We start from the raw sequence: 115343 nt of genomic DNA, 5'->3' as shown, positions 1-115343 counted from the left end.
CGGCGCGGAGGACGCGCATCGTCGGCCGCGGCGGCCGGCACGGCATCGAGAGGTTCCGTCGGGCCGCCCAGCGCGCGCGTCAGCCGGATGGCAGCCTTCAACAGCAGCGACGTCATCACCTTGATGTTGTCGCGCGTGAACCGCGGCTTGGGCCCCGAGAGCGACAAGGCGCCGACGCATTTGCCACCGGGACCGAACACCGGGCAGGCAAGCCCGGCGCAATCGGGATCGCGCTCGCCAAACGACATGGCAATGCAGTCCTTGCGAATTTCGTCATAGCCCTCGCCTTTTTCGCCGTCGAAAGCGAGGATGACCCGGCCGGCTGCACCGCGGTCCAGCGGCAGCAGCATGCCGGCCTCGACCCGGTCGAGCGTCGAGTGCTGGGAATCGACGCGAAAGACGCACAGCCGGCGCTTGGCATCGTGCCGCACGTGGAACGAGGGGCTTTCGGTCCCGTCGGCCGCGAGCTGGCGCAGCAGCGGCATCACCCGATCATGCAGATTGTTGCTGCGCTGGTAGACCGCGCCGAGCCGGAACGGCGTCGGACCGAGATGATAGCGGCCGTCGGCGAACTGCACGAGATAGCCGAACTCCTGCAGCGACGTCATCAGCCGCAGCAGTGTGCTTTTGTACATCTTGGTCCGCCGGGCGAGCTCGGCCAGCGTCATCGGCTCCGACGCGTCCTCGAAGGCCGCCAAAATGCTGAGAGCACGATCGACGGCTGCGACGCCGGGCGAAGGCATGTCGTCTCCTATTGGGGAAATCCGGAGGGATCGATGAGCTTTGCGATGACGGGAAAATACGCATCGCCCATGCCCTTGTCGATCGTCTCCTGGAAGATCTCCCGCATCAGCGCCGCGCCGCGCAGGCTCAGCCCGGCCTGCGCGCTCAGCTCCAGCGCGTAGGAGAGATCCTTCATTGCATATTCGGTCGAGAAGGCGCGCAGCGGAAACTCCTTGGCGACGATCGCCTTCATGCCGTGGTTGCGCAAGGCAAAGCTGTCCGCAGAGCCCTTGGACAGCGTCTCCAGCAGCAGCTTCGGCTCGACGCCGCTGTGCTTGGCGAGCGCGACGGCCTCCGCGAGCGCGTTGACGGTCTCGAACAGCACCATGTTGTTGAGGATCTTCGTCCCCTGCCCCGCGCCGGTCCCGCCACAGAGCGTGACATCGGTGGCGAAATGCCGGATCAGCGGCTCGACGGCGGCGAACTCCGCAGGCGTCGCGCCGACCATGACGCTGAGCGTGCCGTCCTGCGCCGCCTGGCGGGTGCGTGCGATCGGTGCATCGATCCAGAGCGCGCCCTTGGCGGCGAGCTGCTTGGCGAACGCCCGTGTCTGGCCGACATCGGAGGTGCCGAGATCGATCACGGCCTGGCCGCTCTTGATCACCGGCAGGATGCCGTCGAAGACGGCCATCACGTGCCTGGCGCTGGGCAGGCAGAGGAAGATCGTCTCTGCGCCGGCAACGACGTCCCCGATCGACCTTGCCGCGGTCGCACCGTCAGCCACGATCCGCGCCAGCGGCTCGGCGGCAAGGTCGAACGCAAGCACCGTTCGTCCGCTCTTGCGTAACAGATTGCGACAGATCGGCTCGCCCATGACGCCGAGACCGATGAACCCAATCGAATCAGACATTCCGTACTCTCCCTGGAAATCCCTTGGCCGGGCGGACCACCGGGCCGCCCGGCCGGCGCGGTTACTTGACCAGCGGGCAGCCGCCTTCGCTCATCGGCCGGAACACCTCTTCGCCCGGCTTGGAGCTGACAATCCGGTAGTAGTCGAACTTGTACTTGGATTCCTCCGGCTTCTTCACCTGCACCAGATACATGGTGTGCAGCACGCGCCCGTCGGGGCGGATCGCGACATCCTTGTTGTACATGTCGTTGACTTTCAGCTCGTGCATCTTGGCGGCGACGGCCGTCGCGTCGGTGGTGCCGGCTGCCTTCACGGCGGCGAGGGAATGATGGACGCCGCTATAGACGCCGGCCTGCACCATGCTCGCGACCTTGCCGTCCATCAGGCCGGCGTAACGCTTCGACCAGGCACGGGTCTGCTCGTTGAGGTCCCAGTAGAACGAGGTCGTCACCTGCAGGCCCTGGGTAACCTTGAGGCCGAGCGAATTCACATCGGTGATGAAGACGAGAAGACCGGCGAGCTTCTGGCCACCCTCGACGATGCCGAACTCACCGGCCTGCTTGATCGCGGTCTGCACATCCGCGCCTGATGTCGCGAGGCCGACGACGTCGGCCTTCGAGCCTTGCGCCTGCAACAGGAACGAGGCGAAATCGGCGGTGCCGAGCGGATGCGCGGCCGAGCCGATCACCTTGCCGCCGGCGGCCTCGATGAACTTGGTGGCATCGCGCTGAAGCGCGTGGCCGAACGCGTAGTCGGCGGTCACGAAGTACCAGGTCTTGCCGCCGGCGCGCGTGATCGCATCGCTGGTCAGTTTCGACAGCGCATAGGTGTCGTAGTTGAAATGAAAGCTGACCGGCGAGCAGGATTTTCCGGTGAAATCGGATGAGCCGGGTCCCGAGATGACGAAGATCTTGTTCTTCTGCTTGGCGACTTCGAGGATGGCAAATCCGGCCGAGGACGCCGCGCCGTCCGCGATCATGTCGACGCCCTCATTGTCGAACCATTTGCGCGCGGTGGCCGAAGCGATATCAGGCTTGTTCTGGTGGTCGGCCGAGATGATCTCGATCTTCTTGCCGAGCAACTCGTTGCCGAAATCTTCCGCGGCGAGCTTCGCCGCTGCGACCGAACCGCGCCCGCCATTGTCCGCGAACACGCCGGACTGGTCGTTGAGCACGCCGATCCTGATGACGTTGTCGGCCGCAGCTGCAGCACTCGCTTGTACGGCCAGAATAGCCGCCATCATCCAACGCAACTTCATAACACACGCCTCCCGTTTACAACTTTTGCTTATCGAGGATGTCTTGCAGCACCGGCGCGATATAGCGGCGGAACTGGTCTGGGTTTTCGCTCATGGGAAAATGGCCGAGCCGCTCCATCACGGTCGCCTTTGCGCCGGGGATGCCGGCAGCGGTGCGCAGCGTATCCTCCGGCGTACAGGAGAAATCGTATTCGCCGGTCAGGAGGTAGAGCGGGCACTGGTTGACGTCGATGTTGCCGGTGCGTCCGCGCAGGTCGCCATCGACGCGATAGAAATAGAGGTCGCCCTTAAAGATGCCGGGGCCACCCTGCCTGTAGCCCCACAGCGTCTCATCGCGCGCGGCCTCCGGTCCACCAGGCGCGATCAAGCCCGACACCAGGGCGGCGCAGACCTCACCGCCGTGAACGTCTGGCCGGTTCAGCCAGGCCGTGTCGTACCAGGGCTGCTGGAAGTCCGCCGCCTCGAGCCCGATCAGGGCGCGGAATTCGCGCGCGTGCTCGATGGCGAGATTGAGCACGATACGGCCACCGATCGAGCAGCCCATCACCACCGGCCGCTCCAGCCCCAGCGCGCTGCAGAACGCGCGAATCGTCGTGGTGTAGCTCGCCGTGGTCAGCCGGTATTCGCTGCCATATCGGCTATCCGGTGGATTGGACTTGCCGTGCCAGGGCATGTCGAAAGCGATGACGCGGAAATGTTTGGTGAACTCGTCATCCACGAGCAGATGACGCCATTGCCGCGCGTCGGAGCCGGCGGTGTGGAGGCAGACCAATGGAATGCCGCTGCCGTTCTCCTCGAAATAGATCCGGTTGATCTCGCCATCGATGTCGGCATGCACGTAGCGTCCGACGATCGGCTCGACATAACCGTTCATGACGCACCTCCAAAGCCGCTCCGCCGGGGCAGAGCCAGCAGATCCTTGAAATACTGAAGATGCGTCATGAAGGGGTGCAGATCGCCTTCGAGGGTCGCCTGCCCGCGCTTGGTCAGCGCCAGGAGATCGTGCCAGCCCGCCGGCGGCATCTTCTGCCAATGGGCGGCGAACGCGGCTGGCGTTGCGCGATAGGCGAAACGCCAGGAACGCATCAACACTGGGGCCGGCGTCATGTCCACGATCCGTCCGGCGCGGATTGCGACGTGAAATGGCTGCGTGCTCGGGCCCAGCAGGCAGTCGACATCGAGCCAGCGGCCGCGGGCGGCGAGAATCTCGTCGCGGGCCAGCAATTCGGGAATCGTCTGGAAAGTCGCGATGACGGCCTCCGGTGTGAATGGCACCGGCGGGCCGTCGGTTTGACCGACGCGTTCGGATTCCATCGTTTTCGCTCTCCCATGGCTTGTTCTGTCTGACAGAACAATATTCTATTTCTTACACACTTCTATACAGGGCTGGCGAGCGAACTCAAGTGCACGGCACTCATGGGGTCACGCCGTGCCGGGAGGTGGCCGGGCACTGGAGCCTTGAGGCTTGGCGCGGCGGCGGCGCGGCTCGGACTTCAGGCTTCGAAGATGCGCGCGAGCAGCCAATGCCCACCCAGCAGGCCGATCACCGCGGACAGCGTGTAGACCAGTCCCGCCGCCCTCACCGGCTCGGATCGATCCTTTGCACTCAGTTGATCGGCCAGATGGAGGATCGGCAGCGCGACCGCGATAATCGCGACCTGTCCGATCTCGACGCCGATGTTGAAAGCGACGAGTGACGGAACCACCGCGTTCGGGGACAGGCCGACCTCGCGAAGCGCACCGGCGAAGCCGAAGCCATGGACCAGTCCGAACAGGAAAGCCACGCGCCAGCGCCTGTCGACGTCACGCGAAAAGAAATTCTCGGCCGCCACGAACACGATCGAGGCCGCGATCGCAGGCTCCACGACGCGGCTCGGGATCACGAGGAGATCCAGCGCAGCTAGCGACAAAGTGAAAGAATGGGCGACCGTGAAGGCCGTCACGATCTTGACGACGGGAATGAGCCGTCTCGCCCACAGCACCACGGCAAGCAGAAATGCGATGTGGTCGTAACCGAGAAAGATGTGCTCGACGCCGGTGACGAGATAGCGCCACATGGTCGAGAACAGCGATGGCGGCGCTGCCGAGAGTATGACGGTCGTCATCTCGGCATCGAGCAAGGCCTGCATCTCGGACTTGCCCTGCGCGATCAGCACCACCTGGCGCGCAGCCTTGTCTCTCTCGGTCAGCACGGTGGAGCGGTAAACGATGCTCCCGGCGGCATCCGCGCAGGTGAAGCTGTTACGATAGACGATGCCGTCCCCATCAGGCAGGATCGCCGCATCGTTCGGCCGGCAGGCCGCACCCCCACCCGTCACGGCCAAATGCCTGTCGAAATAGGCCAGGATTGCAGCCCTGGCCGCTTCGACCGCGGCCGGATCCACCGCGTCCTGCCTGGCGTCATAGACCTTCGTGCCGATCAGGCGATCGACGTCGCTGCCCTTCAATCCGAGCTCAACGCTCACCGTGCGGTCGGGGGTCAGCGCCACGCGCACGGTGACGAGGTTGATTTGATGCGCCTCAGCCGGCAGGCAGATTGCGAGCAGGACCAGGAGCCGCCACCAGTGCGGCCGCCTCATGATCCCGCTCCATTGCCGTCACGCCAGCACATCCGCGACGGCCGCTTTCACGACGTCCCGCACGTCGGTGGGGCTCAGCCGAACCTGCAGGCCGCGCTGGCCGCCATTGAGATAGACCAGATCATGCGCCAGCGCGCTCTGCTCGATCACGGTGCCGACCCGCTTGCGCTGCCCGAACGGGCTGATGCCGCCGACCTTGTAGCCGGTAACGCGCTCGGCTTCGGGCGGCTTCATCATCTGCGCCGACTTGCCGCCGACGGCAGCGGCGAGCTTCTTCATCGAGACTTCCTGGTCGGAGGGAACGACGACGCAGACCGGCTTGCTGTCCACCAGCGCCATCAGCGTCTTGAGGACACGCGCCGGATCCTCACCAAGCGCGGCCGCGGCCTGAAGGCCGATGCTCTCGGCGTCGGGATCGTAGTCGTAGGCATGGACGGTGAAGGCAACACCGGCGGCTGTGAGTGCCCGGGTGGCCGGGGTGACTTTGGACATGGACGGTATTTACCACCGTCATGGCGCGGAGCGAAGCGACGAAGCAATCCAGAATCCCCGGTGAGGCAGTCTGGATTGCTTCGCTCGCAATGGCAGCTTGGCGGCTATGCCCCGCCAAACTCTCGGCGTCATCGCCCGGCTTGACCGGGGGATCCAGTATTCCACAGGCCAGCATTGGAGAGCTCGCTCTCACAGCATCCGCCGCGGCGTACTGGATGCCCCGGTCAAGCCGGGGCATGACAGCCCTTGCTGCGACGAGTCTCGTGCCGGATGGCAACAGCGGAGTGTGGGAGCGCCATGCCGCCGAACTCCGCTGAGAGGAGCCCTACTCCGCCGCGTCCCGCATCTCCGCACGCTCGGCCCGTACGGCGCAGAACTTGAACTCCGGGATCTTGCCGAACGGGTCGAGCGCCGGGTTGGTCAGCAGGTTGGCCGCCGCCTCCGCGTAGCAGAACGGCATGAACACCATGTTCTCGGGCACGTCGCGGTCGGAGCGGACCTTGACCTCGACGGCGCCGCGGCGGGTCTCCAGGCGGATGAAATCGCCCGGCGCGAGCTTCTTCTTGTGCATGTCCTTCGGCGACATGAAGGCGACCGCCTCCGGCTCGATCTGGTCCAGCACCTGCGCGCGGCGCGTCATCGAGCCGGTGTGCCAATGCTCCAGCACGCGGCCGGTCGAGAGCACCATCGGATATTCGTCGTCCGGAATCTCGTCCGGCGGAATGACCTTCGCCGGCACGATCTTGCCGCGGCCGCTCGCGGTCGGGAAGCCCGTGGTGAAGATGATCTCGTTGCCGGGTTTGTTCGGATCGTCGGCTGGATAGGTGACGGCGCCTTCGCGCCCCAGCCGCTCCCAGCTGATGTTCTTCAGCGACGGCATCAGCTCTGCCATCTCCGTATAGACGTCGCCGGGACCGGCATAATTCCACGGCAGGCCCATGCGCTTGCCGATCTCCTGAATGATCCAGAGATCCTGCCGCGCATCGCCCGGCGGCTTGATCACCTGGCGGGCCAGCTGCACGCGGCGATCGGTATTGGTGAACGAGCCCTCCTTCTCCGCGAAGGCCGATGCCGGCAGGATGACGTCGGCGTGGAACGCGGTCTCGGTGACGAAGAGATCCTGCACCACCAGGTGATCCAGCATGGCGAGCGCTTCGCGGGCATGCTGGAGATCGGGATCGGACATCGCGGGGTTCTCACCCTCGATATACATGCCCTTGATCTCGCCGGCATGGATCGCGTTCATGATCTCGACCACGGTCAGGCCGCGAACGGGATCGAGATCCTGCTGCCAGAGCTTTTCGAAGCTGCCGCGCAAATCATCGCGCCCCACCGGCTGATAATCCGGCAGGAACATCGGGATCAGGCCGGCGTCGGACGCGCCTTGCACATTGTTCTGGCCGCGCAGCGGATGCAGACCGGTGCCGGGACGGCCAACCTGACCGGTGATCAGCGCGAGCGCAATCAGGCAGCGGGCATTGTCGGTGCCGTGGACGTGCTGGCTGATGCCCATGCCCCAGAAGATGATCGACGATTTTGCCCGCGCATAGGTGCGCGCCACCTCGCGCAGCGTCTGCGCGGGGATGCCACAAATCGCCTCCATCTTCTCCGGCGTGAACTCCTTGATCTTCTCCTTGAGGTCCTCGAAGCCCTCGGTGTAGCCGGCGATATACTGGTCGTCGGTGAGGCCCTCGGTGATGATCGTGTTGATCATCGCATTCAGCATCGCGACGTCGGAGCCGGGCTTGAACTGCAGATGCTTGGTCGCGTGGCGCGACAGCGTCTGCCGGCGCGGATCCATCACGAACAGCTTGGCGCCGTTCTGCTTGACGGCGTTCTTGATGAAGGTCGCCGCGACCGGGTGGTTCACGGTCGGGTTGGCGCCGATCACGATGATGACCTCGGCGTCCATCGCGGCCGAGAACGGTGCCGACACCGCGCCCGAGCTCAGGCCTTCGAACAGCGCCGCCACCGACGAAGCGTGGCACAGACGGGTGCAGTGATCGACGTTGTTGGAGCCGAAGCCGGTGCGCACCAGCTTCTGGAACAGATAGGCCTCCTCGTTCGAGCCCTTGGCCGAGCCGAAGCCGGCCAGCGCCTTCACGCCTTTCTCGTCGCGGATCTTGACGAGACCGTTGGCGGCGATGTCGAGCGCTTCCTCCCAACTCGCCTCGCGGAAATGGGTGAAGGGATTGGCCGGATCGACCTGGTCGTTGGCGTCCTTCTTCGCATTGGGCAGCCGCACCAGCGGCTTTGTCAGGCGATGCGGATGGTGGATGTAGTCGAAGCCGAAGCGGCCCTTCACGCAAAGACGGTTGTGATTGGCGGGGCCGTCGCGGCCCTCGGCATAGATCACCTTCTCGTCCTTGACCTCATAGGTGACCTGGCAACCGACGCCGCAGAACGGGCAGAGCGAGTCCACCTTCCTGTCGGCATAGGTGACGCGGGTCTGCTTGTCGTCCAGCATCACGGCCGGCATCAGCGCACCGGTCGGGCAGGCCTGCACGCATTCGCCGCAGGCGACGCAGGTGGACTCGCCCATGGGATCGTCGAAGTCGAACACGATCTTCGAACCATGATTGCGATAAGCCATGCCGATGACGTCGTTGACCTGGACCTCGCGGCAGGCACGCACGCACAGGCCGCACTGGATGCAGGCATCGAGATTGACGCGCATCGCCGGATGGCTGGCATCGGTGGCCCAGCGCTCGGCGGCCGGGAAGCGGCTCTCGGTGACGCCCGTGGTCTCGGCCCAGTGCCAGAATTTCGAATCCGGATCGTGCGAGGTCTCGCGCGCCGGCTGATCGGCGACCAGCAGCTCCATCACCATTTTCTGCGCCGCAGTCGCACGGGCGCTTTCGGTCTTGACCTTCATGCCGACCGACGGTGTGCGCTTGCACGAGGCCGCCAGCACGCGCTCGCCCTCGATCTCGACCATGCAGGCGCGGCAATTGCCGTCGGGGCGATAGTCGGGCGCCGGCGAATAGCACAGATGCGGGATGTCGCGGCCTTGCCGTTTTGCGACTTGCCAGATCGTCTCGCCGGGATTGGCCTCGACCTGCTTGCCGTCGAGTTCGAACGTAATCTTCGTCATTCGGCCGCTTCCTTGAACTCGTCAGGGAAATATTTGATCACGGAGGACAGCGGATTCGATGCCGCCTGTCCGAGCCCGCAGATCGAGGCGTCGCGCATCGCCTGGCTCAATTCTTCCAGCAATGCCCGGTTCCAGACCGGCTTCTGCATCAGCAACGCCGCCTTCTGGGTTCCGACCCGACACGGCGTGCACTGGCCGCAGCTCTCGTCCTCGAAGAACTTCATCAGGTTCAATGCGGCCGCGCGCACGCTGTCCTTTTGCGACAGGACCACGACCGCGGCCGAGCCGATGAAGCAGCCGTATTTCTCGAGCGTGCCGAAATCGAGCGGGATGTCATCCATCGAGGCGGGCAGGATGCCGCCGGACGCACCGCCCGGAAGATAGGCGTAGAACTGATGGCCGTCGGCCATGCCGCCGCAATATTCGTCGATCAATTCGCGAATGGTGATACCGGCGGGAGCCAGCTTCATGCCGGGATTCTTGACGCGGCCCGAGACCGAGAAGCTGCGCAGGCCATGACGGTCGTGGCGACCGTTGCCCTTCCACCAGTCGGCGCCCTTCTCGACGATGTCGCGCACCCACCACAGCGTCTCGATGTTGTTGATCAGCGTCGGCAGGCCGAACAGGCCGACCTGGAACGGGTAAGGCGGTTTGTGCCGGGGCAGTCCGCGCTTGCCCTCGATGCTTTCGAGCAGCGAGGATTCCTCGCCGCAGATATAGGCACCGGCGCCGCGGCGCATGTGCAGCGTCGGACCGCCCGGCGGGAGCTTTGCGATCTCGCGCTCGAGGATCTCGCGCGAGGCCGGATATTCGTCACGCAGATAGATGTAGACGTCGGAGGCCTGCACCACATGTGCGCCGATCAGCATGCCCTCGATGAAGCGATGCGGATCGCTTTCGAGATAGACACGGTCCTTGAACGTGCCGGGCTCGCCCTCGTCGCCATTGATGGCCATCAGCCGCGGGCCGGGCTCGCCGAGCACGGCGCGCCATTTGCGCCCCGTGGGGAAGCCGGCGCCGCCAAGGCCGCGCAGCGAGGCGTCGTCGAGCGCCTTCAGCAGATCGTCCGTGGACAATTCGCCCGAACGCAGGCGGCCCAGCAGCTTGTAGCCGCCGCCGGCGACATAGGCGTTGTAGCCGATATGGTCGGGCAGATGGGCGTGAGTGTCACCGGCTTTCGCGGCCGCCATGACGTTGGCGACGGTCGCGCGGTCGATGAAATTGTGCCCGACCTCGGCTGCCGGGGCTGTGTCGCAGCGGCCGACGCAGGGCGCCCGCACGACGCGGATGCCGGGTCCCGACGCGCTCTGCAAATCCTCGAGCAGCTTCTCGCCGCCGAGCATCGCGCAGGTGAGCGAGTCGCAGACCCGGATCGTCAACGGGGCGATATCCGGCTCGCCCTCCTTCACCACGTCGAAATGCGCGTAGAACGTCGCCGTCTCGAACACTTCCGCGAAGGCAAGCTTCATCTCGTCGGCCAGCGCGGCGAGATGCGCGGCCGAGATCTGGTGATATTTGTCCTGGATCAGGTGCAGATATTCGATCAAGAGATCACGCCGCCGCGGCTTGTCGCCGAGCAGCTGCTCGATCTCGTGCGCCGCGGTGGGATCGACCTGCCGCCCCTTGGGCGTGGCCTTGGCGCGCCGGCGCCCTTCGCCGGGATGCTCGAACGGGCGGACCTTGTGCACGTCGTGGCTCATCGATTCGTCTCGATCTCGTCTTTTAGAACGGCTCCAGTTCTAGCCTCTGGCATGCCAGATGCCAAGCAAATTATCGTGCTCGCGGAAACAGTTAAGCGCCGTCCAAGAGCAGCCGAGGGAGCAGCCCTGGATCGCTGCTGCCCCGGGCGCGGGCCTGACGTTGGTTCAACGCGCCAATTGATAGAGCGAAGCCTGAATTGATCCAGAGATCAATAAAGGCTTCCTATGCTGCGATAGCGAAATCGTATCGAGCTTCAGCTCCGAGGCTGCAGATACCCTCCACGCCCCGGCGCTGACAGGTCAGCTCTTGCCCATGCACTCCTCGATATAGAACCAGCGATCGTCGCCCGCGAGGCCCTTGGCCTTCACGTCCTTGCGGCACTCCTTAAGCTTCGGCTTGTTGGCGCTCCACTTGGCCTTCATGTCCTTGAGCTTCTGCGCGGTCAGCTTGATCTTGCCGGGCTTGGCCTCGGTCATCGCGGCGGGCGGCGTTGCGGCCGGTGGCGCCGCGGTCTGTGCGGATGCGGATTGCAGCGCGCCGATGATGAGCAGCATGGCGGCGGCACAAGCGAGTTTACGAACCATCGAATTTCCCCGAGTAATCTTGAGACAATTGAATGAGCAGCGGGAGCGCGCATGGTGCGCTCCCGCTCGCGATGAATGTGCGATCAGAAGATCTTGACCGCGCTCTCCAGCGTCTTCCAGACGCCCCAGGCGAGCGGCACGCCGACGAAGGCCCAGAACAACGCCGCCTTGGCGTCGAGCCCGCCCTTGCCGATGCCGAACGAGCCGTGCTGGATCGACGCCTCGCTCTTGGCGCTGGCCGCCTGCAATCTGGCGACCTCCTCGTGGCTCATGTTCCACTTCGGATCCACCGGCTTGATCATGTAGTTGCAGATCAGACCGGCGATCAGCATGGCGCACAGGATGTACATCGTCGTGTTGTAGAGCTGGTCGCGGGGCACGCCGGCGGCGAGCTGGAACTCGCGGATGTAGTTGACCACCACGGGACCGATGATGCCGGCCGTCGACCAGGCCGTCAGCAGGCGGCCGTGGATGGCGCCGACGAACTGGGTTCCGAACATGTCGGCAAGATAGGCCGGCACCGTGGCGAAACCGCCGCCATACATCGACAGGATGATGCCGAAGCCGAGCACGAACAGCAGCTTCGAGCCCATCGCCGCGAAGGTGGGGGCCAGCGCGTAGAGTGCGATGCCGAGGATGAAGAACGTGTAGTAGGTGTTCTTGCGACCCATCAGGTCCGACATCGAGGCCCAGAAGAACCGGCCGCCGATATTGAACAGCGACAGCAGGCCGGCAAATCCGGCGGCGATCGCCGCGATCGCAGCCTTCTGCTCGACCGAAAGCTGGCTGAAGGTCAGGTCCGGATGGCCGATCAGCTTGCCGGCGAAGATCTCCTGGAGCATGGGCGAGGCCATGCCGATCACACCGATCCCCGCCGAGACGTTCAAGCAGAGCACCCACCAGATCAGCCAGAATTGCGGCGTCTTGTGCGCGTTTTTGAGGTGCACATGGTGCTCGGTGATCATCGACTTCTTCTCGCTCGGCGGCGTCCAGCCGTCGGGCTGCCAGCCGGGGGGCGTCACCCGATACGAAAAGGCGCCGATCGTCATGAAGATGAAGTAGATCACCCCCATCACGACGAAGGTCTGCCACACGCCGACGTCGCTCGTGCTCTTGAAGTAATTGATCAAGAGATTGGCGAGCGGCGCACCGATCATCGCCCCACCGCCAAAGCCCATGATGGCCATGCCCGTCGCCATGCCGCGGCGATCGGGAAACCATTTGATCAGCGTCGACACCGGCGAGATGTAGCCGAGGCCGAGGCCGACGCCGCCGATGACGCCGGCCCCGAGCCACATGATCCAGAGTTGGTGGATATAGACTCCGAAAGCCCCGATCAGGAGGCCGCCGCCCCAGCAAAGCGCGGCAACGAAGCCGGCCTTGCGCGGTCCGGCACGCTCGAGCCAGCCGCCCCAAATCGCGGCAGAGACACCGAGCAGGACGAAGAACAACGTGTACATCCAGCCGAGACTTGCGACCTTCCAGTCGCAAGTCGTGGTGAAGAGCTCCTGCCACAGCGAGATGTCGGGGCAGGCCTTGCTCTGCGAGATGCCGATCGCGCGCGACAGCGGCAGCCAGAACACCGAGAACCCGTAGGCCATGCCGATGCAGAGATGGATGCACAGCGCAGCCGGCGGCACCAGCCAGCGATTGAAACCGGCCTTCGCGATCGTGCGTTCACGATCCAGCAAGCCGGAAGCACCAAGCGGTGCATAAACGGTTTCGGCAGTCGTCATAAGCATTACCTCCCACGCGCGGCCTTGCCGGCACATCAGTTTGAGACCGGTCCTGCGCGTGCTTGGCAGCCGCGCATGACAGGTCGGATTTCATGCCGAAGTGGAATCATCCGGTGCGCATCGCCTCGTATGCGCCGAGCAAGCAACTGACCGCGGGCGATGTCCCTTCGCTCCGCAAACAGCGTTGCCGTGACGGCTATCGCGCCCTCATCCCCCTCAACACCCTGTCTCGAGGTGAGCAACGCGCGTGCCAGAAGTCGCATCGTGACGATTCAACGACTTCCCGCAGTGCAATGTGCTGCGTCGGACAGAATGTCCCAGATCCCGGGACAAAATGTCCAATCAGGTGGCTTCCGGCAGCCACACCGTGAACGTGCTCCCGGAACCGAGTTGGCTTTCGGCCGTGATCTGCCCGCCCTGGCGCTTGATCAGCGTCTGGCTGATGGAGAGGCCGAGTCCGGTCCCTTGCCGCCGCTTCGTGGTGTAGAAGGGATCGAATATCTTCTCGATCACCTCGGTGCTCATGCCAATGCCGGTGTCGGCGACCTCGATGACGACGCCTTGACGGCCCTCGCGCTCGGCATCGAAGGAACGGAGCGTCAGGGTTCCGCCGTCCGGCATGGCGTGGATCGCGTTGACGATGAGATTGACCAGGACCTGCTGCAGCTCGTTGCGGTTCATCAGCACGAGGCGGTTGGCGCGGTCGTCCCTGACCACGGCGATATCGGTCTTGTTCAGGAGATGCTGCACCAGCGGCAGGCAGTCGGAGATCACGCTTGCCGGCGCATGGCGCTCGACATAGCCGGCATATTCCTCCGGCCGCGCAAACTGCAGCAGCTTGGTCACGATCTGGCTGATGCGGTGGATCTGTTCGTCGAGCAGGCGAAACTCGACCTTCGCCTTGTCGGCATCGGCTCCGAACACGCTGCGGATGACGTCGAGATTGCCCTGCATCACCGCGATCGGATTGTTGATCTCGTGCGCGACACCGGCAGTGATCTCGCCAATTGCAGCCAGCTTCTCGGACATGATGAGTTGCTTGGTCGTTGCCTCGAGCTTGAGATTGGCGTGCTCGAGGTCGCGGGTGCGCTCCAGCACGCGGGCGTTCAGCTCCTCGTTCCATTCCCGGAGCTGTCGGTCGCGCTCCTGGATCTGGTCGAGCAAGCTGTCGAGATGAACCGCGACGCGGCCGATCTCGTCACCCAACACCGGCATCTTGGTGCGGGCGGACAGGTTGCCGCGCTCCACCTCGGTGATCGTCGCGGTAACGCGCTCCAGCGGCATGAAGATGGAGGTCGCCCAGCGCAGGAAGATCGGAACGGTCGCGGCGGTGATCGCGATGAACGCTGCGATGATGATCACCAATGTCTGGTATTTGGCCTCGCTGAACGGCTTCTCCAGAAAGCCGACATAGAGCATGCCGACCCGCTTGCCGTAGCTGTCGACCAGCGGCTCGTAGGCGGAGATGTACCAGTCGTTGACCACGAAAGCGCTGTCGAGCCAGGTGTGCCCCTCGCCCAGCACGGCCGAGCGCACCGCCGCCGACACGCGCGTGCCAAGCGCGCGCCTTCCCTCGAACAGACGGACATTGGTCGATATCCGCACGTCGTCCAGGAACAGCGTCGCGGTGCCCTGGCTGCCCTCCGGCAGGCTCGCGGCGCGATAGACGAGATCGTTGATCGTGTCGATGAATTCGAGATTCTGGTTGAGCAGCGTGCCGCCGACCAGCGCAGCGGCGCCGCCGTCAGGCAGCATCGCCCTGCTCGCCGCATGCACGACCATGCCGCGCGTCTCCGTGCTGCGGTCGGTCGGCACCGCGTTCGGGGTCGGCACGAGATCCAGTCGCGCGCGCTCGGCCAGCGCCGGCGAAATGGCGGCGAGCTCATCATTGCCGAAAATATCGACGCCCGTTGCAGAGACCTGGCCTGACAGCGCCGACGCGATGATCGGCCAGTCGCTCCGCGGCTGATGTTGCAGCGGCGGCGACGAGGCCAGGACGTCGCCGCGACTGTTGGTCAAATACAGGAAATCGAGACCGATTTCCTTGCGGGTCTCGTCGAGCAGATCCCGCAGGGAGCCGTGCGCATCAGGCGCCAGCACCTCGTGGAAGCGGGCCGACAGGCTGAGCGCCCGGACCTGGACGCCGGTCTTTTCCAGGATGCGGGCCAGATATTGGTGGGCGATGGTGAGATCGCCGTTCACCTTGGAGATCAGGGTCGCGTCGAATTTCGCGTTCCAGCGATAGATCGCAACGCCGAGCAGGAGCGGCAGGATGACCAGCATCGGCAGCAGAGCGATCGCGAGCAGCCGGAAGCGGACGGAGCGTCCCCGCACCGGCTCCTCGCTGCGGCCGGCAGCATCAGACATCCCACAACGCGCATTTGCGGTCGATGGTCTTGCGCGAGATACCGAGGCGCCGAGCCGCCTCCTCGCGATTGCCATTGACCTCCTTCAGCACGCCGAGAATGTGACGGCGCTCGAGCTCAGCGAGACTGTCGGCAGGCGCCGACTGGCCGTCATTGCGGGGACCGGCGAAGTCGTCGGGAAAGGCGCCGAGGATCAGCGTGCGCTCGATCAGATTACGCAGCTCGCGCACATTGCCCGGCCAGTCGTAGCTCGCGAGCGCCGTGCGCACCGAGGCATCGATCGGCACCGGCGGCATGCCGAGCTGAGCCGACAGCTTGCTCATGAAGATGGCGGCAAGCTCCTGCACGTCGTCGCCGCGATCCTTCAGAAGAGGCAGATGAATCTGCATCACGTTGAGCCGGTAGAACAGATCGGCTCCGAAGCGGCCCTTCTCGACCTCCTTCTGAAGCTCGGCATTGGTCGCGAACACGAAGCGCAGGTCCACCGGAACTTCGCGCTCGGAGCCGACCGGGCGGACGCGGCGATCCTCAAGCACGCGGAGCAGCTTGCTCTGCATCGGCGGCGGCAGCTCCCCGATCTCGTCGAGGAACAGCGTGCCGCCATGCGCATACAGGAACAGGCCTTCGCGCCCGGAATCGGCGCCGGTGAAGGCGCCCTTGATGTGTCCGAACAGCTCGGCCTCGATCATCTCGGGCGGGATCGCCGCGCAATTCACGGGCACGAAGGGCTTGTCGGCACGGTCGGACAGCGAGTGGATCGAGCGCGCCGCCACTTCCTTGCCGGTGCCGGATGCACCGGTGAGGAGAACCGAGGTCGGCAGGCACGCGACGCGCGCGATGGTCTCGCGCACGCGCAGCGTCGCTGCCGACTGCCCGATCAGATTGTCGCGCAGGAAGGTGCGGTCGGACGAGGCACGCAAGGCATAGCGCAGGACGTAATTCTCGCGCTGGAGGCGGACACGATCGAGGCATCGTGCCACCGCGTTGAGGATCTGGTTGGAGCGGAACGGCTTGAGCACGAAATCGGCCGCACCGGCGCGCAGGGCCTGGATCGCGGTGTCGAGGTCGGCATAGGCGGTGATCAGGATGGCGTCGGCGAAAAAGCCGACGGCGCGCTGCTCGGCGAGCCAATCGACGCCGTTCTTGCCGGGCATGATGTTGTCGAGAATGACGACGTCGTAGCGGTTGGAATCGAGCTTGCGCGAGGCCTGGTCGGTATCGGCCGCCTCGTCCACCAGCTTGCAGCGCGGCGCAAGCGTGCGCACCAGGAAATTCCGCATGCCCGGCTCGTCGTCGACGATCAGGATGGAGGCCTGCGCCAGCACGCCGAACTCCGGCCCTGCAGCCGTCTTGCCGAGCTTGACGGCAGGCTCGCGCCCCACAGCGGGACCTGCGCCTGCGCTTGCCCTCGGTGTTGAGAGTGTCATGCCCGACGTCTTAGGTTTGAGATCATCCACCGCAATAGTCGGCGCCTTTCGCATTGCAGCGAAACTCCGGCCGTCCCCCCGTGGGGGCAGCATAGTCAAACGTTACCGCCGTGAACATTCGCCTTTCTACGGGGCGTCGCTCTTTTCGACCAGGAACACGATGCGCGCCTCGTTGCGCTCGGTGATCTCGACCTTGTCGCCGGTCTCGCGAATCAGGTTCGGAATGTCAATCACCGACAAGGGATCGGTGCAGTGAACCTCGAGCTGATCGCCCGGCTGCAGAGGCTTGAGCGCCTTGCGCGTCTTGAGGGCGGGCAGCGGGCATTTCAGTCCGGTGAGATCGAGCGTCGTTCTGGTCATGAACGCAACATGGCGGGAGCAGGCGATGGCGTCAACGCAGAGTCTTTAGAGCAGACCGGCGTAGGACAGGAAGCTTACCTGCTGCCCAGGCTCGACCGCCGTGACACTCTCGACGAGTTCGACCAAGCCGTCGGTCTCGACCAGCGAGGACAACAGCCCCGCTCCCTCGCGCGGAAACTTGATCGCCTCGAGCCCGCCGTCCTGCGCGCGTCGCAGCGAAGCTCGCACATATTCACGCCGGCCCGCCTTCTTCTTGTAAGTAAACGCGGCACGTAACGGGATGGGCGTCAACGGCTCCGGCAGGCCGCCCACCAGCGCCAACACCGTCGGCCGCACCACATGGACGAACGTGACGAAACTTGCAACGGGATTGCCGGGCAATCCGATCAGCGGCGTGCCGTCGATGATACCCATCGCCACGGGCCGGCCGGGCTTGATCGCCACCCGCCATAGCACCAGCGAGCCGATGCTCTCGACCGCCGCCTTGACGTGGTCTTCCTCGCCGGTCGAAACCCCGCCGGTGGTCAGGATCAGGTCGTGCCGGCCTGCAACCTGCTTCAGGCCATTCGCAAGCGACGTCCGCTCGTCGCGCAGAATGCCGAGATCGCTGACCTCGCAACCGAGCCGGCGAAGCATCGCCATCAGCATGAAACGGTTGGAATCGAACAGCTGCGAGGCCGCCCGTGGCTCGCCAGGGGAAGCCAGCTCGTCGCCGGTCGAGAACACGGCAACGCGAATGCGTCTGACCACATCAAGCCGAGTCAGCCCGAAGGCCGCGGCGAGCGCGACGTGCTGCGGCCGCAAGCGCTGACCGGCGCGCAGCGCGACATGTCCTTGGGGAATGTCCTCGCCTGCAGGCCGGACATTGGCGCCAGCCTTCAGCCCGGGCGGCAGCACGATCTTGCCGGTCTCGTCGACGCGGACATCTTCCTGCATGAAGACGGTCTCCGCGCCGGGCGGCATCGGCGCGCCCGTGAAGATGCGCGCGGTGTGACCAGGTTTGATCGGTGCCTGTGCAAGCCCACCGGCTTGAATGCGGCCGTCAAGCGGGAACGCCTGCCCCACGCTAACAGGAAGATCGGCGGTGCGTACGGCGTAGCCGTCGACGGCCGAGTTGGTGAAGGGCGGCAACGGCAGCGGCGCGGCGACGTCGCGCGCCAGCACGCGCCCGTCTGCGTCGATGAGCGCCACCGTTTCCAGATCGACGATCGCATTGACGCGCGTCGTGATGAGACCAACGGCCTCGTCGACCGACATCATCGGGCCGCCGAAGGCAAAGCAATCGTCCGAGAGTTGCGCCATGGTGCCTCGTCAGCGTATCGCGGCGCTCTTCGCCACCGCCTCCTCGACCGGCATCGCCGCGCGCAGCAGCAATTCCGCAGCAGCCGCGATATCGTCGAGATGGACGGTCGGTAGCCCTGTGTCAATGGTGGTGTCGGTCGCGATTCCCGCGATCCCGGGATCGTCGGGAAACAGCAGCGGCTTGCCGTTCGCGGCGCGATGCACCTCGATCTTGCGATGCGGCTCGCGCTTGAAACCCTCGACTATGACGAGATCGACCGCGGACAGCTTGCCCAATAGTTCCGGCAATTTGGGCTCGGCAGCGCCACGCAGTTCGTGCATCAGGGCCCAGCGGTTTGACGACGCAACCAACACTTCGGCCGCACCGGCCTCGCGATGGCGCCAGGAATCCTTGCCGGGCACGTCGACATCGAACTGGTGATGCGCATGCTTGATGACCGAGACGCGCAGGCCCTGCGCGTTGAAATGCGGGATCAGCCGCGTCAACAGCGTGGTCTTGCCCGCACCACTCCAGCCTGCAAGGCCGATGACTTTCATTCCAGCTCTCTTTTCCAGCAACCGGCGCTCGGCGACGGAACCACCGTCCTCCCCGTCATCGCGAGCCACCGGGTCCGCGCGTAGCGCGGCCCGATGACAGGCTCCGCGAAGCAATCCAGACTGCCGCCGCCGAAAGATTCTGGAGTGCTTCGCTGCGCTCGCAATAACGAGTGGAGGCATTTTGCCCATTCCCGATCATGCTTATATCGGCTTTAGCGGAATGTCATGCTAACGTCGCGGCCATGATGAAGATCGACAAGACTCCGGTGCCTTTGATCATCCCCAATCCGGACGACCCGCGCCTGACCCAGAGCGTGGCCGGGACCGACCAGACCGGCGCCAGGGTCGAGATCAAGGTGCCGATGGAGCGGCCGCTGACACTCTACCTGAATGCGCAGGAGATCGTCACCATGATGACGATCGGCGACTATCCGGAATATCTGGCGCTCGGCTACCTGCTGAACCAGAACATGCTGAAATATAACGACGTGGTCACCGAGGTCGAATATGACGACGATCTCCAGGTCGTCGTCGTGCGCACCGAGCACAACACCAATTTCGAGGCCAAGCTGAAGAAGCGCACGCAGACCTCGGGCTGCGCCCAGGGCACTGCCTTCGGCGACCTGCTGGAGGCGGTCGAGAGCGTCGCGTTGCCGAAGGCGGAGCTGCGCACCTCCTGGCTTTATCAGATGACGCAGACCATCAACACCATGCCGTCCCTGTATCTGGAAGCCGGCGCGATTCATGGCTGCGTGCTGTGCAGGGAAGGCGCCCCGCTCTGCTACCCCGAGGACGTCGGCCGCCACAACGCCGTCGACAAGATCGCCGGCTGGATGTACCGCCACGGCGTCGATGCCTCCGACAAGATCCTCTACACCACGGGACGCCTCACCTCGGAAATGGTCATCAAGACGGTGCGCATGGGCATTCCGATTCTGGTGTCGCGCTCGGGCTTCACCGCCTGGGGGGTCGATCTCGCGAGGCAGGTCGGTCTGACGCTGATCGGCCGCACCCGCGGCAAACGCTTCATCGCGCTCGCCGGCGAGGAGCGGATTGTCTACGACCAGAACCTCGCTTACGTCGAGGAGGAATCGGCCAAGCACAAGCGCAAGGGTGAAGCTGGTGACGACTGACATTCCGCTGACGGGCATTCCATCAACCCTTGGCGTGCTGCTCGCCGGAGGCCTGGCGCGGCGCATGGGCGGCGGCGACAAGCCGATGCGCAGCATCGGCGGCCGCACCATTCTGGAGCGCGTGATCGCGCGCCTGAAACCTCAATGCAGCGGGTTGATCCTCAATGCGAACGGCGATCCCGCGCGTTTCGCCACGTTCGGCTTGCAGGTCGTCGCCGACGACGTACCCGGCTTTCCCGGCCCTCTCGCCGGCATCCTTGCCGCGCTGGACTGGACCGCGGCGAACCGGCCGGAGGTCGAATGGGTGCTCAGTGCCGCCGGCGACTGCCCGTTCCTGCCACGCGATCTGGTTGCCTGCCTGCACGACGCTCGCGGGCGTGAGAACGCGCAGCTCGCGGTCGCCGCATCAGGCGACCAATCGCATCCGGTCATCGGCCTGTGGCGCGTCGCCTTGCGTGGCGAGTTGCGCCACGCGCTCGTCGTCGAAGACCTCCGCAAGATCGACCGCTGGACCGCGCGCTATCCGCTCGCGACGGTGACCTGGCCAACCGAGCCGCTCGATCCGTTCTTCAATGCCAACACGATCGAGGACATCGCCGAAGCCGAGCGGCTGGCGGCGCTGGATGATGCGGCCTGAGGCGTTGTCTCGCGTTCTTCCCAACCCGCGTCGTGCGCGCTTTCCGCGTCGCCAACGCCGCGTCCTCGTCCGCCCCTACGCGGGTCGGAAGCCCGCTCGCTTCAACGCTGCACGCACCTCGTCCGAGCCGAGCGCGTCGAGAAACGCCCTCACCGCCGGCCGGTCCTTGCGTGCCGTCACCAGTGCGAAATCATAATGCTCTTCCGCGAGCGGAATGAAACCGAGACCGACTGTAAGGGCGACCGGTGCAATGGTCATGCCCCAATCGGCGCGGTGCTGTGCGACGGCCGCCGCGACTGCGTTGTGCGAGCGCGGCTGGTTCCAATAGCCTTCCGGCCGCGCACCGCCTAGCAAGCGATCGATCAGGATGCGCGTGCCGGCGCCCTGGTTGCGGTTGACCATGATGCAGGCGGGATCAGCGAGCGCGGCGGCGACGGCCTCCTTCGCACCGATGCCCTCGAAACGCCTGTCGCCCTTGCGATAGACGATGCCCTGCATCCGCCGCCAGCCCGACACGAGTTCGAGCCCCTCGGCGAGATAGGGCAAGTTGTAGGTCTCGGTCTTGTCGTCGAACAGATGGATCGGCGCGACATCGCATTCGCCGCGCCTTGCGGCCGCGAGTCCGCCGAGGCTGCCGACGGCGATCGAGCGCACGGTCAGACCGGCATGCGCGAGCCGTGCGGTGACGAGATCGAGGCCGGTGCAATGGCTGCCGACGATGACGAGATCGGGCACACGCACATGCGGCGTGAACAGAGTTACCTCGGCTTCCGTTCCGGCCGGCATCTGGTCGGCGAGCGCGTCGATACGCAGGAAGCCGTCGGCTTGCGCGAAGGACGTGATCGCACCGGAACCCTTGCCGGAAGGATAGGCGATCAGGCCCTTCTTGCCCTCGACCAGCGAGACCATCACGAACTCGGTGCGACCGAGCTCGGATGCGATGCGCACCGGCACGGTCGCGCTCACCTTGGCATCCGAGCGCGGCGGCAGACCGGCCAGCTTGCGCAGCACCGGCACGATCATGTCGTGGAAGGTGAACATGGCCGAGGTCGGAAAGCCCGGCAGTATCACCACGGGCTTGCCGTCGCACACCGCAAGGCACAGCGGCTTGCCGGGCTTCAGCGCAACGCCGTGCGCGATGATGCCGGGCGCGCCGAGCCGGCCGATGATGCGATGGGACAGGTCGCCCGCGCCTTTCGACGTGCCGCCTGACAGCACCAGCATGTCGGCATCCGCAAGCGCGCTGCGCATGGCAGCTTCGAGCTTGGCTTCATCGTCGGCAATGGCACCGAGGAAGACCGCCTCGCCGCCGTTTTCATCGATCGCAGCCGCGACGATGGCTCCGTTGGTATCGTAGATCGCGGCTGGCGGAAGAGCTCCGCCGGGCTGAACCAGTTCGTCACCGGTGGAGATCACGGCCACGCGCGGCTTGCGCGTCACGTTGACCTCGGCAATGCCGCAAGCCGCCAGCATGCCAATCTCGCGCGAGCCGATGACGGTGCCGGCGCGGAGCAGCGCCTCGCCGCGCGCAATGTCGGAGCCGGCGTAGGACACGAACTGACCGGGCGAGACGGCGCGGCGGACCTCGATCGCATCGGGGCCGGCCGGCTGGGTATGCTCGACCATGACCACGGCATCCGCGCCGCGCGGCAGCGGGCCGCCGGTGGCGATCGGCGTTGCGGTTCCCGCCGCCACTTGCAGCCTCGGCGCAATGCCGCAGTGAATGGTTTCACCGTTCAGCGCGAGGCGTATGGCGGCACCTTCCCCGGCCGCCGCAAGGTCGGCCGAACGCACGGCAAAGCCGTCGACATTGGAACGGTCGAACGGGGGAACGTCGATCGGCGCCGTGATGTCTTCGGCGAGCACTGCGCCGAGCGCGGCACCGAGCTTGCGCGTATCGGACGGAAGCGCACGCGGGAACAGTGCCGCCTCGAAGCGCGCCAGAGCCTCCTCGCGCGACAGAATCTTGAGGAACTGCTCCTGCTCGAGCGCGCTGCGGTCTGGTGATTTCGGGATCATCGTCATGCCAGGACCCATATCACGCCCGCATCAGATGGGCATCGACCGGCCTACCTGCCGCAAATCCCTCGTCACTGGCAGGAATGAGCAGCCATGCGTCCGCACGGGCGATTGCCTGAAGCGGCCATTCGCCTACGGCAAGCGGCATCCAGGCGCGATGTTCCTCGGCCAGCAAAGCGATCTCGGTGATGCCGACACTGGATGCGATTTTTCGCGCGAGCGGCAGCGACACTTTTGGGCGCGGCCGACGCGCCGAGCGGCGATCGACGAGCGGCAGCACGAGCGCGAGCCACGCCGCAAGCGCGGCATCAGGCGAGCCAGGCAAGGCGACGACGGGAACCTGCCCGAGCCGGCCGATCGCGGCGGTCCGTCCAGGCCGGAGCGCAAGGCCGTGTGCGGTCACCTCGCCGCACTGGGCCAGGGCCATGACAGCGGCATCGCGGCGACCGACGCCGCTCCCGCCGACCGTCAGCAGGAGATCACAAGAGGACGCATCGAGCGCCTCGGCAATCGAGGTCTGATCGCGCGCACCGGCTTCGCGCATGTCCACGCCCAGTCCCGCGGCACGCGCAAGACCGGCGATCATATCCATCGTTGCCGTTGCACCCGGCACATTGACGATGCGCAGACGGGGCCGCCGTACGCCGAGACTTTGCAAACCCGCAACGCGCGCAAGCAGCAGATCCGCCGCACCGACCGGACAGCCTTCGGCGCCGGCAGGCGTGCGTTCTGCGATGTCGCTGCCGGCGCGCCGAACGCCCTGCCCCGGCACGCCTTCCGCCAAGACCTGCACGAGCGGACCGGACAGTTCCACCGCATCGGCATCGAGCACACAATCGCATCCCGCCGGCATCGCCTCGCCGGCCTCGACCCACGCCGGCTCTTGCGCCAGAGCCAGCGGCGCATAAGAGGACGCGCCGACGAGGTCATGGGCGCTCAGTGCCCAACCGTCTGCGGCCGCAATGTCGCGCGGCGGATGTGCCGCAAGCAATGGAGTGCCCGCGGCGATGCAGCCGATCGCTTCCGCCGGGGGCACCTCCGCCGGCGCAACGGGATCAACGCCTCGCAGCAACGCGGCGAGCGCGGTGTCGAGCGGCGTCAGCGAGGGCGGCAGGCGCTGGGTCATGCGCCATGATGGACCATGCATCGCCCGCTTTGGCAACCGCCGGAGATGCCGGCCTTCAACCGCCCGACCTGTCTGAATTCGGGAAGAACAACTGCTGCCCGTCGACCTTGTAGCCGGCGATCGCCGTCTGCCCTTCCGGCGAGGTGAGCCAGTCGATGAAGGTCTGCGCGAGATCCTTCTTCACGTTCGGAAACTTCTCGGGATTCACCAGCATCACGCCGTACTGATTGAGCAGCCGCCGGTCGCCTTCGACCACGACGTCGAGATCGCCGCGATCCCGAAACGAGATCCAGCTGCCGCGATCCGACAGCACGTAGGCATTGGCGGCGCGCGCGGCGTCGAGGGCCGAGGCCATGCCCTGCCCGGCCTCGCGGTACCAGGCGCCCTTGGCGGCGGCGATGTCGATGCCGGCGACGATCCACAGCGCGAGCTCCGCGGCGTGCGTGCCCGACCGATCGCCGCGCGTCACGAACGGCGCGCCCTTGGCTTCGATCGCCTTCAGCGCCGTCGCGATGTCCTTGCCTTTCACGGCGGCGGGATCGCTCTTCGGTCCGATCAGCACGTAGTCATTGTACATCACGTCGAACCGCTTCACGCCGAACCCGTCGGCGACGAACTTCTCCTCCTGCGGCCGCGCGTGCATCAGCACGACATCCGCCTCGCCCCTTCGCGGCCCGTTGAGCACCTCGTCGGCGCGGCGCGCGATCACCGTCACCTCGATGCCGGTCCTGTCGCGGAAGACCGGCAGCAGGTAGTCGAGCAGGCCGGACTCCTGCGTCGACGTGGTCGTTGCCAGCACGATCGCGCGGTCCTCCGCGGACGACGCCGCAGCGCTCGCGATGAGGCTGCAGACAAGCGCGAATGCAACGGACAGGCGGCCCATGATCGGGGTTCCCTTGGCTATGACGTGATCATGATGCTGACCGATTGCGCCGCGCTCGTGACGCGACTGCTTTTTGCGCACGTCACCCGGGAAATTTCGGCAACGCGCCGAACGATTCAGGATCGTTCACCAAAGCAGAAATCGCGCGCGCGGATGTGTTGCAAAGCAGCGAGATGATCGGGCATGGTTCCCGCGGACACCAATTGAAAATGCAGAATTCCACCTGCGTCGAACGTCAAAAAGAAGCAAGAATTTGCATAGGAATGCAGGATGGAATTCCTGACGACCAGCGAAGCCGCCGACTATCTTCGGCTCGGCGAACGCAAGCTCTACGAACTCGTCACCACCGGCGCGATCCCTTGTACCAAGGTGACCGGGAAGTGGCTCTTCCCGCGGCACGAGCTCGATCTCTGGGTGCTGTCGGGCCTCGCGCGTCCAGCCGGCATGCTGATCGCGGAGCCGCCGCCGGTCGTGGGTGGCAGCCACGACGAGCTCCTGGATTGGGCCTTGCGCGAATCCGGCTCTGGCCTGGGCTCGATGAGCGAGGGCAGCGTGCGCGGGCTCGAGCGGCTGCAGCGCAACGAGGTGATGGCGGCGGCGGTGCACTTCCACGGCCTGGATGCGTCCGACGATCTCGCTGGCGACGCCAGTATCGAAGCGCTGCGTGCCGCTCCCGACCTGCATGATGCGGTGCTGGTCGCGTTCGCGCGCCGCGAACAGGGCCTCGTGCTGCCGCAGGGCAATCCGAAGCACCTGCACGGCCTGAGCGACGTGCTCGCGCTCGGCGCCAAGATGGCGATGCGGCAACAGGGCACGGGCGCGCAGATGCTGCTCGACGTGCTGCTCAAGCGCGCCGGTGCCTCGACGCGGGATCTGCGCCAGGTCGCAACGCCGTGCCTGACCGGTCCGGACCTCGCCGAACTGGTCCGCGCCGGCCAGGCCGATTGCGGGATCGCGACGCGCGCCACCGCGCGCTCGGCGGGTCTCGATTTCGTACCGCTGATCTGGGAGAACTTTGACCTCGCGATGCGGCAGCGCAGCTATTTCCGCCCAGCCATGCAGGCCCTGATCCGGTTTCTCGCCGAAAGGCGGCTGCGCCAGCGCGCCGAGGAGCTGACCGGCTACGATCCCTCGCCCGCAGGCCAGATCCGCTACGCAGCCTGACATTGACGCCCGCCCCCAAATAGTTGCAAAAGAAACCAATTCAGCCGGGGCACACCCCGGGGGCAACACCGGCCAACGAGCCGGATCAGGGGAGGACAGGCGTGAATCCAACGAGATTTGGACTACCGGTCGCAGCCGCCTTGGTGGCGACGCTGATGTCGAGCCCGGCATCGGCGCAGGTTTCCGACGACGTCGTCAAGATTGGCGTGCTCACCGACATGAACGGCCCGGCCTCCGCGCCGACCGGCCAGGGTTCGGTGACGGCGGCGCAGATGGCGATCGACGATTTCGGCGGCACCGTGCTCGGCAAGCCGATCAGCGTCGTGGTCGGCGACCACCAGCTCAAGGCAGACATCGGCGCCTCGCTCGCGCGACGCTGGTTCGACGTCGACCAGGTCGATCTGATCGTCGACGTGCCGGTCTCGGCGGTCGGGCTTGCGGTGCAGAACATCGCCAACGAGAAGAAGCGGCTGTTCATCACCCACTCCACCGGCACCGCGGACTTCCACGGCAAGTTCTGCTCGCCTTACGCGATCCAGTGGGTGTTCGACACCCGCGCGCTCGCGGTCGGCACTGCGGATGCGGTGGTCAAGCGCGGCGGCGACAGCTGGTTCTTCATCACCGACGACTACGCCTTCGGCCATTCGCTGGAGCGCGACGCCTCCGCTGTCGTCACCGCCAATGGCGGCAAGGTGCTGGGCTCGGTGCGGCCCCCGCTGGCAACGCCGGATCTCTCCTCCTTCGTGCTGCAGGCGCAGGCCTCCAAGGCCAAGATCATCGGCATTGCCGCCGGTCCCCCCAACAACATGAACGAGATCAAGACCGGCTCGGAGTTCGGCGTGTTCAAGGGCGGCCAGCAGATGGCGGCGCTGCTGGCGCTGATCACCGACATCCACGGCCTCGGCCTGCAGGCGGCGCAGGGCCTGCTCCTGACGACGTCGTTCTATTGGGACATGGACGACAAGACCCGCGAATGGTCGAAGCGCTACTTCGCCAAGATGAACAAGATGCCCTCGATGTGGCAGGCCGGCGTCTATTCCAGCGTGATGCACTATCTCAACGCCATCAAGGAGACCGGCACCGACGACCCGCTCAAGGTCGCCGCCAAGATGCGCGAGAAGCCGATCGAGGATTTCTTCGCCCGCAACGGCAAACTGCGCGAGGACAATCTGATGGTGCACGACCTCTGGCTGGTGCAGGTGAAGACGCCGGAGGAGAGCAAATATCCGTGGGACTATTACAAGATCCTCACGACGATCTCGGGCGACAAGGCGTTCGGGCCGCCGGACCCGGCGTGTGCCATGGTGAAGAAGTGACGATCGCTTGAGGCGATCGTCATCCCGGGGCGGCGCGAAGCACCGAACTACGGTGCGCAATTGCGCACCTGAGGATCTCGAGATTCCGGGTTCGGTCCTGCGGACCGCCCCGGAATGACGGTCGACTAAGCGGCCGTCATTTCACCACCCCGATCTCGCGAAAATATTTCATCACGCCGGGATGGATCAGCTCCGGCCTCGGCGCCGCGGCGAGCGTGTTCGACGCGGTGGTCTCGCAGGCCTGGGCGAGCTTCCTGCAGAAGGTCGCTTCGAGGCCGTGCAGCGTCTTCGCCAGGCGATAGGCGACGTCGTCGGACAGATCCTCGCGCGTCAGCACAAAGCTCCACGACCCCAGCGACGCGATCGGCGCGTCCTGCTTCGGATAGCTGCCCGCCGGCACCAGCAGCGGCTTCAGGAAGGAATGCTTGGCGCGGATGCGCGTCATCTCTTCGACATCAGGTGCGATGAAGCGGGCGCCCGAGGCGCTCGATGCCACCGCGGCAAAGCCGGGCCAGCCGATGCCGGCGCCCCAGAGCGCGGCCACCCGGCCATCCTCGACCATCGCAGGGCCGTCGCCGGCGCGGTCGAGATAGACGGCCTTGAAATCCTCGTCCTGCTTCAGGCCGAGTCCATCCAGCACATAACGCGCCAGGATCGGCAGGCCCGAGCCCTTGGCGCCGAACGCGACGGGCTGTCCGACCAGATCGCGGATCGTCCTGTAGGGACTGTCCGCGCGCACCACGAACATGCCGGGATTGGAATAGATCGCGGTGAGGATCTTCAGCCGCACCGGCGTTCGCCCGATGCCGGCGAAGGCCTCATAGGCCGGCTCGCCCGCGACCAGCGCGAGATCGAGCTCGCCCTTCTCCAGAAGCGGGATGTTCTCGTTGCTGCCCTTGGTGTTGCGGGGCGCGATGGCGATTTGCGGATCGGCCGCGTTCATCACCTCGGCGAAGGCGTTGCCATAGAGCGGAAAGCCGCCGCCGGGCGTTGCGGTGCCAAGACTGATTGCAAGACCAATGGTATGGCTCGTGGTCGGAATGGCGTTGCCTCCGGTTTGAGCTGCGGCGGGGCCGCCAAGCACGACTGCCGCAAGAACGATGATCGCGAATCTCATGGTCATTTCCGCCGGGCCTGCGTCAACACCGACTTGCGGCGATGTAGGCAGGGCGCCGATTTTGTGAAAGCATGCCCCTCAACCACAATAGAACAATGGGAGGTGTCATGTTGCGAATTTTGCGTCACGGTGTTTTCGGGCTCGCGGTCCTCATAGGTCTTTTCAGCGCCACGCCTCCGGCCTCTGCCGCCTATCCCGACCGCCCCGTGCACTGGCTGATCGGCTTTGCCGCTGGCGGGCCGGTCGACATCGTGGCGCGGATCATGGCGCAGTGGCTGTCGGACCGTCTCGGCCAGCAATTCATCGTCGAGAACCGCACCGGTTCCGGCGGCAACATCGCCGCCGCCGCCGCGATCAACTCACCGCCCGACGGCTACACGCTGCTGTTCGTCGCGCCCAACAACGCGATCTCGACCTCGCTCTACAAGAAGCTGCCGTTCGACTTTTTGCGCGACACCACCCCGGTGGCCAGCATCATGCAGCTCACCAACATGCTCGTCGTCTCCAACGCGTTCCCGGCCAAGACGGTCCAGGAGTTCGTCGACTATTGCAAGGCCAATCCCGGCAAGATCTCCTTTGCCTCCTCCGGCAACGGCACCTCGGTGCACATGTCGGCGGAGCTGTTCAAGGTGATGACGAAGTGCGACATGGTGCACGTGCCCTATCGCGGCTCGGCGATCGCATTCCCCGACATCATCTCCAACAAGGTGCAGCTGATCTTCGACAATCTGCCCTCCGCACTGGAGCAGGTGAAAGGCGGCAATGTCCGCGCGCTGGGCGTGACCTCGCCGCAGCGCTGGCCGAGCGTACCTGACGTGCCCGCAATCGCCGAGACCGTGCCGGGCTTCGAATCGGTCGGCTTTTACGGCATCTCCGCGCCGAAGGGGACGCCGGGCGAGGTGATCGAGGTCCTCAACAAGGCCGTCGGCGAAGCGCTGAAGGATCCCAAGCTGGTGGCGCGTCTCACTGAGGTCGGCGGCCTCCCCAAGCCGATGACGCCGGCCGAGTTCGGCAAGCTCGTCGCCGACGAAACCGAGAAGTGGCGCAAGGTGGTGGAGTTCGCCGGGGTGTCGGTGGATTAGCGGAGCGTGGCGGTCCGCCGCAAGTCTGAGATGGGGCTCGGGAGGGCCCCCCCCAAACCAAAAAGTCGCAAAACAACCCCATGCACAGTAGACGCGGCCAATGATATCAATGGGTTACGGGACCCGAAAACCGGGCCTCTGCAGGTCCACGGCTTCCCAAGGCGGTTTGCTTCGTCGGGCAAAACAGGGGTATACAGGCATCATCGGAAATTTCGGGTATTCGAAAACGACCCGCGCTGCCGCGCCGGCGTTCCCGTCCGCCCGGGCCAGCATTGCACCCCCGCCTCCATCCCTGTAAACGAACCGCGCACCGTTGCCGGCCGCATTCCCGCGAGCTGACTCGCGGCGGGGCCTGTAGCTCAATGGTTAGAGCCGGCCGCTCATAACGGTCTGGTTGCAGGTTCGAGTCCTGCCGGGCCCACCAGTCTCTGCCCGCCTCAGGACCAGCTCGATCGTGTCCCGGGTCTTGCCGATATGCGCAGTCATGGCAGCGACTGCCCGGTCGGTGTCGCGTGCCAGCGCCTCCTCCATCAGTTCCCAATGTTCGCGCGCGGCGGCGCGATTGCCGCGGTCGGTCTTGCGCGCCAGGTCGAGATAGTGCTCATTATGGGCGAACAACAGCTCGCGGATGCGCAGCATCCAGGCGCTGTCGCAGGCCTGGGCGAGCGTGGCGTGGAAATCGCCATGGGCCACGATCCAGGTCGGCGAAAAGCTGCCGTCCGCGGCTGCGATCGGAGTGACCGCCAACCGATGCTGTCCGGCCGAGAGCTCCGTATGTTGCAGATAACGGAGCCGTCGTCAGCGCGGCCATCAGGGAGGAGCCGAATGCGGAGCGCCATTGCAGCTGCAGGGCTGTGCGTCGTGTGGTCCGCTCTCGCAGCACCGGCTGTCGCCGAAGACCAGCCCGGCATCACCTCCACCGAGATTCGCATCGGACAGACCATGCCCTATAGCGGGCCGGTGTCCGCTTTCGGCGTCCTCGGTAAGGGCGAAGTCGCATATTTCAAGATGGTCAACGACCGCGGCGGCATCAACGGCCGCAAAGTCAACCTGCTCTCGCTCGACGACAGCTACGTGCCACCCAAGACCGTGGAGCAGACGCGCCGGCTGGTCGAGAGCGACGACGTCTCGTTCATCTTCTCGACGATGGGGACCGCGCATAACACGGCAATCGCCAAATATCTGCAGGGCAAGAAGGTGCCCCAGCTGTTCGTCGCCTCGGGGGCCTCGAAGTTCGGTGATCCCGCGCAGTTTCCTCTGGCGCTGATGGGCGTGATGGCACCGTTCCGCAACGAGGCGCGCATATATGCGCGCTATGCGCTGCAGAAGAAGTCCGACGCCACCTTCGCCGTGCTGGCGCAGAACGACGATTTCGGCCGCGACTACCTCGCCGGCCTCAAGGACGTGCTTGGCGATCGATTCGACGTCGCCGTCACGGCGGCGACCTACGAGACGACCGAGCCGACGATTGATTCCCAGATCGTGAAGCTCAAATCGACTGGCGCGGATGCGCTCGTGATCGCCGCGACGCCGAAATTCGCTGCGCAGGCAATCCGCAAGACTTTCGAGATCAACTGGCGACCGATGACGTTCCTGACCAATGTATCGGTATGGATGTCCTCGGTGATGGAGCCCGCCGGGCTCGACGCCAGCACCGGCATCATCTCCAGCGCCTATGTCAAGGATCCGCTCGATCCCACATGGGCGGACGATCTCGGCGTCAAGGGATGGCGCGACTACATGGCGAGGTACGCGCCTGACGGCGACATCCGCGATTCCAACTACGTCAACGGCTACAACAACGGCATGGTGCTGGAGCACGTTCTGAAAGCGGCGGGGAACGATCTGAGCCGCGAGAACATCCTGCGGCAGGCACTATCGATCAAAGATCTGGAGTTGCCGATGCTGCTGCCCGGCATCAAAGTTAATACCGGCGAGAGTGATCATCTGCCGGTCGAGCAGCTGCAGTTCATGCGCTTCACGGGCAAGCAGTGGGAGCGCTTCGGCGAGGTGCTCTCGACCAAGTAGCGCCACTTGGAATTGCGTGACCGTGAACTAACCTTTCATTGCATTTCCGACGCCCGCGGCCGAAGTGCGCTGTCACTTTCATGCCGCGTCTTGTCGTCCCCCGGCTAGAAGAAAAGACCTGCTCCCGCATTCTCCACAGCCCTCCGGAACACGTGGACAAGCCTAGCCCTGCCGTTTGCGAATCCCTGCTCCGTGCTAACGCCCGGAACGATTTAGCGGGGGCACGGATTCGTCCCGCAGGAGTGATCTTTCATGCTGATGACCAGGGAAAGACGGCCGGCGATCCGCACCTTGCGAGGATGGGCCATCCACGTGCTGCAGGAGGCCGGCGCGATTTGCGAATGCGAGGAGCATGGCTGGGCCAGGGATCGTGCCGACCCGCACGCTCGGAAACGCGCGATCGAGATTGGGCGCCGGGATCCTCCGGACGGCGTCTCCGCCGATCAGGCCGTCGCGGAGATCAACGATGTCCTCGATTCGATCGGCGAGACGTGTCCGGAGTGCCCTGACGAGGATCTTTGACGCCCGCGGCGAGGAGCTTCGCGTACCAGGCGGCATAAGGCGTGTTCTTTGCCATGTGACGATTGAAGTCCGGCGCGCCGTCTTTCCACCAGACCGGGCCGCGCTCGCCCAGCGCGCGCTTGGCCTGGTCCACCGCGCGATGCGCAGCCACTTCCGCGTCCGGGTCGTTTTCCGCCTTGGCGTCGCGGACCGCGCGCCTTGCCGCCATCAGCCGCTTTACCAGCGCCGCACGCTCATCCTCTGCGAGATCGGGCCTCGCCATCCGCCACAGACGTCCGCGGACGACGAAGTATCGTCCGTCCGGCGTGACCGGATGTTTCACGCTCAAGCCGATTTCCGTCGCGCTCCGGTGGCCGGCTTCTTCGCGGACGTCTCCTTGGCGGCGGCCTTCTTGCCGGCGATCGGCATCAGCATCTCCTTCTGGCCGGCCGCGGCCTTCCTCGGCTTCTTGGCCGGCTTGTCCGCCTTCGCGGGCGTGGCCTCCTGCCTAACTTCCTTTCTGGCCTCCTTGCCGACGCTGCGCCGCAGCGCCTCCATGAGGTCGACGACGTTCTCGCCCTTCGGCCGCTCCTTCGGCCGGATCACCTTGCCGGCGCGCTTTTCGTTGATCAGCTCGATCAGCGCGGTCTCGTAATGATCCTCGAACTTCTCCGGCTCGAAGCGGCCGGCCTTCTGGTTGACGATGTGCCGGGCGAGATCAAGCATGTCCTTGGTGACCTTCACGTCCTGGATGTCGTCAAAGTAGTCCTGCTCGCTGCGCACCTCGTAGGGGTAGCGCAACAGGGTGCCGACGAGGCCCTTGTCCATCGGCTCCAGCGCGATGATGTGCTCGCGGTTGGTCAGCACCACGCGCCCGATCGCGACCTTGTCCATCTCGCGGATGGTTTCTCGGATCACCGCGAAGGCGTCGTGGCCGACCTTGCCGTCGGGCCGGATGTAATAGGGGCGGATCAGATAGCGCGGATCGATGTCCGACCTGGCGACGAACTCGTCGATCTCGATGGTGCGCGTGGACTCCAGCGCGATCTCCTCGAGCTCTTCCTTGGACACCTCGATGTACTGGCCCTTGTCCAGCTCGTAGCCCTTGACGATGTCCTCGTTCGGCACCTCGTCGCCGGTCTCGGCGTCCACCTTCAGGTACTTCACACGGTGGCCGGTCTGCCGGTTGAGCTGATTGAACGAGATCTTCTCGCTCTCAGACGTGGCCGGATAGAGCGCCACGGGGCAGGTGACGAGGGACAGTCTCAGGAAGCCTTTCCAATTGGCGCGCGGGGCCATTTACGCAGAACTCCGGTTCGAGGCGGCTCGGATTCAAGACGAACGGCCGGCCCAGGTTCCGACATGAGCTGTGCAGAAAACGGCGAAACATCCGCGATCCCTATGCATCAGGCCCCGCCAGGCCCGGTTGGGCCGACAACCATTCCGTGCATACCCCGCACGCATGTGCGGCGATGCGAAGGGCGAAAAATCGTCATGGCTCTCCTCCTTGTCTGAGGAGAGTTCGAAGTCCGAGAGCAGACCTGTTGACTGCGTCAGCATCGCTCCCTCACCGCCCTCGTCCCCGCCCGCGCACACAACGCCTGAACCTTCGCCCGGCTTGTGCAGACAAATGACGGCAGGGTTTGTATGGGTGTGTGCGATGTCTGATCGTCCCGAGACCCGACTTGCGCAGGCGTTGGACGCGGTGCAGCGCGAGCAAGCCAGCCAATTGGCAGAAGCGCGGCGTCGGCGGGAAGAGCGTCAGCGCGCCTTTGAATTGTGGGCCACAGGGTCGCCCGTGCGCGATATCTCCGCGACCGAAGCACGGCTGTTGAATACCTTGCAAACCACCGAGCACGATATCGAAAGCTTGCGCGTGGAGATCGAGCAGTCCAAGGATGCTCTCCAGTCTCTTCTCCACGGCTCGGACGCAGCTTCCGATGATTCAAAGGCCGCGGCTCGGAGTGGGAGTTCTCGTCGCGTCACCAGACAGAGGCGCGCGACGACAGCTGGAAACAGGGCCTGACTGCATGAGCCTCACCGGCATTCTTCCTGCTGCTCGCAGCCAAACTCGGAAAAGGCGCACCGCGCGATAGCCAAGGCTGATGTTTTCTGTGACGCCGTTCGATGCAATCGAGATCACGATCGGCTTTGCGGCCGGGTTCGTGGTTGGCTTCCTGACCCGGCACCTGATTTCATGGCGCAGAAGGCGCAGAGAACGCCTGCGAAGGGGTCTACGATAAAGCTCGCCATTGGATCGTCAGGGCGAACGCAAAGGCCATCCAGACACAAATCATCGCGCTCGCGTCGTCGTGCTGGGCGAGTCAAACTTCAAACGGCCATCGAGGCAAGCTTCGCTGCCCTCACCGAGGGCAGCGAAGTGATGCTTTGTCGATTTAAATCAGGCGATGGCTTCTTTGCGGCGCATGCGGCGCCAACCGAGCAGGCCGCTCACCAGCATCACGAGTCCTGGCAGACCTGCCCCAACGACTGGGCCGGGAACAGGGTTTACGACGATGGGTCCGGTGAAGCTCCCCGCGCTGACCCGCTCCTCAAGGGAGAAATAGGCTGAAGCGAGATTGGCCAAGCCGCCCGTGAACAGGACGTCGCCGCTTTGGTAGGGGAATGAGTAGTTGGCGAAACTGGTGCCTGGTCCTTCGTAGCCCGTCGGCCCGGTGGCAGCGGGGAGAAAGTTGGCAATTCCGTCACCATCGAAACCGAAGATGTCGGTATTGGCGGTCAGGTGAATCGAACCGACAGTGCTGCCACTGAGGTTCGTCACGTTGATCAGAGTATCTTCAATTCCATCGTATATTGGACTCCCTCCAGAACTACCTACCGTCACGACATTGCCCGGGAGCAGCGTGATTTCGATACATCCGCTCGCGGTATTAACTGGCGTCCCCGGTGTTGCTGGACACGTTGCATTCGCGGCCCCTGCAAGAGCTGTAAAGCTCCCACCAACAATAAGGCCCAATAAATATTTCAATTTCATTTGGCCATCTCCATTAAAATAAATGGGGATCTGGATTTCGTTACTCATTTCCAATAAAGTCAAGTTTCATTTTCAGGACCACCAGTCCCCGCGGCTTTTCTAATGCGCCGCAGAAGTTATTTGCAGTTGGACTTTGACAGAATGTACTCCGTTGGAGTCACGAGATGTTTTCCAATTCTGCTGCGAAATTTCTCGCAATAGTTGCAGCTCTTGCGATGGGCGCGTTAACAGCGCCCGGCGGCGCAAATGCCGCCGACAATCAACTCCTTCTCAATGCCGACGAGGCCTATCGCAAGGATGATCTCGCCCTTGCAGAAAAACTCTACAGGCAAATCCTTCAGACCAAGCCCGACGACGTCGCGGCCACGCGTCAACTGGCCTACATCAACTATGCTCAGGGTCGCTTCGCGTTGGCTTACATCGGATTGAAGGATGCGCTTGCACGAGAGCCTTCCAATCTGGATGTGAAAACCAAATTCGCACAAATGGTGCTGGCGAGCGGAGACCGGATCGAAGCGCGCAAGCTTGCTTCACAAATCTTGCAAGCCGACCAGAAAAATGACGAGGCGATGATCCTGCTCGCGCGGACCACGCGAGATTTTAACGATGCCCAAGCCGTCGAAGATGAACTTCGTTCGCTCGCTCCGCAGTCAAATCGCTCCTACGGATATTATATCGCCCTCAGCGAACTTGCCGTGCGCAAGAACGATCTCGCCTCGGCCGAAGATCATCTTCTCGTCGCCAGGGATCTCGCCCCAAAATCAGCCGAACCATACGCAGCGTTGGGGAACATCTATCTCAAGCGCCAAGAGCTGCAAAAGGCCCGCGACAATTTTGCGACCGCTTCCCAACTCGCATCCTCCCGCTCTAATCTGCTCTTGAGCTTGGCCGAGTTTGCGATCACGACAAAGCAATACTCGGAAGCCGAAGCCGAACTGAAGAGAATCGCACAAAAGATTCCCGATCACCTTCCGTCTCGCGTCCTGATCATGAAGCTCGCCTGCGCGCGCGGCGAAGGCGACGCGTGTGCCGAGAACATCAAGCTCGTCCTGTCACAGGACGCAACGAGTTACGACGGCCTTGTCGCGGACGGCATCCAGAATATGAGGATTAATCCAGAAAAGGCGGTTCGCGAGTTCGAGGCGTTGAGTTCTGTGTACGTTGGCGATGCCGATGTGCAATACAAGGCGGCCCTTGCACATCTGGCCTTCGCCAAGACCTCCGACCCCGTTAAGAGCGGAGAAGCGCGCGGACAAGCCGAGAAGCGGCTGATTCAGGCGCTCAAGATCAATCCCAATCTGAAGGACGCGACTCTGTTGCTCGCGCAACTGTACCTGGACCGGGGCGCGGCCAAATCGGCCATCACATTGCTGGAAGGTTATACGGCTGACAATCCCGACTCACCCGACGCATTTCGCTTGCTTGCAAACGCCTATTCGAAGAACGACGAAACGTCCAAGGCCATCCAAACGTATCAAAAGCTGGCCACTGACCATCCTTCCGACCCACAGCCATTGTTCCTGCTGGGCCTCGCGGTCGAGAAACAGGACATTGATCGTGCATACGCGTCCTATCAACGATCTCTCGAAATATCGCCGGGCTACGTTCCAGCGCTCGAAAAGCTCACAAACCTCGACCTGGCGAAGCATGACACGTCAAGAGCTCTGGACCGCGTGAAAGGCGCGATCGAGAAAAACCAGGAGACCCCGGAATTACTGGCGTTGCTGGGCAAGGCTTATCTCGCTCAACGGGACTATCCGTCCGCGCAGGCTGCACTGAGGCGAGCCGTCGATGCAGCTCCGAATCTCGGTCCGGCCTATCTCCTGCTGGCACGCGCTTTCAGCGAAAGCGGCGACAGCGCCTCCGCGATCGCGACCCTTCGGATTGCAACGAGCAAAGCCGATGTCAAGCTTCCTGCCCTGATGCAGCTTGCGCGCGTCTACGAGACGACGTCGGATTTTGACGCAGCACGTCTCACATATGAAAGCGCGTTGCGCGAAGCTGCTGAATACCCGGCGGCGCTGGTGCGCCTTGCGAATCTACAGCTCGATGTCTTCCACCAGACGGACGCTGCCTACGCCTATGCCAAACGTGCATTTGAAAGGGCGCCAAAAGATCCTCATGTCTTGAGAAGCTACGGCCGCGCATCGGTCGGGCGGGGAGATTATGGTTCCGGGATAAAGTTGCTCGAAGAAGCTCTCGCTCTCAGTCCCGACGACATCGAGACTCTGTATCACCTGGCTCAGGCCCGCTACGATATCGGCGACCGCAAGAGTGCGGAAGATGCGTACGCCAGGCTTGTCCGTTCCGATACACCCCAGGCCATCTTAGGCGTAGCCCGGGAGAGGCTTGAAGTCCTGTCCTCGAATTCGGCCAGTTTCCTTGCCGCCTATTTGAAAGATCATCCTGATGATGCTTTCGCCCTGATGGAACTCGCCAGCAATCAGGAACGAGCGAATGATCGAACAGCCGCCCGGGGCAATTTTGAGAAACTCATCGCAGCGCACCCGCAGTTTCGCCCGGCCTATCGGGCCTTGGCTCTGAACGTCGGGGACGACCCTGCCGATCTCGATCGGGCCAAGCCGATCGCTGCAAAAGCCTCGGAGTTTTTCCCAGAAGACAACGACCTGATCAAGCTGAACGGAATTTTGTCTTATCGCAAGGGCGCCTATGTCGAGGCTGCCCGGCTTCTTCAACCTTTGGCGGCGAAGTCGTCAGACCCTGAGCTGCTCTATTATTATGGGCAGTCCCTGCTAGCAACAAAACAATGGGCGGCCTGCAAGGCAACGTTCGAAGCGGCAGGTCGAGTCGACTCGAAGTTTTCGGGCCGGATCAAATCGGCAGTTGCGGAATGCTCACGCGCGCTGGATAGGTTGGCGGATGAAAAAACCAGGTCACAGCCAACGGGAGCGAAGTGTTCGGAGCCGACATTTACCTTGAGCGTTGGCAGCGGCGGGGTGTCTGCCCCGGGCTGCTCACAATAGTTTGACGGCCAGTCGATATCATCGATCCCGGATCGCCTCGTTGGGATCGGGAGGTATCCGATTTGGCTGCGCCGGCCTTCGTGCGCAGGACGCAGTCGCTGCCGGCGATGTTGCGAGGAGCAACCAACAGGCACAACGAAAGTCAAACACATTCGCACCCGCCTCCGGCCAAGGACCCGCGCCGCTCTGCATGAGCCAAGTCGCCGGTGCGATCGACATCAGGAAGCTCGGCAAGTTCAACCGGAGCCATCGCATCACGGGGGATCATGCAATCAGCGAATTCCCTGAAAAACCGCCGGCTCCAACTCAGCATTCCGATGGCAGCTGACATAGTGCTGCGGCGCAATTGCGTCCAGCGCCGGCAGGCGCTGCCGGCACACATCGAGAGCCGACGGACACCGTTGCGCAAAGCGGCAGCCTGGAGGCGGATCCACCGGGCTCGGCGGGTCACCCTTCACCAGGTAGCGGCGTTTCAATTCGTCGCGCATGGCACCGGGCGGCGCCGCGGCCGCGATCAGCGACCACGTATAGGGATGACGCGGCGCGGTGAAGATATCTGCCGCCGGGGCCTGCTCGACGATCTTGCCGAGATACATGACCGCGACCTCATCGCAGAATTGCTGGATCACGCCGAGATCGTGCGAGATGAAGATGTAGGTCAAGCCGCGTTCGCGCTGCAGCCGCTTCAGGAGATTGAGAATCTGCGCCTGGATCGCGACGTCGAGCGCGGACACCGCCTCGTCGCAGACGATCAGGTCGGGCTCGGGCGCGAGAGCGCGCGCGATACAGAGCCGCTGGCGCTGGCCGCCAGAGAATTGATGCGGAAACAGATCGGCGGCCTGCGGCGGCAATCCAACCTCGGCCAGTAGTTTCCGCACCCGCTCGTCACGCTCGCTGCGCGTGCCGATCCCGAGCAGATCGAGCGGCTCCCGGATCTGCTCGCCGGCACGCCGGCGCGGATTGAGGGCCGAGAACGGGTCTTGGAACACGATCTGCAGGTGACGCCTGACGTCGCGCAGCGACTTGCCCGTCAGCTCGGCAATATCCCTGTCGCCAAACACGCCCTGCCCCGACGTCACCGGGACCAGCCGCATCACCGCTTGCGCGGTTGTCGATTTGCCGGAACCGCTTTCCCCGACGATGCCGAACGTCGTGCCGCGGCGGACGCGGAAACTGATGCCGTCGACGGCATGCACGAAGGACCGCTTGCCGCCCTTGCGACCGGCCGGGAAGTGCACGACGAGATCGTTGACATCGAGCAGATAGTCCGGCGCCCCCTCGGGGCGAACCGCATGCAGGGGCGTCATGCCGCGATCTCCGCCTTGCGCCAACACGAGACGGCATGACCGGCTTCGATCGTTTCAAGTGCGGGCTGTGCGCGCGCGCGGCAGATCTCGGCGGCCTGCGCACACCGCGCCAGGAACGCGCAATCCGCACCGCGCGCGCCCAGCGGCGGCACCATGCCCGGGATTTCGCCGAGATCGAACCACGGCTCCGGCGCCTGTCCGAGCTTCAGATGCGGCACGCAGTTCAGAAGTCCTCGCGTATAGGGATGAAGCGGCCGCGCCACGATGCCCGCTGACGTCGCGGCCTCGATGCAGCGGCCGGCATAGAGCACGAGAACATCATCGGCGAGCTCCGCCACCGCGCCGAGATCGTGGGTGATGAGCAGGATCGCCGTTCCGGTCTCCTGCTGGAGCTGCGCCAGGAGATCGAAGATCTGCGCCTGCACGGTGACGTCGAGCGCCGTGGTCGGCTCGTCTGCGATCAGGAGCTTCGGACGGCCCGCAAGCGCCATTGCGATCATCACGCGCTGGCGCATCCCTCCCGAGAGCTGATGCGGGTAGGCATCGACGCGCTGTTCCGGCGCTGGAATCTGCACCGCGCGCAACAGTGCGATGACCTGCTCCCGGACCGCGGAAGCGCCGTGGTTTCGATGCCAGCGCAGCACCTCGCCGATCTGGTCGCCGACCGTGAACAGCGGGTTGAGCGCCGTCATCGGCTCCTGGAAGATCATCGACATGCCGTTGCCGCGCAGGCCGCGGATCTCCCTCGCGGACAAGGACAGGATATCCCTGCCCTCCAGCAGGATACGGCCGGAGGTGATGACGAAGTCCTCCGGCAGCAGCCGCATCAGGGCAAGCGCGGTCATGCTTTTGCCGCAGCCGGACTCGCCCACCAGCGCCAGCGTCTTTGCCGGCGCGACCGTGAACGACAAATTCTCGATGACAGGCACCAGGCGGCCGGCCTCATTGCGCATGCTGACATTGAGATTGTCGACCTCGAGTAGCGCACTCATCACGACCTCCGCCGCAGGCGCGGGTTGATGGCGTCGTTGATCCCGTCGCCGACAAGGCTGATCGCGAGCACCGCCAGGAAGATCGCCGCCCCCGGAAACATCACCGCCCACCAGGCATCGAGAATGTAGTTGCGGTTCTGCCCGAGCATGAGACCCCAGCTCATCACGTTGGGATCGCCGAGCCCGAGAAAGCTGAGGCCGCCCTCGAACAGGATGGCGACGCCGATGGCGAGCGTCGCCGAGACGATCACGGCCGGCAGGGCGTTCGGCAGCAGCACACGCAGCATCAGATGCGCATTGCTGGCGCCGGCCGCCCGCGAGGCCTTGACGAAATCGAGATCGCGCAGCCGCATGAACTCGGCCCGCGTCAGCCGCGCCACCGACGTCCAGCTCACCGCGCCGATCGACAGCGTAATGGTCGAAAGCTTCGGCCCGAACAGCGTGACGAGCACCATGGCAAACAAGAGCGGCGGCAGGATCTGGAAGAATTCGGTGATCTTCACCAGCACGGCATCGATGGCGCCGCCGAAATAACCGCCGAATGCGCCGACCACGAGACCGATCGCAATGGTGATCAGGGCGGCGACCGCGCCGACCGCAAGCGTCGCGCGGCCGCCATGGATCAGCCCGGCCAGGACGTCGCGCCCAAGATAATCGGTGCCGAGCAAGGCGTCTGCATCGGGCGACGAGAAAGGCGCACCGACGAGATCGAGCGGGTCGACCGGATGGAGCAGCGGTCCGATCAGCGTCCCCAAGATGATCAAGACCAGCAGGCAGGCCCCGGCCATGCCGGATGGGCTCTTCAGGAACTGCCGCAACGCGGCGCGCCAGGGTGAGGCCGCGCTGATCGTCGGCAGCTCGACCGGCAAGGCGACGGTCGGCGTGGATGCATCCATTGTTGTCATCGCCGCGCCGTCCGAATGCGCGGATCGATCAAGCGGTAGACGATGTCGGTCAGGATGTTTGCGGTCATCACCATCAGCGCGGAAAAGAACAGCACGGCCATCAGGGTCGGATAGTCGCGACGCAGGATCGAATCGAACACCAGCCGTCCCATGCCCGGCCAGCTGAACACGGTCTCGACCAGCACCGCGCCCGCAAACAGGTTGCCGAATTGATGCCCTGCGACGGTAACGATCGGGATCAGGGTGTTACGCAGCGCATGCTTGCCGATCACGATCCATTCCGGAAGCCCCTTGGCGCGCGCAGTCCGCACGTAGTCGGCCGACAGCGCGTCGATCATGTTGACACGCGCGAGCCGGCTATACTGCGCGATGAAGACCAGCGCCAGCGTCAGCGACGGCAGCACCAGATGCTGCGCCACATCGAGCACATAGGCAAAGCCCCGCTTCGGGTGCACGACATCGGCCATCCCGACCACGGGCAGGATCGGCCACACAGAGCCGAACAGGAGCAGCAGCATGAGGCCGGTCCAGAAGATCGGCGCCGCATAGCCTGCGAGCGAGAACACGGTGACGGCGTGGCTGAACATCCCATTCGGCCGCCGCGCGCTGACGACACCGAGCAAGGTGCCGATCGCGAGCGCACTCACCAGCGCGCATAGCGCGAGATAGAGCGTCGCCGGCAGGCGCATGAGGATCAGCCCGAGCACCGGTTCGTTGAAATAGTAGGAGTAGCCGAAGTCGCCGGCTGCGACGTTGCGCAGATAGATGGCAAGCTGCTCGGTCAGACTGTGGTCGAGTCCATATTTGGCACGCAGCGCCGCGATGACGTCAGCCGACGCGCCCCCCATCTCCCCGGCGATCACCTGCACGGGATCGCCGGGCGCAAGATGGATCAGGCAGAAGTTCAGGACCAGCACCGCAAGCAGAAGCGCTGCGGCGTTGACGATCTGCCTCGCCAGATGGGCGGCTAGTGCCATGGTGCTGTGGGACTCCTCGACAATCTGGGCCCGCTGTGGGCCGGCCGCTCAGGTCTTGAAACTCAGGTCTTGGCAACTCAGGTCTTGGCAACTCAGGTCTTGGGCGGCGTCGCCCAGTACATTTCGTCGAGCGGCGCCATCATGCCCCAGATCGAAGTCGGAAGCCCGCCGAGCCCTTTGCTGAAGGCATTGTAGTACGGGGTCACGTTGATGAAATAGATCGGCACGTCCTGCACGACGATCTTCTGGAATTCGGAATAGAGCGCCTTGCGCTTCTCCGGCGAAGTCTCGACCGCGGCGGCCTGCAGCAGTTCGTCGACCTTCGGATTGCTGTATTGCTGGGTGTTCGACCAGATGATGCCCTTGCGGATATTGGATGAGAGATAGGTCCGGTTCACGCCGATGACGGGATCGCCCCAATTGTAGACGGTATCCATGGTCAGATCGAAATCATAGTTCGAGACGCGCTGGGCCCAGGTCGGAAAGTCGGGCGCCGCCCGGACCTCCAGGTTGATGCCGACGCGCTTCAACTGCGAGCGGAGATATTCGGCGACGTTGCGCTGCTGCTCGTCCCCGCCGGGGATGTAGTCGATGGTGAGCGCAAAGCGCGAGCCGTCGGCACCCTTCGGATATCCTGCAGCGTCCAGCAGCGCCGCCGACTTGGCATAGTCGACCTTGAACGGCTCGACACCAGCTTCCGCGAGCGGCGAATCGGGCGCGATCGGCCCGAGCGACGGCGCGGCCTTGCCGCCCATCAGCTTGCTGACGATGAAGTCGCGATTGGCGGCATAGGCGATGGCCTGGCGCACCCGAAGATCGTCGAGCGGTTTCTTTTTGGTGTTGAAGGCGAGCCAATTGAGCGGGCCGACACCGGCAAAGCCCTTGTCGGTGACGGTGACGTTCGGCGCCTTCTGCAGCCGGTCGATGTCGCGCACACCGGCAACGAATGGCAGCGCCTGGACATCGCCGCGTTCCATCGAGACCAGCGCGGCGTTCTGATCCGACACCAGTCGGACGACGATCCTGTCGAGCTTGGGCCGGCCGGCGAGGAAGAACTTGTCGAACTTCTCCAGCGTATAATACTCGCCCTGCTTGTATTCGATCAGCTTGAACGGACCGGAGCCGATCGGCTTCAGATTGGCCGGGTGCGTCTTCAGATCCTGGCCGTCGCCATAGATATGCTTGGGCAGAATCGGCATCAGCGCCGGCGACATCGCCAGCAGCAGCGACGGAGCGGGATGCGTCAAGCGGATAACCGCCGTTGCCGGATCGGGCGCCTCGACCTTGTCGACTGCCGCCAACATGGTCTGGAACGGATGGTTGGCCTTGATCGCCATGATCGAAAACGCGACGTCCTCGGAGGTCACGGGGTGACCGTCGTGGAACACCGCATCCTTGACGAGGTGCAGGGTCACCGAGAGTCCATCCGGCGCGACCTCCCAGGATTGCGCGAGATAGGGTTGCGGCTTCCAGCTCTCGTCATAGCGGAGCGGGCTTGCGAAGATCTGGGCCGTCGGCAGCGCGGTCGCCATGCCCGACTGGACCGCGCCGTTGAAGTGACGCGGCACCTGGGTGGTGGCGATGACGAGCGTGCTATTGCTTCCCGATTGCGCATGCACAGAAGGCGATGCGACGGCGGCCGCAACAAGACCAAGGGCTCCCAGCACAAAAGTCCGTCTGATCAACATGGCTCTCTCTCGCTTTCCTCAATCATGGGCCCGGCGATGCCGGGCCGTTCACCCGCTCGCAAAGATTCTCGGCAGCGCCGTCATGCCGCAAGGGGCGCGACCAGCGCGCCGTCCAGGATGGCATCCAGCTCGCCGTCCGCCGGCAGATCGGCGGTGCCGACGCCAACCAGGGTGATCGCGTCCGTGATCTGCTCATTGCTTACGTCCGGCGGCAGCAACGTCCAGCTCCGCGACACCATTTGAAGGATTTGCGGCTGCACCTCGCCGTCGATCCGGCACGGGCCCTTCAGCCGCAGCAATTGCGGCGGCAACGCCCCCACCGCCGCGGCGAGGCGATTGCGGTCGAAGCTGCCGTTGCGACGATAGGTCCAGCGCCGGAACTCGGCCTCATGATCGATCCCCTCACCGACGGGATCGGCGCGGAAGCGCGCGGCAGGCCGGCACCCGAACATCGCGAGGTCGGGAACGGCGTCCGGCGACACCAACTCGATCCGAACATCCGGCCGAACCAGATGAATCGCCGCACGCGCGGCCTCGAGCTGCGTATCGGTCACCAGATCCCGCTTGCTGAGCAACGCAACGTCGCATCGCGCGAATTGATTGCGGACGGTCTCGCCGACCTGCCGGTCATCGACCAGCGTTGCGATCCGGCTGGCATCCGCCAGAACGACGACGCCATCGAGCCGGAGCGCCGGCTCGACCAGCGCGATCTCGGCAATGCGCCAGGGGTCACCGACGCCAGAGGCCTCGATCACGATGCGGTCGAACCGTCCGGTCTCGTCAAGCAGCCGGCCTAGCGTGTCGAGAAATCCCGACCCGATGCTGCAGCAGACGCAGCCGTTGGCGAGCGACATGGTGGTGCCGTCGTGACTTTTGATCAACGCGGCGTCGATGTTGACCTCGCCGAAATCGTTCACGAGCACCGCGCAACGCGTGCGCCCGCTGGCCAGAAGACGATTGAGCAGTGTCGTCTTGCCGGCGCCGAGAACCCCGCCGATCACCGTCAGGGGGATGGGCGCTGACTGCGTCATGCGCGCGGCGCCTTCCTGACTTGGCCGCCGACGACGGTGCCCCAGACCGGAACGTCCTTCAGCGCCTCCGGCGCGATGGCGAGCGGGTCGTCCTCGAGCACGGCGAAATCGGCGTATTTGCCGCACTCGATGCTGCCGACCAGATCGTCGAGCTTGAGCGTATAGGCGGCACCGATCGTGATCGCGGCGAGCGCCTGCTCGACGCTCAAGGCTTCGGTCTCGTGGCCGAGCCTGCGGCCGGAGGACGAGACGCGGTTGACCGCGCACCAGGCGGTGAACAGCGGCGACAGCGGTGTCACCGGCGCATCGGAATGGATCGAGAACGGCACGCCGACCCGCAACGCAGTGCCGGTCGCGTCGAGCTGCCCGGCTCGCTCCGGTCCCATCGTCAGCGCATAGTGGGCGTCCCCCCAGTAGAACACATGGTTGGCGAACAGGTTGACGCAGACGCCCAGCGCCTTCATGCGCCGAAACTGGGCAGCATCGGCCATCTGGCAGTGCTGCAGCGTATGGCGATGATCCGGCCGCGGCGTCGCGACCAGCGCCTTCTCGACCGCATCGAGCGCGAGTTCGGTGGCCTCGTCGCCATTGGTGTGGATGTGAAGCTGAATGCCGGCCCTGTGATAGAGATCGACCAGCCGGGGCAGTTCCTCCGGCGCGATGTACCAGAGGCCGTTCGCCGCACCATTGTGATAACCGGGCCAGCGCAATCGCGCCGTGAAGCCCTGGATCGAGCCGTCGACGACCAGCTTGACGATGCCATAGTGGAGCTTGTCGTTGCCGCCTTCGCGGAGCGCTGCGATCTTCGCGATCGCCTGCTCCGGCGTGTGCGAAACCGATGCGAGCGCCGGCACCAGCCGCACGCCGAAATCGGGTGAGCGCGTCGCCGTCGCATAGAGCTCGATGGTGGGATCAGTCAAATCGTTGTGCAGATCGGTGATCGTGGTCACGCCCTGCACGCAGGCGGACGCCGCGTAGCGCGTCACGTCGTCAAGCGTAATTCCAGAGGAGAGCGGGTTGCCGAGCACGCGGAACACGCGAAAGCGCGCCGCAATGCCCTGCAATTCGCCGCTCGCCAGTCCGTCGGTGCCAGCGACGACGCCGGAAATATCGGTCGCGCGAAGCAGCTCGGCGCGCTCGAGCACGAGCGTGTTGACGTTGCTGATGTGGAAGCTCGCATGGATCACCATGACCGGGCGCGTGGTCGACACGCGATCGAGATCCTGCCGGGTCAGCATATAGCTGCCGATGTGAAGTGGATCGAAGCCCCAGGCGAACAACGGCGCCTTGGGATCGGCCATTTTCGACTCCGCCTCGCGCAGCCGCGCGACGATCGCATCCACGTCGCGGACGCCCGAAACGACTTTTCCTTCGGGCGAGCGGCGGTCGAAGGCGCCGACATAAGGCAGCGACCACATCATCCCCTCCATGATGTGGCTGTGGCCTTCAACGAAGCCGGGCAGCAGCACCTTGTCACAAAAGCGATCGTCGATCATTCCACCCGGCGCAAATTGCGCAATCTCGGCTTCGCTGCCCACCGCGACGACGCGCCCATCGCAGACGGCCACATGCGTCGCCACGGGACGCGACGGGTTCATGGTCACGATCTTGCGGGCTGAATAGACGACGGTATCCGGACTCACCTCGAACTCCCAAGCGCGTATCCGCAGACCCTGGGGCGTCAGCTGGGTCCAGGCCAGCGCCAGATGCCATGCACAAATGGAGCCAGCCTATGCGCCGCTGTCGCATCGATGCTACTATGGCGCGGATTTTGCTTCACTTTCCAGCATCCGCAAACATCGTGGTCCGGGATTTCAATGGGAAAATTTGCTCCACTGCTCCGATCCGAAGCCGCGGGAGAGGCCGCTCCGCTGAACGACTTCCTGTTCTGGGGCTCGTTGTTCCAGGGGCTGGACCGGCGCGGAAGCTTCCTGCAATTGCAGATCCGCCAGATGATCGTGACCGCGATCGAGGACGGGCGGCTGCCGCTCGGCGTGCGCATGCCGTCCAGCCGCGATCTCGCAGCGCTGTTGAAGGTCTCGCGGAATACGATCGTGATCGCCTATGAGCAGCTCGTCGACCAGACCTTCCTGGTCTCGCGCGAGCGCAGCGGCTATTTCGTCGCCGGCCTGCCCAAGCAGATCGGAGAAGCGAGGCAGCCGGCCACGGAGGTCTACAGCCGCCGCTGGACCGAACGTTTCGCGCTGCAGCCCTCCGCCTTTCGCAACATCGTCAAGCCCCTCGACTGGCAAACCTATCCCTACCCCTTCATCTTCGGCCAGTTCGATCCCAGCCTGTTTCCGACCAACGACTGGCGCGAAAGCGCGCGCGCCGCGCTGAGCGTGCCCGAGATCAACAACTGGGCGCGCGACATGATCGACGGCGATGATCCCGCGCTGATCGAGCAATTGCAGCGGCAGGTGCTGCCACGCCGGGGCATCCGCGCCCGGCCCGACGAGATCATGATCACGATCGGCGCGCAGCATGCCCTTTATCTGATCGCCAAGCTGTTCGTGCGGCCGTCGACGGAAGTCGGCATGGAAGATCCGGGCTATCCGGACGCGCGCAACATCTTCGGCATGATGACCTCGCATGTGACGCCGCTGCGCGTCGATGGCGAAGGCCTCGTCCCCGACGACGCCTTCGCGCGCTGCGCGCTCGCCTATGTCACGGCGAGCCATCAGTGCCCCACCGCGGCGGCGATGTCGCGCGAACGCCGCGAGGAGATCCTGAAGGTGGCGAAGGAGCGCGACATCGTCCTGATCGAGGATGACTACGAGAGCGAGCTGATCCCGGAGGTCAGCGCGCTGCCGCCGCTGATGAGCCTCGATCGCAATCAGAGCGTGCTCTATGTCGGCAGCCTGTCCAAGGCGTTGGCACCCGGCCTGCGGCTCGGCTACGTCGTCGCGCCAGCCCCGGTCATCCGCGAGCTGCGTGCCCTGCGCCGCCTGATGTTGCGCCATCCGCCGCTGAACAATCAGCGCGTCGCGGCACTCTTCATCGGCCTCGGTCACTACCGCTCCCACCTGCAGCAGGTCGGCCGCGTGCTGCTGGAGCGCGCCAGGCTGCTCGACGAGCTGCTGCCGCAGGCACTTCCTATGTGCCGTTGGTCGCGTGGACCGGGCAGCACCAGCTACTGGATCACCTGTCCCGGGGGCACCGACACGACGAAGCTGGCGGAGGCCGCGCGCGCCGAGGGCGTCGTCATCGAACCAGGCGACGTATTCGCGATGAACCCCGATGCGACGCGGCATTGCTTCCGTCTCGGCTTCTCGTCGATCCGGACCGACCGGATTGCCGCAGGCATCGCCAAGCTCGGCGAGGTCCTTGCGCGGAACGGCTAGAGCAGATCGCTCAAGCCCTTGAGCGCGCTGCCGAGCGCGACTGCGGCGAGGCTGACGATCGAGACGCGGCGATGCAGCGCGTCGCTGCCGCGATGAAAGCCGATATCTCCGAGCCAAGTGCCAAGCAGCATGATCGGCACGCCAAGCACGGTCAGCACGAGCGTGCCGAGGTCCAACAGACCGAGCATCGCGGTGCTGACCAGCGCGGCAATCGACGAGACCAGGAAGAACACCATCATCGATGACCGCGCCGCGACCCGGCTGAACGGACCCGACGCGTAATAGACGATGACAGGCGGCCCCGGCATCGCCGCCAGGCCGTTGAAGAGGCCGGCGCCCAGGCCAACCAGCGTCGTGATGCCCCGCGACGGCGCGGTGGCAAGGCGGAAGCCGCCATTGATCACAACCACCACTGCACCGACGGTGATCAGCGCGATGCAAAGACGCGCGACCGGTGCGGAGACGACGCTCAGGACCAGCGCACCGACCGGCGAGCCGAGGACGCCGCCGACGATCAGCCACCGCAATGACAGCCAATCGCAGACGCGCGAGGCGCGCGGAAAGTCACTCAATCCGATCAGGAGCTGAAGACAGACTGCGACCGGCACCGATTGCGTCGGCGGCATGAACAGCCCGAGCAGCGGCACCGCCATCAGCGCAAAGCCGAAGCCGGTGAAACCTCGCACCAGGGCCGCCGCAAAGATCGACACCGCCGCAGTCGACACGATGGCCGGCGTGGGCAGCGCCGACGCGGCGACATCGCGGATCGCGACAACCATCTCCTGCATGGTCATCGTCAAAGCGTCGGGCGCTGGAGGCCGCGGCCAGGATCGGTCATCCCCCGCAATCAGCAAGTCGGGCGCCGGCACGAAAGGGCCAGCCACCCCTCCCTCGCCATGCCAGGTCTGGCCACAGAGCTCGCCCGGTCTGGTTCTAGGGCCTCCGCCCGGACACGTGGCAAATGCCTCGAGCGCCGCAAGAGTGCGGCGGGCGCGGGGGACGCGCCGGAACAGGCGCGAGGATACCACCATGCCCGACATCGATCGCGCGAGGCGCGAGCTTCTGGACACCCTGTTCGCTGCGTTCAACCGGCACGATGGCGCCGGGGTGATGGCCTGCATGACCGAGGACATCGTGTTCGACGCGGCCGCCGGGCCCGACATTTGCGGCCGGCGCATCACCGGCAGCGCGGATGTCCGCGCCGCCTTCGAGGCGACCTGGACCAGCATGCCCGATGTGAGCTGGCAGTGCACGCGGCACGCGGTGTTCGGCGATCGCGCCATCTCCGAATGGATCTTCCGCGCGACCGCGCCGGACGGCCGCCGGATCGAGGCAGAGGGTTGCGATCTGTTCGGCTTCCGGGGCGACAAGATCTGCACCAAGAGCGCCTTCCGCAAGGACCGGCCGCCGCAATCCGCTGCCGATCGGAGTGCCGCACGATGAATGTGCATGCAGCGCTTCCATCCGCGGCCTACGATCCGCACTATGACCCGCTGGTCTCCGAGGGTCCCGGTCGCAACCGCCAATATGCCCCGACCTACTGGATCGCGTCTGCCGGCACGCCGCCGGAGGACGATGGGCCGATCGTGGCCGACACGGCTGCCGATGTTGCAATCATCGGCTCCGGGTATACGGGCCTTGCCTGCGCGATCTTCCTCGCGCGCGAATACGGCATCAAGGCCGTCATCCTCGAAGCCAATCGCGTCGCCTGGGGCTGCAGCACCCGCAATGGCGGCCAGGCGCAGAACGCCTCCGGTCGGTTGACGCGCTCACAATGGATTAAGCGCTGGGGCCTCGACGTCGCGCGCCGCATGCATGCCGAGGTCACCGAAGGGTTCGAGACCTTCGAGGAGCTGGTGCGAACGAGCCCGATCGATTGCGAACCGCAGCGTGGCGGACATCTCTACGTCGCCCATCGCCAGCGCAATCTCGAGACGATCGCGGCCGAGTCGAAGGTGCTCAACGACGTCTTCGGCTATGCCACGCGCGTGGTATCGCGCCAGGAGCTCCGCCACGACTTCGTGGACGAAGCGGAAGCGGTCGGCGCGGTGCATGAGCCGCTCGGCACCGGCGTCCATCCGGCCAAGCTCGCATTCGGCTATTTGCGCATGGCGCGCGAGCTCGGGGTGCGCGTGCACACCGCGAGCCCGGTGCTGGGTATCGAGCAGCGCGATGGCGCGTTTGTTCTGCGCACGCCCGGCGGAACCGTGAAGGCCAACAGCGTGGGAATTGCGACCGGCGCCTATACCTCGCTCGGCCTGACGTCGGCGCTTACCGGACGGTGCATGCCGATCCTGTCCAATTCGCTGGTGACCCGGCCGCTGGCGCGTGCCGAGATCGACGCCACAGGCTTCCGCACCAGGCAGGTGATCACCGATACCCGCACCTTGCGCTTCTACTACCGCCTGCTGCCCGACAACCGGGTGCAGATCGGGAGCCGGAGCGCGATCACCGGCGCGGATGCAGCCGGCGACCACCATCTGCAGCTCCTGATCCACGGTCTCCATCGCAAGTTCCCGCCGCTCAAGGGCATTGAGATCGACTACTCCTGGTGGGGCTGGGTCGATGTCAGCCATGACATGATGCCCCGCATCTTCCGTCCCGATCCCAAGCAGAAACTCGTCTATGCGCTCGGTTATGGCGGCAATGGCGTATCCTACTCGGCGCAGGCCGGGCGTCGCATGGCGCAGATGCTCGCCGGCAAGACGTTCCCAGGACAGGACCTTCCGATCTTCACCTCGCCATTGCCGACGCATCCCTTCGCACCGTTCCGCCGGATCGGCCAGCGCATGCTCTACCGCTGGTACCATCTGCGCGACGAGGCGCGCTGAGCCGCTCTGGTCCGCCACAGCTCATTCGGCGAGGTCACTTCGGTTCGGCGGCGGACCAGGCAGAAGACCGAGCGCCAGCGGTTTCGCGAGGGCGCCGGACGCGCCGGCAGGGCCTTGAAAGATCCGCGCTGTGCGCTCGCGTTGACGAAGATCAAGCCGGTTCCGGCTCGCTCGTACAGACTGACCGGCAGATCGCGCCGGCGTTGTCTATCATGATCCCGCCGGCGGCCCCAATCAGTCGATGCTGGTGACAATGTTGAACCTTCAGCGCACCGGTCCGATGGGCGGCATAAGCCCAATGTATGTGCGCGACCTAAAGTCCATAGGAAGGCGGTATCGGCTGCGAATGAGCTCGTTCTCGCATCAGATGGAGTGACCAAGAGATACCCGCTGCCATGGCCGACGGGCTGGTGGCGCGTGTGGGACGGCGGCACATGGTATTACTACCTCGGCGACAACCGGATCACGATGTCGAGCAAACCGCCGCCGTCCAATACCGAGCCGCCCGCCAAGACAAAGGTACACAACACCGGCACATGGGCTCGCACCTCGCCGCGATCGCTCGTGGTCACTTGGAAGCAGGTCGCCGGCGCGCCAAAGAAGTGCGAGGAAACGTTCTGGAATGCTGTTGACGAGTGCGAGCGAATGGACGCGACGTCGAATTTGTACTCCCCGCTGGTGGCGACGCGGTTCCGGGCTCCATGAAATGGGTTGGCCGCTGCGCCGCGGCTGCATGTCGATCGGTGTGACGCGTGGTGTCAGGCGTGCGGATCGATCATCTTGGCAGGGAGCTTGGTCCTGGCTGGGTTGGCCAACCGGCCGGCACGCGTGGGGATCAGAAAAGGGGTTGTCATGCTATAGGCGGCATATTCGGGAAAAGCCTGCCGCAGGATCCGCTCTTCGTTGATCATCCGTCGGCACTGAATCATCACGATCACGATGGCGACGAGGACGGCAAGCGGTGAAAGGACCTGGAGTGTCATGCCGACGAGGGCTATTCCCTCGCAGAGATAGAGAGGATGCCGGACGATCCGATAAGGCCCCTTCGTCACAAGGCGCCTAGCCTCTGCTTGAATGCTGAAGGATCTCCCTAACCAGCGGAGCACCACGATCGAAAGCGAGGTACCCACCAGGATCAACGTCGTGGACAAAGCCAACCAGATCGGGCCGAGCTCTGCCTTCGGAAGAAATGCGAGGACGATGCTCAAAAAGGTGCCCAGCAAAGCTGAGACCCGCGTCTCGATGCCCTGCGATTTCATGATCGGCGCTAGCCGGGTGATGGTTGTCAGCGCGACGAGGCCGAGGAACAGGATGTTGGCAATTCTGGCGGCAACGACAAGCCAGCCGTGGAGATCGTCCGGCGGAAGCAGATGAGGGACGTTGGCGGCAGCCATAAGAGCAGATCCGCCATACACGATCACAACAACTGCCCTGGCGGTCCAATCCAGCCAGGAATTGACGCCGCGCCCGGCAATCTCCTTTCGGGCCATTATCGCCGGGTCGCGTTTGGCGTCAGTCACGGGGTCATCTCGCCTGTCCGAAACCTGCCTCATCAAAGGGCAGGCTGGCGGGGAGGTCAATTGGCCGGCCAGCCAAGCGGCCGTCATGTCCCTGTTGGTTCCACAGCCTGATCACGGCATCGCCATTGAACCCGCTGCTGTCGTGGCAAGACAAACGATGGAATAAGACCATCAAGAAGTGGTGCCGGCATGCATTTGCACCGATCTGGGACATTGCGCCGTATTCTGTTTTTTGTCGCTGCGCTGATCATCTGTCACCCGGCATGGGCTGCGAATCGTGTCGCGCTCGTCATCGGAAACTCGGCCTACAAGAACGCCGCCCTGCTTGCCAACCCGGCCAATGATGCTGCGATCGTCGAGGAGACGCTAAAGAAAGCAGGCTTCGACGTTGTCCAGACCCGCACGGATCTCCAGGCTATCGAGATGCGGCGTGTGTTGCGCGATTTTGCCGACACGGCGCGCGACTCGGATGTCGCTGTCGTCTACTACGCGGGCCACGGTATCGAGCTGGAAGGTACGAACTACCTGATCCCGACGGACGCGACGCTCGAGCGCGATACAGATGTCTACGACGAAGCCTTTTCGCTCGAGCGAGTACTGCTGGCGATCGAGCCGGCACGGCAGCTGCGGCTGGGGATCCTCGATGCTTGCCGCAACAATCCATTCGCCGACAAGATGAAGCGCACGGTCGGCTCGCGGGCTGTTAGCAGGGGACTCGCCAGAATCGAACCGGCGACCTCGAACACGCTGGTTGCCTTCGCCGCCAAGGCCGGCTCGACGGCGTCCGACGGTGGCAGCAAGAACAGTCCCTATGCCTCGGCGCTGGTGAAATATATCGCCACTCCCGGTATGGACCTGCGCAGGGTGTTCGGCTTCGTCCGTGACGACGTCATGAAGGCGACTGGCAACAAGCAGGAGCCCTATGTCTACGGCACGCTTGGTGGCGACGACGTGCCGCTTGTGCCGGCACCGGCCAAGGAAGCGGGCAAGGAAGCGGCCGCCGCGGCGCCTCAACCGGCTCCGCCACCGCCGCCTGCAACTCCACCGGTCTCGGCGCGTGCCGAGATTCGGCAGGACTACGAGCTAGCGCTGCAGATCGGCAACAAGGATGCGCTGAACTACTTCCTTGCCCAGTATCCTGACGGCTACTACGCAAATCTGGCCAAGCTGCAGCTCGCCAAGATCGATGCGGAGGACAAGCGCGCCGCAGCAGCCGAGAAGGCACGCCAGGCCGAGCAGGAGCAGGCGCGACTCCTTAACCAGGGTGCCCAGCAGACGCAATTGGCCAAAGCTGCCTCGGAGTTGAAAGCGGCGCAGGACGCCCGTGTGGAGGCGGAGAAGGCCAAAGAGGCCGCGCAACAATTGGCCGCGCAGGCCGAGCAGCGGCGCCGGGAGGCTGAAATAGCAGCCGCCGCGAAATTGGGCGCTCAGAACCCGTCGCAAGATGCCAACCCGAACCCGGACACAAAACTGGCGGCGCGGTCGGCGCCACAGACGCCCGCGCCGGCACCGCCGCTCACTCCGCCGTCCAAAGCCGAGCTTGCAAAATCGGTGCAAGCCGAGTTGCGCAGAGTCGGTTGCTTTAGCGGACCGGCCGATGGCGACTGGGACACGGCCTCGCGACGTGCGCTTGAGTCGTACAACAAGAATGCCGGCACCACGCTCGATGCCAAGGCCGCGAGCCCCGAGGCCCTCGAGGCGATCAAGCTCAAATCGGCGCGGGTTTGCCCGCTAGCTTGCAAATCCGGTCAGAGACGCGACGGAGATCAGTGCGTCAAGATCACCTGCGCCGCGGGCTACTTCCTGAATGACGACAATGAGTGCGAGAAGCGCAAGGCCCGTCCGACACCATCTGCAAGGCTCGAGCGTCGGAACAGGGACCGCGAAGAGGCGCCGGAACGGCCTGCGAGGGCGCCAAAGGCCGAGGCGAGCGCCGGCGGAGGCGGCGGTGGTGGCGGTGGTGGTGGCGGCATAGGCTTCATTCCGTTCTTCCTGCCTTGAGGATGCACGGTCGCGGTCGGGGCAACGTTCGGTTTGCACCAGGGCGAGGTCGCCGGCCACAGCAAGAACAAAGTCGTCGGTTCGGCGTTAACCCCGCGCTATGGCACCGTTTCGCGGAGGTCTCATGATGGACAGCCAGGATCGGACGGCTTTGGTCGTATCTGCTGTCGCTTTGGCCATCGCCCTTGTGGTTGCATCCATGGTCACGATGGAACGCGTCAACACGCGCACGGCCAGCAACGACACGCCTCCCGGCACGACCGGGCTTGCCAAGCCGCACCCACCGTTAGACCGCGCGGCCGGCGAACCGATACAGACAGTAGGAACCTCGTCTCATGTGAGGCAGCGCCCCTGACGGGACACCAGCCGGGAGGTCGAACCTCGATCTCGCCAGACAGAAGTGTTCGGCGCTCCGCGAATGGGTGAAAATGACGCGCCCGTTTCTGGCCTGTGATCGGTCGACCGTCGATGCAGCGATACTTGCTGGGTTTGCGAAAAACGGCGGCGGCGACATTCCTCCGACAGGATGAGGCGAGGGCCTGACCTATATGCTATCCTCCCGGCACCCAACATCGGAGACGGCCCATGCCAACCAGCGTCAAGCAAATGCTCGAAGCCGCCAACGCGGCAGTCCCCAAGATCACCTCGGACGAGGCGGCCGACATGATCAGACGCGGTAACACGCTGGTCCTCGACGTACGCGACGCACCGGAGGTCGCCGCCAGCGGCAAGATCGCAGGGGCCGTGCATGTCTCGCGCGGGATGCTGGAGTTTCGCGCGGACCCGGAGTCGCCCTATTACGACAAGGCGTTCGACAAGAGCAAGACCGTCATCCTCTACTGCGCCTCCGGCGGCCGGTCGGCACTGGCCGGCAAGGTGCTGAAGGATATGGGCTACGAGAAGGTCTACAACGTCGGCGGCTTCAAGGACTGGACGGGGGCCGTCGAGAAGTAGGAAGAACAAGCGTCGAGGATCCAGCTTGCTGGAGCTTGCGCATTGCGGATGACGATCGGGAGATCGATCTTGGGTGACGAGCAGGAAGCTCGTACCGCACTCCCGATCGACGCGTCGCATCTGATCAAAGACGGATCGGCCGAGGCGGTATCGGCCGACTTCGTGCCGAGCTTGCCGGTCAGCTCGTCCGCCAAGACGAGAGCCGGACTCATGGCAATGGCTCTGGTTATCGCGCCATCCGGATTTCAGATTGTGCCAAGGTCAACGCCCTGCCTTGAAAAATCCACGCTGTGCGCTCGCGTTGACGAAGATCAAGCCGGTTCCGGCTCGCTCGTAGAGACTGCCCGGCAGATCGCGCCGGCGACGGCAGCAACGGAGGGCATGGAAATGGCACACAAACAGGTCCTGTTTCACTCGGCGGCTCGTGAAAAAGTCTTGCGCGGCGCGTCCCTTCTCGCCGATGCCGTACGCGTCACACTCGGGCCGAAGTCGAAATCGGTCCTGATCCAGAAGTCGTGGGGCGCACCGATCGTCTGCAACGATGGTGTCACCATTGCCAAGGAGTTCGATCTGAAGGACGCCGAGGAGAACCTCGGCGCTCAGGTGCTGCGGCAGGCCGCTGAGAAGACCGGCGATGTCGTCGGCGACGGCACCAGCACGTCGACCATCCTTGCCCACGCCATCCTCTCGGACGGGGTTCGGAACGTGGTCGCCGGAGCAAGCGCGATCGACCTCAAACGCGGTCTGGACCGCGGGACACAGGCCGCCGTCGCCGCCTTGCACGCCATGGCGAAGCCGGTCAAGACCAGGGCGGAGAAGGTTCAGGTCGCCACGATTTCAGCGCACAACGACGTCTCCATCGGCGAGCTGGTGGCGGATGCAATCGAGAAGGTCGGCGGCGATGGCGTCATCTCGGTGGAGGAATCCAAGACGACCGAGACCCTCCTGGACGTCGTCGAAGGCATGAAGTTCGACCGCGGCTTTCTCTCGCCCTATTTCGTCACGGATGCCGACCGGATGGAAGCCGTGCTGCAAGACCCCTATGTGTTGCTGTGCGATCACAAGATCGGCGCTCTGCGCGATCTGGTTCCCCTGCTTGAGCAGGTTGCCAAGAGCGGCCGGTCGCTTCTGATCATCGCCGAGGACATCGAGGGCGAAGCGCTGGCGACGCTCATCGTCAATCAGCTTCGCGGCGTGCTCAAGGCCTGCGCTGTCAAGGCGCCCGGCTTTGGCGAGCGCCGCAAGGCGATGCTGGAGGATATTGCCATCCTCACAGGCGCGCAGGTGATCTCGCAGGAGATCGGCCTGAAACTGGAAAGTGCCACTTTGCAACAGCTCGGTCGCGCGGCGCGCGTGGTTGCCGACAAGGAGAACACCACCCTGATCGGAAGTGGCGGCGATCGAGCCCGTATCGATGCAAGGTTGGCCCAGATCCGCACCGAGATCGAGAAGACGACCAGCGATTACGACCGCGAGAAGCTCGAGGAGCGCCTCGCCAAGCTATCGGGCGGGGTTGCCGTGATCCGGGTGGGAGCACCGACTGAGGCCGAGATGAAGGCGAAGAAGGAAGCGCTCGATGACGCAATCAGCTCGACGAAGGCGGCGGTGGCCGAAGGCATCGTCCCGGGCGGCGGGCTTGCCCTGCTCCGCACGGTCGCGGCCGTGGCCAAGGAGGAGACTGCCTGCGAGGGCGACGAGCGAACGGGCCTCCAGATCCTGAAGCGGGCGCTGGAGGCACCCGCGCGTCAGATCGCCGAAAATTCCGCAACCGATGGCGGTGTCGTGGTCGCGCGGATGCTCGGCAGCGAGGGCAGTTTTGGCTTCGATGCCGCGCGGAAGGTCTATGTCGACCTCGTCGAGGCTGGCATCGTCGACCCCGTGAAGGTCGTACGGACCGCGCTTGAAAATGCGGTTTCCGTCGCGAGCGTGCTTCTTCTGACGGAGGCCACGATGACGGAAATTCCGGAGCCGAAGCGCGAGCGGTTGCCCGAACCCGACATGGCGATGTAGCCGCGGCGCGTCCCCCCCGCAAGCGCGGGCATCTGCCCGCAGGCGAGCAACTTTGCGCCAGCGGATGGGAATGATCCCTGCACCGGATGCAACAATGCCCTACCGCTCGAACAGAGATCTCCCCGCAAGCGTACGCCACCATTTGCCGCCTCATGCCCTCGACATCTATCGGGAAGCATTCAACCACGCCTTTGCGTCCCATGCCGGAGACCTCCGACAGGAGGAGATCGCACACCGCACGGCCTGGGCCGCCGTCAAACGTTCATTTGTGAAGCTCGGCGACCAATGGGAGCCAAGACGGCCAAATTCATGAGCGCGCCTATGCTCGTGCGGGGACGCCGTGCGGCGACCGGCAAACGTCTACGAAACTGCCCCAATCTTGGTCAATGCGGTCATTCGGATTTTGGACGCGGTGCTTCTGGATTTGAGCGAAATCAACCAGCGCGCGACGGCCATGACTATCCTTTGCGGCGACCAGATGGTCACCTCGAAGGAGACAACGATCATGGCAACCGAGACCAAATTACCTGTCACCAAACCCTCCACTGCACCTGCCGTCGCGGGCGAAGCATGGCAGCCGTTCCAGGCACTGAGGAACGAGATCGACCAGATCTTCGACGACTTTGGCAACGGCTTCTGGAAGCGGCCGTTCCGCTCGCTCGCACGGCTGGAGCGCGATCTGTCCAAGAACTTCAACGCGCCGGCCGTCGACGTCGCCGAAGGCGACAAGGCCTACGAGATCACGGCGGAGCTTCCCGGCCTCGACGAGAAGAACATCGAGGTCAAGCTCGTCAACGGTGGCCTCTCCATCCGAGGCGAGAAGAAGGAAGAGACCGAAGAGAAGAAGAAAGACTATTACGTTTCGGAGCGCCGCTACGGCTCCTTCGAGCGCTATTTCGCGCTGCCGGACGGGGTCAATGCCGATAAGATCGAGGCGACGTTCAAGAACGGCGTGCTCAAGGTCGTGCTGCCGAAGACCGAAGAAGCTCAGAAGCCGGTCAAGACCATCGATGTGAAGGCCGCCTGAAAGCCCATCGAGGCGAGGCTGCGGCAGACGCAGCCTTGCCTCGCTCGCGACGCTCGCCAAGACGGCTCACGATGATCTCCGCTTCGTCGTGGAATCGCTGAAGCACATGCATACCGCTAGCTGAACGCCGGCCGCTCGAGCCCCCGTTGCTCGGATGCCCCGTTTGCGTTCCCATTGCCACGGCAGCGCTGATCACCGCGCTGTTCGGGTCGCGCCAACGCGGTATGTGAGGGTGCGCGGCTCGTCCTTCTCCCGTCCGGCTCCGGACATCTCCTTAGGTGATGCCCCCAAATTTCCGTCCGGCAATTTATCCGTTAGTAAAGTTCTGCGAGCACGCGCCGGCAAGGGGCCTGCAATGAACCACTCGATCTACACCGCGGACAAGGCAACACATCTGAAGGTGGTGGTCGCTGGATTGCTTGCCGGCATCGCCATCGTCACGATCTCGCTGGCGGTCCACCTCGCCCAACCCGAAATGGATGCGCGGAAGGCGACGACCCTGGCGGTTCATAAGGCTCATCCAGCTCACGCGCTGACCAGGATGGCGCAGCGTTAGTCGGGAAAGGGCTGTTGGGAGGATATTCAGATGACAAGCGAAGCAATCAAGGCGCTGATGATATTCGCGATGTATGGCATCCTCGAGCTCGCACTTTATTTTTCGGCGAGCGCAAGGCCGGCCAAGCAACCGGTCCGGTCGAGCGCCGGCCGGACCGTCAATCCCGATCTGACCGGCCGCGGGTCGGAAGATTAGGTCGGCCCGCTCGGCCGCCGGCGCGGATGCTGCGTCGTCAAGAGGCCGGCGTCACAATGGTTCGTCATCCAGTGTCGAGGGCTCCGCCTGCAGCGACACGAAGTCCCCGCCGCCGTAATCATCCTCCGGATCAGGACAGGTCGGCTGAAGACAGAGGCGGTCATCGACCCCCCGGACGCCTGACGCGTTCTCGCAAGCCACGATAGCCGCCCGATGTGCGTTGTCGCCCTTGACGACGCCTCGCAGCGTGACCACCCCGTCCCTGACGCTGACGTTAAGACCAATGGGCTGCCAAGGCATCCGCGCCATCGCCGCGAGCACCGAACGACGGATCTGATTGTCGTCATCCGAGTAACCGGGGGCGCCGGTCAGCGGTCTGGCAACCGCGGACAAGAAGTCGGACCGGGTGATGATGCCGACCATGCGGTCATCGCGCATGACCGGGACGTGGTTCAGGCCCCGGCGCTCCATCAGGTCGGCAATCTCCTCCAGCGGCGTATCTTCCCTGATCGTCGCCGGATCAGGCGTCATCACCTGCTCCACCTTGCGCCCATGCTCCTTCACGAACTCACGCGCGATCCGGTCCGCGCCGAGCAGGACCGTCAGCAGCCGGTTGCGGGTATGCTCCGTTTCGAGCTCGGCCCGCCTCAGGAAGTCGCTTTCGCAGATGATGCCGACCAGCTTTCCCGCCGAATCCGTGACCGGCAGTCCGCTGATGTGGTGAGCCAGCATCACCTTGATGGCATCGGCGATCGGGGCCTCGGGCCGAATGGCTATCACCCGGCGGGACATGATCTGGTGCGCGCGCATGTGTTGGACTCCAAAGAGAGTTCACGGGTAATTGCCGCCCCAGATCGGGTCTTGATCGAGATCAACGCCCGGCCGGGATCGAGTGCCATGCTGCAATCAAATTTGGGACACCGGCATGCGCCTGTCAGCGCCGTTCATCGCCGCGATCTTTGCGGCAGTCGCAGCATCGAGCGCGGGAGCGCCTGCGCAGCCCACACCCATCGACGTCTCCCTCTCCGATCTGATGACCCGGGTGCAGCTCCAGCATGCCAAGCTGTGGTTTGCAGGCAAGCTCAGCAATTGGGGGCTGGCGAGTTACGAGATCCAACACATCGACGATGCCCTTGAACGGACGAGCAAGCTAATGCCCGATCCTGCACGGATCGTTGCTGCCAAGGTTCAGCTCCAGGCCGTACGGCAAGCGGTGCAGCAAAAAGACGTGCCTGCGTTCACCAAAGCGTATTCGGCGCTGACGAACGAATGCAACAGTTGCCATCGGGCCAGCGGGTTCGCCTCAATCACAATCCAGGTACCGGTTCGGCCGCCGGTCGCCAACCAATTGTTCGTCGATCAGATCACCGAAGGCCGGGCACAGGCCCATGCGTCATGTGGACCATGCCATGTGGTGGAGGATGCCTCCAGGGAATCGCCGGCGTCCCGTCCGCCGGCGCCGAGCTTCCTGGAGATCATCGATCGCCCCTCGTTCTCCGCCGATGACATCAGGCAGTTCCTGACGTCAAGCCATCGCAGGCTCGGCCCCGGCCAAGCCATGCCCAACCCGCGGCTGGCGGAATACCAGATCGACGCGATCGTGGCGTATCTCGAAACCTTGAAGGCTCGCCCGCCGCGTTAGGATGCGGCCTGCTCCATCACTTCCGCTGCCGCTCAGACGGTTGATCTCGGTCAAGCCGCGATCGGCAAAGCGCAGCATTGTGGACCTATCACAATCCGAACTGCGTCATCGCATCCCAAGGCAGGCACATGACAACCACAGACGGAGCCGCTCGCCCACCTCACACGCACGCGCCGGCAGCGAAGACGTTCCTGTGGGGTGTCTCGACCTCGAGCTTCCAGATCGAGGGCGGCGCCCATTCGGACGGCCGCGGCGACAGCATCTGGGACGATTATTGCCGGCAGCAGGGCCGCATCAAGAACGGCGATACGGGCGATGTCGCCTGCGATCATTATCATCTCTTCCGCGAAGACATCGCGTTGATGCGCGAGATCGGCGTCGACGCGTACCGCTTCTCCATCTCCTGGCCGCGCGTCCTGCCGCAAGGACGCGGCGCCGCGAACGAGGCGGGCCTTGATTTCTACGACAGGCTCGTCGATGCATTGCTGGCTGCCGGCATCGAGCCCTGGATTTGCCTCTATCACTGGGATCTGCCGCAGGCGCTGCAGGATCTTGGAGGCTGGCAGAACCGGGACATTGCCGGCTGGTTTGCCGACTATGCCGCGCTCATGGCCCGACGCCTCGGCAACCGTGTCAAGCGGTTCGCCACGTTCAACGAACCATGCGTATTCACGCTGTTCGGATATGGTCTCGGCTGGAATGCGCCCGGCATTGCCGACAAGGGCGCTCTGCACCGGGCCATCCATCACGTCAACCTCAGCCATGGGCGCGCCATCGACGTGCTACGCCAATCGGTGCCGGAGGCATCGCTCGGCGCCATTCACAACCGGCAGCCTTGTTATCCCGCCACGCCAAGTGAGGAAGATGCGGCGGCGACACGACGCTTCGCGCCCTACTGGAACGACGCATTCCCTTATCCGCAACACTTTGCCTACTACCCGCCGGAACTGGCCGCGGCGATCGAGCCATATGTCAAGCCCGGCGACATGGCGCAGATCGCGCGGCCGGTCGACTGGTTCGGGCTCAACCATTACTCACCGCACTACATCAGGGCTGAGAGCAACGCGATCGGCGCCGGCTTCGGCGCACCGCCAGCCGAGGTACGACGGACCTCGATCGGCTGGCCCATCATTCCCGACGCGTTCCGCGACACGCTGCTGGACATCGACCGCCGTTTCCGCCTGCCGATCTACGTGCTGGAGAACGGCACCGCCGCGGACGACAAGCCGGACGAGACCGGCCGTGTTCAGGACACCGCCCGAATTGCCTATCTCGACGCCTATACACGGGCGATGCAGGAGGCGATCCGGGCCGGGGCCAACGTCAAGGGCTATTTCGTCTGGTCGCTGCTCGACAATTTCGAGTGGGCGTCGGGCTATTCGCAACGCTTTGGTCTCGTTCATGTCGACTTTGCCACGCAGAAGCGAACGCCGAAGGCATCGGCACGCTGGTATTCAGATCTCATTCGAGGCGCGCGCAGGACGGAGATTACGGCAGACCGTGCGGAGTTCGAGAACCTGACGGAACGGCCTGGCGCGATGACCGCGCCCATGGCCGCCGGCTAGGCTGATGACCGCGATCCTCACGATCACGGCCAACCCGGCGGTCGACGTGTCGACATCGGTGGACAGGATCGTTCCCGTCGCCAAGCTGCGCGGCATCGGCCAGCGTCGCGACCCCGGCGGCGGCGGCATCAATGTTGCGCGCGTCGTCAAGCGCCTCGGCGGCAATGCCACCGCGCTGTTTCCGGTGGGCGGCCTGACCGGCGACCTGCTGCGGCAATTGCTCGATCGCGAGGGCGTCGAAAGCCTGACCTTTCCGATCGCGGGCGAGCCCCGCCAGGACTTCTTCGTCAGCGAGATCAGCACGGGCCAGCCCTATCGCTTCATCCTGCCGGGGCCACCTCTCGCCGACAGCGAATGGCAGAGATGCCTTGCAATGCTGTCGGCAATCGAGCCGTTTCCCCGCTTCGTGGTGGCGAGCGGAAGCTTGCCGGGCGGCGTGCCCGACGATTTCTATGCGAGGGTCGCAAGCATCGTTAGACGACGCGGAGCCAGGATGATCCTCGACACGTCCGGTCCGGCCCTCGTGGCTGCGGTGGCGGAGGGGGTCGAGCTGGTAAAGCCGAACCTGCGGGAGATGCGGGAGCTGGTCGGCCGCGAGCCATCCGATGCCGCCGAATGGGAAGCTGCCGCCCGAACATTGGTGCGCAGCGGCAAGGCGGCGACGGTCGCCCTCACGATGGGACATCTCGGCGCCGCGCTGGTGACGAGCGACCGGGTCCTGCGCGCGAGGCCTCTTGCAATCACGCCGGTCAGCGCCGTCGGCGCCGGCGACAGCTTTCTCGGCGCGCTGGTTCACGGGCTGGCATCTGGAGCCGGTCTGGAGCACTGCTTCCGACAGGCCGTCGCCGCCGGCGCCGCGGCTCTGCTCAATCCAGGCACCGAACTGTGCCGGCCGGACGACGTCAAACGTCTCGCCGCGCAGGTCACCCTCACTACGGCAATTTGACCGGGTCAACCTGACGCGCCTGGGACTCCGGCTGCAGCGGCGAGGCCTGCCGGTTGAGACGGTCGAGCGACAGCAGGAGGCCGCCAACCCGTTCCAGCGACGACACCCAATCGGCGATGCGCCCGTAATTGTCGACAACCCAGTTGAACGAGGCCTGCACCAGCGTGAACGCCGCCGCGGCTTGCGTAAGCTCGCCCAGCGTCATGGCCCCCGCGAGAAATTTCGGCGCGCAGAGCACCAGGCCGATGATCGGCGCCAGCAGCGAGTTGCCGTGCGACACGATGGTCGTCCGCATCAATTGCCAGCACAGGCGGCGCCACTGATGGATGGTGGCCCGGACAGCGCTGCGAAGATCACGGCAGACTTCCGGCCGTTGCCCTTGGGGTGCGACCCCCTCCCCGATGTCGCGGAGCTGGTGCGCCGCCGTGATCAATTCCGCCTCGGCCTGGTTCTTGATCTGGACCAGCCGGGTCAGGGGCGCCCCGACCAGCGTCATTGCCGTCGTGACGATGCCCGAATAGACCGCCACGCCAATGACAAGGTAGCCCGGAAGCCGGACCGAATGGCTTCCCACGGGCAACGCGATGTCGCCGCCAACGGTCCAGAGAACCTGAATGAAGATGATGGCGCTGAGCAGCGAGGAAACCAGTCCAAGCGCAAGATCGATGGGCGCATCCGTTGCGATCCTGACGTCCTCGGCGATCCTGTATTCGGGTATCTGCCGCTCGCTCTGCACGGCCGCAAGGCGGGCGTAGCGGTCATCTTCGATCCAATAGTCTATCACTTTGCCGGTCAGCCATTCCCGCCACTGTCTCTGCGCCGTCATGCGGCCCCAGACCGAGGTGACGGCGAGTGCAATGCTTCCGATGCACAATGGGACGAGCAGGAATGCCTGCCCTGTCAGGCGCGCGGGGTCGCGGCTCTCCAGTGCATCGAAGAAATCGCGATTCCAATAGTTGAAGCGAAATTGCACGTAGAGCTGCAGGACGACGACGAGGACCAACAACGCACATAGCGCCCATACGGCCCAAGCCTGCGCGCCCCGCCAGAAACCGGAGGCGGCCTGCCAAAATCGCGCCCTCTCCCGCAAAGAGGCGTTCTGCTCTGGTTCGGTCATCATCGACGTTCATTGCTAAGGCGGGCATGTGCCGCACACTTGATCTTTCGCAAACCGATGGTGCGAAGATGCCGGAAGATGCTCGCGCTCAGGCTACTTTTGCAGTGCGGGAGAATGCGCGTGGACACGTCAACCTACATTCGCTGGTTCAGGGACATAGGTCTTGCCGACGTGCCGCTGGTCGGAGGCAAGACAGCTTCGCTGGGCGAACTTTATTCGGCGCTGACGCCCCAGGGCGTCAAGGTCCCGAACGGCTTTGCGCTGACCGCAGCGGCGTATCGGGACGCCCTGACCGAGGCTGGCGCGTGGGACAAGCTCAAGCCGCTTCTCGCCGGCATCGACAAGCGACGGATCGCCGATCTTGCGCGTCGTGCCGCCGCTGCCCGCGCGATCGTCTACGTGGCGACCGACCGCGAAGATCTCCGTCGTCAGGCCGCGCAGGCGTATCGGCAGCTGGAGCGGGAATACGGATGCAATGTCGCGGTGGCGGTCCGTAGCTCCGCCACGGCCGAAGACCTGCCGACCGCAAGTTTTGCCGGACAGCACGACAGCTTCCTCAACATCCGTGGCGCCGACGGGCTGATGGAGGCCTGCCGCCGCTGCTTTGCCTCGCTGTTCACGGATCGTGCGATCTCCTATCGGATCGACAACGGTTTCGATCATTTCAAGGTCGCGCTGTCGGTTGCGGTCATGAAGATGGTCCGCTCGGACCTTGCGGCCAGTGGCGTCATCTTCACGCTCGACACGGAGAGCGGGTTTCGAGACGTCGTATTCGTGACCGGAGCGTACGGGCTGGGAGACAATGTCGTACAGGGTATCGTGGACCCCGACGAGTTCTACGTCCACAAGCCGACCTTCGACGCCGGCTTCCGGGCGGTTCTGTCGCGCCGTCTGGGATCGAAGGCCAAGCGAATGGTCTATGGCCGCGGGCACAACGCCACCCGGAACGTGGCAACGCAGGCCAACGAACGCCGCCGGTTCTGCATCGATGACACCGAAGTCTTGACGCTGGCCGAATGTGCGCTTCTCGTCGAGAGGCACTATTCGCAGAAGTCGGGCAAGCCGACCCCGATGGACGTGGAATGGGCCAAGGACGGCAGAGACGGCTCGCTCTACATCATCCAGGCCCGCCCTGAGACGGTCGCCTCCCGCCGCACACCGGAGGCATTGGAAAGCTATACGCTGAAATCGTCCGGAAAAGCGTTGGCCGAGGGCCGCGCCGTCGGCGAAAAGATCGCGGCAGGACGCATCCGACTGATCAGAAACGAGCGGGAGCTCCGGAAATTCCGTCCAGGCGAGGTGCTGGTCGCGACGGCGACGAGCCCGGACTGGGAGCCGGTCATGAAGCTCGCTGCGGCGATCGTGACCGATCATGGCGGCCGGCCCTGCCATGCCGCCATCATCGCACGCGAGCTCGGCGTGCCCGCCGTGGTTGGAACCGGCAGCTTCAGCAAGAGAGCGAAGACCGGCACGGCGGTGACGGTGTCCTGCGCCGAAGGCGATATCGGCCACGTGTTCGAGGGGACGCTGCCTTACGAGGTCGAGCAGATTTCAACCGAAGACCTTCGAAAGCCCCGCACCGAGATCATGGTGAACCTCGGCAATCCCGAGATCGCATTCAAGAGCGCGTCCTTGCCGAGCGACGGCGTTGGTCTTGCCCGCATGGAGTTCATCATCAACCAGCATGTCGGGATCCACCCCATGGCGCTTGCCTGTCCCGACAAGGTGACTTCGGCGCGCGATCGGCAGAAGATCAAGCTGCTGACCGCACGCCACAAGCAACCTTCCGAGTTCTTTGTCGAGCGACTTTCGGAGGGCGTCGGCACCATCGCCGCCGCGTTCTATCCCCGGCCGGTGATCGTGCGCCTGTCCGATTTCAAGACCAATGAATATGCCAACCTGCTCGGCGGCGCCGGTTTCGAACCCCGCGAGGAAAATCCGATGCTCGGCTTCCGAGGCGCCGCGCGCTACGCGCACCCCGCCTATGCGAAGGGCTTTGCGCTGGAATGCGCGGCCCTGAAGCGCGTGCGCGAGGCGATGGGACTTACCAATCTCAAAATCATGATTCCGTTCTGCCGGCGTGTCGAGGAAGCGCGCAAGGTCATTGAAGCCATGGCCACTCATGGGCTGAAACGAGGCGACAACGGCCTGCAGATCTTCATGATGTGCGAGATACCGAACAACGTCATCCTGATCGACCAGTTCGCGCAATTGTTCGACGGCTTCTCCATCGGTTCCAACGATCTCACCCAGCTCACGCTCGGCGTCGACCGGGACTCCGAGATCGTCGCATTCGACTTCGACGAGCGCGACCCCGGCATGCTGCAAATGCTGTCGATGGCTGTGCTGGGCGCCAAGCGAAACCGCCGCCACGTCGGGATCTGCGGCGAGGCGCCGGCAAATTATCCGGAGATCGCGAAGTTCCTGGCTGAACTCGGCATCGACTCGATCAGCGTCAATCCGTCGAGTGTGTTGCGGACCATCGAGATCGTCCGCACTGCCGAGCGCGACAGCGCCGGAGCCCGACGGGCAGCGGGCTAGAGCATGATCCGGAAAAGTGCGACGCGGTTTTCCGGAAAGATCATGCGCAAACAAGGCGCGATGACGATTCGTCCAAATCTCATCGCGCTTTAGGGGTGCTTGGTTCGACGATGCAGATCGAGCGCCTCTCGCACCTCATCATCCTCGAGGGCATCCCTGATGGCGCGATCGGCCTGCCCAGATTCTTGTTTTGACGCGTTTTCTTCACGCGAACCAGTGTCCACTTCGCTCGAAAACGCTCTAGCGTCCAAGACCGGCTTGCCGCGTTCAGGTGCGCCGACCTCGCTTGTTTGCTTCGCCACGCCCGCCTGCGCCGCCTGACCATCCTTGGCCATTGCACATCCTCCCGTCGCGTCGACGTCAATGCGACATCAGAAGACAGACCGGAGCCTGATGCAGCAGGCTCTGCGTCATGCCGCCGAAAATCCATTCCCCCAGCCGGCTATGTCCATATCCGCCGGTGACGATGAGGTCGGCCCCGACGTCGGCGGCCAGCCGGACGAGATAGCCCGCGTCGGGCTCCGCCGTATGCACGCGCACCTCGTGCTGGCAATTGACGCCGTGGCGCTGGAGATATCCGGCCACGTCCCGCACCCGATCATGCGCCGCATCCTGTTCGGTCGCAGTGCAGATTTCGGCGATCGTGACTTGCGAAGCCCGCGTCAGAAACGGCAGCGCATCGCGAACGGCCAGTCGCGCCTCGCGGGCATCCTTCCAGCCGACCACGATCCGATCGCCCGACAATCTGGTGACGCCGACCGGCACCGAAAGGAGCGGACGGCCCAGCCGCAACATGGCTCCGGCCGCATCGAGGTAATGAGAGGATTTGGCCTTCAGCTGACTGCGCCGCACCACGACGAGGTCCGCCGCCCTGGACTGCTCGACCAGGAACTCGGTCGGAAAGTCGATCGCCCAACGCCATTCGACCTTCTCGCGCGGCAGGCGAACGATCCGCCTGAACCACGCCTCCTTGGCCACAAGAGTTGCCCGGATGCGTTCGAGATCCTCCGCGGTGGTCTGCTCGATGATCACGCCTTCGGCGACGAACGGAGGCTCTATCGCGACCGCCGAGATGCCGAGCAGAGCTGCCCCAAAGCCGTCCGCGATGCCTTCGGCGACGGCGATCTGCCCTTCGTCCTGCTGCTGGGAATCGACATAGACCATGACGCTGGCAAGAGACATAGCTTCGCTCCTTGGCTCGGATGGCCGTTTATCCCGCGTTTCCGAGCCACGCCGTTGACGCAAATCAAGCGCCCCACGGCTGTACCTTGTCGCCTTCGTTACCGGGGAAGAGCGCCATCGGTCCATCGCCGAAGGCGTGATCGGGGGTCATATCATTCGGACAGCCGCTATTTGCCTGAGGGAAAAATGTCCTCGCAGCTGGGGCTCCCTTTGATCCCGATCAAGCCGATCGGCGGCAGAGAGTGCATGATTTTGATCATCATGGAGGTTTGTCATGCAAGCACAGGACGTGATGATTGCACCGGTGGTGACCGTCGGCGCGGATGCGACCGTTCGCCATGTCGCCAAGATCCTGCTCGAGCGCCACATCAGCGCAGTGCCTGTCGTCGATGCGGACAACAACATCCTCGGGATCGTAACCGAAGGCGACCTCCTGCATCGAAGCGAATCCGGAACCGAGCGCCAATATGCCTGGTGGCTTCGCCTCTTGGCCGGCGACGCGCAAATGGCGAACGACTACGTCAAATCGCATGCGGTCAAGGTCAAGGATATCATGACGCGCGAGGTCGTCACTGCCAGTCCAGAGACGCCGCTAAGCGACATCGCGATGCTGCTTGAGAACCGCCAGATCAAAACTGTGCCCATCGTCAACAGGCAGGGTCAACTCGTCGGGATCGTCAGCCGGGCCAATCTGCTGCAGGCCGTCGCAAGCGCCAGGCCCAAGCTGGAGATTTCGCTTCCGGACGCGACAATCAGGAAGAAATTCCTCGATGAGATCAAGAATCAACCCTGGGCCCACACGTTCAACCTGAACGCGACCGTCAAAGACGGCGTCATCGACCTCTGGGGCTTCGCGCCATCCGTGGCAGAACGCACGGCCATCCGCGTAGCGGCCGAGGCGATCCCGGGCGTAGTTCTGGTGAATGATCATTTGCTCGAGACCCCGGCTTTCGTTTACTGACGCGGTCCGGATTACGAGTTCACGCTTCGGGGCATTCCCCGACCGGTGCGATCTGCTTGCGAAACAGAACGGCCGAATCTGCAAAGCTCGCGACACATCGATGACTGCGGGCGAAATTGCGCAGGCGTCCCCGTGCGGCATCATTCAATCCGAACAAGCGCTCATAATCAACGCGGTCGATCCGGACGAGCGCCCCGTTCTGCAACGTGGCCAACCGGTTCTCCAAATCGGGTAGGGTAAACTTGCCGCGCACCAACCCTCGCCGCGGACGACCGACGCGCTCGTCGGCTTCGGCCTCCGTTCGGAAGCGATCCAGCGCCTGGCGCACCTCCTGCCTGAGAACCCCGGCCGGTGCAAGAACCGCAGCGACCAGATCCACGGTCTGCTCAACGGCCGGATTCGCGACGTCGGCTTCCAAGATTTCTTGGGTAAGCGCCTTGGTGGCTTCTGCGGACTGGCTGAGGCGATATGCTGCCCATTGCGCGAGCAATGCCACCGCACGGCTGCGGGCTCTGAACTTCAAGTCTTCTCCGGCGATGAACTCGGTCTCGAATGCGCTCTTGTGCTTGTCGAACGAAGTCATATCTGTTGCTCCAGCGCGACGGCGTTCAAGGCTAACCCGATAGCCTCAATCCCGGTTGATGCAGGTCAAACACTCCTCTGATCCTGAGAGGTATCCGTGCGGTTCTCAGGCCCGCGCCCGCCACAGCGTCGCGGCTAGCAACAGGTAGGCCGCGCACGTCCACAGCGCCTGCCAGTTCGCCGGCCCTTCGTTGAAGCTCACATAGATCGCCGCTCCGACAAACAGACCGGCAAACAGCGACTCCGCCATGGGACGGCTTCCCTTGTCCAGCGGATTGAGCAGCGCCACCGCTGCGAAAGGCACCGCCGCCATGGTGAGCGCGGCAAAGGGAAAATCGATATTACGGGGATCAAATACGAGCGCGACCGCGGTCGCCGCACCGATCACGGCGGTCGCCGTCAAGGCTAGTCCGTAAAGGCTCATCCATATCGATTCGGTCCGGTAGCCCTTCGGGCCGAACAATTGCTGGAAACTTGGCGGCGGGCGGCCCGACATCACGGCGTGGGCGCCGAGCAGCGGGGACATCGTCGCTGCCGCCAGCAGAGCGCTCCACAAGAGCCAACCACCCACGCCGACACTCTCAAAGAATACCTTTTGGGCAGCCACTCCAAACAGGATTCCGGCGGTGGTTGCCACTATTCCGACCGCGAACCAGGAAGCCAGACTGGATGCCCTGGGTCTACGACGCAAGGTCAACCAAGCCGCACCGAAGGCAAATGCGGACAGCGCAAGTCCACTGCACATTTGCAGCTTCCAGAGCGGGTGATTGCTGACGGCGATGCCCGGAGGATATTTCAACGTGCGCCGCTCGCCTTCGAACAGGCCCCATGACCCGCCCACGGTGCCCTCGATGTCTCGTTTCCAGGATTCGTCGTAGGCCTCAAACAGGTTGACGCGGAAATTCTCGCGCCGAGCAAGACCGAGAACCTCCGAGACCACACGTGCCTGATTGATAGGTGAAGGCAGTGCCGATTCCCGCATCCGTCCCTGGCTTGGCCAACCGATCTCTCCGATCAGGATTTCCTTGCCCGGAAACGCGGACGCGATCTCTCGACGAATTTTGTCGGCATGCGCGGCGGCGGACTCTGCCGGGATTGGTACATTCTCCCAATATGGCAGGATATGGATCGTGACGAAATCGACGGCCTCATAGAGTTCACGATTGGCCAGCCAGAACTCCCAGACGTCGGCATAGGTGACGGGGACGCTGACCTGCGCCTTGACCGAGCGGATCGTCGCTATCAGATCCGATACCGTTATATCCTTGCGTAACAATGTCTCGTTGCCGACGACCAGTGCGATGATGGTCTCGGGATAATCCCTGGCGAGGCGTATCGCGGTTGATATTTGTGTCTGATTCTTCTGCTGATCCTTGTCGAGAAAGATTCCCTGGATCACTTTCAGCCCTGCCCTGGATGCAAGCTCGGGGATCTGATCGAGGCCGAGATCGGTCGCATAGATGCGGATGCAGTTGGATATCTTCGCAAGCTGCGCAAGGTCTTCCGCGATCTGCTCACGCGATACCTGGGTGGCGGGCGAAAGCGACGTCTGGTGGTTGCGGAATGGGGCGTATGAGATGCATTGGACCTTGTCGCTTGGATCGATCGGCGCGCGCGCCAGATTGACTGGCATTCCCAACCAGCTCCAGACTGCAGCGATAACGCCGAGCGATATCAGCAAGAGCATCAGCGGAACGTAGAGCGAATAGATGCGGCCGGCGCGTAACATCGCTTACACCTGCGCCTGCGGGGAAAGCATGAGAATCGTGCAACTGGATTCGTTCATTGACTCTCCCGAACCGAGCCCGGAATTGGCCACGCTTCTACAACTCGTTGATCAAGATCAACTCCTCAGCCATCCATGGATCGCCGAGCATTGACCGTCAACTGTCAACAGCGTCTGCTATGCTCAGTGAACCTGCCCGGCTTCCACCTCGCCGTCTTGACTTGCGTCAAGTGATGGGCTCAAGGCACGTCACGCTGCAGAACGGACAGCGATGTGGTACCGCATCGCCGACCGCCGGGTCGCTGCAACCCGCTTCCGCATGGTGCCGGATCCCGAAGCGCCCTCTGCGATCTCAGCGCACGAATGGACCATCTGCGCCTTTCGTCTGCGAGCCGGTGCGCCTACTCGAACGACGTCATCTGCCGACGGCGCAGCTCGGACGGGCTGTGCCCGAATTTCCTGCGAAACACCGTGCTGAAATGCGACGAGCTGCTGAACCCCAGCCGATAGGCGATTTCAGTCACCGACAGCGCGCGCAACTCCGGGCGCATCAGCGCGTCGTAGCAACGCTGCAGGCGGCGGTTCAAGATCCATTCGGACACCGACATCTCGGTCGACCGAAACAGATAATGCAGATGCCGGAGCGAGACGCCGTTGCTCCTGGCAATCTTCTCCAGCGACAGGTCAGGTTCGGTCAGGTGCTCCTCGATCCAGGCCTTGACGGAGCGCAGGCGTGCCTTCCGCGCCGTCGCATCCTCCGAGAACTCGTCCTTGTCGCCCATGTCGAGCGCGAGCGCCAGAACGTCCATCAGTTCATGACCGAGCCGAGCTCGTGCAGCCTCCTCCAGGCTTGATGCCTCCGATGCCAGCAGCGCGCAGAATTCGGCGGCGATCCGCCCCAAGCCCCGCCCGGTCGCGATCGTCGCCGCGAACGGCATCTTTCCTTCGGCGAAGCGCGACGAAAACTCCTTGCGCGGGATCTCCAAGTACAACGACCGGAAGCGGTCCGAGCACTCCAGATCGTAGGCCTCGGAGGCCGAGAAAATCGCGCCGGTGCCCGGGCTGGTCGCCAGCGTCTGGCCGGCCTGGAGCACGTCCATGCTGCCCTGTTGCAGAAACTGGACGTAGTAGCAGTCCTTGTCGAGCTTGGCGATGTGCCGCTCGCGCCGCGATATCCGCTGCTCCGACAAGAAGACGTCGCTCATCGTGACCGGGCCAAATTGCGCCTCGCGGATAAAGCCCTGATAGTCGGCGGGCTTCATCGCGTTCACGTCGACATGGACATAGTGGTCGCAGATGGCATCTTGCCAGGCCGCAAAGCGCTTGGCTGGGTCCAGCTCCTCGGTCGTAAACACCAGATCCATCGGCGGCCCGTTGCAGCGAGGTTTGGCTGTGCAGCGCACAAAAATCCGTTGGCGTCGATCTTAGGTTCCCGGCAGCGCCGCGCAAGGCACTTTGCGCGCCAACGCAAAAGGTTTGCGCGTTGACGCAAGCCACGTCGAGGTCTGTCGCCTATCAAGCCCAAAACAACTCGTGGGACGGGGGGAGGCAAGCGCGCGCCGAGACGGCGATCCCGAGACGCGCGCGGTGCCGATTCCTAGGGGATGGCAAGCGATGAAGCGCGTTCGGATCAGCCAACAGGAAATCGTGTTTGCGGTCTTCGCTGCACTCTTCCTGAGCTTCTCGGTCTTCCTGCAGGGCTTTCTCTCCGCCGACAACATGCTGACATTGCTGCAGAACGTGGCAGTGCTGGGCATCCTCGGCCTGGGCATGGCGATCGTCGTGATCGGCCGCGGCATCGATCTGTCGCTGATCGCTGCCCTCGCGGTCCCCGGCGGCCTCGTGCTGCAGATGGTGCAAAACGGACACTCGCTGCCGGCTTCGTTGCTTTCGGCCGGCCTGCTGGCGATCGCGATCGGTCTCGTCAACGGCTGGCTCATCGCCTATGCGGAAGTGCCGCCTCTGTTCGCGACGCTGGCGACCGGCCTGTTCGTCGCCGGTCTCGGCCAGGCCGCCCTCTTCCAGCTCGACGTCGTGCAATGGAGCGACGGCATGGCCGGCTTCGAGCGGCTCGGCCAGGGCAGCATTCTCGGCATTCCCACGTCGATCGTCATGTTCGCAATCGCCTGCGTCGTGGTTTTCGTGCTGCTGCGTAAGACGCGCTGGGGCGCCTACATCTACGCGATCGGCGACAACCCGTTCGCGGCGCGCGTCACCGGCATCCCGTCGCGGCCCATCATCGTGCTGCAATATGTCCTTGCGGCGCTGATCGGCTGCTTTGCCGGCCTCGTGATGGCGGCGTCCGTCAACTCCATGCCGACCCGCATCTTCAACTCGACGCTGATCTACGACGTCATTCTCGTCGTCGTGCTCGGCGGGATCGGCCTGTCCGGCGGACGCGGCGGGGTCGTCAACGTCATCATCGGCACGCTGCTGATCGGAACGATGCTGAACGGAATGACGATCCTGAACATTCCCTATGCCGGCCAGAACCTCATCAAGGGCCTCGTGCTCCTGATCGCGGTCATCACCGACACGTTCCTCAATCCACGCAACGAAGAAACGGCCCAACAGGGCGACATCTGATCTGCCCAAGGGAATACGTCTGAGAATACGCGCATCCAACAAGGAGGAAGACAATGGCCTGCATCCATAAGTTCGCGCTCGGAAGTATCGCCGCATTGGCGCTTTCAGCCGGAGCGGTCCCGGCCCTCGCCCAACAGGGGCTCGACGAGCCGTTTCAGAAGACCTTCCGGGAAGCACTTGCCGGCAAGACCGTCGCCTATGTGCCGGTCGCGATGAACTTCGACCTGACCGAAGGCTGGTACGCCGGCCTCAAGAAGGAGCTCGAGCCGTTCGGCGTCAAGTTCGTCATTCGTGATCCCAACTGGAATACCAATGCGGGCGCGCAGGCCGTCACCTCGCTGATCTCGGAGAAGCCGGCGGTGATGGTGATCCACAACCCGGACGTCCAGACCTACGCCAAGCTGCTGCAGCGCGCCGAGAACGAGGGCATCTACGTCATCCAGATCAACATGGGCTCGGCCTATCGCAGCTCGGCCTTCGTCGGCGCCAACTGGATCGAGATCGGCGAGCGCCAGACCGAGGGCGTGGTGAAGGCCTGCCAGGGCAAGTCGAACAAGATCGCCATCATCCAGGGCGCGCTCTCCGCGGCCGCCAGCGCCTATACGCTCAAGGGCGTCGAGAACGTTCTCGCCAAGCATCCCGAGATCAAGGTCGTCTCCAGCCAGGCCGCCGATTGGGATGCGGCCAAGGCCAAGGCGATCACCCAGACGGTGCTGAAGCAGAACCCTGACCTCTGCGGCATCGTCGGCTTCTGGGACGGCATGGACATCGGCACCGCCGCCGCGATCAAGGAAGCCGGCCTGACCGGCAAGGTGTTCCTGGCCACCTCAGGCGGCGGCGAGCGCAAGGGCGCGTGCGAGCTCGTGAAGAACGGCTCGTTCGATCTCAACATGAGCTACGACGTGCCGACACAGGCGGCGCAGATGGCCGGCACCATCAAATGGCTGTTGTCGTCAGGTGCCAAGCCGGGCTCGGTCAAGGGCTCCGAATACACCACGCTGATTCCGATCACCAAGGAGAATGCCGACAGCCAAATGGCGTGCTGGAATCTCTCTGACCTCAAGAAGTGATCGCGTTCGACGACGCGCGTTCCGCCCCTTCAGGAGCGGAACGCGCAACCTTGCTCATGGAATCAGCGGAAGGCAGATGCGCGAGACACTGACCAGGCTACGATATCGCTACTGGCCGGACCATCTTCTCGGCGAGATCCTGTCCAAACGATGGACCGAAACCGCCATCCCGGTGATCCTGCTGCTGATCGTCGGTTTCGCGCTCAGCCGCTCACTCGAGCACTTCCTCTCCCCCTCGAGCCTCGCCGACACCGCGCGGCAGGCCGGCGAGATCGGCTTCATCGGCCTCGGCATGGCGCTGGTCGTCATCGTCGGCGGCATCGATCTGTCGGTCGGATCGATCTTCGCACTGACCGACTTCTGCGCGCTCTACCTGCTCGACGTGCTCAATTGGCCGGTCCCCGCCGTGGTGGTGGTCACCATGATCGTCGGCGGGCTGCTCGGCGCGGTGAACGGCGTGCTGATCGGGTATCTCAGGCTGCGCGCCTTCATCACCACCCTGATCACGCTGATCATCTACCGCTCGGCCTACGACCTGCTGATCCAGCGTTATTCCAACGCCATCGCGTCGGCCTTCCCCGACATTCCGTCATGGGACTTCATCGGCGGAGGAACCGTGCTCGGCATCCCCAGCGTCGCGCTGGTCTACATCGCCGTCGCGGTCTTCGGTCACGTCTTCCTGACGCGGCTGCGACCCGGCTGGCACATCACTGCCATCGGCGGATCGCGGCGCTCGGCCTACAATTCCGGCATCCCCGTCCGCCGCACCATCGCGCTCTGCTATGTGGCGAGCGGCGTGCTGACCAGCATCGGGGCGCTGTTCTTCGCGGCACGGCTCCGCACCGTCGGCGGCGATATCGGCGTCGGCCTCGAGGTGATCGTGCTGACGGCGACGGTGCTTGGCGGCATCACGCTCGGCGGCGGCAAGGGCTCGGTCGTCAAATCCATGGTCGGCGTGCTCATCGTTCTTCTCGTTACCAACGGCCTGACCGCCATGAATGCGCGCGGCGGTGTCAACCGCATGGCGCTGGCGTCGATCCTGCTGGTGGCTGCGATGGTCGACATCCGCTGGCAGAAGAACCGTACCCGCATCATCAGCAAGGTCTATGTCGCCCCGACCTACCATGCGCTGCCGCCACCGCCGCCGACCGAAATCGGCAAGGGTGGGCCGTTCGAGCAGAACGACAAGCTGCGTGACGTCGCGCTGATCGGGCTCGGCCGCATCGAGGCGCCCGAGGACGTCATTCTCGACCGCAACGACGTGCTCTACGCGGGATCGCGGCACGGCGACATCATGCGCTTCTTCCCGCCCGATTACGAGCGGATGGAAGTGTTCGCGCATATCGGCGGCCAGCCGCTCGGCATGGCGTTCGACCGGCAGGATAATCTCTATGTCTGTATCGGCGGCATGGGCCTCTATCGCATCAAGCCCGACGGCACCGTGGAGAAGGCCACCGACGAGACCAACCGCAGCATCTACTCCGTGAACGACGACAGCCGCCTGCGGCTTGCCGACGACTTGGACATCACCGACGACGGGCTGATCTTCTTCTCCGAGGCCACCGTCCGCTACGAGATGGACGAGTGGCCGGTCGACGGGCTGGAAGCACGCGGCAACGGCCGCATCATCTGCTACGACACCAAGACCGGCACGACCCATACCGCGCTGCGCGGCCTCAAATTCCCGAACGGCGTCGCAGTCGCCAGCGACGGACAATCCATCCTGTTCGCGGAGACGTTCGGCTGCTCGATCAAGCGCTATTGGTTCGCAGGTCCAAAAAAGGACGCCGTCGAAACCGTCATGGACAATCTGCCGGGCTACCCCGACAATATCAACCTCGCCTCGGACGGAAATTACTGGCTGGCGCTGGTCGGCATGCGCAGCCCCTCGCTCGACCTCGCCTGGAAAATGCCGGGCTTCCGCCGGCGCATGGCCAAGCGAGTGCCGGTCGACGAATGGCTGTTCCCGAACATCAATACGGGCTGCGTCGTCAAGTTCAACGAGCAGGGCAAGATCCTGGAATCGTTCTGGGACCTTAGGGGTCTCAACCATCCCATGATCACCTCGATGCGCGAGCACCGCGGCTATCTCTATCTCGGCGGCATCGCCAACAACCGGATCGGCCGCTTCAAGCTCGACAATGCCGATCCGAACTTCGTGCAGTACGACAAGCGCTGGGGGAAATCGTCGTGATCGCCGCCATCAGCGAATTCGCCAACCGTTTCCTCGGCCGCGGCGAGGCGGCCATCACCGTTCCGTCGTTCGACGGGGCGTTGAAGCCCAACCAGGCGCTCGAGCAGGCGGAGATCCTGCTCGCATGCGAAGCGCCGGAGGATCTCGCCACCGACGGCAGCTCGCTGCTCCTTGCCGACGGGGTGCGGCTGACACGTCTGAGCGAACATTCGGCGGCGACGGTGCGCAGCTTCGAGCGGCCGATCTCCGCGCTGGCGTCCTTGCCGGGCGGAGGGCTTGCCGTCGCGCTCGGCGGCACGGAGATTCGGCTCTACGATGACGTCGCGGCCGCGACGCCCGCGCGCGTATTTGCGCAAGGCCTGCACGCCGTCAATGCGCTCGCTGCCGCGCCCGACGGGACGCTGATCGCAACCGATGGATCATCGTTGCGCGGGGTCGACGACTGGGCGCGCGATCTGATGGAGCTTGGCAAGAGCGGCCGCGTGCTGCGGCTCGATCCGAAGTCCGGCGCGGTCACGCAGCTCGCCGGCGGATTGGGCTACGCGTTCGGCGCCACCGCGCGCAACGGCAGCGTGCTCGTCAGCGAAAGCTGGCGGCATCGCGTGATCTCGATCTCGGCGGACGGAACCCGCAACGACGTGCTGCGGCACCTGCCCGTCTACCCGTCCCGGCTTTCGCCGGCGCGCGGCGGCGGCTTCTGGCTTACCGCCTTCACCGCGCGCACCCAGCTCGTCGAGTTCGTGCTGCGCGAGCCGGCTTATCGCCGCCGCATGATCGCGGAGATCGACCCGGAGTTCTGGGTCGCGCCGCGCCTGCGCTCCGGCAACTCCTTCAAGGAGCCGCTGCAGGGCGCGCACATCAAGACCATGGGCGTGATGAAGCCCTGGGCGCCGCCGCGATCATACGGCCTCGTGATCCGGCTCGGGGCTGACGGCCAGCCGCGCTACTCGCTCCACAGCCGTGCAGATGGCGTCAACCACGGCATCGTGGCCGCGGTCGAATTCGGAGGCGACCTCGTGATGATCGCAAAGGGACCCGGGCGCGTCATCAAGTTGCCGCTGGCAGCCCTTGAAACAGCGCTTGGAACCGTCCTTGGCGAGGAGGCCCGCGCATGAACGACCTCGTCCTGTCCCTGTCGAAGGCAACCAAGCTCTACGCCGGTGTGCCAGCCATCGACGGCGTCGATTTCGACCTTCGACGCGGCGAGATCCACGCATTGGTCGGAGAAAATGGCGCGGGAAAATCGACGCTGACGAAAGTCATGGCCGGTGTCGTGACGCTGACGTCAGGCGGGATGAGCGTCGACGGCGTCGAGGTCACCCCGAGGACGCCGCTGGAGGCGCGCAACCTCGGGATCGCCATGGTGTTCCAGGAGAACAGCCTGGTGCCGACCATGACGGTGGCGCAGAACCTGTTTCTCGGCCAGGAGAAGTTCTACAACCGCCTGCGCGGCATCTACATCGCGGCCCAGCAATTCCTGCAATCGCTCAATTTCGACGTGACACCGACGGCGACGGTCGGCGCCCTCGGCGCGGCCAAGAAGCAAATGGTCGAGATCGCACGCGCGGTCCTGCACAAGGCGAAGGTGATCATCTTCGACGAGCCGACGGCGACGCTGACGCCGGAGGAGAAGAAGTATTTCTTCGATCTGGTCAAAGACCTCAAGAGACGCGGGGTCTCCATCATCTTCATCTCGCACGCCCTCGAGGAAGCGCTGCTGCTCGCCGACCGCATCACCGTGCTGCGCGACGGCAGGCACGTCGTGACCGACGACGCCTCAAAGTTCGATCGGGCGCGCATCGTCCAGGCGATGGTGGGACGGGATCTCTCCAACACGCTCTACGGCGCGCGCAAGGCGCAGGTCCGCCCCTCGGGCAAGCGGGTGCTGACGGTGCAGAACCTGAAGATGGCGCCGATGGTGAAGAACAATTCGCTGTCGGTGTTTGCAGGCCAGATCACCGGCGTGTTCGGTCTGGTCGGCGCCGGACGCACCGAGACGTTCAAGATCGTAGCAGGCGTCATGAAGCGCGACTTCTTCCACGGCGGCGAGGTGATCCTCGACGAAAAGCCGGTGCGCTACCGCGTGCCCGCGCCGGCCGTGCAGGCGGGCATCGCCTACGTGACCGAGGATCGCAAGGTCGAAGGGTTCTTCGAGACCGCATCGATTGCACGCAATATCTATCTCGGCCTGCTCGCCAAGTTTCCCAGGGGACGCGCCTGGCTGTCACGGCGTGAAAGCACGGCGACCGGAAAGTCCTGGATCGAGCGCCTCAAGGTGCGCGCCATCGGCGACGAGGCCAAGGTCGTCGAGTTGTCCGGCGGCAACCAGCAGAAGGTCGTGATCGCGAAATCGCTGGTCCAGGATCCGGAGCTGATCATATTCGACGAACCGACGCGGGGCGTCGATGTCGGAGCCATCGTCGAGATTCACGAGCTGATCAATTCGCTGGCCGACAAAGGCAAGGCGGTGGTCGTGATCTCCTCCTACCTGCCCGAGATCATGGCGCTGTCGGACCGCATCCTGGTTTGCAGGCAAGGCAAGGTTGTCGAGGAATTTTCGGCGCTGGAAGCGACCGAGGAAGCCATCATGTACGCTGCGATCCATTGAGCGCTCCACCCCGCGGCGTGGAGACGGGCTGCTCGCTTCGTTCGTTCAGCAGCTTGCCGGTCGTGCTGTTGACGAAATGCAGCGACATGCAGGCCGGGCACCTCACGACGATATAGCTGTCCGCCGGCTCGCAACTCACGGGCTGCTCGTCGTCGATACGATGCTGGACGTTCATGCCGGTGCGCGGGCACCTGAATAGGATCTGGCGCTGCATGCCCCTCTACATGCGCCCGAACCGCCGCCGGCGAAATTGCGGACGATTCCTTACGGGCCTTCCCTATAGTTTGCGATGGGTCAATTCGGATGGCCTGCCGCCCCCTATGCTCAACAGAGGATCGGGCGTGACATCGCTCCGGTGCCGAACGAAGCGGAGCCCGGGCTCCTAGGCACTCCCGGGCGTCGCTGCGAAGACAGGGTTCAGCCGACCGCGATCTGGGAGCCGGCTCGGACGAGCGGCTTCGCCTACGGGTTCGACGGAACGAAGGCGGGTACCGCGGGTTGAGTGGCACAGCCCTGGACAGAACAAAGCAATCGGCCCCGGTACTCTCCGGAAACCGGGGCTGATTGACATCGACTGACCGGCTCGACACGGCCGTCCGGCGAATGACCCGCCGCCGGCCACGGGCTACCATCGGGACCGCCTCGACCAGGAGAGCAGCCATCATGATGTCCGCCGACCTCAAAGATCTGACCGAAGTGGTGCGCTACGCGCTCGAGACGACGCGCGCAACCACGGTCTGTCCTTTCCACAACAAGGTGATCATCCGCGTGGGTGACGACGCTGCCGAGAGCCATGCTTACGAACGCGCCAAGCGAATCCTCAAGAGCGACGGCGCAACCTTCGAGGCAGATGCTCTCAGGGCAGAAATTGGCCATCAGCTCGCGACCGCCGCGGACGGGCGGTGCCCGACATGCGACCGGACCGATCCGGCCCGCTGAAGACCCGCGGCGCCCCTTTCGGCGTTCAGGACACCGCTCGCAGGGATGCGTTGTTGCTTTGCCTGGAGGGCACGAGGCTTCGAGGCCGCCCGATCAGATATCCCTGCATCTCGTCGCAGCCTTCCTGGATCAGGAGCGACATTTGCGTGTCGGTCTCGATGCCTTCCGCGAGGACCGGCACCCCAAGCCCGTGGGCGAGGCCGATCACGGCCCGTACGATGGCCAGCGATCGCTCGCTCTGGCCGAGCGAGGCAACGAAGGACCGATCGATCTTGATGCGGTCGAGCGGAAACGCTTCGAGGTACGACAGCGACGAGTATCCCGTTCCGAAATCGTCGAGTGCAATCAGGATGCCGAGCGCCTTGAGCGACTGCATCGTCCGCTTGGCGCGCGGCAAATCCTCGATCAGGACGCCCTCGGTGATTTCGAGTTCGAGACGCGTGGCTGCAAGCCCGCTGTCCCGCAGCGCCCGGCGGACCTGCCCGTCGAGGTTTTCCCGGCGAAACTGCGCCGCAGAGACGTTGACCGCTACCCGGAGCGGCTGATCCCATGAGGCCGCTTCCCTGCACGCCTCCATCAGGACCCAATCGTCGATCAGCGCGATGGAGCCGCTTTGCTCCGCAATCGGAATGAACTCGCCCGGAGGAATGGTGCCGCGCACTGGATGCCGCCAGCGCACCAGGGCCTCATAGGCCATGAGCGTGCCGTCGCGGTGCTGCTGCGGCTGGTACTCCAGATAGAGCTCACCGCGCTCGACAGCGTTGCGCAAATCGTGCTCCAGCGCGCGGCGGTCCCGCAGCTGCTGGTCCATTGCGCTGGTGAACAGGCGGATGGCTCCCCTGCCCTCGTGCTTGGCGCGATACAGCGCGGCATCCGCATTCGCCAGCAGTGAAACGGAATTGTCGGCGTCCCTCGGATACAGCGCGACGCCGACGCAGAGATCGATCTTCAGCGCATGGCCGTCAACCTCGATCGGTCGCTCGAATTGAGCCCGCATCCTGGTGGCGAGCAGCTCTGCTGTTGCCGCCAGCGGCAAGCGATCGGTGATGCCGATGAATTCGTCGCCGCCGACGCGCGCCACGTAGGATCCTTGCGCGGCCTCCTGCAGACGCCTCGAGGCCTCGCGCAGCACGGCGTCACCGACGGCATGGCCGAAACGGTCGTTGATCTCCTTGAAATGATCGAGATCGACGCAGAGCACGGCAAACCCGCTATCGGTGATCTCCGCCCGTTCGATTGCCGCACCGAGGTACTCGTCCAAGGCAGCCCGGTTGGGCAGTTCCGTGAGGGCGTCGTGACAGGCCAGATAGCTCACCCGCTGCTGCGCCCGATTGCGTTCCGTTACGTCGAACGCGACGCAGACATGGGCGGACCGCCCCTCATAGACCAGCGGTCTGGATTCGATCACGACCTCGATCGCCTCGCCCTCGGCGGTCCTGTGCAATTCGCAGTCACGTTCGGCTCCCGCCTGCTGCTCGCCATAGGCGAGTTCCTTTTCCGACATCGCGAGGAGATCCTGGCGGGAATAGCCGTAGTGCCGGCACATCGCACCGTTCACGGAGATGAGTCGACGCGTCTTCGCATCGACCACCCACATCGGAAGCGGGTTCTCTTCGAACAACAGGCGGAAAGAGGCTTCCCGGCGCTTGAGATCGGTGATGTCGATCCTGACCCCGATGCTACCTCCGTCGCTGGTGCGTCTTTCCTCGACGCGAACCCAGCGGTCATCCGCCAGATGCTGCTCGTGCGAATGATAGGGCAGCGCATGGTGGGCCAGGCGCTCGGTGAGCCACGCCTCCTCGCACCCCGCGGCGTCCGGGTACTGCCCCGCGGCCAATCCGGTTCGAAGAATGGTTTCGAACGGCGTGCCGGCCGCAAGGGCATCCCTGCTGGCGGTGTAGAACTCGGCATATTGATCGTTCCAGAGCACCAGACGATCGTCCTTGTCGAAGACGGCGAGACCTTCGGGGACCACATCGAGAGCTTCGGTCAGATGGCTGTGAGCGGCGCGCGCGGCGGCTTCAGCCTGCTCCGCCGCGATCTTGGCTTCCGCAAGCGCCATCTCGGTTCGATGGCGCTCGGTGATGTCCTCGTGGGTCGCGACCCAGCCCTTCCCCTCCATCGGGCGGTGCCGGATCCGCACGATCCGCCCGTTGGTCAATTCCACGGTCGTATCCGAGTTCTCGGCGGACACCGGAGCGGTGTTGCGCCAAGCCAGGTAGTCCTGCTTCGACATCTTCGGTGCGCTGCCGACCGAATATCTGAGCTCGACGATGTCGCCCAGCTTCATGCCCGGCCGGACCAGTTTCGGATCCAGATCGTAGACTTCGAGATATTGCCGGTTGCAGACGATCAGGCGTTGATCGTCATCGAAGAAGCAAAGGCCCTGGGACATGTTGTTGAGCGCCCTGTCGAAGCGCTCTGCGAATGCGGTCGCGGTCTGCTCTGCGGCCCGCGCGCGATCGCCTTCCCGGGCCAGCCGTTCGTGAGTCTCGACCAGCTTCACGAAGGAGCGGAAATTGGTGTTGATCATCCGGGCGAGCAGGACGAGCAGCGCCAGCAGATTGATCCCGACCGAGACCAGCATCCCGTCGCCGGAGAGCAGCAGGAGCGTCGCGATCGGTGCGCCGGCAATCAGCATCGTCAGCCGGGACGCCGGCGGCAAGCTGCCGAGGCAGTAAGCGGTCCCGACGCAGCCCATGAAAAGCAGCAGCGCGATCGGCGCGCGCAGCCCGGCATCGACTGCCATGAACAGCGCAAGAACCCAGATCACGAAGCTGGAGCAGATCACCACGGTGGCCAGGCGAGCCCTTGCAAGCTCTCGGTGGGCCTCCTCGGCGGTGAATTCGACCTTCTTCAGTCGGAGCCATTGCGCCAACCGAAACAAACAAATTGCGAGGAGAGCGGCCGGCAAGGCAAATCTCAGCCACCCCGAGACCGTGTCGGGGAGCACCAGGCCGACGCTGATGCTGTCGACCAGAAGCACGGCGTAAAGAACCGGCACCTGCTCGCGGAGCACGCGGAACTGCTCGACGAGCAGCGAGCGACCAATCGGATCGGTCGTGTCACCGATCGCAAAAGCGTCACGAACCCGCGCGAAGAAGCCCATCGAGATTGTCCCAGCCCTCTCAGAGGTTAGGACAAAGAGGCGAAGGACCCGTAAAGGCGCTTGGTGTCTCCGGCCTTAACGGCGCTGCTGCGAATGCGAAGAAGCCAGTCTTGTCAACGAGTTCGCCGCGACGCCGGCTGCCGTCTCAAGAGCGATCAGGTTCCATCGCCCCTGTTCCACAATCCAATCAACCCTCAACCCGGTACAGCCGCCATCGCTCCGGCACGCCCTTGAGCTGATGCATGCCGTGATCCCTGAAGCGGATCTCGGACCGCGTCACCAGGTCCCTGACCGCGCTCGAGACCAGGACTTCGCCGGCGCGCGCCTTGGCCGCGACCCGCGTGCCGATGTGGAACGCGAGACCAACCATCTCGCCTCCGCTCACACTATACTCGCCCGCATGCAGCCCGACCCTGATGTCGAGCCCCAGCGTGCGCACGGCTTTTTGGATCGCGGTCGCGCAACGGATGCCGGAAGCCGGCGCCTTGAATGTCGCGAGCACGCCGTCTCCCGTGGTCACCACTTCCTTGCCGCGGGAACTCTTCAGCTCCTTGCGTACGGCGGCGTAGTAATGGCCCATGATCTTGGTCCAGCGCGCGTCGCCGAGCTTGGCGGCCTTTTCGGTGGAGCGGACGATATCGACGATCAGGATGGTCGCGAGAGCTTGCTTAAGTCCGGCGTCGACGACCGCGGCTCGACGCCGCAGCACGATCGGTCCGGTCATCGGCTCGTAACGATGGCTGCGCCGCCGCGCAATCGCGGCCTTGGTGTAGTCCTGGGCGCGCTGCATCGTGCCGCAACGAACCGTCTTCTCCTGCGGCAACCGCGACCAGTAGACTTTGCGCCCATCGCCGGCGCCCTGGACCTCTACCGCGCCCCACTTCAGGAAAACCGCCGAGCCCACGCGCCTGACACACCACGCCTTCGACGTGTATCCCGATACGTTGGACTGATGGACCCCGATGCGGAGGAATTTTGGCATGTACGTGCGGCCAATCGAAGGACCATGGGCGAAGGCAGCGCAAAGGGTAGTTGCACATTTTCGCGTTGGCAACAGAGGAACCGCGGTGTCCTCGCTGAGCAATGGCTCGCCGCCGATGCGAATCTCTTCGATCATCCCTGTCGGGTCGTCGCAATCGTCAGACGGATTCCGGTCGCGGTCAGAGCCACTCCCGTGACGAGAGAGGCATTGATCGGCTCATTCAGCGCCCACGCGGAAATCAGCAGCCCGACGCTGGGCGTCGCCAGCAGCGCCATCGACATGGTGCTTGCAGCGAAGCGACGCCCCGCCTCGACCACGGCCCAGTAGGCGAACGCGGTTGCGACCGGCGCCACGTAGACAAGCGTGGCCGCGCCAAGCGGCGATACTGCTGGCGTCGCTCCCTCGACAGCGATCGCGGTGGGAAGCAGCAGCACTGCCGCGATCAGCATCTGCCAGGGTGCCAAGCTCAACGCCGAAGAAGAGAAGCGATGTCCTCGTACGGTCACAATGGTGACGGCCCAGGCCGTGGCGGCTCCCATCAGCATGGCGTAGGCCAGAGTCTGGCTGCCGATGACGGCAAAGGACGGTGAGGCGATCACGGCAGTTCCTGCACATCCGATCAACACGCCCGCCGCCATCTTCGGGCCCAGATCTTCGCCAAGCCGCCAGGCCGCAAGCGGCGCCACCACGATGGGCGTGGAAAAGGCCAGCACAGACGCGCGCCCCGGCGGCAGGATCGTCAGGGCGAGACCGGTCAGCGCCGAATACGCCGCCATCTGAAGCGCACCCGAAATAACGACCACGGGGATATCAGCGGGCGACGGCAGCGCAAGCCCACCCCGCGCAATCAGGACTCCGAACAGGATGAGCGCCGCGATCGCATAGCGGAGGCAGCCATACCAGATCGGCGGGATCTGGCCGACACCAATCTTGATGACCGGCCAACTCACAGCCCAGATCATCACCAGCGACAGCAACAACAGCCAGTCGCGCGGCCTCGGATTGGCGGCTGGGGCGGATGCGGCGGGTGGCGCGCTAGAATTTTTCACGTGATGGCCGCAGGTCGAGCTCGTGGGTCCAGGCGCTACGGACCTGCCGGTGCAACTGATAATAGCTCTCCGCGATCGCCGCCGGCTGAAGCAGCGCCTCCGAGGGATCGTGCTCCTGCGCGATCATGCCGTCGAGGATGACGTGCGCGACGTGAATGTTCTTCGGACCCAGCTCGCGAGCCATCGACTGTGCCAGCGCTCGCAGGGCGAATTTCGGAGAGGCAAAGGCGGCAAATCCGCCGCCGCCCCGCATCGATCCGGTGGCACCCGAGAAAATGATCGTCCCGCCTCCGCTGTCCAGCATGGATGCTGCAGCGGCTCGGCCGACCAAGAATCCGGCAAAGCAACCCGTGCGCCAGGCCTGCTCGAATAGCACCGGGGAGATGTCGAGGATTCCTCCCCGATCCCAGATGCCGACATTGAAGACGACCAGGGATGGTTGTCCAAGTTCGTTCCCGATACGGGCAAACACGTCATTGACCTGCTCCGCGATCGTTGCATCGCAGGAGTAACGGCGAACCAGATCGCGGTGGGGCTCACCTGCGCCGCCGCTGCGCGAGATCGCAGCGACGTGCATGCCCTCGTGCGCAAAGCGCGCAACGAGCGCATTGCCCAATCCGGGACCCGCGCCAACAACGACCGCAACCTCATGTGAGCTCACGTCCGAACCTCCAGATTTCAGTTGGTCTCACTTGGATTTGACGTAACGAACGAATCCGATCACGTCCTCGGCGACGAGCCGTCCAATCGCGCCGCTGGAATAGACCGCCGTGATCACCCTTCCGCCTGGGTCGAGAACGAAGCCGGTGGATTGCAGATAGCGTGGGCTGTCGTTGACGTAGGCGCCAGTCATTGCTGCGATGCGGTCCGCATCGACGCGATAGCCGACCGGGAAATTCAGCCGGTGCTTTTCCACCAGCGCGCTTGCATCGATCCTGTCGTCGACGGACATGGCGACAACCCTGACGCCGAGCTCATCGAGCTTCTCCTTCGCTCGGGCAAAGGCCGCAAGCTGCGCGTTGCAATACGGGCACCAGGACCCGCGATACATCAAGACCACGCCGTAATGACCGGCCAGGTGGGGCGCGACGGAGACAGTGCCGTCGGCGACCGTTTCGATCGTTATGGCCGGAAAGGCATCACCATTGTCGAGACGAGACATTCTTGTCCTCTTCAAGAACTGGACTATTTAGTCCAATTACTTGCCTGCCTACTTCCTGTCAAGTACGGTGAATGCCATGAACAAAAACGTGACTGCATTGCCCAAAGCTGCGTTGTCTAATACTGCGTTGCCGAAGACGGCACGTGGTGCGGCAACACGCGCACGCATCGTCGATGCCGCAACGCAGCTCGTGCGCGCGCGGGGCGCCGCGAACACGACGATCGATGCAGTGATCGAGGCCAGCAAAGCGAGCAAATCGCAGGTCTACCACTATTTCGCCGACAAGGACGAGCTCGTGCTGGCGGTGATCCAGCGACAGGCCGAGTGCGTGCTCGGAACGCACGAGGGGCTGTTGCGAAAGCTCAATTCCCTCGCCGGACTTCGCCGATGGCGCGATGCCGTGGTCGAGCTGACGGACCAGACCAATTGCGCAGGCGGCTGCCCGCTGGGCTCGCTGGCTGCCGAACTCTCCGAGACGCCGCGCACGCGCGCGGCGCTGGCGGAGAGCTTTGCGCGCTGGGCAAGCTATTTCGAAGCGGCATTCGCAAGAATGCAGTCACGGGCGGCGAGAGCGCCTGCCAGCGATTTGAAGGAGCTTTCAGAAGCGATGCTCGCCAGCTTGCAAGGAGGTCTGTTGCTCGCACAAACCTTGCGTTCGACACGGCCGCTGGAGCTGGCCCTGGACATGGCGATCGATCACGTCGCGGCGCGACTTGGGCTTTAGCTTCATCGGTGCGTCAGGCGCTGCCGCTTTAGCCGTGATAGGCAAATAGCTCGATCGGGTCGCTGAAGCCACGCACCTCGTGCTTGCCGACATGCTCCAGCTCGAACTTCGGCTGCACCAGCTCCGCGAAGTCGCGTGACAGCAGCACTGTTCGTCCCAGCTGCTTGGTGAGAGCTTCAAGGCGCGAGGCCATGTTGACGGCGGGACCGATCACGGTGAAGTCGAGCCGGCTGGCCGATCCGATGTTGCCGTACATGACGTCGCCGACATGGACACCGATGCCGTAGTTGAGGGGCGCACGACCCGTGCCACTGTTGCGCTGGTTCAGGGCGGCCATGGCCTGCCGGGCCTCCGTCACGGCATGGAGCAGCTTTGCGCAAGCGTCCGGTTGGCTGAGCGGGAAGATGGCGAGCAGGCCGTCGCCGATGAACTTCAGGATTTCACCGCCGTGCCGCGCGATCGGCTCCGACATCGCGTCGAAATAGTCGTTGAGCAGGTCGATGACGTCGTCGCGCGGCCAATTGTCGGAAATCTTCGTGAAATCCCGCAAGTCGCAGATCATGATCGCGGCGCGCACGGTCGTGCCGCTGCCGCGCCTGGTGGCGCCGGCCAGGATCATCTCGCCGGCGTGCGAGCCGACATAGGTTTCCAGCAGCGTGCGCGCCAGCCGGTTCTTGACCCGGATCTCGCTGACCAGGGCCAGCACCGGCATCAGCTTCTTCAGGCTGGCGACATGCGCATCCTTGAAACCGCCGGGCCGATCGGTCGCGAAAGTGACGATGTGCCGTTTGCCGAGCGTATGATAGAGCGGCCAGGCGACGTAGTCGGTGAGGCCCCTGGTCCGCAGCTCGTCATAGAGCGCGTGCTTGCGGCCGAGGGATGGGTCCTGGTAGAGCCGCTCGCGCACCTCGACGGCGCCGTCATTGATCTCGCTGGCGGAGCTGCCGATATATTCGGACCGCTCGCGAACGTCGTAGTCGACCAGCGCAATCTCCGCCTCGCGCATGCCGTCGGACCACATCATGCGGGCCCCCAGCCACTGCGGATGATTGATCAGGATGTGAAGCGTCGCGCGCTTGACCGGAACGCCGGCCTGCTGCAGGCGGATGCACATCTGCGCGAAGATGTTGTCGATGAAGCGCTCGTCGCGCGTGCCGTTGGTCAGCCAATCGACGACGCCGTCGGCTAGTGTGGGGGCATTGTTCTCTGGTGCGTTCATATCCTGCCCCTCAAGCTGTGGTCTGCATCAGGGCAGATATCGTGCCCCGGCTCCGCCGCGTCAACCTGGCCAGTTGCCCGGATTGTACGCATCGCACTGTCGTCGCCGCCTAGCCGAGGAGCCGGATCGAGCCCAGCACCACCGGGCCGGACACGAGCACGAGCTGCGAGGGCTCGGTCAATTCGACCTTCAGCGTGCCTTTCGCAGGAATGGCAAAATCCTCATCGCCGAGCCTAACGCGGCCATCGCCGCGCGGTGCGTAAACCAGGTGCGTGCCGGCGGCGAGCCACCTGTCGCCGGGCTCCCGAAGCGCGAGGAGATCGATCTCCGCGGCATCGCGCCGCGCCATCAAGTTGACGCCCTCCACGGGCCCCGCCTCGAGCTCAGTCACGATCTCGAGCTCGCCGGTGAAGCGCACCGTCGTAAAAGGTTCACGTTCGTCGAACTCCTGCGTGGGCGACTTCAACACCAATCCCCGCCCACCGACGACCATCTGCAGGCGATCGATGCCGGGCATGTAGGAGAACGGGCCAGGCGCCACGATCGGCGTAGAGGCGAAGCGCCACAGCAGGCTGTTCCAATCCTTCGACGGCGCATCGGCCCGATGAGCGTCGGCGATATCGGTGAAGATGCCGCCGCCGTTCTTCCACGGCGAGCGGGTATAGTCTTCAGATTTGAGCAATGTTGCCTTCATTACGATCCTCGATGCGATGCGGGTGCAGCGGAGCGCGTTCGCGCGCGTTCAAGAACGGCGCGGCCTGCTCGCGCACCACGTCCAGATGCGTGAACAGCGAGACGTGGCCGCCGTCGGCAAGCGCCAGCAGCTTCGCCTGCGGAATGGCCCGGCAGACGTTCTCGGCGTGCGAGAACGGCACGACATTGTCGGCGCGGCCGTGCACGACGAGCGTCGGCGCCGAGATCGATCCCGCCGGCAATTGTTCCAGCGCGGCAAACTGCGCGATGTCGTTGACGGTCCCGGGAAGGCGGGCGGACAGATGCTCGAACGCGCTCGATTGCAGTGCGCGCAAGAGCGGACCGGCCGCCGGATGGCGCAATGTTCGTTCGCGCATGGCATCATCGGGAATGGCGCGGCGCGCACCGGCTTGCGGATTCCGTTCGGCCTGCCACTTCAGGACGCGAGGCAGACCGGGAAGGCGCGCAAGGTGGCGCATCATGCGAAGGCGCGCGGCGATCTCGGGTGGCGTTTGCAGCCGTCCCGTGCAGGCCGATACCAGCACGAGCGAGCGGCAGCGCGAGGGGTGCCGAGCGGCAAATTGCAGCGCCGAGGGACCACCGGCGGACACCGCGACAACCGCCACGCTCGCAATCCCGAGCGCGTCGAGCAGCGCCGCATGGACATCAGCCTGTTCGTCGGGCGATGCGCCAACCGCGAGACGCGAGCCGAGATAGCCCGGGCGGGACACGGCCACCCCCCGCTTGTCTCCGAGCGTCGTGGCGAGGGCGCGCGCCAGCAGCCATGACTGGTCGTAGCCACCCATGCCGCCATGGATGGCCAGGATGGTGGGCCCCTCGCCGGCGATTGCGCATTGGACTGCCCCGCGGGAGGTCTGCACCGAGACCGGAGCGGGGCCGGCGAGCGGCAATGCGTCCAGATTTGCAGTCATGCCGCAGCTTCCGGTCGTTCGGCTGCGCTGGCCTTGAGCTGTCGCAGAAGCGCGGCCGCCTCCGTCGGCGGCTGCCGCTCGATCCTGCGATACTCTCTCCCATCAGCCGTGCGGGAGACCAGGCCGTGATCGCACAGCGCGCGGCGGAGCAAGGCATCGTCGGCGAAAGCGTGCTGACTGTTCAACAGCGCCTTGACCTGCGCCTCGGCGAGACTGCGTCGCGGCGGGAAGCCGGCCCACAACACCCAGAGGCTGAGCTGCTGCAAATTGTGGCGGGGCGGCCAACGAAGCAGCCTGCCATACACGTCGAAATGACGCGCCGCGCGTTGCACGCGCTTCAGATCAACCGCATCTTTTCGTGGCGCCGGCATGCCGAGAGCATCCACGGACTTGCCGACCGCACCAGCGCGGAAATGCTGATAGTTTTTGTGTCCCGCCGCACGCGCAAGAATATTGAGCAGTTCGACGTGGCTCGGTGGCGACGTCCGCTCCAGAAGCTGGGCGCGCACGGATTTCGCGAGCGCGGAGATGTCGCCCGCAACAAAGGCAATGGGAGTTCTGGCCATGACCAATCCTCGATGTGCCGATCCGGATAGGATTGTCGGAGGTCACCGGCTTACGACGCGGCACGAGGTTTGGTGTCGGTTCGATTGAGCCTTGCAGGTTTAGCTTCCCTCGCGGGACGGTGACGCCTGGGTGAACTGCAGACCCACGCAATCCTTACTATAGACGCCCGGCGGGCTCAAGGGCCTGATGTGCGACGCGGCTGTCGTGATGGGAGCCCAACGCGTCCCGGCCTCCGCCGCCACTATTTCGTCGCCAGGGCCGCCACGGGTCGCCAGGCGACGTCGGGCGCGGCTGCGGCGAGCTGCCGGCAGCGGTCGCGCATCAGCTCGGCGGGACGATCGTGGCCGCACCAATTCAACACGGCCTCGAAATCGGCCAGCGCATCGGCGAACCGCCGCGCGCGATAGCGGGCAAGACCGCGCGCGTAGTCCGCGATCCAGCCCATCGCCTCGCCGCCGACGGCGTCTCCGTCCGCCATCCCGATCAGTTCGTGGACGGAAAGCCCTTCTTCCCGTCCGTAGACCGCGATGCTGTCGATCTCGCGCGTGATGACGGCGCCGCGCGCCAGGCGCTCGGTCGTCTCGCCGATCAGGATCTGCGTGCCGTAGGATTTGTTGGCGCCTTCGAGCCGGCTGGCGACGTTCACGGCATCGCCGATCACGGTGTAGTTCAGCCGCAGCTCCGAGCCGATATTGCCGACCAGCATGCGGCCCGAATTGATGCCGATCCGGATCTGAAGCGGCTGGCCGAGATCGTCGACCAGGCCGGACTCTTCCACGGCCCTGCGACAGGCGAGTGCGGCGCGGCAGCAGCGCGCGGCATGATCGTCCTGCGGCTGCGGCGCGCCCCAGAATGCCATCACGGCGTCGCCGATGAACTTGTCGATGGTGCCGCCATTGGCGACGATGATCTCCGAGGTGACGTCGAGGTAGCGCGAGAGCAGCGGCACCACGCGATCTCCGAGCCGCTCGGACAGTCCGGTGAAGCCGGCAATGTCGATGAACATTACGCTGAGCTCCTGGACATTGCCGCCGGGCCTTGCCTCGACGCCCTGACGCAGCAGGCCGCGCACGAGATCGGCCGGGATGAACTTGCGGAATGCGGACAAGCCGGCCGCCATCTCGGCGATCGCACCGGACAGGCTCGCGATCTCCTTGAGCCGCGACGGATGGCGGCGGACCTGCTCCAGCGCGAAGGCTTCGACATGACGAAGCTCGCCGACGACGCGCGACAGCGGCGCAGCGATGACCGACCGCGCCAGCATCGCCGAGGCCAGCGCGGCGAGCACGGCGCCAATGGCAAGTCCGAGGATCAAGCGCCGCAGCGTCGTCTCCACCGGCCCGAGAAACTCGGCCTCGGGAATCACGGTCGCGAGCGACCAGCCCGGAAACGGCAGCGGCGTCAGCGCCACCTCATAGGCCGCACCGCCAGACGTCAGCCGGCTTCGCCAGGCCTCCTTGCGGCCGGCCTCGTCCGCCTTGTCGAGTGCTGCGCGCGCCAGCGGCAGCAGCGTCGTGTCGCCGCGCGCCGGATGGAGCTCGTCGGCATCGCTGTCCGGCGCCGCCACGAGCTCGCCGCTGCCATCGACGATGAAAGCGGTGCCGGTGCGCCCGACCTCGAGCTGCGAGAGGAAGCGCGCGAGCCTCGTGTATTCGATGATGACGGCCAAGACGCCTTGCCGTTCCTGGTAGACGTCGATCGGCCCCGCAAAGGCGATCGACGGCCGCTCGCCGGTCGCGTGGTCCATCACCCTGAACCATTGCGGCTCGTCCGCGGGCAGCCCGGCCTTGAACCAGGCCTGGTCGGCGACGCGGAACGAGGTCGGCTCGAAGCGGCGATTGGCGAATTCGATGTCGCCGGGCACTACGTCATATTCATCGACGCGGCGCTGGCCTGGATGATCCGTCAGCGAAATCTCCATCATCTCGAGGCGACGGTCGCCGAGCTTGTGCGCGGCGAAGAAGGAGCCGTCGGGCCAGCCGAAGGCGACCCAGGAGATGGTCGCCTGCGACTGCAGTTGCGAGAGAAAGACGAACTCGCGCTTGTCGGCCTCGCGGGTGTCGAGCACATTCTGGAGGAACAGCGTGCGGATCGCGGTATGCGCGGCGCGCGCTTCGTCGACGATAGCCGAGACCTCCTTGCGCACTGCCGCCACGATCTGCTCGTTAATGGTCGAGGCGAGCTGCCGGCTGGGCGCCTCCGCGGTGCGCCACCAGAGCAGGCTGGAGAGCGCAGCCGTCAGCAGGATCGCCGCCAGGACCAGCGCGGACACCGCGAGGCGGATGCTGACCGTCATCCTTGCAATCGCATGAAGCCGTCGTTCGGGAGCAACCTTCATCGCTGTCTTCGCCTGCCGGTCCCCCGAGCCACTGTCATGCTCTACGTTGCCGGCGCTTCCCCGTTACGTCTGGCAGGAAAAGGATACCTGCCGCCAATGCCCGGTCGCTACCGTCTCGATAGACCTTAGGCATTGGCCTTGAGCCGACGCTTGCCCGCTAATGTCGGCTCAAGCGCACCGGCCGTGCGCTCGATCCAATCGGTCTCACGGAATCGTGAGCAGCCTTCTGTAACGCGGGCTGCGCGCGCAGCGAAGGAGACCATGCGCCGTCGTCTGTCAGGCGACGCCATCTCGAACAGGAGAATTTCGATGTCTGCCAAACATGCCGTTACCTCGCTCGTCCTCGCCGGCGCCGTATCGACCGCGCTGGCGACTCTCGCCGCCGCCGGCCCGCTGACCAAGGCCGAGGCCGAGGCTGCTGTCGCCGCCAAGAAGGAGAAGTGCTTCGGCGTCGCGCTGAAGGGCCAGAACGATTGCGCAGCGGGACCGGGCACGACCTGCCAGGGCACCTCGACCGTCGACTTCCAGGGCAACGCCTGGAAATTCGTGCAGGGCGGCACCTGCACCAGCATCGAGCTGCCGGGCGGCAAGAAGGGCTCGCTCAAGCCGGTCTGACGGCCGGCGCGAGGTCGCCCGCAAGCCCGAACGGAGCAGCACGATGACCACGGTGATGAAACCGATCCGACCAGCAGCCATGCCGCTTCGTTTCGCAACTCCCATCGGCGGCGTCGCCGGGACGAGCTTCAAGCCCGAGCATCTCCCTGCCATCATCGAAGCCGGATCTCGGCGTGGCTTCTTCGAGGTCCACGCCGAGAACTACATGGGCGACGGAGGTCCGCCGCATCGCGCGCTGGAGGCCATCCGCCGCGACCATCCGCTCTCGCTGCATGGCGTCTGCATGTCGATCGGCGGCCCCCGGCCGCTCGACAAGACGCATCTGGCGCGCTTTCGCGGCCTGGTCGCGCGCTATCAGCCCGCGCTGGTCTCCGAGCATCTCGCCTGGTCGACCCATGAGACCAGCTTCTTCAACGATCTGTTGCCGCTGCCCTATACCGAAGCGACGCTGGCTTATGTCTGCGACCACATCGACCAGGTGCAGGAAGCGATCCGCCGTCCGCTGCTCCTGGAAAACCCCTCGACCTACGTCGCCTTCCGCGAGTCCTCGATGCGCGAGACCGAGTTCATCCGTGCCGTTGCCGAGCGCACCGGCTGCGGGCTGCTGCTCGACGTCAACAATGTGTTCGTCTCCGCCACCAATCACGGTTTTTCGGCGCTGGATTATCTCGCGGATTTCCCGTTGTCGCGTGTCGGGGAGATTCACCTTGCCGGCCATGCCGAGCAGGCCGACGACGAAGGCGACCTGCTGCTGATCGACAGCCATGACGGTCCGGTCGCGGATGCCGTCTGGAAGCTCTATGAGATCGTCATCGGGCGCCGCGGCGCGGTGCCGACGCTGATCGAATGGGACAGCAACATTCCGGACTGGCCGGTGCTGCAAGCGGAAGCCGCTGCAGCACAGGCGATCCTCGACCGTCATCAGTCCACAGCAATGGCGGGAGGGCGCCATGCGGCCTGAGCCCGGCCTGTCCTTCGCCGCGTCGTTCGCGCCGGCGCTGCTGGATCCGGCGTGCGAAACGCCTGCGGTCGTGACCGGCCCGAACGGCAAGGCCGCCGGCCGGCGCTACGACGTCTACCGCAACAACGTCACGGTCAGCCTGATCGACGCGCTGGCTGCGGTCTATCCGGCGGTGCAGCGCATCACCGGCACTGAGTTCTTCCGCGCCATGGCGCGCTTCCATGTGCGCAGCAATCCGCCGACCTCGCCGCTGCTGTTCGAGTATGGCCGCGATTTTCCGGAGTTCATCGAAGCCTATGAGCATGCGCGAGATATGCCCTGGCTCGCCGACGTCGCGCGCGTCGAACGGGCCTGGCTCGATGCCTATCACGCCGCCGACGCGGTGCCGCTGTCGCCGGCCCGACTCGCGGCGGTGACACCCGATCGTCTGGCCGATCTGGTGCTCGTTCCACACCCGGCCGCGCGATGCCTGCGCTCGCCTTACGCGGCCGTGACGATCTTTGCCGCCAACCGCGACACTGCGTCGGTGCCGCGCATCGATGCTTCCACGCGCGAGGATGCCCTGATTACACGGCCCGAGCTCGACGTCACCGTGCACCGCCTTCGGCCCGGCGGAGCGGTGTTCGCAAGAAGCCTGATCTCGGGGCGGCCGCTCGGCGAGGCCGCGGCGGCAGCGCTCGAGGCTGCGCCCGACTTCGACATTGCCGCGAACATCGCCGGGTTGATCGAAGCCGGCGCCTTCATCTCGCTCGCCAGCGGAGACCCATCATGATCACGGACCAACACATGACCAACGACAGCAGCCTGCCGTCGCCTTGGCTGCTCGTCGACAGGGCCAACCGCCTGATCCAGACGCTTGCCACGCCTTCGCTCGTCCAGCTCGTGCTCCGCCTCGCGCTGGCGGTGCCGTTCTGGCGCTCGGGCCTGCTCAAATGGGGCGGCTTCCTCAGGCTCAACGACACCGCCGTGACACTGTTCAGCGACGAGTTCATGCTGCATCTGCCGGGCGGGCCCTATCACTTTCCAGCGCCGACGGTGATGGCGTTCCTGTCGGGTTCCGGCGAGATCATGTTTCCGATCCTGCTGGTGCTCGGACTGGGCACCCGGCTGGCTGCGCTCGGGCTGCTCTTCATGACTGTCATCGTCGAGCTCACGGTGCCCGACGGCTGGCCGATCCATCTCACCTGGGCGGCGATGGCGCTCGGCATCATGGCAGGCGGTCCCGGCAACATCTCGCTCGATCATCTGCTCTGTCGCGTGCGATCGCCCGCGCGATAGCGTCTTACATTCCGCTGAGACCGCTATCGACCGCGAGCGTCTGCGCGGTGACGTAGACGCTTTCATCCGACAGGAAGAACAGCACAGCATAAGCAATCTCCCACGCCGTGGCCTGGCGGCCGAACGGGACATGGCCCTTGCCGCGGTTGGGACGGCCGGCGCCGGCTTCGCGGCCATTCGGCGTGTCGACGAGGCCGGGATAGACGAGATTGGCGCGGATGCCGCGGCGCGCGCCGAGATGGGCGATGTTGCGCATCAAGCCGCCGAGCGCGGCTTTCGAGGAATCGTACACCGCCATCTGCGATCCCGCCTTCAGCGCCGCGATCGAGGAGATGAAGACGATGGCGCCGCCATTGTCGAACTTCGGCAGAGCGGCCCGGCAGCACAGCATGGGACCGCGGACATTGACGTCGTAGATCCTGTTCCATTCCTCGGTACTGACGTTATCAAGTCCAGTCTTGCCGAACGTGCCAATGTTCAGCACCATGCCGTCGAGGCCACCCATGGCGCGGTGCGCTTCGTCGACCATGCGCGTCACGTCGGCCTCGGAGGTGACGTCGGCGGCAATCGCGAAAGCCTCGCCGCCTTCGTCGACGATGCGCTTTATCGTCTGTTCAGCGGAGCTTCGGTTGAGATCGGCGACCGCGACCCTCGCACCCTCGCGGGCGCACAGAATGCTCATGGCCCGACCATTGCCGATCGGATCGGTCGCTGCGTCGAACACGCGCTGGCCGCCGCCGACGATGAGGATACGGCGCCCCTTCAGCCGCCCCCTGCCCGGCGCTTCGCCCAACGACTCCGCGCTCGGCGGACGGACATAGCGTTCCGGCTTGCTTTCGATCTCCGACATCTCCGGCCGCCTCACTTCCTGCCGCCGTCATAGACCGTCATGCCGGCGGCGGGATCGAGATCGGTCTCGGTCGCTTCCGTCAGGCGCGCCATCATCATGTAGAAACCGAGCGCGACGATGGCCTCAACGATCTCCTGGTCGCTGAAATGGCGACGCATGGCAGCAAAGGTCGCCTCGCTCACACGGACGTTCTCGACCACCTCGCGGCCGAACTTCAGCAGCGCGCGCTCGGCTGCGCTTAAGCCGGCCGCGTCGTAGTCGGAGCGCTCGACGGCATCGACCTGCGACTGCGTGCAGCCGACGCCGAGTGCGATCGGCACGTGCTGGCGCCATTCATAGGCGCCGCCCTCCAGTTGCGCGGCCTGGAGGATCAGAAGCTCGCGGTTGACCGCGCTGAGCTTCTGCTTGTGCAGGATCGAATTGCCGAGCCGCATCGCCGGGATCATGTTGGCCTCGGCATGGGCCATCATGCGGAAGATGTTGAGCTTGACCGGCATGCGGTCGAACGAGGCGCGGATGTCGCCGCTCGTCGTCTCCGGATCAATCAGGGGCAGCCTTGCCACGGTTCTCTCCCTTGGGCTTTCGTTTCTTGTTGTCGGTATCGTTGCCTGCCGCGATCAGCGACAGGAAGAAGGCGAGATAGCGTTCGATCGCCTCGATCACCTTCGGCCGCGGCGACGGCGTCGCACCCATGACGTAATGCTCGAGCCGGATATAGATGAGCCCTGCCGCGAACAGCCGCGCCGTCTCGCGCGGATCCCGCGTCGACACCAGGCCGGCGAGCGCAAAGCCGCGGAAATAGTCCGTCATCAGGCTCTGCTCGCGCGCGTAGAAATGGTCGGCGAACTTGGCGCGGATGCCGGGCACGCGGTTGCGCTCGGCCGTGATGACCTTCTGGAACTGATGCTCGCGCGGATCGGACCATTGCTCGACGAGGTCGAGCGCGAACTGGCGGCAGAACGCGGCGGGCTGGCGCGCGAGCTGCTTGTAGCGCGGCTCCTCCAGCCGGCTCGCCGAGCTCGCCGGGCCGTGCTCGGCAACGATCGCCTCCAGGATCGCAGCCTTGCCGGGAAAGTGGTTGTAAAGGCTGCTCTCGCGGATGCCGACGCGGCGCGCGAGCTCGCGCATCGAGGCGCCGCCATAGCCGCTCTGCGCAAACAGGTCGAGCGCCTCGGCGAGGATGCGCTCGCGCGTTGTGGGCGCAGCCGCTTCCGCCGCGCTTGTGGTGTGGAGAGCCATGACGACTTGACTAACGAACGATCGTTCGCTAGTCAACCGTACGAACGATCGTTCGTTTGTCACTCTGGCGGCGATGGTCGCGGCCCGCAAGCCTGCTTCGGGCGCTGTTCTCGCGTTTCAACTCCGCTCGATCGAGAGGCGGAGAGCAATTTTGGGAGACGACCCATGGCGCGCTTCGCCCGCCCTCGCCTCGCTGCGGCCTGCATCCTGTTGCCGTTGCTCGCGGCCGGCGCCGCCCCTGCCCAGACGGCGAAATACGACCCCGGTGCCAACGACAAGACCATCAAGATCGGCACCACCGCGCCGCTGAGCGGCCCGGTGTCGGCGTTCGCGCAGATCGCAAGATCGGCGGAGGCGTATTTCCGCAAGGTGAATGACGAAGGCGGGGTCAACGGCCGCCGCATCCAGATGGTCATCGCGGATGACGCCTACAGTCCGCCGAAGACGGTGGAGCAAACGCGAAAACTGGTCGAGAGTGATGAGGTGCTGCTGATCTTCGGCGGCGTCGGTACCCCGACCAACAGCGCCGTGCACAAATATCTCAACGACCGCAAGGTGCCGCAGCTCTTCCTCGGCTCGGGCGCGGCGAAGTGGGACGATCCGAAGAACTTTCCATGGACCGTCGGCTGGCAGCCGACCTATCGCGACGAAGCAATCGCCTACGCCAGATACATCAAGGCGAGCCACGCCAATGCGAAGATCGGCGTGCTCTACCAGAACGACGATCTCGGCAAGGACTATCTGAAGGCCCTGGAGGAAGGGCTCGGCAGCGGTGAAGCGATCGTCGCCCGCGCGGCCTACGAGACCTCGGCGCCAACCGTCGACACGCAGATCCTGCAATTGAAGACCGCCGGCGCCGACATCGTGCTGGCGGCTGCTACGCCGAAATTTGCGGCGCAGGCGATCAGGAAGATCGGCGAGATCGGCTGGAAGCCGGTGACCATCATCTCCAACGTCTCGGCCTCGATCAGCGGCGTGCTGGAGCCGGCCGGCAAGGACAATTCCACCGGGGTCATCTCCAGCCAATATCTGAAGGACGCCACCGATCCAGCGCTGAAGGACGACGCCGGGTACAAGGAATGGCTGGCCTTCATGGACAAATACCTGCCGGACGCCAACAAGAGCGACTGGCTCAACGTCTACGGCTACACCATCGCGCAGACGCTGGTGACGGTGCTGAAGGCCTCCGGTAACGATCTCACCCGCGCCAATGTGATGAAGCAGGCGACGACCATGAAGGACGTACGCCTGCCGATGCTGATCAACGGCACGGCGGTGAACAATTCGCCCGAGCATTACACGCCGATGACGAGCCTTCAGCTGATCCGTTTCGACGGCACGCGCTGGGTGCCGTTCGGCGATCTCCTGAAGAACTAAAGCATGCGGCAGGTCAGAATCGGCAGCATGCGGGTCGATCTCGTCAGCGAGATCCCCGCGCTCGCCTTCGACAAGACCTGGCTGTTCGCCAACGTCACCGACGAGGTGATCGCGCAGAACCGCAGCTGGCTCGACCATCGCTATATCGAGCCGGAGACCGGCCGCTTCATCCTCAGCCACCACTCCTATCTCGTCCGCACGCCGCGCTGGACCGCGATCGTCGACACCTGCTGCGGCAATCACAAGCACCGGCCGCGCGTGCCGGCATGGAACAAGCTCGACCAGCCTTACCTGGAGAACCTGCAGGCGCTGGGTGTTACGCCCGAGCAGGTCGACTTCGTGATGTGCACGCATCTGCATGTCGACCACGTCGGCTGGAACACGCGTCTGCTCGACGGAAGCTGGGTGCCGACCTTCCCCAATGCGCGCTATCTGATGGGGCGCGATGAGTACCGGCATTTCGAGGCGGCGCACGACGCAGGGCCGAGGAGCCCAGTGAACCACGGCTCGTTCGAGGATTCCGTGCTGCCGGTCGTTGCCGCCGGCCTCGCCGAATTCGTCGAGACCGATCACCGCCTGTTCAGCGATCTCGACGCGGCCGTGCGCTTCGCGCCGGCGCCGGGCCACACCGCCGGCAACATGCAGATCCATCTCCAGGGTGGTCACGATCACGCGGTGATGTCGGGCGACGTCATCCACCATCCGATCCAATGCGCCGCGCCGTGGCTTTCGAACGCCGCCGACGTCGATCCGGCCGCGGCGGTCGCGACCCGCATGGCGCTGCTGGAGGAACTCGCGGATACGCCGAGCTATCTGCTCACCGGCCATTTTCCGGCGCCGACCGCGGGCCGTGTGGTTCGACACGGCGATGCTTACCGATTTCGTTTCGAAGATTAGGGAATGCCAACATGATGCTGCGCACCGTCACGCTTTCGTTTCTCGCATTGATGTCGGCGACGCTGGCGTCGCACGCCGAGGATCCCTCCGCCTATCCCACGCGCAAGATCAGAATGCTGCTGCCCTACGCCGCCGGTGGCGGCGGCGATGTGGTCGGCCGGCTGCTCGCAGACAAGATGGGCAAGACGCTCGGCCAGAGCATCTACATCGAAAACCACACGGGAGCGGCCGGCACGCTCGGCACGCAGATGGTCGCGGCGTCGCCGAATGACGGCTACACCATCACCGTCGGCGGCATGACCACGCATGTGCTGGCGCCCGCGATCTATCCAAAGCTTCCCTACGATTCGATCAAGGATTTCACGACGATCGGCCGCGTCGGCGTCTCCTCGATCATCCTGGTGGCGACCAAGAACTTTGCCGCCAATGATATCAAGGAGCTGATCGCACTCGCGAAGAAGGGCCAGCCGATCCAGTACGGCAGCTGGGGCATCGGCTCGACCGGGCAATTCTGCGCGGAGATCCTGATGCAGCAGACCGGCATCAAGATGGAGCACGTGCCGTTCAACGGCATCGCCAAGCTTGCCGGCGATCTGCTCGGCGGCCACATCTCGCTGGCCACGCTCGACGTCGCCACCGCAACGCCGCTGGTGAAGGACGGCTCGATCAAGGCGCTGGCGGCCTGCGGCGAGCGTTCGCCAAGCCTGCCTGATGTCGCCAGCTACAAGGAGCAGGGCGTGCCGTTCGACCGCAGCCTGTCCTGGGCGATGTATGCGCCGGCGGGCGTCGTCGAGCCGATCGCGAGGAAACTCTCAGCAGCCCTGAAGGAGGCGCTCGGCGATGACGTGGTAAAGCAGAAGCTGCTCGGCCTTGGCATCACCCCGCAATTCGTCCCCGGCGACGAGCAGCGCGACATCAATGCCCGCGACATCGCGGCCTGGAAACAGGTTGCCAAGGACGCCGGGATCGAGGTGAAGTGAGCGCGAACGCGGCGGGCAGCTCGCGCGTGGCCATCCTTCGGGACGCCCGCCTGTGGCGGGCCCTCAGGATGAGGTCCGGACGGCATGAATAGTTTGAGAGGAGGAGCGAGGGCATGAGCCGCATCTTCGGCGCGGTGCGCCAGAACGGATATGTGGTGCGGGACATCCACGCCGCGATGAAGCACTGGATCGAGGTGATGGGCGTTGGTCCCTGGTATTACATGGACCGCGTCAAGACCGACTGGTTCCGCCATCGCGGCCGGGAGTCCGCCGTCGAGATGAGCATTGCGCTGGCCAATTCGGGCGATCTCCAGATCGAGCTGATCCAGCAGCGCAACGACGCGCCTTCGCTCTACAAGGAGTTCCTGGACGCCGGCCACGAAGGCCTCCAGCACATGTCCTATTGGAGCCACGACTACCAGGCACTCTACGACAAGGCGATCGGACTCGGCTACAGGATCGGCCATGAGGGCCAGATCGGCGGCGACAGGGGACGCTTTGCCTATTTCGACACGCAGGCGCATCCGGGCACGGTGATCGAGATCTCCGACATCAGCGGCACCAAGGGGCCGTTCTTCGAGAAGGTCCGACAGGCGGCGATGAACTGGGACGGAACGCGGCCGATCCGCGAGGTCGGCGGCCGATCGTAGGACCGATCGCCGGCTTGCCCGACCTCGCTCGGATCGAGCGAAACGATGCAGGAACGGCTTCATCCAAGTTGTTTCTGGCGCGGCAGCGGCCAAACCATGCTAGTTTGAGCCTCGTGTCCGAACCTTCAGCGAGGCTCCCATGCCCGATACTGACAAGGTCTTCGCCGGCTCGATTCCGAAAATCTACGACGAGTATCTCGTCCCGCTGATCTTCTCCGTCTATGCGGAGGACATCGCAAAACGCGTCGCCGCACGCTCTCCCTCCGTGCTGCTCGAGATCGCCGCCGGCACCGGCGCAGTGACGCGCGCCGTGGCCGCGGCGCTGCCGCGCGGCATCCGTTACGTCGCGACCGATCTCAACGAGCCCATGCTCGCGGTCGCCGCGCAGCGTCAGGCGGATGACGACCGCATCATTTGGCGGCAGGCCGACGCAATGGCCCTGCCCTTCGGCGACGCCGAGTTCGACGTGGTCTGCTGCCAGTTCGGCGCAATGTTCTTTCCCGATCGTGTCAAGGCTTACGGCGAGGTCAAGCGCGTCCTGAAGGGCGACGGCACGTTCGTGTTCAACGTCTGGGATCGCATCGAGGACAATGTGCTCACGCACGAAGCGACAATCGCGCTGGGCAAATTGTTTCCCGACGACCCGCCACGTTTCATGATCCGCACGCCGCACGGCTATTATGACAAGGCCGTCATCAGAACCGATCTCGAACGTGCAGGCTTCCGCGATATCTCGATCCAGACGCGAGCTGAAATCAGCCGCGCGCCGTCGCCCGAATACGTCGCGCTCGCCCTCTGCCAGGGCACACCGCTGCGCAGCGAGATCGAGGCAAGGGACGCCAGCAAGCTGCAGGCTGCGACTGACGTCGTCGCCGAGGCGATCCGGACACGGCATGGCGCCGGACCGGTGGAAGGCAAGATTCAGGCTGTGGTGATCGAAGCGCGCCCATAGCTGCAGGGCGCGCGGCCGAGGCCTGCCCTGCGTCCTACCACCAGCTTCGCTGCATCGGCTGCGTCGACTGATAATATTGGTACTGGCCACGCGGCCGGCGCGGATTGACCGGCTGGACATAGGGATCGCGCTGGTAAAAGAAGCCGAAGCCGTTGCCGCCATTGTCCCAGCCGTCATCGCTCGCGATCATGGCAGGCGCGGTCGGCTTGCGCGTGATGAAGCCGCCTTGCGGCTCGTTGCTCAGCACCGCGACGAACTCGGTCCGGTAGTTGGTCTCGCTGCTCAGCGGCTCCTCCGAGATGATGATCGAGGAACGCGGCAACGCGGTCGGCCCGATGCGGTCCCAGACATCCTGCGGGATGGTGATGCGATCGAGCGCGTTCCTGGCTTCGTCGCCGTTGTCGATCGTGACCACACTCCAGCGCAGGCCCGTGTCGGACTTCGCCATCGCCGTGAAGATATGCGTGCCGAGCGGCTGGTCGGGATTGCGGATCGTGACGGGGACCTCGATGCTGGTGTCGAACACCTCGCCGCCGCCGTCGGGCGCCGGCTTGTGCGTATTCCGCCGCACGTAGAGCTTCTGCGTCGCGCGGCTGATGTAAACCGAGACCGGCTCGCCCGCGAGCTTTGCGTCGGTCGCCGCCTTGACGGCCTCGGTCTTTCTGGCCGCTGCGGCCTTTGCGGCGTCCTTGGTCGCAGCCATGGCATCGCGCTTCGGCTGCGCGGCGGCCTTGGCGGCATCGAGCTGCGTCGCCGCATCGGCGGCCTTGGCTGCTGCCTTCTGCTTCAACTCCTCGGCCTTGGCGCGAGCCTGATCGTTCCTGGCGTTCGCGAGCGTCTTGTCGGCGAAGGCGAGCTCGGCATCTGCGCGCGCCTTCTGCTGTTCCAGCTTGCGCAGCGCGGCAGGGAGCGAGGCGGCCTCCTTTGCGGCGGCGGAAGCAGCCTTCTTGGCCTCGTCCGCAACCCTTGTCGCCTCGTCGGCTTCGGCGGAGAGCGTGCCGGCCCGGCTTGGCACGGCCGCAATGGCCTCCGGCTTCGGCACGAACAGCGAAGGGTGAGAGAAGTCGGTCGGGGCTGCGTCATTCGGCGAGATGATCACCCGCATCCCGATGTTGGTCTTGTCGAACAGGTTCTCGGCAAAGCCGAAGGGCATGCGCACGCAGCCGTGCGAGGCGGCATAGCCCGGCAGCGGTCCGCCATGCAGCGCGATACCGTTCCAGGTGATGCGCTGCATGTTCGGCATCCAGGCATCGTCATACATGGTCGAGCGATGGTCCTTGTCCTTCTCGATGATGGCGAAGACGCCGGCCGGCGTCTCGCGTCCCGTGGTGCCGGTCGACACCGGCGCGCGCAGGATCCAGCCGTCGGCATCGTAGAAAGTGACCTGCTGGCTCTTGATCGAGACGATCGCCATGATCGGCTCACCGGCCTGCCGCTGCGCCACAGCCTCGGTCACCTGGCGCGCCTGCTTGGCCGCGCTCGCCGGCGCGACCGCCGCGACGACGGCCATTGCCGCCAATATCACAATTCCGGAAGGCCCCCGACGCCGCATCGCCTTGGTGGGTTGCGCCATCGTCAGTCGGTTTTTCATGCCATCCTCGGTCGAAATGCCGGCCCGCTCGTGCCGATCATGTATCAGATTGCTACCATTGGATTAAGAATTCGCAGCCGCCTTACGTTCCGTCTGTGGCGATATTCGGCACGCCGGACGCAAAATCCCTCATATACGAGGGTCCGGGCCGGCGGAAGGTCGGTTGCAGCCGGGGCTGGTCCGAAGCTGGTGGCATTCAGTGCGGCAGAATGTCCGCCTCTACCGGCGAGGATACGCCCGTCAGACGCCCAGCGCCTTGCGGTTGAAGCTTCGCAGGAAGCGTAACGACAGCGTCCGGACATTTGCGACGTTGAGGAGCCAGGCCGTGGCGGAATAAGCGAGGCCGCCGGCGAAACTGACGATGATGAGCGTGACAAAGCCGGTGCCGCTGACCTGCGAGCGCGCCGCAAGGATGGCCGCCGCCATCGCCGCGGCCGAAACCGCGACCCCAGCAAGCCGGTTGAAGTCGAACGGGACCGGCTGGGCGCGATGCATCAGGACGACGGCAACGAGGAAGCCGACCGCCTCGGTCGCGAGCGTCGCCAGCGCCGCTCCATAGATGCCGTAGCCGGCGACCAGCACGACCATCAGGACCACGCTGACCACGAGCGTGAGAAAGGATTGCGCCGCCAGCATGAAGGGGCGCTCGGCGAGCTGAAAGCTGATCTGCACGTAGAACTGATTGGCGATTCCGAAGAAGCGGGCGAGCACCAGGGTCGGCAGCAGCGCCGACACGCCGGCGCGGAAGTCGGCGCCGACCAGCGTGCCGGCGACCTGATCCGCGGCGAGCGGGAGCCAGACTGCGACGGGTGTGACGACGACGAGCAGGAGCTCGAGGCTCTCGGTCAGCCGCTCCCGCGTCGTCTCCTTGTTGTTTTCGGACAACGACCGGAACACCAGCGGCACGGTGGCCGCGGCAACACTGGATGCGATCATGACCATGAACTGGCGTGGCAGATCGGCGGCAACGCCGAAAATGCCGGCGGCGTCCTTGCCGAGCTGATAAGCGACAATGAGCCGGTCGCAGGCCGAATAGACCGCAACGGAGAGGCCCGCCAGCGTCAGCGGCAGGCCGTAGCGCGCCAGCTGCATGAACTGGCTGCGCTGAAAGCGTGCGATCCTGGTGCGGTCGCCGACGAGATTGAGAATGATTCCGGTGAGCGAGCCCAGTCCGAACGCGGCCAGCAGTCCCAATCCGCCCCAGCCGAGCCAGATGGCGAGCAGACCGAAGCCGACGCTCGACACGCTGCGCACGATCGAGATCGCGGCAAACCTGTACGGGCGCAATTTCGCGCGCTCGAATTCCTGACCGACATCGACGGCATTGGCCATGATGGCGACGAACATGCTGGCAAGCAGCAGCTCGACACTGACGTCGTTGCGGACCAGGAAGACCAGCGGGGTCGTGGCGCAGAGCACCGCAGCGGTAAGCGCGAAAGCCACCATCGCCGTGCCGCGAAAATCCACCTCTGCCGACATCGCCTGATAGCGGGACACCGACAGCTTGATCCAGGCGAAGAAGATCGCGCCCAGGATGCCGGCGAGGCTGATGCCGACGACATAGACGCCGTACTCTGCCGGCGTTAGCAGCCGCGTATAGGCTGTGACAGCGAAGAAGCCCACCGCCGCGGGCAGGATGTAGGCGACCAGATAAATCGAGAAATGGCGGTTCAGCATGCGAGTTCGGGACCGGCGGCGGTCTTGCGAGTATGACGGCCGTTGATCAATGGGATCTTGGCTGGACAAAGGCACTGCGCCGCAGCATCGCGCAAGAGTGTCACATAAGTCTGCAGATCGGGCGGAGAATGCAGCTTTGCAGCCGCTTTCGCGCGTTAGCGTTAAATTTGCCCTTCCGCGACCAGCAATGCGCGACGATGGAAGGAAACCACGACCTGCAGACGGCAGAGGTTAACCCAACAGGGCGAAACCCCGGCGTCGCTGGGCGCTGCTTGGTACGATGGTGCGTTGGTGCGAAAAGGACTGCCGTGACCAGGCTCGACAGACGCGAATTTCTTCTTGGCGGCGCCGCCGCCCTCGCGGTGGGCGCATCGGCGTCGGCGGTACCGGCATCGAAGCTCGCGCAACGCCGTCCAGGCTTCGGCGCGGCCGCCACGCTCTGGGACCTGCAAGCCGATCCCAGGCTCGGTGAAGCCATCAGCACATATTGCACGCAGGTGGTGCCGGTGCTCGAGCTGAAATGGCCGATGCTGCGACCGAACGCGCACACGTTCAACTTCGAGCGCGCCGACGCGATCCTGGATTTTGCACGGGAGAACGACCTGACGATGCGCGGCCACGCGCTCGCCTGGTATCACGACATTCCGGACTGGACCAAGCAGATCAAGGCGACCCGCGGCGTCGAGCGCGCCTATGTCGATCACATTGGCACCGTCGTCTCCTATTACAAGGACAAGCTGACCTCGTGGGACGTCGTCAACGAGCCGATCCCGGACAACTCCCGCAGTCCGAAGGACCGGCGCGACACGTTCTGGACGCAGCATCTGGGTCAAGGGTGGATTCCGCTGGCCTTCCGCACGGCGGCTGCGGCCGATCCCTTCGTCAAACTCGCGATCAATGAATATGACATCGAGTCGGCCAAGGACTCGTTCATTGCCAAGCGCGCAGCCTACCGCAACCTGATCATGGATCTGCTCGACCAGGGCGTTCCTCTGCACGCCGTCGGCCTGCAATCGCATCTGCATGCCGAGCTCGAGATCGACACGCATGGGCTCGCCGAATTCGTCACCGAGCTGCGCTCCTGGGGCCTGGAGGTGCTCGTCACCGAGCTCGACGTCGACGATCAAAAGCTGGCTGGAACCCCGGCGCAGCGCGACGCCATCGTCGCCAAACGCGTCGACGATCTCTTGACGGCGATCTCAACCAGCGGCCCGGTGCGCTCGATCCTGACCTGGGGCCTCTCGGATCGCTACAGCTGGATCAACGGCACCTTCGCCCGCGCCGACAAGCAGCCGACCCGTCCGCTGCCGCTCGACGGCGAGTTCAAGCCGAAGCCGTTCATGGACGTGATCAGCAAATTTACGAGAGATGCCTGACGGCGCTGGATCTCAGCGCGTCTTCGGCACGACGAACTCGGCCGCGTCATCGATGTGGTCGGGCGCGAGGCCCGGAGCGCGGCGATCGCGCGAGGAGAGACGGAACACGTCACGGATGTCGTCGACCGAGGTCGAGGAATAGGACTGGATGCAGAGCGCGACCTGCTCGGGCGAAGCGGCGCGCATCATCGCCTCGATGGAAGGGCGATCCAGCGGCGTATCGTCCCAATGCGAGACGGCGATGCTGTCTTCCGTGACCCGGTGGGTGGCCAGATGCGCGGGCGAGTTCGCGACGAAATGGCCGTACATCAAATATTCCGAGAACTTCTTCTTCCGGCAGAGCGCAAGGACCCAGTTCAGTCCGGTGACCGATTTGATGGCGGCGGTCATGGCGCGCGCGGTGTCCCTGTCCCACACCAGCGCATTGCCGACGTAATCGTCGGCGGGGAAGGAGCGCTCCTTGATTCCGAGAAGCTGATCGACGGTGCGCAGCCACAGCCCATGCAACGGGTGGTCGGCGCCGATGTCCCGCGGCGTGACGAACAGCGGCGTCTTCTCACCGCCGGCATATTGGCCAACGTCGAACTCGCGGAAGAACAGATTGTCCGAATCCAGAATGCAGACGCGCTGCTCGGGGGCGTTGAGGACGCCGGCGATCTTGAGGATCTGCTGGATGTGCCAGCCGTGCACCGGCGACGACAGCAGCGACAGCCAGACGCGCCGCTTGCTGATGAACTGAAGCGCCGGCGGCAGCGCGAACAGCCATTTCGGCAAATAGCGCGAGGCCGGAACGATGGCCCGCTTATCGGAAGCGAAACGCTCAAACAGCGGCACATCCTCATCGTTAACGAGAACATAATGCCGCGTATATCCCGTGAGCCAGGTGTCGATGCTTTCGCTCAGCAGCGAAAAGCGTTCAATATCCTTGGCATAGCTGGCAGTCAGCAGTGCAACGGAATGCATGGGAAGCGCGCTCGAATGGCCATCGAGCCGCACTCATAGCCGTGCCGGAAGACCGGGGAAACTGCCAAACGGAATCAAGGTAAAATGAAACGAAGGGTTAGCCATCCGGCAGGGAGGACCTCGTCAGCCATCACGGACGAATACGGGTTCACTCGCCAAAGCTGTGAATGAGCCAGTTGCAGCTTGATTATTCAGCGCCACCGCGCAAGATTGCTCCTGCGTTTTGATTTGGACCAATTTTTTTCGACTGGGGGGCGTTATGGGTGTGATCAAATTGATTATGGGTACTTCGTCGGGCCACGAGAATAATGGCCTACTGAAGCTGGTCGCCAAGACAAAGTAGGCTTCGTCGGCCGGGACACCGTACGAATGGTCGCGCTTCACTTTTCGGAGATAGGCCGCTTGCGTGCCGAGTTGGGGTCTCGCACAAGCTTGCGCGTGTAAACCGGCCTGTAAATCGACAAGAATTCGCCCGGGTGGACCGCTAGAAGCGGTCGGGTAGTTGATTCTTGCTCAGTTGTTTCTTCCGTCGGGACCAGGGGATTTGCCCTCGACCTGACGCAAAAGGCCCAATTGATGGCGGACGACAGAATTGAACTCTTTGTCGGACTGATCGAGTCCATTGACGCGCCGGGCGCGGTCGAGACGTGCCGGCGGCTGCTTTCGGTCGACGAGCGGGGCCGGGCCGATCGCTTCATGTTCGAGCGGCATCGGCGGCAGTATATTTTCGCGCACGCCATGCTGCGCATGGCGCTGTCGCAGGTCGCCTCCAATGTCGCACCATCGGACTGGTCCTTTGGCGCCGGCCGCTATGGGCGTCCGTTTGTCGCAGCACCCGCGACCTCGACTGCGCTGCACTTCAGCCTGTCTCATGCCGACGGCTGCGTCGCCTGCGTCGTGTCGCGGCACGAGGCCGTCGGCATCGACGTCGAAACCGTGTCGCGACGGGTGGCGCCGCTGTCGACTGCGCTTCGCTTCTTTGCGCCGGAGGAGGTCGAGGCGCTGCGGGGACTGCCGGAGCCCGCCGCGATCGAACGCTTCTTCGACTATTGGACGCTCAAGGAGGCCTATTTGAAGGCCAGGGGCTTTGGCCTCAATTTGCCGCTCGACGCCTTCGCCGTGCAGGTGTCGCGCGAGGCTATCGAGATCAGCTTCAAGCCCGATATCGCCGACGATCCCGATGGCTGGCGCTTCTCGCTGTGCTCGCCATCGCCCTCGCATCGCCTCGCGATCGCCGACGGCTCCCGCGCCAACGGAGGCCTTCCCATCAGCCGCAATGCCTGGCCGCTCCAGCAAGCGGCCGAATGACGGCCCGCGGCTGACGCGGCGGGGGGAGGCCAAGAGACCTCGCTCCAGACCTCACCTCGCCTCTTCAAATCCCGCCAGCACCGAGGTCAGGTTCGCGCCGAGAATGTCGGAAAGATAACCGCCCTCCTGCACGAACACGGTCGGCAGACCCATCCTGGCGATGGCCTGGCCGATGCGGCGAAAGCCGGGCGTGGTGACGGCCAATCCCTTCAGCGGATCGTGCTCGGAGGCATCTAAGCCGAGCGCGATGACGAGCGCGCCGGGAGCGAAGGACTCGATCGCCTTGCGCGCAAGGTCCAGCGCCTGAATGTAGCCGTCATCGCCGGTGCCGATGCCGAGGGGAATGTTGAGATTGGTGCCGAGGCCCGGCCCTTCGCCGCGCTCATGGGCATAACCCCACACGAACGGATAATAGGCGGTCGGATCGGCATGGATCGAGATCGTGTAGACATCGGGTTGGGCGTAGAAGATGCCTTGCGTGCCGTTGCCGTGATGGACGTCGACGTCGAGGATCACGACGCGCTCGTGCTTCTGCCGCAGATGCGCCGCAGCAATCGCGCTGTTGTTGAGGAAGCAGAAGCCGCCGGCCATGTCGCGATAGGCGTGGTGACCGGGCGGACGGCAGAGCGCATAGGTTGCGTCCTCGCCGTCCATCACCATCTGCGCGGCAGTGACCGCAACGTCGGTTGCGGCACAGGCCGCGGCCCAGGTGCCGGGACCGATCGGCGCCGCGGTGTCGGCGGTGTGCCAGCCGAGCTTGCCGACGATGTGGGTCGGATAGGTCGCGGCGTGACGCACGGGATGGATGTTGCCGATCATCTCCGGGCCGGAATCACCGAGCGCCGTCCAGGCCTCCCAGGCTTCGCTCAGGAAGGTCAGATACTCCGGGCTGTGAATGCGCGCACGCGGCCCCTGCCCGAATTTGGTCGGCTCGACCAGCTGGTGCTTGCCCTCCTTCAGCCCCTTGAGCAGGCGGTCGGCGCGCTCCGGCTGCTCGGTGGTGCGCTTGACGACACCGCGAACCAGGAAGAATTGCGGATCGTGGCTGCGGTGCAGTTCGGTATGGACGGCTTTCACTCAAACACTCCGTGGTCGCATGCTCTTGAGGGGTGCCACAGATGTCTTGATCCCTGCGACGGCCAGATGCAAGCAAGAAGAATGCCCCCCTCCCCCCGCCGTTCTGCACGGGAAGCAGACCACCTTTAAACGGCTCGGACTCAGCAGCGCCCGCGCTGGAGACAGTGCTCGCGACCCGGCTGATCGGTGCGGAAGGCTTCGATGAAGCCGCCCTGACGCTGGGTGACGAAGACGGTCTTGCCGTCGCTGCCGCCGAACGCGAGGTTGGTCGGCTCCTTGGCCTTCAACGCGATCTCGCGTTCGACCGCGCCATTGGGCTTCATCAGCGCAACCGTGCCCTTGAGGATACGCGCAACGTAGAGACGGCCGGCAACATCGGTGCGCAGCCCGTCGATCGTGTCGGGCTGAAATGTCTTGACCAGCTTTGCGCTCGTCAGCCCGTTGCCGTTGATCGCATAGGACCAGATCTGACCGTTGCTGGATTCCCCGACATAGAGCGTCTTGCCGTCAGGGCTGAGATCAATGCCGTTGGTGGTGCCCATCGCGCGTGGTGACGCCATCACTTGTCCCTGCACCGATCCGTCGGCAGCCTTCGCGATGCGCCAGATGTAACCTTCCCTGCCCTTCCAATTCGGATCGCTCGCATAGATCGTGCCGTCGCGGGCAATCGTTATGTCGTTGGGCTGGTTCATCTCGTCGGAGTGAAACCAGACGACCGGCTCGGTCGCGCCCTTCGGGATCGCGAAGATGTTGTGCTTCTTGTAGTCGGCGACGAACATGGTACCGCCGCGATCGAAGCGGATGGCGTTGCCGACACTGCCCTCGGGCAGTGCCGTGAACGGCTCCGACGCCGCGCCGCCCGCAGGCAGCCTGCCGATGGTGCCGGGCTTGCCGAGATTGACCACGAACAAATTGCCGTCGAGGTCCGCCGCAGGGCCCTCGATACCGAAAGTATATTCCCCGGCGGGCGTCACCTGCGCGCTTTCGAACAGCTTCGTCTCCGCTTGGGCGGACGCCGCCGCGACGACGAGGAGAACGCTACTGCACAGGCACCAGAAATTCCTGCCGGATGTAATAGCCATCGCCGTCGGTGCACCCGCCATTCAGATAGGGATCGGCCGGCCGGAAGAATCGGCTGAAGCCAGGTTTGTCTACAGCGCTCCTTTGTGTCACGACAACGACCTTCCCAGCCGGTATTTCGCCGCATTCCCCGCTGGTTTTGCCAAAGAACTTGCGCTGCGGCGGGCCGGGCTTGATCCGCATCCGGGTACCCGGAACCATTTTCGCAACAAGCAGGTCCATCGTGTCGAGCAGGCGCGCATAGCCGGGTTCGGTCTTCGGCAGGCTTTCACCGCCCGGCGGCATCAGCTTCTCCGCGCCGATGCCGCGCAGGCGCGTGCGCAGCTTGCCGGACGTGGGATCACCCGGATAGATCCAGCCGTCCTGCGCCAGCATGAAGCGGAGCGCAGCCCTGTCCTTCTCCGCGTCCGATTGACCCGCCTTCAGACCGAAATCCGAGTGGCAGCCGACGCAGTGCTGCTCGACAAGGCCTTTGCGCAGCGTGGCCAGCCGGGCGCTGTTCTGCGCATCTGCGGCAACGAAGGCCGCGAGCTGATCGATCATCGCCTGGCTGCGCGTATCGCACGGCAGCGGCGGCGGCGGATCGCCCGCAGCACGGTCGATGCGGATCACGGTCTGGTTCTTGTCCTCGACCAGCCAGATCGCTCCATCCTCCGCGACGGTCATGCCGACTGGCGCGCCTTGCGGCCGCGCGCCGTTGACGCGGTGCCAGCCGGCGATCAGCTCATCGAACGGCGCGGCGGCGACCTCGCCGGCCTCAGTCTGAAAGCTGCGCGTCGGCTCGGCCGCGCAGCTGACGTGGTAGCGCACGGGCGGTGCACTCGGCTTGGGGAAACCGTGGTCATCGACGTCGTAGACGAGCAGGCGGCTGCCGGTCGGGCGATAGCCATGCAGGCCGACCAGCAGCTTGCCCTCCAGCTCCGGAAACTTTCCGCCATGGTAATAGAGCATCGCCAGCGGCGCGCCGTGGGGCGGCATGAGCGTAAGCGGCGGCTTGTAGAGCGCGTTGGCCGTGCACAGCGACTTGTAGGCTCCGCCTTGCAGCACGTTTCTGAATTCGGGGCTGGGGGTCGACACATCGTAGCAATAAGGCCAGCCGTAATGCCGGCCCTGCTCGATCGCGTTGATCTCCTCGTTCGGCTTGAAGATATCAGGCAGGTCGCGGCTGTTCTCGCCTTGCAGGAAGGCATAGCCGGCATCGGGAAAATTCGGATGCAGCACCAGCGCCATCGAATTGCGCAGGCCCCGCGCATAGACAGTGTGCGGCGGATCGGCATCGCCGGGCTTCAGCGCCGGGAAGACGCCGCTCGCGGGCGGTGCGAACAGCCAGATCGAAGCCATGGCCGAGGCCCCCTCCGCCGCCGCGCAGAGCCTTGTGATCGGCGCCGGTGTGATGCAGTCGTCGCTGTGCGAGCCGACATTGACGAACAGCCGCCCGCGCCTGTCGAAGACGAACTGCTTGAGCGGATGCGCGCTCTCCTCGAGCCTGGTGCCGTCGGGCAGCGCGATCCGGCGACCCGGCATGTGACGGACGATGGTTTCGACCGTACCGCGCGGATTGTCGGCGAGCGGATCGAACCGGAAGATCGTATCAGTGGTCGAGGCGTAGAGCTTCCTGTCCGGACCGATCGCGAGACCGAACGGATATTCGATCCCTGTCAGAAGCTCCTTGAGCCGCTGCCCTTGCGGCGCGCGCGGATCGAGCAGCAGCAGCCGTCCGTCGGCGTGGCCCCAGCCGCCCATGTCGGCCACCACGAACAGCTCGCGGCCCGGCAATTGGACGATCGACCGCGGAAATTTGAGGCGATCTTCTTCGCTGGCGACGAGCCCGGCGCAAAATCCGGCCTTCATGTCGATCTGGATCCTGGGAAACGCGAGATCGCCATTGCCGCAGGTTTCCGTGCCGATCGCATAGCCGCTCCGGCGGAGCGGCTCCGATGACGCTATCGAGGTGAGCCCAAGCAGGGCCGCCAAGACCCACGCCAGGATCGCCGCGCATGCGTGCAGCCTTCGGCGTTCGCTCTCCAATGTGAAACAGCTCACGGCGGCATCCCCCCAACGTCCCGCGAAAATGTGTTCCATGCCGCCCGGACGCAGCCCAGTCGAACAATCACTCGCCTGTGATTAAACCTGTATCGATCTTCATGCCGACCAATATCCGTAAATTCCCTTACCGGGTTCGACCCGAATGTTTCGCGAATGCTTCGGGTGGTATCGATTTGCCATCCCAGTTGCTCCCGATAGGAGACGCACATGGTCCAGGTCTATTTTCACTGCTCCAACACCGAGGGCACGCTGATCGACCGCTACGGCGCCGCCGTCTCCAACCTCAGCGAGGCCCGCGACCGTGCGTCCCAGATCATGCGCTCGATGATCCTGACGCCGAGCAACGAAGACTGGCGCGACTGGGTGATCCATGTCAGCGACGACGACGGCGAGGAGATTTTCGACCTCCCCTTTACTGCCATGCTCGGCAAGCCGCATTGAGGTGATGCCATGTTGATCGCTCCTCTGAGCCTGCTCCGCCATCCCCTGAGCTTCGTTGCCGCCAAATGGCAGACCCTGGTCAGGGTCGCGGGCGATCCCTACCGCCCCGAGCTTCACTATATGCGCGGGCCTGGTCCGAAATGGCGCGCCAAGTATCAG

General features: G+C 64.5%; 104 protein-coding genes, 1 tRNA gene and 2 pseudogenes (2 of these 107 cut by a window edge). 46 read left to right on the top strand and 61 right to left on the bottom strand.

The features are described from left to right. From X268_RS05170 to mobB, 16 genes are all read right to left on the bottom strand, one after another. Positions 1–743 carry the 5' portion of an IclR family transcriptional regulator gene (locus tag X268_RS05170; RefSeq protein WP_128923926.1) on the bottom strand. It extends 13 nt beyond the left edge of the window, so only the first 743 of its 756 coding nucleotides appear in the window; its start codon is at positions 741–743; its stop codon lies beyond the left edge, outside the window. A gap of 8 nt (positions 744–751) precedes the next feature. Beyond that, positions 752–1633 carry an NAD(P)-dependent oxidoreductase gene (locus tag X268_RS05165; protein WP_128923925.1) on the bottom strand — a complete coding sequence of 294 codons (882 nt, stop codon included), beginning with the start codon at positions 1631–1633 and terminating at the stop codon, positions 752–754. Positions 1634–1694: 61 nt separating this feature from the next. Then, positions 1695–2891: an ABC transporter substrate-binding protein gene (locus tag X268_RS05160; protein ID WP_128923924.1), complete on the bottom strand. Its 1197-nt coding sequence runs from the start codon at positions 2889–2891 to the stop codon at positions 1695–1697. A 16-nt stretch (positions 2892–2907) separates the two neighbouring features. Then, positions 2908–3765, bottom strand: a complete 858-nt coding sequence (locus X268_RS05155; RefSeq protein WP_128923923.1) for an alpha/beta fold hydrolase — start codon at positions 3763–3765, stop codon at positions 2908–2910. Then, positions 3762–4205 (bottom strand): hypothetical protein, encoded by a 444-nt coding sequence (locus tag X268_RS05150; protein WP_128923922.1) that lies wholly within the window; start codon positions 4203–4205, stop codon positions 3762–3764. Before X268_RS05150 ends, X268_RS05155 begins: the two co-directional genes overlap by 4 nt. Positions 4206–4384: 179 nt before the next feature. Continuing rightward, positions 4385–5470, bottom strand: a complete 1086-nt coding sequence (locus X268_RS05145) for a HupE/UreJ family protein (protein WP_128923921.1) — start codon at positions 5468–5470, stop codon at positions 4385–4387. 18 nt (positions 5471–5488) lie between these two features. Beyond that, the gene (gene ybaK, locus X268_RS05140; RefSeq protein ID WP_128923920.1) at positions 5489–5962 is read right to left on the bottom strand and encodes a Cys-tRNA(Pro) deacylase; all 474 of its coding nucleotides are present in this window, start codon (positions 5960–5962) and stop codon (positions 5489–5491) included. 325 nt (positions 5963–6287) lie between these two features. After that, a complete protein-coding gene (fdhF, locus tag X268_RS05135) occupies positions 6288–9056 on the bottom strand; it encodes a formate dehydrogenase subunit alpha (RefSeq protein WP_128923919.1) in 2769 nt (922 codons plus the stop codon). Further along, a complete protein-coding gene (locus tag X268_RS05130) occupies positions 9053–10756 on the bottom strand; it encodes an NADH-ubiquinone oxidoreductase-F iron-sulfur binding region domain-containing protein (RefSeq protein ID WP_128923918.1) in 1704 nt (567 codons plus the stop codon). Before X268_RS05130 ends, fdhF begins: the two co-directional genes overlap by 4 nt. Positions 10757–11056: 300 nt before the next feature. Beyond that, positions 11057–11341, bottom strand: coding sequence for a hypothetical protein (locus X268_RS05125; protein ID WP_128923917.1), 285 nt, complete (start codon positions 11339–11341; stop codon positions 11057–11059). Between the two features lie 83 nt (positions 11342–11424). After that, positions 11425–13077, bottom strand: a complete 1653-nt coding sequence (locus X268_RS05120; RefSeq protein WP_128923916.1) for an OFA family MFS transporter — start codon at positions 13075–13077, stop codon at positions 11425–11427. A gap of 342 nt (positions 13078–13419) precedes the next feature. Next, complete coding sequence (locus tag X268_RS05115) at positions 13420–15444, bottom strand: sensor histidine kinase (RefSeq protein ID WP_128923915.1); 2025 nt, start codon at positions 15442–15444, stop codon at positions 13420–13422. Further along, a complete protein-coding gene (locus X268_RS05110; RefSeq protein WP_128923914.1) occupies positions 15437–16870 on the bottom strand; it encodes a sigma-54-dependent transcriptional regulator in 1434 nt (477 codons plus the stop codon). The genes X268_RS05115 and X268_RS05110 overlap by 8 nt, the downstream gene beginning before the upstream one ends. 126 nt (positions 16871–16996) lie before the next feature. Continuing rightward, on the bottom strand, positions 16997–17230 hold the full coding sequence (locus tag X268_RS05105) for a sulfurtransferase TusA family protein (protein ID WP_028142272.1): 234 nt from the start codon (positions 17228–17230) through the stop codon (positions 16997–16999). A gap of 45 nt (positions 17231–17275) precedes the next feature. Then, positions 17276–18532, bottom strand: coding sequence for a molybdopterin molybdotransferase MoeA (locus tag X268_RS05100; protein ID WP_128923913.1), 1257 nt, complete (start codon positions 18530–18532; stop codon positions 17276–17278). 9 nt (positions 18533–18541) lie between these two features. Continuing rightward, positions 18542–19249 carry a molybdopterin-guanine dinucleotide biosynthesis protein B gene (gene mobB, locus X268_RS05095; protein WP_283818284.1) on the bottom strand — a complete coding sequence of 236 codons (708 nt, stop codon included), beginning with the start codon at positions 19247–19249 and terminating at the stop codon, positions 18542–18544. A 62-nt stretch (positions 19250–19311) separates the two neighbouring features. On the opposite strand from mobB, the gene X268_RS05090 reads away from it, so the two are divergent. Then, positions 19312–20202 carry a formate dehydrogenase accessory sulfurtransferase FdhD gene (locus X268_RS05090; RefSeq protein ID WP_128923911.1) on the top strand — a complete coding sequence of 297 codons (891 nt, stop codon included), beginning with the start codon at positions 19312–19314 and terminating at the stop codon, positions 20200–20202. Continuing rightward, positions 20183–20839: a molybdenum cofactor guanylyltransferase MobA gene (gene mobA, locus X268_RS05085; RefSeq protein WP_128923910.1), complete on the top strand. Its 657-nt coding sequence runs from the start codon at positions 20183–20185 to the stop codon at positions 20837–20839. Before X268_RS05090 ends, mobA begins: the two co-directional genes overlap by 20 nt. Before the next feature lie 75 nt (positions 20840–20914). Here the strand turns inward: mobA and X268_RS05080 are convergent, their stop codons facing one another. From X268_RS05080 to X268_RS05070, 3 genes are read right to left on the bottom strand one after another with little or no spacing between them, the layout of a single operon-like run. Continuing rightward, a complete protein-coding gene (locus tag X268_RS05080) occupies positions 20915–22864 on the bottom strand; it encodes a molybdopterin biosynthesis protein (RefSeq protein ID WP_164937538.1) in 1950 nt (649 codons plus the stop codon). Positions 22865–22877: 13 nt separating this feature from the next. Further along, positions 22878–23984: a molybdopterin-binding protein gene (locus tag X268_RS05075; RefSeq protein ID WP_128923908.1), complete on the bottom strand. Its 1107-nt coding sequence runs from the start codon at positions 23982–23984 to the stop codon at positions 22878–22880. Between the two features lie 55 nt (positions 23985–24039). Then, positions 24040–24867 (bottom strand): ABC transporter substrate-binding protein, encoded by an 828-nt coding sequence (locus X268_RS05070; RefSeq protein ID WP_128923907.1) that lies wholly within the window; start codon positions 24865–24867, stop codon positions 24040–24042. A 270-nt stretch (positions 24868–25137) separates the two neighbouring features. Between X268_RS05070 and X268_RS05065 the strand changes: the two genes are divergently transcribed. Both X268_RS05065 and X268_RS05060 read left to right on the top strand, forming a co-directional pair. Further along, a complete protein-coding gene (locus X268_RS05065; protein WP_128923906.1) occupies positions 25138–26031 on the top strand; it encodes a substrate-binding domain-containing protein in 894 nt (297 codons plus the stop codon). A 101-nt stretch (positions 26032–26132) separates the two neighbouring features. Further along, the gene (locus X268_RS05060) at positions 26133–27347 is read left to right on the top strand and encodes an ABC transporter substrate-binding protein (RefSeq protein ID WP_128923905.1); all 1215 of its coding nucleotides are present in this window, start codon (positions 26133–26135) and stop codon (positions 27345–27347) included. Positions 27348–27483: 136 nt separating this feature from the next. On the opposite strand, the gene X268_RS05055 is transcribed toward X268_RS05060, so the two are convergent. Continuing rightward, positions 27484–28464 carry a TAXI family TRAP transporter solute-binding subunit gene (locus tag X268_RS05055; protein ID WP_128923904.1) on the bottom strand — a complete coding sequence of 327 codons (981 nt, stop codon included), beginning with the start codon at positions 28462–28464 and terminating at the stop codon, positions 27484–27486. 107 nt (positions 28465–28571) lie between these two features. On the opposite strand from X268_RS05055, the gene X268_RS05050 reads away from it, so the two are divergent. Together X268_RS05050 and X268_RS05045 are read left to right on the top strand one after the other, a co-directional pair. Continuing rightward, positions 28572–29546, top strand: coding sequence for a Bug family tripartite tricarboxylate transporter substrate binding protein (locus X268_RS05050; RefSeq protein WP_164937537.1), 975 nt, complete (start codon positions 28572–28574; stop codon positions 29544–29546). Between the two features lie 348 nt (positions 29547–29894). Next, a tRNA-Ile gene (locus tag X268_RS05045) sits at positions 29895–29970 on the top strand. A 59-nt stretch (positions 29971–30029) separates the two neighbouring features. On the opposite strand, the pseudogene X268_RS40525 reads toward X268_RS05045, so the two are convergent. Further along, positions 30030–30293, bottom strand: a pseudogene (locus X268_RS40525) (FCD domain-containing protein); the annotation flags it as partial. Between the two features lie 78 nt (positions 30294–30371). On the opposite strand from X268_RS40525, the gene X268_RS05035 reads away from it, so the two are divergent. Further along, positions 30372–31574, top strand: a complete 1203-nt coding sequence (locus tag X268_RS05035; RefSeq protein ID WP_164937536.1) for an ABC transporter substrate-binding protein — start codon at positions 30372–30374, stop codon at positions 31572–31574. 252 nt (positions 31575–31826) lie between these two features. After that, the gene (locus X268_RS39950; protein ID WP_128923901.1) at positions 31827–32096 is read left to right on the top strand and encodes a hypothetical protein; all 270 of its coding nucleotides are present in this window, start codon (positions 31827–31829) and stop codon (positions 32094–32096) included. Here X268_RS39950 and X268_RS05025 read toward each other — a convergent pair. Both X268_RS05025 and ku read right to left on the bottom strand, forming a co-directional pair. Beyond that, positions 32035–32358 (bottom strand): hypothetical protein, encoded by a 324-nt coding sequence (locus tag X268_RS05025; RefSeq protein WP_430648396.1) that lies wholly within the window; start codon positions 32356–32358, stop codon positions 32035–32037. The genes X268_RS39950 and X268_RS05025 overlap by 62 nt on opposite strands. Positions 32359–32420: 62 nt before the next feature. Further along, entirely contained in the window at positions 32421–33374 is a 954-nt protein-coding gene (gene ku / locus X268_RS05020; RefSeq protein WP_128923900.1) for a non-homologous end joining protein Ku, read from the bottom strand. A gap of 361 nt (positions 33375–33735) precedes the next feature. On the opposite strand from ku, the gene X268_RS05015 reads away from it, so the two are divergent. Then, on the top strand, positions 33736–34101 hold the full coding sequence (locus tag X268_RS05015) for a hypothetical protein (RefSeq protein WP_128923899.1): 366 nt from the start codon (positions 33736–33738) through the stop codon (positions 34099–34101). A gap of 305 nt (positions 34102–34406) precedes the next feature. On the opposite strand, the pseudogene X268_RS40830 reads toward X268_RS05015, so the two are convergent. Together X268_RS40830 and X268_RS05010 are read right to left on the bottom strand one after the other, a co-directional pair. Beyond that, positions 34407–34490 (bottom strand): annotated as a pseudogene (locus X268_RS40830) (hypothetical protein); the annotation flags it as partial. Further along, positions 34477–35133, bottom strand: coding sequence for a hypothetical protein (locus tag X268_RS05010; protein WP_128923898.1), 657 nt, complete (start codon positions 35131–35133; stop codon positions 34477–34479). The gene X268_RS05010 and the pseudogene X268_RS40830, both read right to left, overlap by 14 nt. A 101-nt stretch (positions 35134–35234) precedes the next feature. Here X268_RS05010 and X268_RS05005 point away from each other — a divergent pair, with 101 nt between their 5' ends. After that, complete coding sequence (locus X268_RS05005) at positions 35235–38054, top strand: tetratricopeptide repeat protein (RefSeq protein WP_128923897.1); 2820 nt, start codon at positions 35235–35237, stop codon at positions 38052–38054. 272 nt (positions 38055–38326) lie between these two features. Here X268_RS05005 and X268_RS05000 read toward each other — a convergent pair whose 3' ends face one another. The 7 genes from X268_RS05000 to X268_RS04970 all read right to left on the bottom strand — a co-directional run bounded on the left by X268_RS05000 (position 38327) and on the right by X268_RS04970 (position 46597). Next, entirely contained in the window at positions 38327–39361 is a 1035-nt protein-coding gene (locus tag X268_RS05000; protein ID WP_128923896.1) for an ABC transporter ATP-binding protein, read from the bottom strand. Further along, positions 39358–40353 (bottom strand): ABC transporter ATP-binding protein, encoded by a 996-nt coding sequence (locus X268_RS04995; protein ID WP_128923895.1) that lies wholly within the window; start codon positions 40351–40353, stop codon positions 39358–39360. The genes X268_RS05000 and X268_RS04995 overlap by 4 nt, the downstream gene beginning before the upstream one ends. Continuing rightward, the gene (locus X268_RS04990; protein WP_430648269.1) at positions 40353–41249 is read right to left on the bottom strand and encodes an ABC transporter permease; all 897 of its coding nucleotides are present in this window, start codon (positions 41247–41249) and stop codon (positions 40353–40355) included. Before X268_RS04990 ends, X268_RS04995 begins: the two co-directional genes overlap by 1 nt. Positions 41250–41254: 5 nt before the next feature. Then, positions 41255–42235 carry an ABC transporter permease gene (locus tag X268_RS04985; RefSeq protein WP_128923893.1) on the bottom strand — a complete coding sequence of 327 codons (981 nt, stop codon included), beginning with the start codon at positions 42233–42235 and terminating at the stop codon, positions 41255–41257. A gap of 92 nt (positions 42236–42327) precedes the next feature. Then, positions 42328–43923: an ABC transporter substrate-binding protein gene (locus X268_RS04980; RefSeq protein WP_128923892.1), complete on the bottom strand. Its 1596-nt coding sequence runs from the start codon at positions 43921–43923 to the stop codon at positions 42328–42330. Between the two features lie 80 nt (positions 43924–44003). Beyond that, positions 44004–44954: a CobW family GTP-binding protein gene (locus X268_RS04975; RefSeq protein ID WP_128923891.1), complete on the bottom strand. Its 951-nt coding sequence runs from the start codon at positions 44952–44954 to the stop codon at positions 44004–44006. Continuing rightward, complete coding sequence (locus X268_RS04970) at positions 44951–46597, bottom strand: amidohydrolase (RefSeq protein WP_128923890.1); 1647 nt, start codon at positions 46595–46597, stop codon at positions 44951–44953. The genes X268_RS04975 and X268_RS04970 overlap by 4 nt, the downstream gene beginning before the upstream one ends. A gap of 174 nt (positions 46598–46771) precedes the next feature. Between X268_RS04970 and pdxR the strand changes: the two genes are divergently transcribed. Continuing rightward, positions 46772–48298, top strand: a complete 1527-nt coding sequence (gene pdxR / locus X268_RS04965) for a MocR-like pyridoxine biosynthesis transcription factor PdxR (protein ID WP_128923889.1) — start codon at positions 46772–46774, stop codon at positions 48296–48298. On the opposite strand, the gene X268_RS04960 is transcribed toward pdxR, so the two are convergent. Beyond that, positions 48295–49086: a sulfite exporter TauE/SafE family protein gene (locus X268_RS04960; protein ID WP_128923888.1), complete on the bottom strand. Its 792-nt coding sequence runs from the start codon at positions 49084–49086 to the stop codon at positions 48295–48297. The two genes, pdxR and X268_RS04960, sit on opposite strands and share 4 nt — an antisense overlap. 241 nt (positions 49087–49327) lie before the next feature. Here X268_RS04960 and X268_RS04955 point away from each other — a divergent pair, with 241 nt between their 5' ends. The 3 genes from X268_RS04955 (at position 49328) to X268_RS04945 (ending at position 51834) form a co-directional block, all read left to right on the top strand. Next, positions 49328–49741: a nuclear transport factor 2 family protein gene (locus X268_RS04955; protein WP_128923887.1), complete on the top strand. Its 414-nt coding sequence runs from the start codon at positions 49328–49330 to the stop codon at positions 49739–49741. Beyond that, positions 49738–51129: an NAD(P)/FAD-dependent oxidoreductase gene (locus tag X268_RS04950; RefSeq protein ID WP_128923886.1), complete on the top strand. Its 1392-nt coding sequence runs from the start codon at positions 49738–49740 to the stop codon at positions 51127–51129. Before X268_RS04955 ends, X268_RS04950 begins: the two co-directional genes overlap by 4 nt. 372 nt (positions 51130–51501) lie before the next feature. After that, positions 51502–51834, top strand: a complete 333-nt coding sequence (locus X268_RS04945) for a hypothetical protein (RefSeq protein ID WP_128923885.1) — start codon at positions 51502–51504, stop codon at positions 51832–51834. Positions 51835–51887: 53 nt separating this feature from the next. Here the strand turns inward: X268_RS04945 and X268_RS04940 are convergent, their stop codons facing one another. Next, entirely contained in the window at positions 51888–52649 is a 762-nt protein-coding gene (locus X268_RS04940; protein WP_245477782.1) for a methyltransferase family protein, read from the bottom strand. 189 nt (positions 52650–52838) lie between these two features. Between X268_RS04940 and X268_RS04935 the strand changes: the two genes are divergently transcribed. The 7 genes from X268_RS04935 to X268_RS39235 all read left to right on the top strand — a co-directional run bounded on the left by X268_RS04935 (position 52839) and on the right by X268_RS39235 (position 59392). Then, a complete protein-coding gene (locus X268_RS04935) occupies positions 52839–54650 on the top strand; it encodes a caspase family protein (RefSeq protein WP_128923884.1) in 1812 nt (603 codons plus the stop codon). A 585-nt stretch (positions 54651–55235) separates the two neighbouring features. Then, complete coding sequence (locus X268_RS04930; RefSeq protein WP_128923883.1) at positions 55236–55604, top strand: rhodanese-like domain-containing protein; 369 nt, start codon at positions 55236–55238, stop codon at positions 55602–55604. A gap of 387 nt (positions 55605–55991) precedes the next feature. After that, a complete protein-coding gene (gene groL / locus X268_RS04925) occupies positions 55992–57614 on the top strand; it encodes a chaperonin GroEL (protein ID WP_128923882.1) in 1623 nt (540 codons plus the stop codon). A 64-nt stretch (positions 57615–57678) separates the two neighbouring features. Continuing rightward, a complete protein-coding gene (locus X268_RS04920; protein ID WP_430648395.1) occupies positions 57679–57927 on the top strand; it encodes a ChaB family protein in 249 nt (82 codons plus the stop codon). Positions 57928–58119: 192 nt separating this feature from the next. Continuing rightward, positions 58120–58641, top strand: coding sequence for an Hsp20/alpha crystallin family protein (locus X268_RS04915; protein WP_128923880.1), 522 nt, complete (start codon positions 58120–58122; stop codon positions 58639–58641). Positions 58642–58996: 355 nt separating this feature from the next. After that, the gene (locus tag X268_RS04910; RefSeq protein WP_128923879.1) at positions 58997–59197 is read left to right on the top strand and encodes a hypothetical protein; all 201 of its coding nucleotides are present in this window, start codon (positions 58997–58999) and stop codon (positions 59195–59197) included. A gap of 30 nt (positions 59198–59227) precedes the next feature. Further along, a complete protein-coding gene (locus X268_RS39235) occupies positions 59228–59392 on the top strand; it encodes a hypothetical protein (RefSeq protein WP_164937535.1) in 165 nt (54 codons plus the stop codon). Positions 59393–59443: 51 nt separating this feature from the next. On the opposite strand, the gene X268_RS04905 is transcribed toward X268_RS39235, so the two are convergent. After that, positions 59444–60202 (bottom strand): CBS domain-containing protein, encoded by a 759-nt coding sequence (locus X268_RS04905; RefSeq protein ID WP_128923878.1) that lies wholly within the window; start codon positions 60200–60202, stop codon positions 59444–59446. Between the two features lie 115 nt (positions 60203–60317). Here X268_RS04905 and X268_RS04900 point away from each other — a divergent pair, with 115 nt between their 5' ends. The 3 genes from X268_RS04900 (at position 60318) to X268_RS04890 (ending at position 63545) form a co-directional block, all read left to right on the top strand. After that, on the top strand, positions 60318–61034 hold the full coding sequence (locus X268_RS04900; protein ID WP_128923877.1) for a c-type cytochrome: 717 nt from the start codon (positions 60318–60320) through the stop codon (positions 61032–61034). Between the two features lie 128 nt (positions 61035–61162). After that, positions 61163–62599, top strand: coding sequence for a GH1 family beta-glucosidase (locus X268_RS04895; protein ID WP_128923876.1), 1437 nt, complete (start codon positions 61163–61165; stop codon positions 62597–62599). A gap of 4 nt (positions 62600–62603) precedes the next feature. Continuing rightward, on the top strand, positions 62604–63545 hold the full coding sequence (locus X268_RS04890; RefSeq protein WP_128923875.1) for a 1-phosphofructokinase family hexose kinase: 942 nt from the start codon (positions 62604–62606) through the stop codon (positions 63543–63545). Here X268_RS04890 and X268_RS04885 read toward each other — a convergent pair. Beyond that, on the bottom strand, positions 63532–64662 hold the full coding sequence (locus tag X268_RS04885) for an SbmA/BacA-like family transporter (RefSeq protein ID WP_128929149.1): 1131 nt from the start codon (positions 64660–64662) through the stop codon (positions 63532–63534). The genes X268_RS04890 and X268_RS04885 overlap by 14 nt on opposite strands. Positions 64663–64782: 120 nt before the next feature. Here X268_RS04885 and ppsA point away from each other — a divergent pair, with 120 nt between their 5' ends. Further along, positions 64783–67203 (top strand): phosphoenolpyruvate synthase, encoded by a 2421-nt coding sequence (gene ppsA / locus X268_RS04880; protein WP_245477780.1) that lies wholly within the window; start codon positions 64783–64785, stop codon positions 67201–67203. Between the two features lie 89 nt (positions 67204–67292). Here ppsA and X268_RS39230 read toward each other — a convergent pair whose 3' ends face one another. Together X268_RS39230 and X268_RS04875 are read right to left on the bottom strand one after the other, a co-directional pair. Then, positions 67293–67538, bottom strand: a complete 246-nt coding sequence (locus X268_RS39230) for a hypothetical protein (RefSeq protein WP_164937429.1) — start codon at positions 67536–67538, stop codon at positions 67293–67295. Between the two features lie 25 nt (positions 67539–67563). Beyond that, positions 67564–68385 carry a universal stress protein gene (locus X268_RS04875; protein WP_128923873.1) on the bottom strand — a complete coding sequence of 274 codons (822 nt, stop codon included), beginning with the start codon at positions 68383–68385 and terminating at the stop codon, positions 67564–67566. 274 nt (positions 68386–68659) lie between these two features. On the opposite strand from X268_RS04875, the gene X268_RS04870 reads away from it, so the two are divergent. Further along, the gene (locus X268_RS04870) at positions 68660–69346 is read left to right on the top strand and encodes a CBS domain-containing protein (RefSeq protein WP_128923872.1); all 687 of its coding nucleotides are present in this window, start codon (positions 68660–68662) and stop codon (positions 69344–69346) included. 19 nt (positions 69347–69365) lie between these two features. Here the strand turns inward: X268_RS04870 and X268_RS04865 are convergent, their stop codons facing one another. The 3 genes from X268_RS04865 to X268_RS04855 all read right to left on the bottom strand — a co-directional run bounded on the left by X268_RS04865 (position 69366) and on the right by X268_RS04855 (position 73018). Next, complete coding sequence (locus tag X268_RS04865; protein WP_128923871.1) at positions 69366–69929, bottom strand: ATPase inhibitor subunit zeta; 564 nt, start codon at positions 69927–69929, stop codon at positions 69366–69368. 105 nt (positions 69930–70034) lie between these two features. Next, complete coding sequence (locus X268_RS04860; protein WP_164937534.1) at positions 70035–71657, bottom strand: glycoside hydrolase family 17 protein; 1623 nt, start codon at positions 71655–71657, stop codon at positions 70035–70037. A gap of 398 nt (positions 71658–72055) precedes the next feature. Beyond that, positions 72056–73018 (bottom strand): AraC-like ligand-binding domain-containing protein, encoded by a 963-nt coding sequence (locus X268_RS04855; RefSeq protein WP_128923870.1) that lies wholly within the window; start codon positions 73016–73018, stop codon positions 72056–72058. Positions 73019–73268: 250 nt separating this feature from the next. Between X268_RS04855 and X268_RS04850 the strand changes: the two genes are divergently transcribed. The 5 genes from X268_RS04850 to X268_RS04830 all read left to right on the top strand — a co-directional run bounded on the left by X268_RS04850 (position 73269) and on the right by X268_RS04830 (position 80112). Further along, the gene (locus tag X268_RS04850; RefSeq protein ID WP_128923869.1) at positions 73269–74240 is read left to right on the top strand and encodes an ABC transporter permease; all 972 of its coding nucleotides are present in this window, start codon (positions 73269–73271) and stop codon (positions 74238–74240) included. Positions 74241–74293: 53 nt separating this feature from the next. Continuing rightward, the gene (locus X268_RS04845; RefSeq protein WP_128923868.1) at positions 74294–75310 is read left to right on the top strand and encodes a sugar ABC transporter substrate-binding protein; all 1017 of its coding nucleotides are present in this window, start codon (positions 74294–74296) and stop codon (positions 75308–75310) included. A 76-nt stretch (positions 75311–75386) separates the two neighbouring features. Beyond that, a complete protein-coding gene (locus X268_RS04840) occupies positions 75387–77504 on the top strand; it encodes an ABC transporter permease (RefSeq protein WP_128923867.1) in 2118 nt (705 codons plus the stop codon). Further along, complete coding sequence (locus X268_RS04835; RefSeq protein WP_128923866.1) at positions 77501–78619, top strand: hypothetical protein; 1119 nt, start codon at positions 77501–77503, stop codon at positions 78617–78619. Before X268_RS04840 ends, X268_RS04835 begins: the two co-directional genes overlap by 4 nt. Next, positions 78616–80112 (top strand): sugar ABC transporter ATP-binding protein, encoded by a 1497-nt coding sequence (locus X268_RS04830; RefSeq protein ID WP_128923865.1) that lies wholly within the window; start codon positions 78616–78618, stop codon positions 80110–80112. The genes X268_RS04835 and X268_RS04830 overlap by 4 nt, the downstream gene beginning before the upstream one ends. On the opposite strand, the gene X268_RS04825 is transcribed toward X268_RS04830, so the two are convergent. After that, positions 80090–80326, bottom strand: a complete 237-nt coding sequence (locus X268_RS04825; protein WP_128923864.1) for a hypothetical protein — start codon at positions 80324–80326, stop codon at positions 80090–80092. The two genes, X268_RS04830 and X268_RS04825, sit on opposite strands and share 23 nt — an antisense overlap. A gap of 449 nt (positions 80327–80775) precedes the next feature. Between X268_RS04825 and X268_RS04820 the strand changes: the two genes are divergently transcribed. Next, positions 80776–81051, top strand: coding sequence for a hypothetical protein (locus tag X268_RS04820; RefSeq protein WP_128923863.1), 276 nt, complete (start codon positions 80776–80778; stop codon positions 81049–81051). Positions 81052–81076: 25 nt separating this feature from the next. Here X268_RS04820 and X268_RS04815 read toward each other — a convergent pair whose 3' ends face one another. The 5 genes from X268_RS04815 to X268_RS04795 all read right to left on the bottom strand — a co-directional run bounded on the left by X268_RS04815 (position 81077) and on the right by X268_RS04795 (position 87353). Further along, on the bottom strand, positions 81077–84160 hold the full coding sequence (locus X268_RS04815; RefSeq protein ID WP_128923862.1) for an EAL domain-containing protein: 3084 nt from the start codon (positions 84158–84160) through the stop codon (positions 81077–81079). A gap of 187 nt (positions 84161–84347) precedes the next feature. Next, positions 84348–85142, bottom strand: coding sequence for an adenylate/guanylate cyclase domain-containing protein (locus X268_RS04810; RefSeq protein WP_128923861.1), 795 nt, complete (start codon positions 85140–85142; stop codon positions 84348–84350). 131 nt (positions 85143–85273) lie between these two features. Continuing rightward, positions 85274–86122 (bottom strand): DMT family transporter, encoded by an 849-nt coding sequence (locus X268_RS04805; RefSeq protein WP_128923860.1) that lies wholly within the window; start codon positions 86120–86122, stop codon positions 85274–85276. 55 nt (positions 86123–86177) lie between these two features. After that, positions 86178–86852 carry an SDR family NAD(P)-dependent oxidoreductase gene (locus tag X268_RS04800; protein ID WP_128923859.1) on the bottom strand — a complete coding sequence of 225 codons (675 nt, stop codon included), beginning with the start codon at positions 86850–86852 and terminating at the stop codon, positions 86178–86180. 27 nt (positions 86853–86879) lie between these two features. After that, positions 86880–87353, bottom strand: a complete 474-nt coding sequence (locus X268_RS04795) for a peroxiredoxin family protein (RefSeq protein WP_128923858.1) — start codon at positions 87351–87353, stop codon at positions 86880–86882. 76 nt (positions 87354–87429) lie between these two features. Between X268_RS04795 and X268_RS04790 the strand changes: the two genes are divergently transcribed. Then, complete coding sequence (locus tag X268_RS04790) at positions 87430–88077, top strand: TetR/AcrR family transcriptional regulator (RefSeq protein WP_128923857.1); 648 nt, start codon at positions 87430–87432, stop codon at positions 88075–88077. A 28-nt stretch (positions 88078–88105) separates the two neighbouring features. Here X268_RS04790 and X268_RS04785 read toward each other — a convergent pair whose 3' ends face one another. The 5 genes from X268_RS04785 to X268_RS04765 form a co-directional block, all read right to left on the bottom strand. Next, positions 88106–89296, bottom strand: a complete 1191-nt coding sequence (locus X268_RS04785) for an adenylate/guanylate cyclase domain-containing protein (RefSeq protein ID WP_128923856.1) — start codon at positions 89294–89296, stop codon at positions 88106–88108. Between the two features lie 109 nt (positions 89297–89405). After that, positions 89406–89990, bottom strand: a complete 585-nt coding sequence (locus X268_RS04780; RefSeq protein ID WP_128923855.1) for a HutD/Ves family protein — start codon at positions 89988–89990, stop codon at positions 89406–89408. Further along, entirely contained in the window at positions 89965–90921 is a 957-nt protein-coding gene (locus X268_RS04775; RefSeq protein ID WP_128923854.1) for an alpha/beta fold hydrolase, read from the bottom strand. The genes X268_RS04780 and X268_RS04775 overlap by 26 nt, the downstream gene beginning before the upstream one ends. Beyond that, positions 90918–91487 carry a DUF2087 domain-containing protein gene (locus tag X268_RS04770; protein ID WP_128929147.1) on the bottom strand — a complete coding sequence of 190 codons (570 nt, stop codon included), beginning with the start codon at positions 91485–91487 and terminating at the stop codon, positions 90918–90920. The genes X268_RS04775 and X268_RS04770 overlap by 4 nt, the downstream gene beginning before the upstream one ends. A gap of 242 nt (positions 91488–91729) precedes the next feature. Continuing rightward, complete coding sequence (locus X268_RS04765) at positions 91730–93826, bottom strand: adenylate/guanylate cyclase domain-containing protein (protein WP_128923853.1); 2097 nt, start codon at positions 93824–93826, stop codon at positions 91730–91732. Between the two features lie 309 nt (positions 93827–94135). On the opposite strand from X268_RS04765, the gene X268_RS04760 reads away from it, so the two are divergent. The 4 genes from X268_RS04760 to X268_RS04745 are packed head-to-tail and all read left to right on the top strand — an operon-like array spanning position 94136 to position 96680. After that, on the top strand, positions 94136–94441 hold the full coding sequence (locus X268_RS04760; RefSeq protein WP_128918654.1) for a BufA1 family periplasmic bufferin-type metallophore: 306 nt from the start codon (positions 94136–94138) through the stop codon (positions 94439–94441). A 43-nt stretch (positions 94442–94484) separates the two neighbouring features. Next, positions 94485–95402 (top strand): MNIO family bufferin maturase, encoded by a 918-nt coding sequence (gene bufB / locus X268_RS04755; protein ID WP_128923852.1) that lies wholly within the window; start codon positions 94485–94487, stop codon positions 95400–95402. Continuing rightward, positions 95392–96174 carry an HvfC/BufC N-terminal domain-containing protein gene (locus X268_RS04750; RefSeq protein ID WP_128923851.1) on the top strand — a complete coding sequence of 261 codons (783 nt, stop codon included), beginning with the start codon at positions 95392–95394 and terminating at the stop codon, positions 96172–96174. The genes bufB and X268_RS04750 overlap by 11 nt, the downstream gene beginning before the upstream one ends. Next, entirely contained in the window at positions 96171–96680 is a 510-nt protein-coding gene (locus X268_RS04745; protein WP_128923850.1) for a DoxX family protein, read from the top strand. Before X268_RS04750 ends, X268_RS04745 begins: the two co-directional genes overlap by 4 nt. A gap of 4 nt (positions 96681–96684) precedes the next feature. On the opposite strand, the gene X268_RS04740 is transcribed toward X268_RS04745, so the two are convergent. Genes X268_RS04740 through X268_RS04730 form a run of 3 tightly spaced genes read right to left on the bottom strand, consistent with a single transcriptional unit; the run spans position 96685 to position 98769 of the window. Further along, the gene (locus X268_RS04740; protein ID WP_128923849.1) at positions 96685–97530 is read right to left on the bottom strand and encodes an SDR family NAD(P)-dependent oxidoreductase; all 846 of its coding nucleotides are present in this window, start codon (positions 97528–97530) and stop codon (positions 96685–96687) included. An 11-nt stretch (positions 97531–97541) separates the two neighbouring features. Beyond that, positions 97542–98093, bottom strand: coding sequence for a carboxymuconolactone decarboxylase family protein (locus X268_RS04735; protein ID WP_164937533.1), 552 nt, complete (start codon positions 98091–98093; stop codon positions 97542–97544). Continuing rightward, a complete protein-coding gene (locus tag X268_RS04730) occupies positions 98071–98769 on the bottom strand; it encodes a TetR/AcrR family transcriptional regulator (RefSeq protein ID WP_128923847.1) in 699 nt (232 codons plus the stop codon). The genes X268_RS04735 and X268_RS04730 overlap by 23 nt, the downstream gene beginning before the upstream one ends. A gap of 165 nt (positions 98770–98934) precedes the next feature. Here X268_RS04730 and X268_RS04725 point away from each other — a divergent pair, with 165 nt between their 5' ends. From X268_RS04725 to X268_RS04705, 5 genes are all read left to right on the top strand, one after another. Next, the gene (locus X268_RS04725; protein ID WP_128923846.1) at positions 98935–100146 is read left to right on the top strand and encodes an ABC transporter substrate-binding protein; all 1212 of its coding nucleotides are present in this window, start codon (positions 98935–98937) and stop codon (positions 100144–100146) included. A 3-nt stretch (positions 100147–100149) separates the two neighbouring features. After that, complete coding sequence (locus X268_RS04720; RefSeq protein WP_128923845.1) at positions 100150–101043, top strand: MBL fold metallo-hydrolase; 894 nt, start codon at positions 100150–100152, stop codon at positions 101041–101043. Between the two features lie 11 nt (positions 101044–101054). After that, a complete protein-coding gene (locus X268_RS04715) occupies positions 101055–102023 on the top strand; it encodes a Bug family tripartite tricarboxylate transporter substrate binding protein (protein WP_164937532.1) in 969 nt (322 codons plus the stop codon). A gap of 113 nt (positions 102024–102136) precedes the next feature. Beyond that, the gene (locus X268_RS04710) at positions 102137–102673 is read left to right on the top strand and encodes a VOC family protein (protein WP_128923844.1); all 537 of its coding nucleotides are present in this window, start codon (positions 102137–102139) and stop codon (positions 102671–102673) included. A gap of 139 nt (positions 102674–102812) precedes the next feature. Then, positions 102813–103625, top strand: a complete 813-nt coding sequence (locus X268_RS04705) for a class I SAM-dependent methyltransferase (RefSeq protein WP_128923843.1) — start codon at positions 102813–102815, stop codon at positions 103623–103625. Positions 103626–103659: 34 nt separating this feature from the next. Here the strand turns inward: X268_RS04705 and X268_RS04700 are convergent, their stop codons facing one another. After that, positions 103660–105216, bottom strand: a complete 1557-nt coding sequence (locus tag X268_RS04700) for a L,D-transpeptidase (protein ID WP_128923842.1) — start codon at positions 105214–105216, stop codon at positions 103660–103662. A gap of 240 nt (positions 105217–105456) precedes the next feature. Continuing rightward, positions 105457–106893 (bottom strand): lipopolysaccharide biosynthesis protein, encoded by a 1437-nt coding sequence (locus X268_RS04695; RefSeq protein WP_128923841.1) that lies wholly within the window; start codon positions 106891–106893, stop codon positions 105457–105459. Positions 106894–107201: 308 nt separating this feature from the next. On the opposite strand from X268_RS04695, the gene X268_RS04690 reads away from it, so the two are divergent. Beyond that, positions 107202–108269 (top strand): endo-1,4-beta-xylanase, encoded by a 1068-nt coding sequence (locus X268_RS04690; protein WP_128923840.1) that lies wholly within the window; start codon positions 107202–107204, stop codon positions 108267–108269. A gap of 12 nt (positions 108270–108281) precedes the next feature. On the opposite strand, the gene X268_RS04685 is transcribed toward X268_RS04690, so the two are convergent. Continuing rightward, positions 108282–109232: a DUF6492 family protein gene (locus tag X268_RS04685; protein ID WP_128923839.1), complete on the bottom strand. Its 951-nt coding sequence runs from the start codon at positions 109230–109232 to the stop codon at positions 108282–108284. A 576-nt stretch (positions 109233–109808) separates the two neighbouring features. Here X268_RS04685 and X268_RS04680 point away from each other — a divergent pair. Further along, positions 109809–110540: a 4'-phosphopantetheinyl transferase family protein gene (locus X268_RS04680; RefSeq protein WP_128923838.1), complete on the top strand. Its 732-nt coding sequence runs from the start codon at positions 109809–109811 to the stop codon at positions 110538–110540. Between the two features lie 51 nt (positions 110541–110591). Here the strand turns inward: X268_RS04680 and X268_RS04675 are convergent, their stop codons facing one another. The 3 genes from X268_RS04675 to X268_RS04665 form a co-directional block, all read right to left on the bottom strand. Continuing rightward, positions 110592–111617, bottom strand: coding sequence for a histone deacetylase family protein (locus X268_RS04675; RefSeq protein WP_128923837.1), 1026 nt, complete (start codon positions 111615–111617; stop codon positions 110592–110594). Positions 111618–111757: 140 nt separating this feature from the next. Further along, positions 111758–112699 (bottom strand): SMP-30/gluconolactonase/LRE family protein, encoded by a 942-nt coding sequence (locus X268_RS04670; RefSeq protein WP_164937531.1) that lies wholly within the window; start codon positions 112697–112699, stop codon positions 111758–111760. Continuing rightward, a complete protein-coding gene (locus tag X268_RS04665) occupies positions 112656–114671 on the bottom strand; it encodes a PQQ-dependent sugar dehydrogenase (RefSeq protein WP_164937530.1) in 2016 nt (671 codons plus the stop codon). The genes X268_RS04670 and X268_RS04665 overlap by 44 nt, the downstream gene beginning before the upstream one ends. Before the next feature lie 279 nt (positions 114672–114950). On the opposite strand from X268_RS04665, the gene X268_RS04660 reads away from it, so the two are divergent. Both X268_RS04660 and X268_RS39225 read left to right on the top strand, forming a co-directional pair. Continuing rightward, positions 114951–115184, top strand: a complete 234-nt coding sequence (locus X268_RS04660; RefSeq protein WP_128923835.1) for a DUF6894 family protein — start codon at positions 114951–114953, stop codon at positions 115182–115184. A 9-nt stretch (positions 115185–115193) separates the two neighbouring features. Further along, on the top strand, positions 115194–115343 hold the 5' portion of the coding sequence (locus tag X268_RS39225) for a hypothetical protein (protein WP_164937529.1). 27 nt of this gene lie beyond the right edge of the window; the window shows 150 of its 177 coding nt (coding positions 1–150); the start codon lies at positions 115194–115196; the stop codon falls past the right edge of the window.

The sequence above is a fragment of the Bradyrhizobium guangxiense genome, from assembly GCF_004114915.1.
GTDB lineage: Bacteria > Pseudomonadota > Alphaproteobacteria > Rhizobiales > Xanthobacteraceae > Bradyrhizobium > Bradyrhizobium guangxiense.
This window is presented reverse-complemented; position numbering and strand designations above follow the sequence as displayed.

Coding starts and splice junctions, on each gene's coding strand:
- X268_RS05165 (WP_128923925.1), bottom strand. CDS start 1,633: ATGTCTGATTCGATTGGGTTCATCGGTCTCGGCGTCATGGGCGAGCCG.
- X268_RS05160 (WP_128923924.1), bottom strand. CDS start 2,891: ATGAAGTTGCGTTGGATGATGGCGGCTATTCTGGCCGTACAAGCGAGT.
- X268_RS05155 (WP_128923923.1), bottom strand. CDS start 3,765: ATGAACGGTTATGTCGAGCCGATCGTCGGACGCTACGTGCATGCCGAC.
- X268_RS05150 (WP_128923922.1), bottom strand. CDS start 4,205: ATGGAATCCGAACGCGTCGGTCAAACCGACGGCCCGCCGGTGCCATTC.
- X268_RS05145 (WP_128923921.1), bottom strand. CDS start 5,470: ATGAGGCGGCCGCACTGGTGGCGGCTCCTGGTCCTGCTCGCAATCTGC.
- ybaK (WP_128923920.1), bottom strand. CDS start 5,962: ATGTCCAAAGTCACCCCGGCCACCCGGGCACTCACAGCCGCCGGTGTT.
- fdhF (WP_128923919.1), bottom strand. CDS start 9,056: ATGACGAAGATTACGTTCGAACTCGACGGCAAGCAGGTCGAGGCCAAT.
- X268_RS05130 (WP_128923918.1), bottom strand. CDS start 10,756: ATGAGCCACGACGTGCACAAGGTCCGCCCGTTCGAGCATCCCGGCGAA.
- X268_RS05125 (WP_128923917.1), bottom strand. CDS start 11,341: ATGGTTCGTAAACTCGCTTGTGCCGCCGCCATGCTGCTCATCATCGGC.
- X268_RS05120 (WP_128923916.1), bottom strand. CDS start 13,077: ATGACGACTGCCGAAACCGTTTATGCACCGCTTGGTGCTTCCGGCTTG.
- X268_RS05115 (WP_128923915.1), bottom strand. CDS start 15,444: ATGTCTGATGCTGCCGGCCGCAGCGAGGAGCCGGTGCGGGGACGCTCC.
- X268_RS05110 (WP_128923914.1), bottom strand. CDS start 16,870: ATGACACTCTCAACACCGAGGGCAAGCGCAGGCGCAGGTCCCGCTGTG.
- X268_RS05105 (WP_028142272.1), bottom strand. CDS start 17,230: ATGACCAGAACGACGCTCGATCTCACCGGACTGAAATGCCCGCTGCCC.
- X268_RS05100 (WP_128923913.1), bottom strand. CDS start 18,532: ATGGCGCAACTCTCGGACGATTGCTTTGCCTTCGGCGGCCCGATGATG.
- mobB (WP_283818284.1), bottom strand. CDS start 19,249: ATGCCTCCACTCGTTATTGCGAGCGCAGCGAAGCACTCCAGAATCTTT.
- X268_RS05090 (WP_128923911.1), top strand. CDS start 19,312: ATGATGAAGATCGACAAGACTCCGGTGCCTTTGATCATCCCCAATCCG.
- X268_RS05080 (WP_164937538.1), bottom strand. CDS start 22,864: ATGACGATGATCCCGAAATCACCAGACCGCAGCGCGCTCGAGCAGGAG.
- X268_RS05075 (WP_128923908.1), bottom strand. CDS start 23,984: ATGACCCAGCGCCTGCCGCCCTCGCTGACGCCGCTCGACACCGCGCTC.
- X268_RS05070 (WP_128923907.1), bottom strand. CDS start 24,867: ATGGGCCGCCTGTCCGTTGCATTCGCGCTTGTCTGCAGCCTCATCGCG.
- X268_RS05065 (WP_128923906.1), top strand. CDS start 25,138: ATGGAATTCCTGACGACCAGCGAAGCCGCCGACTATCTTCGGCTCGGC.
- X268_RS05055 (WP_128923904.1), bottom strand. CDS start 28,464: ATGAGATTCGCGATCATCGTTCTTGCGGCAGTCGTGCTTGGCGGCCCC.
- X268_RS05050 (WP_164937537.1), top strand. CDS start 28,572: ATGTTGCGAATTTTGCGTCACGGTGTTTTCGGGCTCGCGGTCCTCATA.
- X268_RS05035 (WP_164937536.1), top strand. CDS start 30,372: ATGCGGAGCGCCATTGCAGCTGCAGGGCTGTGCGTCGTGTGGTCCGCT.
- X268_RS39950 (WP_128923901.1), top strand. CDS start 31,827: ATGCTGATGACCAGGGAAAGACGGCCGGCGATCCGCACCTTGCGAGGA.
- X268_RS05025 (WP_430648396.1), bottom strand. CDS start 32,358: ATGGCGAGGCCCGATCTCGCAGAGGATGAGCGTGCGGCGCTGGTAAAG.
- ku (WP_128923900.1), bottom strand. CDS start 33,374: ATGGCCCCGCGCGCCAATTGGAAAGGCTTCCTGAGACTGTCCCTCGTC.
- X268_RS05015 (WP_128923899.1), top strand. CDS start 33,736: ATGTCTGATCGTCCCGAGACCCGACTTGCGCAGGCGTTGGACGCGGTG.
- X268_RS05005 (WP_128923897.1), top strand. CDS start 35,235: ATGTTTTCCAATTCTGCTGCGAAATTTCTCGCAATAGTTGCAGCTCTT.
- X268_RS05000 (WP_128923896.1), bottom strand. CDS start 39,361: ATGACGCCCCTGCATGCGGTTCGCCCCGAGGGGGCGCCGGACTATCTG.
- X268_RS04995 (WP_128923895.1), bottom strand. CDS start 40,353: ATGAGTGCGCTACTCGAGGTCGACAATCTCAATGTCAGCATGCGCAAT.
- X268_RS04990 (WP_430648269.1), bottom strand. CDS start 41,249: ATGGATGCATCCACGCCGACCGTCGCCTTGCCGGTCGAGCTGCCGACG.
- X268_RS04985 (WP_128923893.1), bottom strand. CDS start 42,235: ATGGCACTAGCCGCCCATCTGGCGAGGCAGATCGTCAACGCCGCAGCG.
- X268_RS04980 (WP_128923892.1), bottom strand. CDS start 43,923: ATGTTGATCAGACGGACTTTTGTGCTGGGAGCCCTTGGTCTTGTTGCG.
- X268_RS04975 (WP_128923891.1), bottom strand. CDS start 44,954: ATGACGCAGTCAGCGCCCATCCCCCTGACGGTGATCGGCGGGGTTCTC.
- pdxR (WP_128923889.1), top strand. CDS start 46,772: ATGGGAAAATTTGCTCCACTGCTCCGATCCGAAGCCGCGGGAGAGGCC.
- X268_RS04960 (WP_128923888.1), bottom strand. CDS start 49,086: ATGCAGGAGATGGTTGTCGCGATCCGCGATGTCGCCGCGTCGGCGCTG.
- X268_RS04955 (WP_128923887.1), top strand. CDS start 49,328: ATGCCCGACATCGATCGCGCGAGGCGCGAGCTTCTGGACACCCTGTTC.
- X268_RS04950 (WP_128923886.1), top strand. CDS start 49,738: ATGAATGTGCATGCAGCGCTTCCATCCGCGGCCTACGATCCGCACTAT.
- X268_RS04935 (WP_128923884.1), top strand. CDS start 52,839: ATGCATTTGCACCGATCTGGGACATTGCGCCGTATTCTGTTTTTTGTC.
- X268_RS04930 (WP_128923883.1), top strand. CDS start 55,236: ATGCCAACCAGCGTCAAGCAAATGCTCGAAGCCGCCAACGCGGCAGTC.
- groL (WP_128923882.1), top strand. CDS start 55,992: ATGGCACACAAACAGGTCCTGTTTCACTCGGCGGCTCGTGAAAAAGTC.
- X268_RS04920 (WP_430648395.1), top strand. CDS start 57,679: ATGGGAATGATCCCTGCACCGGATGCAACAATGCCCTACCGCTCGAAC.
- X268_RS04915 (WP_128923880.1), top strand. CDS start 58,120: ATGGCAACCGAGACCAAATTACCTGTCACCAAACCCTCCACTGCACCT.
- X268_RS04910 (WP_128923879.1), top strand. CDS start 58,997: ATGAACCACTCGATCTACACCGCGGACAAGGCAACACATCTGAAGGTG.
- X268_RS39235 (WP_164937535.1), top strand. CDS start 59,228: ATGACAAGCGAAGCAATCAAGGCGCTGATGATATTCGCGATGTATGGC.
- X268_RS04905 (WP_128923878.1), bottom strand. CDS start 60,202: ATGCGCGCGCACCAGATCATGTCCCGCCGGGTGATAGCCATTCGGCCC.
- X268_RS04900 (WP_128923877.1), top strand. CDS start 60,318: ATGCGCCTGTCAGCGCCGTTCATCGCCGCGATCTTTGCGGCAGTCGCA.
- X268_RS04895 (WP_128923876.1), top strand. CDS start 61,163: ATGACAACCACAGACGGAGCCGCTCGCCCACCTCACACGCACGCGCCG.
- X268_RS04890 (WP_128923875.1), top strand. CDS start 62,604: ATGACCGCGATCCTCACGATCACGGCCAACCCGGCGGTCGACGTGTCG.
- X268_RS04885 (WP_128929149.1), bottom strand. CDS start 64,662: ATGACCGAACCAGAGCAGAACGCCTCTTTGCGGGAGAGGGCGCGATTT.
- X268_RS39230 (WP_164937429.1), bottom strand. CDS start 67,538: ATGGCCAAGGATGGTCAGGCGGCGCAGGCGGGCGTGGCGAAGCAAACA.
- X268_RS04875 (WP_128923873.1), bottom strand. CDS start 68,385: ATGTCTCTTGCCAGCGTCATGGTCTATGTCGATTCCCAGCAGCAGGAC.
- X268_RS04870 (WP_128923872.1), top strand. CDS start 68,660: ATGCAAGCACAGGACGTGATGATTGCACCGGTGGTGACCGTCGGCGCG.
- X268_RS04865 (WP_128923871.1), bottom strand. CDS start 69,929: ATGACTTCGTTCGACAAGCACAAGAGCGCATTCGAGACCGAGTTCATC.
- X268_RS04860 (WP_164937534.1), bottom strand. CDS start 71,657: ATGTTACGCGCCGGCCGCATCTATTCGCTCTACGTTCCGCTGATGCTC.
- X268_RS04855 (WP_128923870.1), bottom strand. CDS start 73,018: ATGGATCTGGTGTTTACGACCGAGGAGCTGGACCCAGCCAAGCGCTTT.
- X268_RS04850 (WP_128923869.1), top strand. CDS start 73,269: ATGAAGCGCGTTCGGATCAGCCAACAGGAAATCGTGTTTGCGGTCTTC.
- X268_RS04845 (WP_128923868.1), top strand. CDS start 74,294: ATGGCCTGCATCCATAAGTTCGCGCTCGGAAGTATCGCCGCATTGGCG.
- X268_RS04840 (WP_128923867.1), top strand. CDS start 75,387: ATGCGCGAGACACTGACCAGGCTACGATATCGCTACTGGCCGGACCAT.
- X268_RS04830 (WP_128923865.1), top strand. CDS start 78,616: ATGAACGACCTCGTCCTGTCCCTGTCGAAGGCAACCAAGCTCTACGCC.
- X268_RS04825 (WP_128923864.1), bottom strand. CDS start 80,326: ATGCAGCGCCAGATCCTATTCAGGTGCCCGCGCACCGGCATGAACGTC.
- X268_RS04820 (WP_128923863.1), top strand. CDS start 80,776: ATGATGTCCGCCGACCTCAAAGATCTGACCGAAGTGGTGCGCTACGCG.
- X268_RS04815 (WP_128923862.1), bottom strand. CDS start 84,160: ATGGGCTTCTTCGCGCGGGTTCGTGACGCTTTTGCGATCGGTGACACG.
- X268_RS04810 (WP_128923861.1), bottom strand. CDS start 85,142: ATGCCAAAATTCCTCCGCATCGGGGTCCATCAGTCCAACGTATCGGGA.
- X268_RS04795 (WP_128923858.1), bottom strand. CDS start 87,353: ATGTCTCGTCTCGACAATGGTGATGCCTTTCCGGCCATAACGATCGAA.
- X268_RS04790 (WP_128923857.1), top strand. CDS start 87,430: ATGAACAAAAACGTGACTGCATTGCCCAAAGCTGCGTTGTCTAATACT.
- X268_RS04785 (WP_128923856.1), bottom strand. CDS start 89,296: ATGAACGCACCAGAGAACAATGCCCCCACACTAGCCGACGGCGTCGTC.
- X268_RS04780 (WP_128923855.1), bottom strand. CDS start 89,990: ATGAAGGCAACATTGCTCAAATCTGAAGACTATACCCGCTCGCCGTGG.
- X268_RS04775 (WP_128923854.1), bottom strand. CDS start 90,921: ATGACTGCAAATCTGGACGCATTGCCGCTCGCCGGCCCCGCTCCGGTC.
- X268_RS04770 (WP_128929147.1), bottom strand. CDS start 91,487: ATGGCCAGAACTCCCATTGCCTTTGTTGCGGGCGACATCTCCGCGCTC.
- X268_RS04765 (WP_128923853.1), bottom strand. CDS start 93,826: ATGAAGGTTGCTCCCGAACGACGGCTTCATGCGATTGCAAGGATGACG.
- X268_RS04760 (WP_128918654.1), top strand. CDS start 94,136: ATGTCTGCCAAACATGCCGTTACCTCGCTCGTCCTCGCCGGCGCCGTA.
- bufB (WP_128923852.1), top strand. CDS start 94,485: ATGACCACGGTGATGAAACCGATCCGACCAGCAGCCATGCCGCTTCGT.
- X268_RS04750 (WP_128923851.1), top strand. CDS start 95,392: ATGCGGCCTGAGCCCGGCCTGTCCTTCGCCGCGTCGTTCGCGCCGGCG.
- X268_RS04745 (WP_128923850.1), top strand. CDS start 96,171: ATGATCACGGACCAACACATGACCAACGACAGCAGCCTGCCGTCGCCT.
- X268_RS04740 (WP_128923849.1), bottom strand. CDS start 97,530: ATGTCGGAGATCGAAAGCAAGCCGGAACGCTATGTCCGTCCGCCGAGC.
- X268_RS04730 (WP_128923847.1), bottom strand. CDS start 98,769: ATGGCTCTCCACACCACAAGCGCGGCGGAAGCGGCTGCGCCCACAACG.
- X268_RS04725 (WP_128923846.1), top strand. CDS start 98,935: ATGGCGCGCTTCGCCCGCCCTCGCCTCGCTGCGGCCTGCATCCTGTTG.
- X268_RS04720 (WP_128923845.1), top strand. CDS start 100,150: ATGCGGCAGGTCAGAATCGGCAGCATGCGGGTCGATCTCGTCAGCGAG.
- X268_RS04715 (WP_164937532.1), top strand. CDS start 101,055: ATGATGCTGCGCACCGTCACGCTTTCGTTTCTCGCATTGATGTCGGCG.
- X268_RS04710 (WP_128923844.1), top strand. CDS start 102,137: ATGAGCCGCATCTTCGGCGCGGTGCGCCAGAACGGATATGTGGTGCGG.
- X268_RS04705 (WP_128923843.1), top strand. CDS start 102,813: ATGCCCGATACTGACAAGGTCTTCGCCGGCTCGATTCCGAAAATCTAC.
- X268_RS04700 (WP_128923842.1), bottom strand. CDS start 105,216: ATGAAAAACCGACTGACGATGGCGCAACCCACCAAGGCGATGCGGCGT.
- X268_RS04695 (WP_128923841.1), bottom strand. CDS start 106,893: ATGCTGAACCGCCATTTCTCGATTTATCTGGTCGCCTACATCCTGCCC.
- X268_RS04685 (WP_128923839.1), bottom strand. CDS start 109,232: ATGCATTCCGTTGCACTGCTGACTGCCAGCTATGCCAAGGATATTGAA.
- X268_RS04680 (WP_128923838.1), top strand. CDS start 109,809: ATGGCGGACGACAGAATTGAACTCTTTGTCGGACTGATCGAGTCCATT.
- X268_RS04670 (WP_164937531.1), bottom strand. CDS start 112,699: ATGGCTATTACATCCGGCAGGAATTTCTGGTGCCTGTGCAGTAGCGTT.
- X268_RS04660 (WP_128923835.1), top strand. CDS start 114,951: ATGGTCCAGGTCTATTTTCACTGCTCCAACACCGAGGGCACGCTGATC.